Origin of the sequence: Pseudonocardia alaniniphila (genome assembly GCF_022524485.1) — a bacterium.
Lineage (GTDB): Bacteria > Actinomycetota > Actinomycetes > Mycobacteriales > Pseudonocardiaceae > Pseudonocardia > Pseudonocardia alaniniphila.
The window spans coordinates 1-115,343 of the sequence record NZ_JAKXMK010000025.1 but is presented as its reverse complement, the minus strand read 5'-3'; the positions used below and the strand labels follow the sequence as shown (position 1 = coordinate 115,343).

The following is a 115,343-nucleotide window of genomic DNA, read 5'->3' as shown; positions in this document are numbered from 1 at the left end:
CAGTGCCCGCCCGTCCTCGGCCGCGCACATCCGCACGAAGCCGAGCACGGTGTCGCGGATCGCCGGCACCGAGGACGCGGCCTTGCGGGTGAGTTCGGCGGCGTGGCGGCGCAACCGGCCGTCGATCCCGTCGTCGGGGCGGCGCAGCCCGAGCATGGCGAGCTCGGCGCGCGCCCTGGCGCCGTGCCAGACCAGCGGTGCCACGAGCCACACGTCGTCCGAACCCTGCTCGACGACGTCCAGGCCTGCGGCGACGTGGTCCAGTGCCGCGTCGGGGCGGTCCTGCCACATCGTGAGGCCTGCGCGGAGGGTGAGCAGCGGGATCCGGTAGCGCGGGCCGATGGTGCTCGCCGAGAGCACGTCGACGGCTTCGAGGTCGTCCTCCGCCGACGAGAAGCGTCCCCGGCCGATGTCCATGCGGGCGCGGGACAGCCGCAGCTCCAGCGCCTCGGCGCCGCTGGGTGCGAGCTCCCACGCCTCGGCGATCGCCGCGTCCGCCTCGTCCCAGAGGCCGAGCCGGAACAGGCCGTTGGCCGCGATCGAGATCAACCCGACCCCGGCGCTGCGGTGCAGCCCCAGGGCGTGGGCCCGGTCGGCTCCGGCGCGGGCGATCTCGACGCCGCGGTCCAGCTCGTTCAGCGGGCCGGAGAGCAGGTCGGCCAGGCTCCGGTAGGCACGGGCGATCTCCTGCGGCTCACCCGCTCGCTCCGCCACCGCGAGCGACTCGCGAAGGGCCGCCTCCCCCGCCTCCGGGTCCTCCCGATAGGCCAGGCTGAAGCCCAGCGTCGCGAGCGCCTTCGCCTCCTCGGCCGCGAGCCCCATCCGCCGCGCCAGCTCGAGCGCCCGCTCGGCGCTCGCGTGCGCGGCCGCGTAGTCCCCCGCCGTCCACAGCGCCGACGCCTGCCACCCCAGGACCTGGGCCCGCTCCTCCTCGGCCCCTGACACGGGCAGGGCAGCCGTGGCGCGGCCGAACGCGAGTGCGGCCTCCGCGCCGCGTCCAGCGGCCACGAGGTACTGGCCGGTGCGAGCGTGCAGCAGCGCCGCGTCGAGGCCGCCGGACTCGTCGGTCGCCTCCAGCAGGCTGAGCCGCTCGGCGAGCAGAGCGACGGCCTGGTCGGCATCTCCGGCGAGATGAGCGGCCTCGGCGGCCCGCTCGAGGCACTCACTGCGCGCGATGGGCGGCGCCGCCAGCTGCCCGGCGAGCCGCGCGGCCCGTAGCCAGTGCCGGTGCGCCTCGGCGTAGCCGCGTAGCTGTCCCGCCGACTCGGCTGCGGCGACGGCCGCGGCGGCGGCCCGCTCCACGTCGCCCGCCGACTGCCAGTGGTGGGCGAGCCGGGCGTCGACGCCGGGCAGCTCGCGCGCCCACGGCTCCTCGAGCGCCACGGCGTAGCGCCTGTGCAGGTGCATGCGCTCGCCGGGCAGCAGCTCCCGGATCACGACGTCGGTCATCAGGCCGTGCCGCAGCCGGTAGCCGTCCACACCGTCGTCGACGACGACGACACCGGCGTTGACCGCCTCGCGCAGGGCGCCGAACAGGTCGGGACCGCCACCGTCGAGCACGGTCTCGAGGAGACGGTGCGGCAGGGGGCCGTCGCACAGGGCGATGGCCCGCACGGCACGCAGCGCCGGTTCGGACAGGCGGTTGACCCGGGACAGCACGAGCTCGCGCAGCGTCGTCGGCAGGCCCGTCGGATCGCCGTCGAGCGCCGCCCGCACCGTCTCCTCGGCGATGAACGCGTTGCCTGCGGAGCGCTTCCACACGAGGTCCACCAGGTCCGTACGGCCCGGGGCCAGCGCGTGCACCATCTCCGCGACCGCGTTCCGGTGCAGCGGCGCGATCTCCAGGCACTGCACCTGGCGGTGGCGCCGGAACTCGTTGATCATCGTGCGCGCCGGGGAGGCGTCGGCGGGCAGCTCGGTGCGATGGGTGGCGACGACGAGCACGCGCTCGTCGACGAGGTTCGCGACCAGGTAGGCGAGGAGGTCCAGAGTGGAGCGGTCGGCCCACTGCAGGTCCTCCACTACGAGAACGACGACGGAGCGCGCGGCCAGCCTCAGGACCACCCGGTGCAGCAGCTCGAGGGTCTGCACCCGCGCCTGCGCGCCGGCGAGGGCGGGCACCGCCGGGCGCAGCGCCACCAGCTCCTCCAGCTGGTCCGCCCACGGAGACAACAGCTGCTGCAGCTCCTCTCCCCGCTGCGAGCGCAGAAGATTGCGCAGCGCCGAGGCGACCGGCCAGAACGGGGGGCTCTCCGCGATGTCGGTGGCCCCGCCGAGGAGCACCGTGGCGTCCGCCTCTTCCGCGCAGCTCACGAGGTGCTGAACCAGGCGCGTCTTGCCGACACCTGCGTCACCGACCAGGAAGACCGTGGCCATCCGGCCCTGCTGCGCTCCGTCGAAGGCCGACACGAGCGTGGCGACGTGATCGTCCCGTCCGACGAGCGGGGGCGTCGCCGGGCGCTCGGTCACGTCGGCCGAGGTTATGCCATCTCACCAAGCGAGATCCAGAGGGACCCCCACTGTCCTGCCGGGAGGAGCGATCATCCGGGTGGGGCCGGACGTTGCCGTATCAGGACGGCACGCCGTCCCTCCTCACCTGGAGCAGTCACCCGGACGGGAAGATCGAACGAGAGGAGCGTGCAGTGGACACGGAGGACATCGGGAAGTTGGCACAGCCCGGCGGGGGGCCGGGGTCCACTCAGCACCTGGCCCGGCTCGCGGGCACCACCATGCCGGAATCCATCCCGGACGTCATTCGGCGGCTCGCGGCGATCCACGAGTACGCCTCCGGCACGTCGATGCTGCGCGATGACGACGGGATCGCCGCGTTCACCCGGCTCTACCACATCATCACGACCCGGATCGGGAACATGGTCGACAGCGGGGAGTTCCGCGACCCTGCCTTCCTGATCAGGCTCGACCTGGAGTTCGCCGAGCGCTACCTGCGCGCGCTGCGCACCTACGCCGAGGACATGCACCGCACTCCCGGGGTCTGGCGCCTGCTGTTCGACAACCGCAGCGACCCCCGCATCGCCCCCGTGAACTTCGCGGTGGCCGGCGTGAACGCCCACATCAACTTCGACCTCTCGTGCGCGCTGGTGGCCACCTGGAAGCACGTCACGCCCGACGGTGACGGACCCGACAGCGCCCAGTTCTACGACTACCGGCTGATCAACGACGTCTTCGAGCAGGAGATGGACCCCCTGCGCGAGGAGCTGGGCTCCTTCCTCAGCAGGGGCCCCGACGACGCCATCTGGGATCGCACGGCCAACTGGGTCTCCGACCTCGTCATCCGCTTCACCCGCGACCTGGCGTGGGACGAGGCGAAGCGGGTGTGGGACCGCGGCGCCGACGACAAGGTGATGCAGGCGTCCGAGGAGAAGCTCGACACCATCGCCTCGTTCGTCGGTGAACGCCTGCTCCGCGCCCCGATCCTGCCCGTGTAGCCAGGGGAATATCGGCTCGACCCCGCGACCGGCCTACGGGCACCATCTCCCCTCCGTGGGACACATCGAGGCAATGGCCGTCGGGCACCGCCTGCCCGACGGCCGCACGCTCTTCTCCGACGTCAGCTTCCGGGTCGGCGAGGGCGCCAAGGTCGCTCTCGTCGGCCCGAACGGCGCAGGGAAGACCACGCTGCTGCGGATGATCGCCGGCGAGCTGAGCGCGACGACGGGCAGCATCGCGCGTAGCGGCGGCCTCGGGGTGATGCGCCAGTTCATCGGGTCGATCACCGACGACCGCACCCTCGCCGATCTCGCCCTGTCCCTCGCCCCGCCCGGGGTGCGTACCGCCGGTCTCCGGCTCGCCGCGGCCGAGCAGGCGCTCGACGACGGGGAACGCTCGCAGCTCCGGTACGCCGATGCGCTCGCGAACTGGGGCGAGGCGGGCGGCTACGCGGCCGAGGTGGAGTTCGACACGGCCGCGATCGCGGCGCTCGGCCTGTCGTGGGCCGCCGTCCGTGACCGCCCCGTCGTCACGCTCTCGGGCGGGCAGCAGAAGCGGTTCGCGCTGGAACTGCTGCTCCGCGGCCCCGACGAGGTGCTGCTGCTCGACGAGCCCGACAACTTCCTCGACGTCCCCGGCAAACGCTGGCTGGAGGGCCGGATCCAGGAGTCCGGCAAGAGCGTGCTGTTCGTGAGCCACGACCGGGAGCTGCTCGCCGCCACCGCCCAGCGTGTCGTCACGGTCGAGGCGGAGTCGGCGTGGGTGCATCCCGGCGGCTTCGCGTCCTGGCACGAGGCACGAGTGGCGCGCCACGACCGTCTCGACGAGGAACGCCGCCGCTGGGACGAGGAGCGCGCGAAGCTGGAACGGCTGGTCGTGTACTACAAGCAGAAGGCCGCCTACAACGACGGTCTGGCGTCGCGCCTGCAGGCGGCACGCACCCGGCTGGCGCGGTTCGTCGATGCGGGCCCGCCCGAGGAGAAGGCGCGCGAGCAGAACGTCCGGATGCAGCTGACCGGTAGCCGCACGGGCAAGCGAGCGCTGGTCTGCGACCAGCTCGAGCTGGACGGGCTCACCTATCCGTTCGATCTCGAGGTCTGGTTCGGCGATCGCGTGGCGGTGCTCGGGGCGAACGGCTCGGGCAAGTCCCACTTCCTGCGGCTCCTCGCGCGCGGAGGCACCGACCCGGAGCCCGGCAGCGTCCCGGCCAGCGGCGCGGCCCTTCCTGCCGTTGCCCATGACGGCGTGGCCCGGCTCGGCGCGCGCGTGCGTCCCGGGCACTTCTCGCAGACCCACGATCGGCCCGAGCTGACCGGTCGCACGCCGCAGGACATCCTCGTGGGCGGGGACGCCGACCGTCCGGGCCGCACTCGCGGCGACGCCATGAAGGCGCTGGCCCGCTACGAGTTGGCGGCCCAGGCCGAGCAGCGGTTCGAGACGCTCTCCGGTGGGCAGCAGGCCCGGCTGCTCATCCTGCTGCTGGAGCTGTCCGGCGCCACGTTGCTGCTGCTCGACGAGCCGACCGACAACCTCGACCTCGCCTCGGCCGAGGCGCTCGAGCAGGCCCTCGACGCGTTCGAGGGTACGGTGCTGGCGGTGACCCACGACCGCTGGTTCACCCGGGGGTTCGACCGCTTCCTGCTCTTCGCGGGGGACGGCGAGGTGCGGGAGACCGACGAGCCCGTATGGGCCGTGGGCTGAGATTCGTCGCCGCGGTTCGTCAGCGTGCGGGCCGCACGGCGCCGGTCACCACCCACCGGTCCGAGCGCGCCCGCAGCCCCACGGCGACGAGGCGGAGCACCATGAACAGCGTGAGGCCCGTCCAGATCCCGGCCAGGCCCCAGCCGAAGGCGAGCGAGGCCCAGATCAGCGGGAGGAACCCCACCACCGCGGCGAGCAGGGTGGACGTCCGCAGGTAGGCGGCGTCCCCGGCGCCGAGCAGCACCCCGTCCAGCGCGAACACCACCCCGGCCACCGGTTGCATGGCCGCGAAGAACCACCAGGCGACGGGCACGGCGTCGAGCACCTCGGCGTCCGGGGTGAACACCGGCGGCAGCACCCCGGAGAGCGCGGCGTACAGCACCCCGAACCCGATACCGAGCACCAGCCCGTAGCGGGTGACCTGCCCAGCCAGTGCCTTGGCCCGCTCCGCACCGCGGTCCGGCGATCCCAGCGCGGCCCCCACCAGCGACTGCGCCGCGATCGCCACGGCGTCGAGCACGAGGGCCTGGAACGTCCACAGCTGCAGGACGATCTGGTGCGCGGCCACCGTGGCGGCCCCGAAGCGGGTGGCGACGGCGGCCGCGGAGAGGAAGCAGGCCTGGAAGGCGAGGCTGCGGGCGATGAGGTCGCGGCCGAGCGTGATCTGCGAGCGCAGCACCGTGGCCGAGGGCCGCAGCGGCGCGGCATCGGCCCGCGCGGCCCGCACGAGCGCGCCCAGGAACAGGCTCGCACCGACGGTCTGCCCGGCGACGTTCGCCCACGCCGACCCGACGAGCCCGATCCCCGCCCAACCACCGACACCGTGCACGAGCGCGGGGCAGGCCAGCGCGGACAGCCCGTTGCCGGCGAGGACGTAGCGCAGCGGGCGTGCGGTGTCCTGCACGCCGCGCATCCAGCCGTTGCCTGCCAGCGTCACCAGCACCAGCGGCGCGCCGATGAGGGCGATCCGCAACCAGGACACCGCCGCGTCGGCGATGTCGCCGCCGTTCCCGAGAGCAGAGGCGACGGGATGGGCGACGAGTTGCCCCACGACGAGCACCAGCAGGCCGACGGCCAACGCGAGCCAGGTGGCCTGCACGCCCTCCCCCACGGCATCGCTGCGCCTGCCCGCGCCGTGCAGGCGGGCCGCGCGTGCCGTGGTGCCGTACGACAGGAAGTTGAGCTGGCTCGTGACCTGCGCGAACAGCACGCCGGCGATGGCGAGGCCGGCGAGCGGCACCGCACCGAGCCGACCGACCACCGCGGTGTCGACGAGCAGGTACAGCGGCTCGGCGGCCAGCACCGGCAGCGCCGGGGCCGCGAGTCGAAACACCTCTGAGGCGTTGGCGCGAGCGGACGTCGTGGTCATCGAGCAGCGACCGGGGAGAAGACCGTCATTCGGCGGGTGTGCGCGGGCGCCGGCACACGTAGACGAAGGCGGGCGGCAGGTTGCGCCACACGGTGGCGGTGACCAGCACCTCGTCGAACGTCTCACGCAACGTGCGGCGGAAGCGGCGGGCCGCTCCGAGCGTCATGCCGTGCAGGTAGGCGAACGTGGTGAAGGCGCCGGTGGACCCGATGGCCCGGCTGATCTCGGCGAGCAACGCGGTCTGGGTCGGGTCGTCGAACAGCGCCCACGGCAGGCCGCAGATCACGGCGTCGACGGACGAGATGTCGCGCTCGGCGAGCAGCGCGCCGAGGTTCGCGGCATTGCCCGGCACCACCTCGAGCTCCGGGAGGGTGCGGCGCAGGAACGTGACCATGTCCGGGTCCAGCTCCACGGCGAGGTGCCGGGCGCCTGCGGGCAGCCGTTGCGCGATCACGGCGCTCACCGCCCCGGTGCCCGGACCCAGCTCGACCACGACCGGAGCGCCCGTGCTGGGCACGATCGACGCGAGCACCGCACCCAGCCGCGGCGAGCTGGGGGCGATCGCGCCCATGGTCGCCGGTCTGCGCACGGCGGCCGAGAGAAATGCGCGCCGAGCCGCGCCCGCGTCCGATTCGGCGCGGGCGGGTCCGGTTTCGGACGTCATCGTGCGGGGCTCCTTCGTTCGGTGCATCCACCGTAGCCCGGAGCCGGCGTCACCGATCACCCGGCGAGGACGCCACCGAGGCCTTCGGTTCATCCGTCCTGTTCGTCCTGGAAGGGGCCGTCGGGAGGGAGGCGGAACGTCCGCTGCGGCTCCACCGCGGCCACACCGTCGAGATCGGCGAGCGCCTCCCAGTCGGCAGGCGCCGACCCGGTGATCACCCCGACCGGGCGGAGCACCTGCTCGACGTCCATCCCGGCCGCACGCAGCCGGTCGGCCAGCTGGTCGATCGCCCCGACGTGGGCGTCGTCGACCGTGACCGTGACCGAGACGTGTCCGGGAGTGTTGGAAGAGGTCATGACGGCGCCTGCACGAGGCCGGCGCCGACGTCTCGCACCGGCGCGTCGAGCGCTCGAGCGGCACCCACGACCTCGTCCCAGAGCCCTCGGCCGCGGGCGCCGCTGCGCTCCGCCCACAGCGCGGCGATTCCCGCGACGTGGGGGGTGGCCATGCTGGTGCCGGAGATCGTGTTCGTGCGCCGCGGGAGCGGCCAGCTCGAGTAGACCGCCACACCCGGTGCCGCGATGTCGATCTCACCGCCACCGACGTCGGTGGCCGAGGCGGAGAAGTCGGCCACGGCCAGGGTGGAGTCCACCGCCGCCACCGCGAGTATCGACGGGCTGTTGGCCGGCACCCCGACGAAGCCGGGGTTGCCCTGTGAGCGGCGTGCGTTGTTGCCTGCGGCCGCAACGATCAGGGTGCCCGCGGCCAGAGCCCGGCGCCCCACCGTCTCGTAGGCGGTGGAGATCGCCCGCTGGTCGGCGCCCAGCGACATCGAGATCACCTGAGCGCCGGCACTGATTGCCCAGCTCATCCCGGCAAGGATATCCGCGTCGGTGCCGCTGCCCTGGTTGTTCAGCACCTTGCCGACGAGCAGCCGGGCGCCGTACGCGATCCCGTAACGCCGCCCCTGCGCCGGTTCGCGCGGGCCCGCCATCGTGCCCGCGCAGTGCGTGCCGTGCCCCTGGACGTCCTGCGCCGTCTCGCCGTCGACGAACGAGCGGGTGGTGATGTCGCGGCCGGCGAAGTCGGGGTGCCGCAGGTCGATACCGGTGTCGAGCACCGCGATGGTGATCCCGGCACCGGACTCCGCCGCGTCGAGCACACCGGTGGCGTGCAGCCCCCAGGTCGCCACGGTGTCATCGGTGAACGCGGCCTCCTGCTCGGGATCGACCGGCGCCGCTTCCTGCAGAGCGTGCACCACCCGTTCCTGCTCGACGGCGAGGATCCGGTCGTCAGCGGATTCGAACACGCCGGTGGCGCCCACCCGGTCCGGCGCGACGCTGACGACCGCGACCCCGAGCTCGGCGAACAGCAGCGCGCCTGTGGTGGCCGCCGGGTCGAGCGCCTGGGCGCCTGGATCCTTCGTGCTGACGACGTCCTCGACGCCGCTCACCTCACGCACCACCTCGCGCGACGCCTCGTCGTCCCCGAACAGCTCGTCGCTGATCACGAGCAGGTAGCGCCCGGTCGTCGAGGCCGCCGGTTGCGCGTCAGGTCCAGTCATCACCACATCGTGACGGACGATCGATCATTCGTCTCGAAAGTCTCGCCGGGATGTGATGTCGGATCGCGGGAACGCCGTCGCCTTGCCTCCTCGACGCGCATCTCCTGCCGGCCGAGAGTGCCCGGCGGCCGAGAGCTCCCGGGGATCTCAGGCGGGTCGCTCCACCGCGCCGAGCGCCCTCAGCGCGGAGCGGAGGGCGGCGAGCACCTCGCCTTTCGTGCCGTCGTGGGTGAAGCCGGCGGCAGCCCGGTGACCACCCCCACCGAGCAGGGAGGCGACCTTGGCGACGTCCACGCGCCCCTTCGACCGCAGCGAGGTGACCCACCGCCGCTGCGCCACCTGCTTGAGCACCGCCGCCACCTCCGCCTCGGCCACGGTGCGCAGGACGTCGACGATGCTGTCGACCTCCTCGGGACGGAACCGGGAGACGTCCTCGAGGGGAACGGAGGCATGCACCAGCCCGAGACCGTCGCCCGCCTCGGGCTCCAGCTCGACGCGTTGCAGCACCTCGCCCAGCGTGGCCAGCCAGCCGTAGGGATGGGTGTCCATGATCGGCCGCGCCACCGCTTCCGCCTCGACGCCTGCGGCCAGGAGGTCGGCCGCGATCCGGTGCGCCGCCTCGCCCGCCGTGCGGAATCCACGGGTGTCGGTGACCAGACCGGCGTAGAGGCACCGGGCGATGTCGGCGTCGATCGGCTCCCCCATCGCCACGAGCACCCTGTGGACGAGCACGACGGTCGCCTCGGCGTCGGGGTCGAGCACCTGGACCCCACCGAAACCCGGGTTGGTGGTGTGGTGATCGATCATCAGCGACGCCTCGGCACAGTCCAGCCGGTCCGCGAGTGCGCCCAGCCGGGACGGCTCCGCGGCGTCACAGAGCACCAGGAGCTCGGGGGCGGCCGGTACCTGGTCCGGCCCGACCACCAGCCCGAGGACGTCCAGCGGGCCGAGCGTCTCGGGCACACGCGCGGGCGACGCGAACGACACCCGGACCGTGGCCCCACGGCGGCGCAGCGCGATCCCCAGGGCCAGTGCACTGCCCAGCGAGTCGGCGTCGGGATTGATGTGGGCGAGCAGGGTGACGTCCCGGGCACGGGCCAGCAGTGCGGCCGCAGCCGTGATCGCGGCCTCGAGGGACGTCGTCGTCCCGAGACCGCTGCCCCGCCCGCCCCGCTTGGTCACTCCTCGTCGGTCCGCTCGCGTGGCACGCGGTACGGGTCGGGGTCCCCGGCCGGACGGGCACCCGCGGCCAGCCGCGCCACCTCCGCGTCGGACTCCCGCATCCGGGCCAGCAATTCCTCCATGCGGCGCGCCTCGTCCGGCACCTGGTCCGGCACGAACGCGAGCGAGGGCGTGTGGCGGATGCCAGTGCCCGCCCCGACGAGCGAGCGCAGCACACCGGTGGCGCTCGCCAACGCGGCCGCGGCGCCGGCGGTGTCGGGGTCGGCATCGACCGTCTCGCCGAGGACCGTGTAGTACACGGTGGCCTCCCGGAGATCACCGGTGACGCGCGTGTCGGTGATCGTCACCATCTTCAGGCGAGGGTCCTTGACCTCGTGTTCCAGCGCGGCAGCCACGATCTGCGAGATCCTCTTGGCCAGTCGCCGCGCACGAGCCTGGTCCACCATCAGCCGCTCCTCAGGGTCTTACCGGGTCCTACGACTCGTCGTCGGGACGCATCATGCGCTGCCGCGCGGAGAGCAGCTCCAACTCGGGTCGGGCGGCGACCAGCCGCTCGCACCGGTCGAGCACATCCGTGACGTGCTGGTGGTCGGCAGCCACGCAACTGACCCCGAGCAGCGCACGGCGGTGAAGGTCGAGATGGCCCGCCTCGGCGACCGCCACCTCGAACCTGCGACGCAGCTCGCTCAGCACGGGCCGGACGACCGACCGCTTCTCCTTGAGGGAATGGACGTCACCCAGCAGCACGTCCAGTTCCAGCGCTCCGACGAACATGGGATCTCCACGATCGAACCGACGACAGGGGGACCGGTGAGCACCGGTCCCCCCACGCCGCGTCAGCTCCTCGGCTTCTCGCGCATCTCGAAGGTCTCGACGACGTCGCCGACCTTGATGTCGCTGTAGCTGCCGAGGGTGAAACCGCACTCGAAGCCCTCGCGGACCTCGACCACGTCGTCCTTGAACCGCCGCAGCGAGCTGATCGGCAGGTTCTCGGCCACCACCACGTTGTCGCGCAGCAGGCGGCCGCGCGCGTTGCGGCGGATCTCGCCGGACAGGACCAGCGCACCGGCGATGGTGCCGAACCGGGAGGACTTGAAGACCTCGCGGACCTCCGCGCGGCCCAGCTCGACCTCCTCGAACTCCGGCTTGAGCATGCCCCGCAGCGCCTTCTCGATCTCCTCGATGGCCTGGTAGATCACGGTGTAGTACCGGATCTCCACGCCCTCGCGGTTGGCGAGCTCGGTGGCCTTGCCCTCGGCCCGGACGTTGAAGCCCAGGACGATGACGTTGTCGGCGATGGCGAGGTTGATGTCGCCCTCGGTGATGCCACCGACACCGCGGTGGATGACCCGCAGCTCGACGTCGTCGCCCACCTCGATCTTCATGAGCGCGTCCTCGAGGGCCTCGACGGTACCCGAGTTGTCACCCTTGATGATCAGGTTGAGGGTGTTGGTCTCCTTCAGCGCGGCGTCCAGGTCCTCCAGGCTGACGCGCTTGCGGCGGCTCGCCAGCTCGGCGTTGCGCTCGCGAGCGCGCCGCCGGTCGGCGATCTGCCGGGCCACGCGGTCCTCGTCGACGACGAGGAACGTGTCGCCTGCGCCGGGCACCGAGGTGAACCCGATGACCTGCACCGGCCGCGACGGGAGGGCCTCCTCCACGTCGTTGCCGAACTCGTCGAGCATCCGCCGGACGCGGCCGGAGGCGTCGCCTGCCACCACCGAGTCGCCGACCCGCAGCGTGCCGCGCTGAACCAGCACGGTGGCCACGGGACCACGACCGCGGTCGAGGTGCGCCTCGATCGCGACGCCCTGGGCCTCCATGTTGGGGTTGGCCCGCAGGTCGAGCGCGGCGTCGGCGGTGAGCAGGATCGCCTCGAGCAGCTGCTCGATGTTGATGTTCTCCCGTGCGGAGATGTCCACGAACATCGTCTCGCCGCCGTACTCCTCGGCGACCAGCCCGTACTCGGTGAGCTGCTGGCGGATCTTGGCGGGGTTGGCCCCCTCCTTGTCGATCTTGTTGACCGCGACCACGATCGGCACGTCGGCCGCCTGGGCGTGGTTGATCGCCTCCACCGTCTGCGGCATCACGCCGTCGTCGGCCGCGACCACGATGACCGCGATGTCCGTCGACTTGGCACCGCGGGCACGCATGGCGGTGAACGCCTCGTGACCCGGGGTGTCGATGAACGTGATGGGCCGCTCCTGGCCCTCGAGCTCGGTGAGCACCTGGTAGGCACCGATGTGCTGGGTGATGCCACCGGCCTCGCCCTCCGCGACGTTCGCCTTGCGGATGGTGTCGAGGAGTCGCGTCTTTCCGTGGTCGACGTGGCCCATGACGGTGACAACCGGCGGGCGGACGACCAGGTCCTCCTCGCCGCCGGCGTCCTCGCCGTAGGAGATGGAGAAGCTGTCGAGCAGCTCGCGGTCCTCCTCCTCCGGGCTGACGACCTGGACGTTGTAGTTCATCTCGGTGCCGAGCAGCTCGAGCACCTCGTCGGCGACGGATGCCGTGGCCGTGACCATCTCACCGAGGTGGAACAGCACCTGCACCAGCGAAGCCGGGTTTGCGCCGATCTTGTCGGCGAAGTCGGTGAGCGACGCACCACGCGGGAGCTTGATCGTCTCGCCGTGGCCCTTCGGCAGGCGGACGCCGCCGACCGAGGGAGCCTGCATCGAGTCGAACTCCTGGCGCTTCTGCCGCTTCGACTTGCGGCCCTTGCGAGCCGGTCCACCGGGACGACCGAACGCACCCGCGGCTCCACCGCGACCGCGGCCACCGCCACCACCGGGACGACCGCCACCGCCGCCACCAGGGCCGCTGCGGAAACCGCCACCGGCGGGGGCGCCACCGCCACCACCGGGACCACCGGGACCACCGCCACCAGGGCGGAAGCCGCCGCCGCCGGGACGACCACCGGGACCGCCGGGACGTCCACCACCCGGACCACCCGGGCGACCACCAGGACCACCACGGCCACCACCGGGACCACCCGGACCACCACGCCCTGCGGGCGGGCGAGCGGGCATCATGCCGGGGTTCGGGCGCGGCGGCATGTTGCCGGGCGACGGGGGACGCGGGCCTGCGCGGCCGGGCTCACCGGGACGCGGGCCACCGGGACGCGGAGCGCCCGGACGCGGCGCGCTCTGGCTCGGGCCGGGCTGGCCCGGGCTGCCACCCTGGCCCTGGCCACCCTGTGCCGGACCCTGCCCGGGAGCGGGCGGGCCGGGACGGGGCGGGGCCGGGCGCGGCGGAGCGCCGGAGCCGACACCGAACGGGTTGTTGCCCACCCGGGGCGTACGGGGGCCCGGACGCGGACCACTCGGACGCGGAGGCACGACGGCGGCACCCGCGTCGGCGGCGGCCGGTCGCTGCTGGCCCCCCTGCGCCGGTCCCTGCGGACCGGGCTGACGCGGACCGGGCCGAGGCCCGGGACCGGGCGTGGGCCTGGTGGAAGGCTGTGCGGGCGCCGATGCAGCCGGCGTCTGCGGGGCCGGGCGCTGAGGCTGCCGCTCCGGCTCCTGCCGGGACGGAACGGCCGAGGGGCCGGGCCGAGGACCCGGACGCGGGCCGGTGGGACGCGGACGGTCTCCCGCCCCCGTCGGCGACGGAGCAGACGGCGCGGGGGCCGACGGGCGCGGACCCGGGACGGGACCGCCCGACGGCTGCGACGGGCGCGGCGGAACCGATGCCGGGCTGGCGCCACCACCGGGGCGCTGCCTGCCTCCACCACGCCGACCACCGGAGTCGCTGCCGTTGGACATCGACTCACGAAGCTTGCGGGCCACGGGGGCCTCAACGGTCGAGGACGGGGACTTCACGTACTCGCCGAGATCCTGCAATTTGCTCAGTACTTGCTTGCTGCTGACTCCGAGCTCCTTGGCGAGCTCATGTACGCGGGCCTTGCCTGCCACTGCACTCCTTGTTTGTCGGAGGCCGGCGGCGGTACCCGCTCGACCTCGAACCTAGTGTCGAAGCACGTTCATGGTGCGATCTTCACGACTGGCTCATGACGGGTCGACCTTGCTTCCTCGTGTGACGGACCCGGGTCTTTCCCGGACCCCGCTCGCGGTACTGCCCATCTGCACTGCATCGTTCACGTGCTCGCTCCGACTCCCACACTCGATTCTGGCCCGTACCGCACCGGTGTCCAGCGGACCCGGGACGCGCAACGCCCGCGGGAACGCCGAGCGCCGCTCGGCACGGTCCAGGCACTCCGAAGCCGGATGCAACCATGCACCTCGCCCGGGAAGCCGCCGCCGTGGGTCAGGGGTAAGGACCCCGTCCACCACGACGACCCGCAACAGACCGTCGACCACCGATCGACTTCGGCATCCTATGCAGGTCCGGACGGGTCCCGCCGCGGATCGCGGATCCGGGGTGGGCGTCGGACGAGCGGGGGCCGAATTCGAGCTGTGGGCCGAGGTGGAGTGTAGCGCAGCAGTGTGATTCGTTCCGCCCTCGTGGGGTGCCTCGCGGATCAGCCGACCGACTCCGACTCTGGTGCATCCACGGCCCCCCGCGGATCGGCGTCGCTGCGGATGTCGATCCTCCATCCGGTGAGCCGGGCCGCCAACCGGGCGTTCTGACCTTCCTTGCCGATGGCCAGCGACAGCTGGAAGTCGGGCACGACCACCCGTGCGGTCTTCGTGCGCGCGTCGAGGACCGTGACCGACACCACTTTGGACGGCGAAAGGGCGTTGCCCACAAAGGTCGCCGGGTCGTCGGACCAGTCGATGATGTCGATCTTCTCCCCGGCCAGCTCGCTCATGACCCCGCGCACCCTCGCCCCGACCGGGCCGATGCAGGCGCCCTTGGGGTTGACGCCCGCCACGGTGGACCGGACGGCGATCTTCGAACGGTGTCCGGCCTCCCGGGCCACGGCGACGATCTCCACGGACCCGTCGACGATCTCCGGTACCTCGAGGGCGAAGAGCTTGCGCACGAGGTTGGGATGCGTCCTGCTCAACGTGATCTGCGTCCCACGCATTCCCCGCGTCACGCCGACCACGTAACAGCGGATCCGTGAGCCGTGCTCGTACTTCTCACCGGGGACCTGCTCGGCCTGCGGCAGCACGCCCTCGGTCTGCGGGCTCAGCTGCACGATCACCACGCCACGGGCGTTGGCGCGGGCGTCGCGCTGGATGACGCCCGCGACGATCTCGCCCTCCTTCGCCGCGAACTCGCCGTAGGTGCGCTCGTGCTCGGCGTCGCGCAGGCGCTGCACGATCACCTGGCGCGCGGTGGTGGCCGCGATCCGGCCGAAGCCCTCAGGGGTGTCGTCCCATTCGGACGCCACGGCCCCGTCCGAGCCCATCTCCTGGGCCATCACGCGGACCGCGCCCGTCTTGCGGTCGATGTCGATGCGCGCGTGGGGCTGGTGGCCGTCCGTGTGTTTGTAGGCAGTGAGCAGGGCGGTCTCGATGGCCTCGATGACCGTCTCGAAGGGGATGTCCTTCTCGCGCTCGATGGTGCGCAGCGCCGCGATGTCGACATTCATGCCGTGTCCTCCTCAGGTGGCTGGGACGCCCCCTGCAGCAGCTGCAGCTCGGCTTCCGGCGCGGGCCGGAACTCCACCTGGACGCCGGCGTGTTCTACGTCGGCGTAGCGCAGCCCGCGCAACTCGCCGTCGACGAGGACGGTGACGGCCTCCTCGCCTGCCGGGCCGACCCGGCCGGTGAACGTGTCGCCCTCGCGCGTGCGGACCGCGACCTGACGCAGGTGCGCACGGCGCCAGTGCCGGGGACCGGTCAGGGGCCGGTCGACGCCCGGTGAGGTGACCTCAAGGGTGTAGGAGCCGGGGATGAGGTGCTCGTGCTGGTCCAGCTCGGCCGAGACGGCCCGGGACAGCTGCGCGATGTCGTCGAGCCCGATGCCGGATTCGGAGTCCACCACGACCTTGATGGTGTGACGACGGCCCGCGGTGCGCACGTCGAGCTGGTCGAGCTCGAATCCGGCATCTCGGACGATCGGTTCCAGCACGCCGTGCAGCTGTCCGGGCGGCTGCCCGGCTTCCTGCGCGGGGCGGGGGGAGGGCATCGGATGACTCCTGCTCGTTTCGGTTCTCTCCGCCTGCGCGGCAGCGGCGGATGTCGCTGGGCGGGTGTGGTGAGTTTGCCAGGGTATCGCGCCCGGCACTCACAGCGGCCTGGCAGGATATGGCCGTAACGCGCTGCGTGAGGAGTTTCCGTGCGAGAGCATCCCGGGTCGGCTTCAGCACCCGGGATCACCCGACGCCAGTTGATCACCGGTCTCCTGCTTCTCCCGCCCGCTCTGGCTGGTTGCGCGATCGGTTCGAGCGCACAAGCAGGGCCCGACCCACTGATCGCGCTCGCCGACGCCGCCCGCAACGATGTGGCGCTGGCCGGCAGGGCGATCACGTCCACTCCCGCCCTCGCTCCGCGGATCCAGCCGTTGGTCGACGCGCGCACCGCGCACGCCCAGGCGCTCGACGCGGAGGTGGCCCGCCTCGACCCGTCGCAGCCGAGCAGGCCGCCTGCCCAGGCCACCGCCCGCACGGTCACCCTTGCCGAGGTACGCGCCGCGGTACTCGCCTCCGGCCAGTCGGCCACCGCCGCGGTGCTCACCCTGCCCCCCGATCGCGTCGGGCTCGTCGCCTCGGTGGCGGCGTGCTGCGCGGCCTACGCACAGGTGCTCGGATGAGCGGCACCCCGCCCACCGGAGCGGTCGGGATCGACAAGGCTGCAGTGGACGCACTGCAGGACGCGCTCGCGGCCGAGCACGCCGCCGTCTGGTGCTACACGCTCATCCCCGCGTTCCTGCCCGCCGACCAGGTGCCGACCGCCCGTGCCGACGCCGACGCGCACCGGGGGGTGCGCGGGCAGCTCGAGCAGATACTCAGCGACCTCGGTGTCCAGCCCGTCTCGGCCCAGCCCGCGTACCAGACACCGAAGCCGGTCGTCGACGGCCCGTCCGCGGCGGCGCTCGCGGTCGTCGCGGAGACCGACGCGCTGGCGGCGTGGCGCTCGGTGGTGGAGCGCACCAGCGATCGCTCGCTCCGCCAGGCCTCGCTCGACGTCCTCACGAAGGGCACGCTGCGCTGCGCGGTATGGCGCACGGTCGTGAAGGAGCCGCCCGCGATCCTGGTCTTCCCGGGCAGCGCCTGACGTCCGGGGCCGGTCGAACCGTCAGCCGGTGAGGGCATCGAGGGCCCGGTCGCGGTCGGCCTCGGTGTTGTAGAGGTGGAACGCCAGGCGCGCGGCTCCGGCGCGTCCGCTCGCCACCACCCCGGCCGCGGTCAGGCGGTCCATCGCCCCGGGCGTACGGACGGCGACGATCGCGGATCCCGCGGGCTCCATGCCGAGGGCGGCCCGGAACCCGTCCGCGAGGCCCACGCAGTGGGCGTGCACCGCCGCGCGGTCGAGCCCGGCGAGCCACGGCAGGGCGACAGCCGCGCCTGCGTGGCAGTACCAGGCAGGCGACGTGTCGAGGGACCGGGCGTCGGGAGCCAGCTGCATCGGCAGCCCGTAGATGCTCGCCCACCGGTCCGCCGCGGCGTACCAGCCGGCCTGGTGCGGCACGACCTCGATCCCGGGGGCCACGGCCATCCACGCCACCCCGCGCGGGGTCAGCAGCCACTTGTAGGCAGCGGCCACCACGACATCGGCCCAGCCGAGGTCGGCATCGAACCAGCCGAGCGCCTGGGTGGCGTCCAGCACCACCCTCGTGCCTCCCGCCTGAGCGGCCCGCAGGGCATCGAGGTCGACCACGCGACCGTCGGCGGACTGCACGACGCTCACCGCGACGAGGTCGTACTCGCCTGCCAGGTCCCCCAGCTTCTCGAGCTCGGCCTCCGTGACGGTCACACCGCGCGCGGCTTGGGCCGCGAAAGGCCAGCTCACGCTCGTGAACTCGCCCGATGCGACGAGCACCCTGGTGCCGTCGGGAACACTCGCGGCGATCAGCCCGAGCAGCTGCGACACCGCCGAGCCGATCGCCACCCGGCCCGCATCCACCCCGACGAGCTCGCCGAAGGCGCCGCGGGCGAGCTCCACGGCCTCGTCGTAGTCGCCCGGCCGCCCACCACCGGTGCGCCATCCCCTGATCGCGGACTCGACGACGTCGGCGACCGCCGCCGAGGGAACCCCGATGCTGGCCGTGTTGAGGTAACCGGAGGGGACATCGAACTGCTGACCGAAGGCGCTGCGCATGGACAGGGACACTACGAGAATGGACAGCCAGCTGATCGAGATCAGGACCGGCGGCCGCGAGGCTGTGGTGGATCTGACCGACGAGATCGCCGCCTTCCTGCGCTCCGTCGACGCCCGGGAAGGCCTGCTGAACGTGTGGGTCCCGCACGCGACCGCCGGCCTCGCGGTGATCGAGACCGGCGCCGGCAGTGACACCGACCTGCTCGCCGCGCTGCGCGAACTACTTCCCGCCGACGACCGCTGGCGGCACCGGCACGGCAGCCCCGGCCACGGCCGCGACCACGTCCTGCCCGCGATCATCGCGCCGTCGATGTCGGTCCCGGTGCTCGACGGACGCACCGCACTCGGGACCTGGCAGTCGGTCTGCCTCGTGGACACCAACGGCGACAACCCCGTGCGCTCGGTCAGGCTGTCGTTCCTCACCGGATGAGCCGAAAGGCGTACAACTACCCTTGATCCGTGACGACGACCGGTGGAGCCCACCCGCCGCAGCCTGGGCCCGACGACCAGCGACCGAGCGGGGCGACCGCGCCGCCGGAGCCCGGTTCACACGGCGGCTCCCCGGACCCGACGCCGGACGCACCACCCGAGACCGGGCCGGAGGCCGTGCCGGAGACGGGGCCCCAGCCCGTCTCCGAGACCGGACCGCAACCGGTCGCTGAGAACGCGCCCTACCCCGTCCCCGAGACCGGGCCTCAGCCCCTCCCCGAGACCGGGCCCCCCGCCCCCGGCGCAGGGCCCGCGCCCACGCCCGGATCCGAGCAGGGCGCCACGGGCGACAGCACGGTCTGGATCGAGCCGTCGAAGGCCGCGCCGGAGACGGCGCCGTGGGGAATGCCCGTCGTCGACGCACCACCACCACCGCCCGCCGACGCCAGGGCCTGGGGGCCGCCCACCCCGCCTGCGCCGTGGGGCCCCGCGCCGCCCCCGCCCGGACCGGCGGGGCAATCGTGGCCCGGCGGTCCCGGCGCCGGGCCGTCGCCGTGGGCGGGGCCGGGTTCGGGTTCGGGTTCGGGGCAGCCCGCGGGATCGTGGCAGCCGCCGACGCCGGGACAGCAGCCCTGGTCCGGTCAGCAGCCGTGGTCCGAGCCCGCGCCTGCGGCGCCGGCCGCCGGCGTGACCCGCCGCAACCGCACCACGGTGGTCGCGATGATCACCGTGGGCGCGCTCGTGCTCGCCGGACTCGGCGTCGCCGGCTACCTGCTGCTCAAACCGGGCGGCACTGCGGCGGCAGGTCCGATGACCCCGATCCAGACACCCACCCTCAGCTACGCCGTGCCCACGGACTGGACACAGGGTGGTGACCCGCTGACGAACCCGTTCGGGCTGACCTTCGCCGGTGTGGCCAGAGGCCCCGAGTACGAGTGCTCCGGCCGGTCCTTCGTCCGCGGGATCGTCGCGAGCGCAGTGCTGCCGGGAACGGCCTCGCTCGCCTCCTTGCCCGCGCTCGCGCAGGGCCTGGCGCAGGCCCTCTACACGCCACCGGACGGCTCGCGCCCGGACGTCAACGCGAGCAACACGCAGACCGTCGACGTCGGTGGCATCCAGGGCAACCTCGTGGAGGCCACGGCGCGCACGGCCACGGACGACGGATGCCTCGCGACCGAGGGCACGGTTCTCGTGCTCGCCGTGCCGACCTCCGGGCCGGACGGACGGCCCGCGATGGCGCTGCTCGTGGTGAACGGCGACGACGCGGGTGGGCCGCCCGACGCTCCCCCGTCACCGTCCCGTGCGGCGCTCGACGCCATCGTGGCGAGCGCCCGGCCCACCACCATCTGACCGGCCACCCGGTCGGCCCGCGACAGGGCCGACCGGGGTCAGCGCACTCCGGGCGGCGCCTCGAACAGGAACGTCCGCCCACCCAGCCGCACCCGCGTGCCCGGCACCAGCCATCGTGACTGCCGGGCCGGGAGCGGCGTCCACGCCGACTCGCCCGGGCCGGCCACGAACGTGCCGTTGCGGGATCCGGAGTCGACGAGCAGCACGTCCCAGCCGTTGAGGCGGATCTCGGCGTGCACCCGTGACACCGCACCGGATGGGTCCTCGATGAGAAGCGAACGCAACGAGCCTGCGCGCACCCGTGGATCGGCTTCCGGCATCCGTCCCACCAGATGGTCGGCGTCGACCGTGTGGGTGACCCCGTCGTCGAAGATCAGCATGCCCAGCGGTGGACGCGGGCCGGACACGAGCCCGCCACCGCCGTCCTCGACCCGGGAGCCGCACGACAGACAGAACTGCGCCCGCGGGTCGTTGAGGTGGCCACGCGGGCACAGATGGCCCCGGACCTGCGGTGTCTCGCTCGAATCGGAGTCTGCCTCGGCCGCATCCCCGCTCGGGACGCTGGTCGTGGCGGCCTCGGCGGACGCGACGCCGACGGGGGCAGGCTCGGCCTCCTGCGGACGTGCCGCATCCGCCTGCACGACCCCGAGCACGCGTTCGGCCCGCAGCTGGGTCTGGGTCGTCGCGCCGGGGGGAACGGGCGGCCCCGCCTGAGCGGGCGCGCCTGCCCCCGCCTTCTGCGCGGCGGCGGAGTCCTCGGTTTCGGGCCGGCCGTGCCTCGGTCGTCCCTGCCGTGAGGGAGCGGCGGCCTCGGCGATGTCGGTGTTGCTCGCGAACCACTGGTCGGACTCGGGCTGTGACGACTCGGCCCCGCCTGCCGCGGGGCGGCGGCGCGGGGGGTCGGCGAGGGGGTGCAGGGATCCCACGCTGGTCTCGTCGATCGCCGGGGTGGCAGCACCACCGGCGGTGTCGCGCGGAACCAGCCGGGACACGACGGCGACGCCGCCTCCCGACCCTGCCTGTGCACCGGCCGGGTCACGCACGTCCGGCGCAGCACCGGACCCACCGTCGGTGGGGCTCCGATCGGCCCGTCCCTGGTCGGCACGGCTGTCACCGGACCGGCCGGGATCAGCGTTCCGGGGATCAGCACCGTGCCTGTCGGCACTGCGGATATCAACGCTGCGCGGACCACCGCCGGAGGTACCGCGCCGCGCCTCGGCCTTGCCCGTGCCGGTGGACCCGTTCCGGCCCGACGGGCCTCGGCCCGCATCCCCGCGGTCGGCGCCGGGCGCACCCCGCTCCGCGCGGTCTGCTTCTCCGCCGCGCTGCGCGGCGGGGCCCGAGCCGGTGCGGGCCGATGCGGCGCCCGTTGCAGCGCCCCCCGCCCCCGCCCGGCCCGTGTCGCCGCCGCGCGTGGCACGGCCGGTGTCGGTCCGGCCAGGCGGAGGATTCTGCTTCGCCTGCTTCGAGTCGGCACCGTTCACGACGGCTCCGGTCGAGCCGGCACCGCCTGCCGCGGCGCCGGTCGACCCGATCCGGTTCGCCCCGGCACCGTTCGTCCCGGCACCGTTCGTCCCGTTGGCCGCCGCACCATTGGCTGCAGCACCGTTCGCTGCGGCACCGTTCGCCGCAGCGCCAGTCACCCCGGCACCGTTCGCCGCACGGTTCGCGCCCGAGCCGTTGGCTCCGGGGCCGGTCGAGCCGGCCCAGTTCACCCCGGCGTCGTTCGAACCGGCACCGCTCGACCCCGCGCGGTTCGCCCCGCCGCCGTTCACGCCGGCACGGTTCGAGCCGGCACCTGGCGTGCTCACGCGGCCCGATCCGGTGCTTCTCGACTCGCCACCGCCTGCACGGCCCGCATCGGCACCGTCGGGGGCGGCGGGGCCGGAGTCGTCAGCAGGCCGGGAATCAGCGCGTGCCGCGGCGGCAGCGGTCGAATCCGCTCCCGTACGGGCTCGGCGCTCATCGATCGCCGGCGACGCTGCGCCCGGCTCGCCGGCATCGGCGGTGGCGCCACCCGGCGCACCGCCGTCCGGGGCGGCGTCGCCCGCAGCGCCCCGCCCCTTCCCGAGAGCGCCCGACCCGCCGTGGGCCGATGCCCGTGCCTGCGCATCGGCCGCGCCCGAGCGGACGGTGCGGCCGGACTGGCCGCGCTCGCGCTCATCCCTGCGGGGATCGGCCTCGACCACCGGGCGCAGGGCGCTCCGGCCCGCCCCGGCCTCCGTGGCCGCCGTGCGGCGGTCCTCGGCAGGCGGGGGCGAACCGTTCAGGCTCGTCGTCGTGGCGGGATCGCGCACCTCGCCGCCGGACGTGTCACGTTCGGACTCGCGGCCTGCGGAACCGAGCCGCGGCTCGTTCTCGACGGACGCCGCGCCCGGTGGACCACTGTCATCGGCTCGTCCGCCATCGGAGTCGTCGCGGCTCGCCCCCTCGTCGGCGCCACCCCGCTCGGGACGCTCGAAGTCGCGGCTCCCGACCGCTCGCAGCACGGACCCGTTGGCACCGAGGCCGCCCCGGCTCGCACCGGAACGCCCCGCCCGTCCGCGACGGGCGCCGGACGGGCCACTCGACCGGTCGGGACCGGTGCGCCGGGTGGTGGCGGGCCACCCTGCACCGCTCAACCCGGAACCCGTGCGGCCGGTGGCGGAACCATTGCCGCCGGATCGGCTGTCGCCGAGGTCGCCGCCGAGGATGTCACCGCCCGACAGGTCGCCACTCAGAACGTCGCCGACCATGGCGTCGCGGCCGCCGAGCACCCCCCGCCACATCGGGCTGTCCTCGGCGATGCCGTCGACTTGCTGCCGCATCGTCGGACGGCTCGTGGCGAGCGGCCCGGTGTCGGTCATGCTCCACGGGGAACGCTCCAGCTCTCCCGGGACGTCCACGAGGTCGGGCCACGTGGGCTCGGGCGTGCGCCGCGAGGCGATCTCCTCCGCCTTGTCACCACCCGAGTTGCGCCGGACCTGCACCAGCACCGCACCGGCGCCCGGCACCACGCCGGAGCGCAGGTCGTGAACGCCGTCCACCAGGTCGGCCGGGACGGGGCTGTCCTCGAGCACCAGCACACCCGGGGTGTCCTGTCGCGACAGCAGCCGGTCGGTCCAGGTGGCGGCGTCGGCGCCGGACAGCTCGATCCCGCTGCCGGGGACGATCAGCCCGACCGAGCCGAACAGGAACACCGCCCACTGGTCGCCGCTGATCGCGACGGTGCCGAACCTCAGGCCCGAGCCCGGCGCGTCGGGGCCGCCGAGCCACATCGCCAGACGCCGGGCCACGGTGCGCCCGGGATCAGGACCCGCAGTGGACGCGCACACGTCCAAGAGGCGGCGCAGTACGGCGCGGTCCTCGCACTCGGCCACGCAGATCAGGCCGGGCCAGCGTCCGACCACCCCGCCACCGGGCACCACGGCGGCCCGTAGCGCGTCGAACTCCATTCGGGTCTACCTCCTCCCGCGGAACCGCCGGGCGCACGATCTGCCGACGGCGAGGGGCACGGCACAGGTCCGGATCCGAGCGTCACGCGCGGGGAGCGCCGCTGGACCGTCGTGCCGCAGCCTCGCGTCCGCTGCATCGCGCACCGGCAGACCGCGTTCACGGCGACGCGGGGGATCAGGGTTGCTCACGCATACCCGTCCTCTCGCACCGCCCGACGTCACACGGGCACAGAAGATCATGTGAAGCGCCGACCCGCCAGAGTCGATCGCTACTGCTTTCGCACCAGATCGGCGAGTTGTTCCACTGCGCCGTTCAGCGGTATCTCGATTCGGTCACCGCTGCGTCTGTCCTTCACCTCGACGACCCCGTTCGCGAGCCCGCGACCGACGACGACGATGGTCGGGATGCCGATCAGCTCGGCGTCGGCGAACTTGACCCCGGGCGATGCCTTGCGGTCGTCGAGCACGACGCGCAGGCCCGCCGCGTCGAGATCGGCGGCCAACCGCTCGCCGCCTGCCACGATCTCGTCGGTCTTCCCGGCGATGACGACGTGCACGTCCGCCGGGGCGACGCCGCGCGGCCAGATCAGGCCCGACTCGTCGTAGCTCTGCTCCGCGATGACCGCCACGAGCCGGGAGACACCGACCCCATAGGAGCCCATCGTGATCCGCACGGGCTTGCCGTCGGGCCCGAGGGCGTCGAGGCCGGCTGCGTCGGCGTACTTGCGGCCGAGCTGGAACACGTGCCCGATCTCGATGCCACGGGCCGCCTCCAGCGGGCCCGAGCCGTCGGGAGCGGGGTCGCCCTCGCGCACCTCGGCCGCCTCGACCGTGCCGTCCGGGGTGAAGTCGCGCCCGCACACGAGGTCGACGACGTGGTGGTCGACCTTGTCCGCGCCGGTGACCCAGGCCGTGCCGGGGACGATCCGGGGGTCGACCAGGTAGCGCACGCCGTTGGCGGCCAGCGCTCCCGGCCCGATGTAGCCCTTGACCAGAAAGGGGTGCTTCGCGAAGTCGGACTCGTCGAGCAGCGCCACCTCGGCGGGTTCGAGCGAGGCCTCCAGCCGCTTCATGTCGACCTCGCGGTCGCCCGGCACGCCCACCCCGAGCAGGGTCCACTCGGCCGAGCCCGGGCGCCGTGTCTTGACCAGCACGTTCTTGAGTGTGTCGGCCGCGGTGAAGGTGCGGCCCAGACCGGCGTTGTTCAGGAACGCCACGAGCGTCTCGATCGTGGGGGTGTCGGGCGTGTGGTGGGCCTGCGCCGCGGGCAGCCCCTCGATCGGCCGGGCGGGAGGCGCGGGCGTGGTGACGGCCTCGACGTTGGCCGCGTACCCACCGGGGCTGCTGACGAACGTGTCCTCGCCGGTGGGCGCCACCGCCAGGAACTCCTCGGAGGCCGAACCGCCCATCGCCCCGGACGTGGCCTTCACGATGACGTACTTCAGCCCGAGCCGGTCGAAGATCCGGACGTAGGCGGCGCGGTGCAGCCGGTAGGACTCGGCGAGGCCCTCGTCGGTGAGGTCGAAGGAGTAGGAGTCCTTCATGAGGAACTCGCGGCCGCGCAGGATGCCCGCGCGCGGACGCGCCTCGTCCCGGTACTTGTTCTGGATCTGGTAGAGCATCACCGGGTAGTCCTTGTAGGACGAGTACTCGCCCTTGACCACCTGGGTGAAGAGCTCCTCGTGCGTGGGGCCGAGGAGGTAGTCGTTGCCCCTGCGGTCCTTGAGCCGGAACAGGTTGGGGCCGTACTCGGTCCAGCGGCCCGTCGCCTCGTAGGGCTCGCGCGGCAGCAGCGCCGGGAAGTGGATCTCCTGGGCGCCGATGGCGTCCATCTCCTCGCGCACAACCTGCTCGATCGCGCGCAGCACCCTCAGCCCGAGCGGCAGCCAGGAGTAGATCCCCGGCGCGACGCGTCGGACGTAGCCGGCGCGGACGAGCAGCTTGTGGCTCGGCACTTCCGCGTCGGCCGGGTCCTCGCGCAGGGTCCGCAGGAACAGCGACGACATCCGGGTCAACACCTGGGAAAGGGTAGCGACGGCCCACGGCCCGAGTGCTTCCGGCGTCCCCGTCCCCGCCGTCGTGACACGCCCGGGCCGTGCCTGCGGGCTCTCAGCCGGCCAGCAGGTGCCGGTTCACCGCGCGGACCTCCTCCGCGAGCTCCGGTACCTCGACGACCTCCAGGCCCGCCGCACGTAGCAGCTCCGCGCCCTCGCAGTCGACGAAGATGGACGGCTCCCGCCAGGCGAACACCACCCGCTCCACCCCCGCGGCCAGGATCAACTCGGTGCAGGTCCGCGGGCGGGACGCCCGGACGCTGCACGGTTCGAGCGAGCTGTAGACGGTGGTGCCGGGCGGGGCCCGCCAGCCGCGGCCGAGCGAGGCGAGGGCGGCCTCCTCGGCGTGGTCGTGGGAGTCGTGCATCCGCGACCAGCCCTCGGCGAGCACGGTGCCGTCCCCGGCCACCACGAGCGCGCCGACCGAGAAAGCCGTGGCCGACGGTGGGCTCCGGTGCGCCAGCTCGATGGCCCGTGTGAGCAACGTGCAGTCGTCGAGGTCACTCACGACTGCCCTCCAGCACGTAGTGGAGCAGTACCTGGTCGCCGATCGGGCGCGCCTCGGCGAGCCGCATGCGATGCGCACTGTCGTGCGGGAACCGCGCCGGGCCGACGAACCGCGGTGCATCGGCGTCACCGACGAAGAAGGGTGCGACGAGAAGATGCAGCTCGTCGACCACACCCGCGCTGAGGAAGAGCGTGTGCATCGCCGTGCCGCCCTCGACGAGCAGCCGGCGCACCCCGCGCGCGGCGAGGTCCTCCAGCACGCGGTGCAGGTCGAGGGGGTCGCCCGCCTCCACCACATCGGCCACGGGCGCCAGCCGCTCGGTGGCCTGCGCCAGCCCGCTCGACGGCACGTAGACGACGCGGCCCGTGTCGCCTGCCGTGAACACCCGCGCTTCCGGGTCGAGGTCGCCCCGGCTGCTGATCACGACCTTCAGCAGCTGTGGTGGCCTGCCGGCCGCGACACGCGCGGCGACCCGCTCCGGAGAGCGGACCAGCAGGCGCGGGTCGTCCCGGCGGACCGTCGTGGCGCCCACCAGAATCGCGTCCACGCTCGCCCGCACCTCGTCGACGCGGTCCCAGTCGGCGTCGTCGGATAGCACGAGACGCTTCGTCGACGCGTCGTCGATGCAGCCGTCCACCGACATCGCGGCGGACAGCAGGACGGTCGGACGGTCGCGCACGAACCGATCCTGCCGGACCCGGACGCAGAGCTTCGACCGCCAGTGGGCAATGGCACCGTGGGTGTCGTCCCGGTTCCGTGAAAAGGCCACTCCTCCGCCACGGAACCGCAGGTCACACGCCCGGAACGGCCACGCGAAGGGCCAGAACCTCGGCCTCACGGGAATGGCGCCGATCCCGTTCATGAAATCCGGGCGCCGTGCACAGAAAGAGGGTCCGCCGGTCCGCGCCGCCGAGCGCGCACGCATAGACGCCGGTACCCGGCTCCACCACCTGCACGATCTCGCCGCCCTCGCGCACCCGGATGGCGCGGTTGCCCGCCGGGTCGGCCACCCAGATCGCGCCTTCGGCGTCGGCGCAGATGCCGTCGGGCGCGACACGGCCATGCGCGGGATCCCACGCCGCCCAGTCACGGCGCGGGCCGAGCGTGCCGTCGGGCGCGATGTCGAAGGCGCTCAGCCTGTTGCCGTTCGTCTCGCCCACCACGAGGACGTCCCCGATGACCACCGATCCGTTGGGGAACCTCAAGCCCTGGGTGGCGACGGTCGTCGTCCCGTCGGGGTCGACCCTCACGAGCGGAGCCGGACGCGCCTGCTCCCCCGCCATCAGGTCGTAGCCGAAGTTCCCGACATAGGCGCGGCCCTGCGGGTCGACGACCATGTCGTTGCACCAGCCGGTGGCGATGTGGGACAGGTCGGCGTGCTCGACGAGGGTGCCGTCGGGCTCACGGCGCAACACCCGCCGGTCGCGCATCGACACCACCAGCAGACGTCCGTCGGGCAGCCAGCCGGTGCCGGACGCGCCGTTCGGCACCTCCGCCTCCACGCGGGGCTCCCCCGGCGGGTCGACAGACACCACGACGCCCATGAAGAAGTCGGAGAGCCAGAGCCGCCCGTCGTGCCAGCGCGGACCCTCCAGGAAGGCGTACTTCTCCACCACGACCGAGAGATCGACAGACATGAGGTAGTCCTAGCCCCGGCCACGGGGGCCGACCATGGCGCGCGCCACAGAACTCACCCCCCGTGCCTTCCGCCTTTCCACTACCGGATCGCGCGCGCCATCAACTCCGTGACGAGCGACCCGACGGTCAGCGACTCGATGAGGAACCCGTCGTGGCCGTACGGGGAGTCGATGAGGCGCAACGGGCCGGCACCCGGGATACCGGCGGCGAGCTCTGCCTGCTGCTCCGGCGGGTAGAGCCGGTCGGAGCTGATCGCGGCGACGAGCGTGCGGGCCCTCACCCGCGCGAGGCCGCCCGCCACACCACCGCGGCCGCGCCCCACGTCGTGGGCGTTCATCATCTCGGTGAGCCGCACGTAGGACGCCGCGTCGAAGCGCCACACGAGCTTGGCCGCGTGGTGATCCAGGTAGGACTCCACCGCGTAGCGGCCGCCGTCGAACGGGTTCTCGTCGTCCTGGGCCCGGCGACCGAAGCGCTCACCCAGCTCATAGGCACTGCGGTAGCTCAGGTGCGCCATCCGGCGCGCGATCCCCAGCCCGATGTGCGGGCCCTGCCCGGGCGGGGCGTGGTGGTAGTCGCCCCCACGCCATCCGGGGTCGCTGCGAATGGCGGCGAGCTGCGGAGCCGCCCAGCCGATCTGGTCGGCCGTGGTGGCCGCGGGACTCGCCACCAGGAAGAGCCGATCCACCCGGTCGGGCTCGGTGGCCGCCCACTCGAGCGCACGCATGCCACCCATCGACCCACCGACCACGCAGGCCCACCGCTCCACACCGAGGGCGTCAGCGAGGACGGTCTCGGCCGCCACGGCGTCGCGAGGCGTCACCAGCGGGAAACGACTCCCCCACGGCCGACCGTCGGGGGCCGTCGAGGCGGGGCCGGTACTGCCCTGACAGCCGCCGATGACGTTGGGGGCCACCACGAACCAGTCGGCGGGGTCCAGGGCGCGCCCGGCCCCGATGAGTCCCTCCCACCATCCGGCGGTCGGGTGGCCCTCCTGGGCGGGGCCGCTGACGTGGCTGTCGCCGGTGAGCGCGTGCAGCACCAGTACGGCGTTGGACGCGTCCGCGTTGAGGGTGCCCCACGTCTCGTACGCGATGCGGACGCCGGGCAGCTCGCCACCCGCCTCCAAGCGCAGCGGCCTGGGCAGCTCCACCCACTGACGGCGCCCAGGATGATCCCCCTCCCGCCACGCACCCGTGGCGGGAGGAAGCTCGGTCTCTACTGCAGTCACTGCCCGTCCCCGCTGACGCTCGCCCAGGCCGTGCCCGGACGTGCTGCGTTGAACGGCGACCTCACGAGCTCGGCCACGCCTCCGCTCAAGCTCCCTTGGCCGCGCGGAAGCCAGCGTCGAGATCGGCCTTGAGGTCCTCGATCCCCTCCAGGCCCACCGACAGGCGCACCAGCCCAGGCGTCACACCGGTGGCGAGCTGCTCCTCACCGGAGAGCTGGCTGTGGGTGGTGCTGGCAGGGTGGATCACCAGGCTGCGGACGTCGCCGATGTTGGCGAGGTGGCTGTGCAGCTCCAGCGCGTCGACGAACCTGCGCCCGGCCTCCACACCACCCTGGATGTCGAACGCCACCACGGCGCCCGCGCCGCGCGGCAGGTACCGCTGCCCGGCCTCGTACCACGGGCTCGACGGCAGCCCGGCGTAGTAGACCTTCTCCACCTCGTCGCGCTGCTCCAGCCACTCGGCCAGCGCCTGCGCGTTCTGCACGTGGCGCTCCATCCGCAGCGACAGCGTCTCGATGCCCTGGATGAGCAGGAAGCTGTTCTGCGGGGAGATCGCCGGGCCGAGGTCACGCAGCAGCTGGACGCGCAGCTTGATGATGTAGGACTGCGGGCCGAGCGCGTCCCAGTAGTTCAGGCCGTGGTAGCTCGGGTCCGGCGTGGTCAGTCCGGGGTAGCGCTCGGCGTGGTCGCCCCAGGCGAACTTCCCGGAGTCGACGACGATGCCGCCGATCGCGGTGCCGTGGCCACCCAGGAACTTGGTGGCCGAGTGCACCACGATGTCGGCGCCGTGCTCGATCGGACGCAGCAGGTAGGGCGTGGGCACCGTGTTGTCGACGACCAGCGGCACGCCCACCTCGTGCGCCGTGTCCGCCACGCCCCGGACGTCCAGGACGTTGCCGCGGGGGTTGCCCAGCGTCTCGGCGTAGAAGGCCTTCGTGTTGGGCCGCACGGCGGCGCGCCACGCGTCGAGGTCGTCGGGGTTCTCGACGAAGGAGACCTCGATGCCCAGCTTCGGGAACGTGTAGTGGAACAGGTTGTAGGTGCCGCCGTAGAGCGAGGCGCTGGAGACGATGTGGTCGCCCGACTCCGCGATGTTCAGCAGCGCGAGCGTCTGCGCAGCCTGCCCGGATGCGAAGGCGACGGCGGCGATGCCGCCCTCGAGCGCCGCGACGCGCTGCTCGAGCACGTCCTGCGTGGGGTTCATGATCCGCGTGTAGATGTTGCCCAGCTCGGTGAGCCCGAAGAGCGCGGCGGCGTGCTCGGTGTCGCGGAAGGTGTACGACGTGGTCTGGTAGATCGGAGTCGCGCGCGCACCGGTGGTGGGGTCGGCCGTGGCGCCGGCGTGCACCTGCTTGGTCTCGAAAGACCAGGCGGCCGTCGGGTCGGGGGTGTCGGACACAGTTCTCTCCCTTGAGATCGGGTGATGTCGAGACGGCGGCCGGAGGGCCGCCGGAGGGCCGAGTCAGCGGCCGTGACAGGCCGTGCTCGTGACCCGCATGTAGTCGACATGCCGGCGCGCCACGAGGCAGATCACGCGTCGGACCGTAACGGGGAGGTCATCTGCGCACAACCTGTCACCCATGGGCCACTCGACCGGGTGACCTGGGCCACCATGGCCGTAGGCGGTCCGGGAAGCTCCCCGGGGTGCCGGCGGGCCCGCGCTAGCCTCGAAGGCGTGCTCGTCCTGCTGCCCCCGTCGGAGACCAAGGTCAACGGCGGCGAAGGTCCGCCTCTGCGGCTGGACGCGCTCTCGCACCCCGAGCTCGACCCGGTGCGCAAGGAGCTGGTGAACGAGCTCGTCGACCTTGCCGCGGACGTGGCGGCGAGCCGTGACGCCCTGGGGCTCTCGCCCAAGCAGGACGCCGAGGTGGCCCGCAACGCGGCGATCTTCGACTCCCCGACGATGCCCGCGCTGCACCGCTACACCGGCGTGCTCTACGACGCACTCGACGTCCGGTCGCTGCGCGGCGCCGCGGCCGAGCGGGCCAGGGCGCGCCTGGCGGTCGGGTCGGCACTCTTCGGGCTGGTCCACGCGGACGACCCGGTGCCGGCCTACCGGCTCTCCGCGGGCTCCACGCTGCCCGACCGGCCCAGCCTCGCCGCCCGGTGGAGGCCGGTGCTGGAGCCGGTGCTGGCCGGGATCGCGGCCGACGAGCTGGTCGTCGACCTCCGGTCGGGCTCGTACGCGGCGCTGGGGCGGGTGCCCGGGGCGGTCACCGTCACCGTGCTGGCCGAGCGCCCCGACGGCTCCCGCAGCGTGGTGAGCCACTTCAACAAGGCGCACAAGGGCAGGCTCGCCCGGCTGCTCGCCGGCACCCGCGCCGAACCCACCGACGCCGCCGCGGTGGCAACCATCGCCCGACGTGCGGGGATGCAGGTGGAGCGCGTGGGCACGCACGCCCTGGAGATCATCCTCCCGGCCTGACCAGGCGAGTTCCACCCGCGACATGGACACCTGTCGCTGTTCGACGGGCCGCCGTTCCGCGAGGTGTGTCCATGTCGCGGGGCCGCTGCCGGAAAACGCGTTGCGTGGCCACACCGGGGTCCGCCATCGTTCTCCCCGCGCCGTCGGAGCACGGCCCCCGGGAACAGGAGGAGGTGCGTCATGTCGATCGCTGTCGTGGACGTGGCCCGCCCCCGTCCGATCCCCGCCCCGCGCTGACACCTGCCCGCGGGGCGCCTGTTCCCAGGAGACCCCGCGTTGCGCGACCCCGAGCAGTTCACCGAACCATCCCGCAAGCGGCGCCGCCGCCGCTTCGACGACGAGATCGAGACCCGCGCCCGTCGTGGCGCCCACACCGAGCTCACCGACATCTCCGCGCTCGACGAGCGCCACGGCATCGATCCCGACGGGCCGCCCGAGGGCGATCGCTGGTCCACGTGGGACGGCGCCGAGCACGGCCCCGAGCCCATACCGGCGTGGGTGATCACCGAACACGCCGCGGTCGACACCGAGCTCGGCGTGCTCAAGACCGGCAAGGAGGCCGACGTCCACCTCGTCGAGCGCGCCGTTCCGGGCATCGGCCGTCGCACGCTGCTGGCGGCGAAGCGGTACCGCTCTGCCGAGCACCGCCTGTTCCACCGCGACGCCGGCTACCTGGAGGGCCGGCGTGTCCGTCGCTCCCGCGAGATGCGGGCGATGGCGAACCGCACCGGCTTCGGCCGCGACCTGCTGGCCGGCCAGTGGGCCGGCGCCGAGTTCGCCGCTCTCGGCAGGCTCTGGTCCGCCGGCGTGGCGGTGCCCTACCCCGTGCAGGTCGACGGCACGGAGCTGTTGCTGGAGTTCATCGGGACCGACGACGGGACGGCCGCGCCACGACTCGCCCAACTGCGGCCCGACCCGCCGCAGCTGTGTGATCTCTGGCACCAGCTGGTCGACGCGCTGCTCGGACTGGCCCGCCACGGCCTCACCCACGGCGACCTGTCGGCCTACAACCTGCTGGTGCACGACGGCAGGCTGGTGCTCATCGACCTGCCGCAGGTCGTGGACGTGATCGGCAACCCGCAGGGACCCGCCTTCCTCGCGCGCGACGCGCAGCGGATGGCCGAATGGTTCATCGCGCACGGCCTATCGGCGGACGCCGGACCGGGCACGCTTCTCGACGATCTCCACGCCGAGCTGGGAATGCCACCGGCCGCGGGAACGTCGGACGGGTAGGCCCGGCGGATCCGGGTCGGTCGGGTACTCAGCTAGGCTCGATCACGAGCGCCCGGCCGACCCGCTTCCCCATCGGGCGCACCCGCTTCACCCACCAGGGCGCGTTGCTGCGCCCGGGCTCGTCTCTGAGATCTCAGCCGCCGTCATCTCGGCGCTGCTTCTCCGTGCGACGTGCCACGTCCCGGAGGTTCGCTTGACATCCCCTTCCTCTCGCCGTGCCCAGTTCTCGGCGAACCCACGTTCCCGTCGCTCCGACGGTGGCCGTTCCCGCTCCCCACGTGGGCGTTCCCGCGCCCCCCAGGAGCGCCCCACCCTCGCCGCAGCACCCCCCGAGGTGCTCTGGACCGTCCCCGAGACGGGCATGCCGTCGTTCGCCGAGCTCGGCCTGCCCCAACCCGTCGTCCAGGCGTTGACCGCGAACGGCTTCGTCGAGCCGTTCCCGATCCAGGCCGCGACCCTGCCCGACACGATCGCCGGGCGCGACCTGCTCGGCCGGGGCCAGACCGGCTCCGGCAAGACGCTCGCCTTCGGTCTCGCGCTGCTGTCCCGGCTCGCGGGTGGCCGTGCACAGGCCCGCCGTCCCCGCGGCCTGGTCCTGGTTCCCACCCGGGAGCTCGCCCAGCAGGTGGTGGACGCGCTGGTGCCGTTCGCGAAGGCGCTCGGCCTGTCCATCACGTCAGTGGTCGGCGGCCTGTCGTTCAACCGGCAGGCGGCCGAGCTGCAGCGCGGCATCGACCTGCTCGTCGCCACGCCCGGCCGGCTCACCGACCACACCACGCAGCGCACCTGTGACCTGTCGGACGTCACCGTCACGGCCATCGACGAGGCCGACCGGATGGCCGACATGGGCTTCCTGCCCCAGGTGCGCAAGATCCTCGACCGCACGCCGGCCGACGGGCAGCGGCTGCTGTTCTCGGCCACGCTCGACGGTGACGTGGGCGCGCTGGTGCGCGAGTACCTGACCGACCCGGTCACGCGCTCGATCGCCTCGGCCACCGCGCAGGTGGAGACGATGGAGCACCACGTCCTCCTGGTCGAGGCCGCCGACAAGCCGCGGGTCGTCGCCGAGATCGCCGCCCGCGACGGGCGCACGATCCTCTTCGTGCGCACCAAGCACGGCGTCGACCGGCTCGTGCGGACGCTGCGGCGCGACGGCATCCACGCCGGCGCGCTCCACGGCGGCAAGGCCCAGAACGCCCGCAACCGTGCGATCTCCGACTTCAAGGACGGGAGCACCCCGGTGCTCGTGGCCACCGACGTGGCCGCGCGCGGCATCCACATCGACGACGTCAGCCTGGTCGTCCACGTGGATCCGCCGACCGACCCGAAGGACTACCTGCACCGCGCGGGCCGCACGGCCCGGGCGGGCGACTCGGGCACCGTCGTCACGATGGTGACGGCGGCCGAGCGGCGTGACGTGGACCGGCTCACCCGGCTCGCCGGTGTCCGTGCCACCAACACCGAGGTCCGTCCGGGCGACGCGGAGCTGGTGCGGATCACCGGTGCCCGGCCGCCGTCGGGCGTGCCGATCGTCGAGCCGCCGAAGCCGAAGCAGAACCCCCGGGGCAGCGGCGGCGGCCGACGGCCACGGGGCGGTCCGGTCCGCACAGGAGCGGCCCGTTCGGGTGGCCGCGGACGCCGCGGCGACACGGCCGCCTGAACCCGCACCGATCACGAGGCGCAGCACCCCTCCCGGGGTGCTGCGCTTTTCGTTTGTCGAGGCGATTCACGGACGCGACGCCCGTCAGCGGGCGCGGCGGCCACCCTGCTTCGCCGCGCGGCGAAGCTGCAGGATGCGCAGACCGCCGGGGATCGCCACGAGCAGCAGCCCCGCGATCGCCGACAGCAGCAGCGCCACGCCGGTGGGCAGCGTGCCCGTCCAGACCAGGAAGTTGATCTGTATCGGCGCGTTGTTCTGCAGAACGAAGATCAGCAGGAACAGCAGCACCACCGCGGACAGGACCAGGCCCGTCCACCACCCGCCGGTACGGGTGCGGGTGACCACCGCCGCCGGCGCAGGGCGGGGGGCGGGGTCGGGATCGGGCGTGAACGGCGCCGGGGTCGGCACCGTCGGTCCTTCCGGCTCCGGGACGCGGACCGGCCGCATCGCCGGGTTCGTGGGCGGGTCGGCATGCGGATCCTCCGGACCGACACTGCCGTGCAGCGGGGATCCGGGACGTGCCGTCGCCCGCGTCGGGTCGTCCGCCAATCTGGTTACCTCGCTCCACTCACCTGTACGTTTCGTGCACGTTCGAGCGGAGTATCCCGCAAGGTCCGATACGTGGACCGGGCACGGTGCGGCGCGTTCACCGCCAACGACGCACCGTAGCGGTCAGCGGAAAGTCAGCGGCCGTCGCGGCGCATCGGCACGTGGGCGACGCCGTCCCAGTCGTAGGTAGGGCCCGTGGGGCGGAACCCGTAGCCGACGTAGAAGTCGGCGAGGTGCTCCTGCGAGTCGAGCACGCACCCGTCATCGCCCACCTCTGCGAGTGCCGCCTCCATCAGCCGCCGCCCGAGCCCTCGCCCACGGGCCGACTTTGCGGTGCACAGCCGCCCGATCCGGAAGTCGGCACCCCCTGGCTCCTTGAGCAGCCGCACGCAGCCGAGCACCGGCTCGGGTTGCCCGGAGCCGCCTAGCCAATAGTGGCGGGCGCCGTCCTCGAGGTCGCGTCCGTCGAGTTCGCTGTACGGGCACGCCTGTTCCACGACGAACACCTCGACCCGGAGCCGGAGGATGTCGTACAGGGTGCGGGGCTCGAGATCGGCCGCCCAACGTCGGTGCACAGTGGCCGCAATAGCCTCGCTGGTCATGCGAGTCTGCCTACCAGATCGGCCGGTCGTGCGCTGGGCAGGTCCCCGAGAGACCTCTGGGCACACCGATGTGTGCTGCGTTAACGGGCCGCGCACACGTCGGCGACCACAGCTAACGTGAAGTGGTGCGCCACCACGATCTCGTCGTCATCGGCACCGGATCCGGCAACTCGATCATCGACAGCCGGTTCGACGACCTCGACGTCGCGCTCGTCGAGCACGGCGTGTTCGGTGGCACGTGCCTGAACGTCGGCTGCATCCCGACGAAGATGTACGTCTACCCGGCCGATGTGGCGGAGGCGGTGCGAACCGCGGGCCGCTACGGGATCGACGCGAACATCGACAAGGTTCGCTGGCGTGACATCCGCGACCGCGTCTTCGGCCGGATCGACGCGATCTCCGCCGGTGGCCGGGAGTACCGGGTGCTGCGCTCCCCCAACGTCACGGTCTACGAGGGCCACGCCCGGTTCACGGGGCACAAGGAGCTCGCCGTGGCGCGCACCGACGGCTCCGGCACCGATGCCATCTCCGCCGACCGGGTCGTCATCGCCGCCGGAAGCCGGCCCGTCGTCCCGGACCCGATCGCCTCCTCCGGCGTCCCGTTCCACACGTCCGACACGGTGATGCGGATCGACGACCTGCCCAACCACGTCCTGATCGTCGGCAGCGGCTACATCAGCGCCGAGTTCACGCACGTGTTCTCCGCGCTCGGAGCCCGCGTCTCGGTCGTCGGGCGCAGCGAGCAGCTGTTGCGCAGCCACGACGAGACCATCGCCGAGCGCTTCACGGCGGTCGCCCGCGAGAAGTGGGACGTCCACCTCGGCCACGAGGTCGCACGCGCGCGAAGCGGCAGCGACGGCGAGGTGGTGCTCGACCTCACCGATGGCACCGTCCTGCGGGGCGACCTGCTGCTCGTCGCGACCGGGCGGGTGCCCAACGGCGACCGCCTCGACCTCGACCGCACGGGGGTGCCGACCCATCCCGACGGCCGGATCGTGGTCGACGACCAGCAGCGCACGCCGGTCGACGGGATCTTCGCGCTGGGTGACGCGAGCTCCCCGCACCAGCTCAAACACGTCGCGAACCACGAGTCGAAGGTGGTGGCGCACAACCTTCTGCATCCGGACGCGCCGAGGCGGACCGACCACCGTTTCGTGCCGTCGGCGGTCTTCACCGACCCGCAGATCGCCGCCGTCGGCCTCACCGAGGCCGAGGCCCGGGCCGCGGGCCACGACGTCGCCGTCAAGATCCAGGCCTACGGGGACGTCGCCTTCGGCTGGGCCATGGAGGACACCGTCGGCTTCTGCAAGGTGATCGCCGATCGCGGCAGCGGCCGGCTGCTGGGCGCGCACGTGATGGGGGCCTACGCGGCCACGGTGATCCAGCCGCTGATCCAGGCGATGTCGTTCGGCCTCGGTGCACGCGAGATGGCCACTGGTCAATACTGGATCCACCCCGCGCTGCCCGAAGTGGTGGAGAACGCACTGCTGGGTCTGGACCTGTAGGCGTTCACACCCGATCCGGGGTGCCGTCCGCCGGCGAATGCCTGGTAGACAACGTGGCAGTAAGGTCACCCTTCCTTCCTTCGAAACCCCACGAGGTGTATGCCCATGACCGTTGCCGAGAGCCCGAGCCGACCAACCGGATCGGCCAAGCCGATCCTCGAAGGCCGGCGCGGAGTGGCGCCGCAGATCGCGGTCTACGTGTTCGTGGTCGTCCCGCTACTGGCGTTGATCGCCGCCATCCCGTTCGCGTGGGGTTGGGGGCTCGGCTGGACGGATGTCGTCCTCGCGGCCGTGTTCTACGTGATCAGCGGCCTCGGTATCACGGTCGGCTACCACCGGTACTTCACGCATGGCTCGTTCAAGGCGAAACGGCCGCTGCGGATCGCCCTGGCCGTCGCCGGCAGCCTGGCGATGCAGGGCCCGGTGATCGACTGGGTGGCCGACCACCGCAGGCACCACGCGTTCTCCGACAAGGAGGGCGACCCGCACTCGCCGTGGCTCTTCGGCACGGGACCGGCCGCGCTGGCCCGCGGGTTCTGGCACTCGCACATGGGGTGGCTGTTCGAGCGCGACCAGACCAACGAGGCGCGCTTCACTCCCGACCTGCTCGCCGACCGCGACATCGTCCGGGTCGACCGCCTGTTCATCGTGTGGTCGACGACCACGCTGCTCGCTCCGGCGCTGCTCGGCGGGCTCCTGACCTGGTCGTGGTGGGGCGCGCTCACCGGCTTCTTCTGGGCCGGCCTGGTGCGTGTCGCGCTGCTGCACCACGTGACCTGGTCGATCAACTCGATCTGCCACATGATCGGCGACCAGCCGTTCGCCGCCCGCGACCACTCGCGCAACGTCTGGCCGCTGGCCGTGCTCAGCTTCGGCGAGTCGTGGCACAACCTGCACCACGCCGACCCCACCTGCGCCCGCCACGGCGTGCAGCGCGGTCAGGTGGACATCTCCGCCCGGGTGATCCGGATCTTCGAGAAGCTGGGCTGGGCCCACTCCGTGCGCTGGCCCACCCCGCGCCGGCTGGAGAAGCTCGCCCGCTCCGCCGCCTGACCTGCCGGTCAGCTCGCGGGGCGCTCCTGCTCGATCCCGTCCCTGCTGCTCGTCCCGTTCGATCCCGCACCGGCGGGGTCGAACGGGACCGGCGGCGGAGTCTCGCCCCGGATCTCGGCCACCAGCTGAGTGACATCGGCCATGATCGCGGCGGTGGCGCCGTCGAGGGCCGAACGCGTACGCGGCCCGCCGACCCACGCGGAGAGGTCGACGGGAGGTCCAGCCACCACCGTCACATTGCGCCGGGGCAGCAGCCGGGGACGCGCGGTGCCGGGCGGCAGCACGTCCTGCGTGCCCCAGTTGGCCACCGGGATCACCGGAGCGCCCGTGACCAGCGCGATCCGGCCGATCCCGTTCTTCGCCTTCATCGGCCAGCCGTCCGGGTCGGCGGTGTAGGTGGCCTCCGGGTAGAACGCCACGATCTCACCGCGCTTGATGGCCGCGATCGCGTCGCGGTAGGCGTCGCCTGCCCGCGCAGAGGCGCGGTACACGGGGATGTGGCCGCCCCGCCCGAGCACCGAACGGACGATCGGCACCTTCCACAACTCCGACTTCGCGAGGAAGCGTGGCATCCGGCCGTGGGAGACGGTGAACGCGACGTTGAAGATCGGATCCGAGAACGACACGTGGTTGATGGCCAGCAGCGCTCCGCCCGTGCGAGGGAGGTGCTCGCCACCCCGCCAGGCGATCCGCGTGCCGAACATCGCGAACGGCCAGATCACAGCGATGGCGAGCCCGTACCAGAAACCCGCGCTTCGCCAGCGCCGGGAGAAGGTCAACACGAGCTTCTGCCACTCCGTGAGCGGCCGTTCCGCCGTCATGTGTCCTCCTCGCACGGGTTCGCGTCCGTCCGGACGCCGATCCTGATCATTTCAGGCATCCGCCGGGCCGCCCCGCCGACGCCGGTGTACCCGTCGCGGTGCGGTGAGCGTCACAGGGCCGGCAGAGCTCAGGCGAGCGTGCCCGCCACCGGGACCACGTCGGGCAGGCCTGGCAGGCCGTCGAGGCTGCGCGCGTTGCGCTCGGCGTGGTAGCGCGCGATCCGCTCGTCGTCGCGGCTGCGCCACACGGCGTCGAGGGTGTCGCGTTCCTCCACCAGATCCATGCGGGGCACGGCGTAGCCGCAGGAGTCGGCCACCCTGGCCACGTCCACGACGATCACCGCTCGCAGGTACGGGCGCCGCTGCTCCCCCTCCTCGCCGAAGCCTGCCAGAACCTCGTCGAACCCGGGATCGCCGGGCGTGACCGCGCGTCCGGTGCCGTGCAGGCGCACGATGCTGGGACGGCCGTCGAACGCGCAGAACATCACGCAGATCCGGCCGTTCTCCCGCAGGTGCGCAATGGTCTCCACGCCGCTGCCGGTGAGGTCCAGGTACGCGAAGGTGTGCTCGTCGAGCATCCGGAAGGTGCCCATGGTGCCCTTGGGCGAGAGGTTCACCAGCCCGTCCGCTTCCAGCGGTGCGGTGGCGACGAAGAAGACCGGCTGCTTCTCGATCCAGGCGGCCATCGTCGCATCGACGCCTTCGTAGACCTTCGCCATGATCCCGACACTACGGCCGTTGCGGCCTGCGGACGAGCGGTTGTGAGCCACCCCCGCGTGTGCGGGCGTAATGACGTCCGGCCTTCGCGCGGTTGCCGCATGCGTCCATGGAGCACCAGCGCCGCGTGCCGTTGCGCGACGTGTCGTGGAACCAGAGCACACAGCTCGGGTGGGCGCAGCCCCGGACACGGTCGGGCCGCTCGGCGAGCAGGCGCAGGTGGTCGACGGCCGCATCCCAGGCCGCTCGCCAGTCCGGGTCGACCTCCACGAGCTCGCCGGGGCGTCCGTCGGATCCGAGCACCGAACGGCGGATGCCGCGGGCGAGCACCGCGTTGAGCGGACCCGGGTCGTCGCGTTCCAGCTGCGTCCGCAGGGCCGCTCTGGCCTCCCGCAGGGCAGCCTCCGACCCGCCTGCGTAGCCGTGCTCGGCGAGCCAGTCCGACGCCCCGTTCGGCTCGTCGAACAGGTCGCGGGGGGCGCCGCCCTCGCTCCACAGGGTGTTCACCAGGTCGAGGGAGAGGGGCTCCCCGCGCAATGGCCGTTCCGTCACGACGACAGCCTAACCCCCATTGCGCCGTTGACAGGTAAGATCCGCCTACCCAGCGATGGTCAGGGCAGCGTGAGGATCTCCGCGCCGGTGGCCGTGACCAGCACCGTGTGCTCGAACTGGGCGGTGTGGGCGCGGTCCTTGGTGACGACGGTCCAATCGTCGGGCCAGATGTCGTAGTCGATGGTGCCGAGCGTGATCATCGGCTCGATCGTGAAGGTCATGCCCGGCTCGAGGAGCGTGTGCACGCTCGGCTCGTCGTAGTGCAGCACCACGAGACCGCTGTGGAACGAACGGCCGATGCCGTGGCCGGTGAAGTCGCGCACCACGCCGTAGCCGAAGCGCTTGGCGTAGGACTCGATCACCCGGCCCACGACGTTGAGCTCGCGCCCCGGACGCACCGCCTTGATCGCCCGCATGGTGGCCTCGCGGGTGCGCTCGACGAGGAGGCGGTCCTCCTCGGAGACAGCACCGGCAAGGAAGGTGGCGTTGGTGTCGCCATGGACACCGCCGATGTAGGCGGTGACGTCGATGTTGACGATGTCACCGTCCTCGATCACGGTGGAGTCGGGGATGCCGTGGCAGATCACCTCGTTGAGGCTGGTGCAGCACGACTTGGGGAAGCCCTTGTAGCCCAGCGTCGACGGGTAGGCCCCGTGGTCGATCAGGAACTCGTGCACCACGCGGTCGACCTCGTCGGTGGTGACACCCGGCGCCACCGCCTCGCCACCGGCCTGCAGCGCCTGCGCGGCGATCCGGCTGGCCACACGCATGGCCTCGATCACATCGGGTGTCTGCACCCATGGATCGTTGCTGCGGGACGGGCGGTCCTTGCCGACGTACTCCGGGCGCGGGATCTGAGCGGGTACGGGACGGGTCGGGGAGACGGTGCCGGGAGTCAGCAACGTGCGGGCGGGCATGGCTCCAGTCTAGGCGCCGTACGGGCTGATCGGCCGATCAGCGCACCGCGCGCTGATCGGCACGGTGGGACACCAGCAATGACAGCGCCCGCCATCCGATCAACAGCACCGCGAGGGACACGACGGTGATCACCACGAAGACCAGCGGGGGAAGCTGCACGGTGAAGGCGGCCCGCAGCAGGAGTCCGAGCACAGCCGTGCCGGCCAGCACCACCGCACCGGCCCGGAAACCGACCGGGTGGGCCCGCACCAGCGGGGTGGCCCAGGCCGCGACCAGACCGATCAGGAACGGAGCCGCGGTGGCGAGCAGCCCCGACAGGCTCTCGGCCTCGTCGTGGCTGATCCGGCCGACAGCGGCGAAGACGACCACCGCGATCACATCGGCCGCGAACGCGAGCGTGGGGATCCGGCGGGGAGACATGCACTCCAGCGTAAGCGCCCGAGCGGCGTTACGGCTCAGATCGTCGCGTTCCGATCAGCCGATCGTGGTGAGAAACCGCTGCGCCACGTCCACGGCAGGCACGGAGGACCCCGCGTCGACGACGAGTGCGGCGAACGCAACGTCCCCTCGGTACCCGACGAACCACCCGTGCGCCCGGCCTCCCCCGGTGAACTCGGCTGTGCCCGTCTTGCCGTACACCTCGCCGAGCCCGGCCAGCCTGCTCGCAGTGCCCTCGGTGACCACCGCGCGCATCATGGGCCGCAGCTGGTCCAGCTCCGCCGCGCTCGGACCGGTGGCGGCCCGCAGCACCTGGGTGGGCCGGTCGCGCAGCAGCTGCGGCACCACCGGTGAACCGTGGGCCACCGTGGCGGCGGCCAGCGCCATCCCCAGCGGGGTGGCGAGCACCTGGCCCTGCCCGAACCCGTCCTCGGCACGCTGGACGGCGTCGGCCGACGCGGGCACCGAGCCGGTGATCGTGGTGAGCGCGGGCACCACGTAGTCGGCCCCCAGGCCGAACCGCAGCGCCGCCGCCGGCAGCGCACTCCCGCTGAGCTGCGACGCGAGACGCGCGAACGTGGTGTTGCAGGACCGGGCGAACGCCGTGCGCAGCGGCACGGTGCCGAGGTCGAGGCGTTCGGCGTTGGGCACCGGGCGCCCACCGATGACCGTGGTGCCGGGACAGGCCACCGGTGAGGTCTCGGTGAGCCCCTCTTCGGCCACCGCCGCGGCCGTCGTGATGATCTTGAAGGTGGAGCCCGGCGGGTAGCGCCCGGTCAGGGACAGCGCACCGCCGGCGTCGGCAGCGTCGTTCTGGGCCACGGCCAGCACGTCACCGGTGGACGCCGACACGGCGACGAGCATCGCCTGCTGCGGCACCGGCTCCACGGCGTCCTCGGCTGCTGCCTGCACCCCGCGATCCATGCCGATGGTGACCGTGCTGCCCGGGTGGGGTGGTTCCTCGACCAGCGGGCGGATCGTGGCGCCGTTCGAGTCGGCCAGCACCACCGACCACCCTGCGACCCCCTCGAGCTGCGCGGCCGTCTCGTTGCGGATCGCGGGCAGGACCTGCCGGCCGAAGTCGGCGTCGGGCGCCAGCAGCCGCTGGGAGCTGTTGAAGCGAACACCGGGCAGGTCGTGGATGGCGGGCTTCACCGTCTGGTAGTCGACGTCACGCAGAACGGCGACGGGATACGCCTGCCCGTCGGGCGTGCGGGCGGCACCGTCGGTGATCGAGGCCTGCGTGATCTGGGAGTCCAGCGGCCCGAGCGCGCGGGCGAGGGCGTCGGTGACGCCGGGCAGGTCGCCGGTTGCCTTCCGGTCCAGGAGCACCGAGACGACCGGCGTGGCTGTGAGCACGGGGATTCCAGCGCGATCGACGACCGGAGCAGGAGGGGCCGGGTCGGTGCGCAGCGCCAGCCGTTGCCGGGCCGCCAGGTCGGGATGCACCACCGTGGGCGCCCAGCGCACGGCCCAGCCGTGCTCCTTGTCGGGAGCGGGCAGCAGCTCGAGCTCGTTCAGGTAGGTCCATGTGCGATCCGGACCGAGGTGCCAGGTCATCTCCACGGAGGCCGCGGCGCGCTCGGTGGCGGTGCGCACCTGGGCGACCTCGGCCACCACCGTGGCCGGAGCGAGCGCCTCGCGGGTGGCGACCATCAGCTGACCCGCCACCGCGGGCGCGTCGGTGAGGGCAGCCGCCCCTATATCGTCGCCTGCCGACCAGGCCGCGACGAAAGCGGTGGCCGTCTTCTCCGGGCCATCGTCCCCGAACAGCCCGCACCCAGCCGTGACCATCAGGACCGGCAACGCCGCGAGGAGCGCAGGCAACCGCCGGGCGGTCCGAACCGGACGGCAAGGGTGCACGCGGTCAGTATGCCCAGCTAAGTAGTTCGCCGCTCCGGACGATCTTTACTCGGGAGTACGCGAGCCTCGGGCGGCAGAGACCAGTGAATCGTGGGGGGAGTCGCCCTGTCGGGCGCAGCCGAACGGGTGAGTCACGGCTACCATCCCGCGACACCATGACGGAAGGACGAACCCTCCCCATGCAGATCACCCCGACCCCGCTCCCCGGGTCCGCGCTGATCGATCTGACCCTCCGGGAAGACGACCGCGGCTTCTTCGCGCGCATGTTCTGCCGGCAGGAGTTCATCGAGGCCGGTCTCGAACCCCTGGTCGAACAGGCCAACGTCTCGTTCAACCACAAGGCCGGCACCCTGCGTGGGCTGCACTACCAGCTCGAACCGAACGCCGAGACCAAGCTGGTGCGCTGTTCCCGCGGCGCGATCTACGACGTCATCGTCGACCTGCGTCCGGAGTCCCCCGCCTACCTGCGGTGGTTCGGGGCCGAGCTCACCGCGGACAACCGCACGGCGATGTACGTGCCGCGCAGCTTCGCGCACGCCTACCTCACCCTCACCGATGGCGTCGAGGTGTCCTACCAGGTCAGCACGCCCTACACGCCGGGCGCCGAGCGCGGCCTGCGGTGGGACGACCCCGCGATCGGCATCCACTGGCCGATCCCGCCGGTGCTCGTCTCCGACAAGGACGCGAGCTGGCCGCTGCTGCCCGAGGCGTCGGTGGAGGCTCGATGATCATCCTGGACACCGCCCTACGGCGGCGCGAGGCCGAGGGCCGTCCCATCCGCGTCGGCATGATCGGTGCCGGCTTCATGGGCCGCGGCCTGGCCAACCAGATCGTCAACTCGGTGCCGGGCATGCTTCTCGTCGCCGTCGCGAACCGCACACTCGCCCACGCCGAGCGTGCCTACGCCGACGCGGGCGTCGAACCCGTGCGGGTGGAGAACGCCGGCGAGCTCGACGCGGCGATCGAGAAGGGCACCCCTGCCGTTCTCGAGGACGCGTTCGAGCTGATCAAGGCCGTGCACCTGGACTGCGTCGTCGATGTCACCGGTGCGGTCGAGTTCGGCGCCCGGGTCACCGTCGCGGCCATCGAGCGGGGCCTGCCCGTCGTCACGATGAACGCCGAGCTGGACGGCACCGTCGGTCCGCTGCTCGCGCACCGCGCCCGTGAGGCGGGCGTCGTGCTCACGGGCGCCGACGGCGACCAGCCCGGCGTTCAGGCCAACCTGCTGCGGTTCGTGAAGGGTCTCGGCGTCACGCCGCTCGTCGCGGGCAACATCAAGGGTCTGCAGGACGAGTACCGCACCCCCACCACTCAGAAGGCGTTCGCCGAGCGCTGGGGCCAGGACCCGTACATGGTCACGAGCTTCGCCGACGGCACCAAGATCTCGTTCGAACAGGCGATCGTCGCCAACGCGTTCGGCCTCACCGTGGCGAAGCGGGGCATGAACGGCTGGGACCACGAGGGCCATGTCGACGAGCTCACCACCCGCTACGAGGTGGACGAGCTACGCGAGCTGGGCGGGATCGTCGACTACGTCGTGAAGGCGAAACCGGGCCCCGGCGTCTTCGTGCTCGGCACCCACGACGACCCGAAACAACGCCACTACCTGGAGCTCTACAAGCTGGGTACGGGCCCGCTGTACTCCTTCTACACGCCCTACCACCTGTGCCACTTCGAGGTGCCCAACTCGGTGGTGCGGGCCGTCGACTTCGGCGACGCGGCGCTCGCTCCACCGGCCGGTCCGCGGGTCGACGTGGTCGCCACGGCCAAGCACGACCTGCGAGCCGGCGCGACCGTCGACGGCCTCGGCGGCTACGACACCTACGGCGTGGCGGAGGCGTGCGGGGTCGTGCGCGCCGAGAACCTGCTGCCGATGGGTGTGGCCGAGGGGTGCGTGCTCAGGAGGGACGTCCCGAAGGACGCCGTGCTCACCTACGGCGACGTGACGCTGCCTCCTGGCCGGCTCGTCGACCAGTTGCGTGAGGAGCAGGAGAAGCTCTTCGCCTGACGCCACCAGAGCAACCCTGCCCTCGCGTCCGTTCCCACCCGGCGCTGATCGAGCGATCCCGGCGGGGAGTTGCGGGATGCAGAGACAGCTGACGTCCACGGCTGCGCTGCCCGCCATCTTCCCGGACGGGTCGCAGATCAGTCGACAGCGGAAGATGGGCCCGTGACCGACCATCCGGACCTTGCCGCCACGGAGGCGGCCCGGCCGCAGCGACCGCGCAGCGTACGGGCGCGCAAGGCCGTCCTCGACGCGACGAACGAGCTGCTCGGCGAGGGCGGCCTCCCCGTGGCGACGATCGATGCGATCAGCGCCCGGTCCGGGGTCAGCAAGGCGACGATCTACAAGCACTGGCCCAGCCGCACCGCTGTGGCGGCCGAGGCGTTCGGGCTGCGGATGCCCAGCGCACTGCCGCTGCCCGACACGGGCTCGGCCCGTGGCGACTTCACCACTCAGGTCCGCCTGGTCAGCGAGTTCTACGCCAGCCCGGCGGGCACCGTCTTCGCCCAGCTGCTCGCGGCCTCGGTCACCGACGCCGAGGCGGCCCACTTCTTCCGCACGTTCTTCCTCGCAGGCAGGCGGCAGGCGATCGCCGAGCTGTGGCAACGCTCGAAGGACCGCGGCGAGGTGCGGTCCGACGTCGACGTGGAGGTCGCCCAGGACGTCCTGTTCGGCCCGTTGATCTTCCGACTGCTGAGCGGGCACGCACCCCTCACCGAGGAGCAGGCCGCACAGATCGCCGACGCCGCGCTGCACGGGCTGCTCACAGAGGCCGGCGGGAACGGCGCCGTCGGGTCCGCCTAGGAGTCACATCCGGCGACGGGCGGCCGCAGCCGCTCGGGCAGGTCCGTCCCACGGCGTGCCTCGATCAGTACCGCCAGCCCGTCGAGCACTCGCTGCAGGCCGAACTCGAAGTTGTCGAACATCGCGGTGAAGGCCCCGGCCTCACCCACCTTGCTCAGCATCGGGAGCTTCCCCTCGACGACGGCAGGCCCGACGTACTCGCCCTGGATCTCCCACCATTCCTCGTCGCTGACCCCGGTGCTGTCCGCCGCCTGCATCGCCTCGATCGTGGTCTTGGCCAGCCCCGAGACGAACGAGCTGAGCATCACCACGGCCGCGAGCATCTCGTGCTCGTCGAGGCCGATGCCGTCCACGGCGAGCAGGGTGACATCGGTGGACGCCATCGAGTTCGGCCCGAGCATCGGACGTCCTTGCGCGATCTGCAGCATCCACGGATGGCGCAGGTAGAGCGCCCATTCCTGGCGGCCGAACTCCTCGAGGCGTTCACGCCAGTCGCCCGTCACCGCCCGCTCGGCCGCCAGGTCCTCGGCGTACACCTCGTCGACCATCAGGTCGATCAGCTCGGCCTTGCCCGGCACGTACCGGTAGAGCGACATCGCCCCGACGCCGAGCGCCGAGGCGATCCGCCGCATCGACAACGCGGCGAGCCCTTCGGCATCGGCCACGTCGATCGCGGCACGCACGATCCGCTGGACGGACAGCCCGGGCCGCGGGCCACGGGTCGGCTCCTCCGGCGTGCCCCACAGCAGTTCCAGGCTGCGCCGGAAGTCCCCGCCACCACTCTGCACAGAAGTCATTTGCCGACGATCCTAGAACTGAGTACGTTGTACGAAATAACACGTACAGTGTACTCAATAAGGGGGATCATGTCAGCCGGACGGAACGCTGTAGTGGCAGAAGGGCTCGGCAAACGCTTCGGCGACAAGGTGGCGCTGCACGGGTTCGACCTGACGGTGGCCGAGGGCTCGGTGTGCGGGCTGCTCGGGCCCAACGGCGCCGGCAAGACCACGGCCGTGCGCGTGCTCGCCACGCTGCTGCGCGCCGACGCCGGGCGCGCGGAGGTGGCGGGGTTCGACGTGACACGCGAGGCCGCCATGGTCCGCCGGCAGATCGGCCTCACGGGCCAGCAGGCCACGGTGGACGACATCCTCACCGGCCGGGAGAACCTGATCATGTGGGGCCGGCTCTTCCACCTCGGCTCCCGGGCCGCCGCCCGCCGGGCCGACGAACTGCTCGAGCAGTTCGGTCTCACCGACGCGGCGCACCGGCGGGCGAAGCTCTACTCGGGCGGCATGCGCCGCCGCCTCGACATCGCCAGCAGCCTGGTGCTCGCCCCGCGCGTGTTCTTCCTCGACGAACCGACAACCGGGCTCGACCCGCGCAACCGCGGCGAGGTGTGGAACGCGCTGCGCGGCCTGGTCGCGGGCGGCACCACCGTGCTGATGACCACCCAGTATCTCGACGAGGCCGACCAGCTCGCCGACCAGATCGTCGTGCTCGACGGCGGCCGCAAGGTCGCCGAGGGCACGCCGTCCCAACTCAAGTCGCAGGTCGGCGGCGACCGGATCGACATCCTGCTCCGCGACGAGGCTGACGTGCCGGCCGCCGCGGCCCTCCTCGCCCGCATCACCGGCGTCGAACCGGACGTCGACGCCCCGCTTCGCCGGCTCAGCGCGGCGGTGCGGGGCCGCGTCGCCACGCTCACGGAGGTGGTGAGGGCGCTCGACCACGAGGGCCTCGTGGCCGAGGACATCGGCCTGCGCCGCCCCACCCTCGACGAGGTCTTCCTACGGCTGACGGGCCGCCCGGCAGAGCCGTCCACCACCAGCGAGTCCGAGAAGACGGAGGTCGCCGCATGACCACGCTGACCGCTCCCCCGCGGGCGAGCGCACTGCGCTGGGTCCTCACCGACTCCTGGACGGTCGCCCGCCGCGATCTCATCCACTGGACCCGCAACCCGACCGTGATCGTCGCCGGGTTGGCCTTCCCGATCATGTTCGTGCTGCTCTACGGGTACGTCTTCGGCAGCGCGATGATCGTGCCCGGCGGCGGGGACTACCGCGAGTTCCTGATGCCCGGCATGTTCGCGCAGACGATGATGTTCGGGGCGGCCTCCACGATCTCCGCCGTCGCCGCCGACAAGGCCAGGGGCGTCACCGACCGGTTCCGATCCATGCCGATGGCCCAGCCCGCGGTCGTCGTGGGGCGCAGCACCGCCGACATCGTCAACTCGGTGCTCGACCTCGCCGTGCTCGTCGGGTGCGGGCTACTCGTCGGATGGAGCTCGAACTCCGGCCTGCTGCCCACGCTCACGGCATTCGGCCTGCTGCTCCTGCTCCGGTTCGCGATGATCTGGGTGGGCATCTATCTCGGCCTCATCGTCAGCGAGGAGGCCGCCGGCACCACCTGGGCACTGCTCTTCCCGCTCACGATGATCTCCAACACGTTCGTCTCGCCGTCGCTGATGCCCCCGTGGCTGGGCACGATCGCCGAGTGGAACCCGCTGTCCGCCACGGTCGCGGCCACGCGCGAGCTGTTCGGCAACAACGTGCCCGAACTGGTGGGCACCTCGTGGCCGGCACAGAACGCCCTGCTGCTCGCGGTGGCGTGGCCCGTGGTGATCGTTGCGGTGTTCCTCCCGCTGGCCGTGCGCCGCTACCACTCCGCGGCGCGCTGAGCCGAGCTATCCCTTGCGTCCGACAGCGCCGAACTCGTCGACGGCCACGGGAACACCGAGGTCGACGGCGTCCGGTCGCCACAGCGGGCAGGCGACGACCCCCGGCTCGAGCAGCTCCAGCCCGTCGAAGTACTGGGCGATCTGTTCGGGGGTGCGCAGGGTGTAAGGCAGCGAGCCTGCCTTGTTCCACATGTCGATGGCTGCGTCGAACGGCCCGCCGTCGGTGGTGCCGTCCGCGACCACCAGGTAGCTACCCGGCGGCAGCGCGGCCACCAGCCCTGCGACGACCTCCCGCGCGCGCTCGAAGTCCGGCACGTGCCCGAGGATGTTCATGAGCATGAGCGCGATCGGCTGGGTGAAGTCGAGGCTCTGAGCGGCGACCTCGAGGATCCGGGGGGTGTCGAACAGGTCCGCGTCGATGTAGGTGGTGGAGCCCTCGGGGGAGCTGAGGAGGAGCGCGCGGGCGTGCGCGAGCACGATCGGGTCGTTGTCGACGTAGACGATGCGGGACTCGGGGGCCACCCGCTGAGCCACCTCGTGGGTGTTGTCCACAGTGGGCAGGCCGGTGCCGATGTCGAGGAACTGCCGAACTCCGGCGTCCCCGGCGAGGTGCCGGACGGCCCGCGCGAGGAAATGCCGCGACGAGCGGGCGATGTCGACGATCGGCGGGAAGAGCTCGCGGAACTGGTCACCGACGCGGCGGTCGACCTCGTAGTTGTCCTTGCCACCGAGCCAGTAGTTCCAGATGCGCGGGGAGTGGGCGACATCGGTATCGATCACCGATGCCTGCCCGAGACCGGATCCGTCCTCCGTCACGCTCATGACCTCCTGCCAGGTTGGGGATGCTGCACCCACCCTAGGCGAAGACGATCAGAAGAGGATCGTGGCGAAGCTGCCGACCTGTGTGAAGCCGATGCGGTCGTATGCCGAGCGGGCCACGCGGTTGAAGCCGTTGACGTAGAGACTCGACACGCGGCCGAGGGCGGCCAGGCGCTCGACCACGGCGGCGGTGCCGGCCGTGCCCAGCCCCTGGCCACGGAGGCTGGGATGCACCCAGACGCCCTGGATCTGCCCCACCTGGCGAGACAGCGCGCCGATCTCCGCCTTGAACACCACCTCGCCGCCCTCGAATCGGGCGAACGCCCGCCCCGCGGCCACCAGCTCGGCCACACGGGAGCGGTAGCCGACCCCTCCGTCGCCTGCGCGCGGGTCGATGCCCACCTCCTCGGTGAACATCGCGACCGCCGCCGGCAGGTAGCGGTCCAGCTCGTCGGGGCGGACCGCGCGGACGTACGGGTCGGCGGTGACCGCGGGCGCACCCGCCAGCGCCATCAGCGGCTGGTCGGCGCGCACCTCACGGGCGGGCGCCCAGTGTCCGGCGAGGTCGTCCCACAGCGGCATCACGAGCTCGGCCCGCCCGACCAGCGAGGAGCAGGTGCGGCCGTAGCGGCGGGCCCGGTCGGCGAAGCTGCGGAGAGCCGCGCGCTCACCCCGCAGCGGCACGAGGTTGGCGCCGGAGAAACAGAGACCGTCGAAACGCGAGCCGACGCCCCACAGCTCACCCCCGAGACGCCAGGGATCCAGCCCCGCCACCTCGACGCGGGCGGCGACCATGCAGGCGGCAACGGGATCACTCTCGAGGACCGCGCAGACGTCCGCGCGGTCCCGGTCGTCGAGGAGCCGCGCTCCGGCGACACGAAGCACCCCATCACGATGCCAGACGGCCGCCGCCATGCACACGACGGGATGGGTCTGAGCACCCCGAAATATCGCCGCGCACGGTAGTCGTGCCACGCGATGGCACCAATGCGAGAACCGCCCCGCTCGTCCGGGACATGATCGTGGCGCTCGTTTGTCCGCTCGCTCGGCGCACCGGGCCGCGCGAGTCCTGGCCGCTCACCCGATGGCGACGGAACGCGGCTCCGCTCCGCTCACCCCACGGTGACCTGCGGCTCGCCCTCCTCCTCGATCGACTCGGCGATCTTCATCGCCTCCTCGATCAGCGTCTCGACGATGGCGTGCTCCGGAACGGTCTTGATCACCTCGCCGCGGACGAAGATCTGACCCTTACCGTTGCCTGACGCCACGCCGAGATCGGCTTCACGGGCCTCCCCCGGACCGTTGACGACGCAGCCCATGACGGCCACCCGCAGCGGCACCTCCATGCCGGTGAGGCCGGCCGTGACCTCGTCGGCGAGCTTGTAGACGTCCACCTGGGCGCGCCCGCACGACGGGCACGAGACGATCTCGAGCTTGCGGGGGCGGAGGTTGAGCGACTGCAGGATCTGCGTGCCGACCTTGATCTCCTCCACCGGAGGCGCAGAGAGCGAGACGCGGATCGTGTCGCCGATGCCCTGGCGAAGCAGCGTCCCGAACGCCACGGCCGACTTGATCGTGCCCTGGAACGCCGGCCCCGCCTCGGTGACGCCGAGGTGCAGCGGGTAGTCGCAGGACTCGGCCAGCAGCTCGTAGGCACGCACCATGACGACCGGGTCGTTGTGCTTCACCGAGATCTTGATGTCGTGGAAGTCGTGCTCGGCGAACAGGCCCGCCTCCCACAGCGCGGACTCGACGAGCGCCTCCGGCGTGGCCTTGCCGTACTTCTCCATCAGGCGCTTGTCGAGCGAGCCCGCGTTGACGCCGATGCGGATCGGGGTGCCGTGGTCCTTGGCGGCGGCCGCGATCTCCTTGACCTTGTCGTCGAACTTCTTGATGTTGCCCGGGTTGACGCGCACGGCGGCGCAGCCTGCCTCGATCGCCGCGAAGACATACTTGGGCTGGAAGTGGATGTCGGCGATCACCGGGATCTGCGACTTCCTCGCGATGGCGGGAAGCGCGTCGGCGTCGTCCTGGCTGGGGCACGCGACCCGGACGATGTCGCAGCCTGCCGCGGTGAGCTCGGCGATCTGCTGGAGGGTCGCGTTGACGTCAGAGGTGAGAGTGGTGGTCATCGACTGCACGGAGATCGGGGACTCGGACCCGACTCCGACGGGACCGACCTGCAGCTGCCGGGTGGGCCGGCGAGGGGCCAGGGTCGGCGCGGGAGGTGCGGGCATGCCCAGTGAGACGCTCACGGCGCCCAGTATCCTCCGACACCCTCCACCGCCGCTGGCGGCGTGCTCGGGAGCACTCTCTCGTGCACGGAGGGCTATGTGCGACCCGTGTCCTCCTGGGCCTTGCGCAGCGTCGACGAGTGCGGCAGCCAGGTGGCGAGCTCTACCGGCCATCCGTCGGCCTCGAGCAACGAGACGACCGCGGGGTCGTCGTCGAGCACCGACACCACACTCCGCACCGCGGAGAGCTTCCGCAGCACCTCGCGCTTGACCCAGCGAGCCGGGCGCTGGTCGTCGTCGGCGCGCATGACGAGCGGCTCCACCGGCAGGTCGTGGCGCACCAGCCAGTCCTCCGTGAGCCGCCGGGTGCGCTCGGGCCGGCCGGTCAGGTAGAGCACATCGTGGGCCGCGAGCGCGGCACGAACCCGCTCAGCACCCTCGACGAGGAGCGGGTCGCGATCGGCGGCCTGGAAGAAGTGCTCCCAACGCTGGGGACGGGCCTCCAGGTGGTGCAACCGGTGGCGGACGTCGGCAAGCACGCCGTCGATGTCGAACACGGCGAGAGGGTTGCGCTCGGAGTACGGGTCACGCGGGACCGTGGGTGGAGCGGGGACACCCGCCGCGCTGATGGTCACACCTTCAATTATCCAGGTGACGATGCGGCTCGCCGCCGGTCGTGGCGGGCACCACGTTTCCGGTGATGACCTGCGGCAATGCTGCCGAGAGCACTATCGGCAGCACCGCCGGGAGAGCCGTCAGAAGAGCTGGACCGGGTTGATGATGTCGGCCACGAACAACAGCGCGCTCCACCCGATGAACACCAGCGCCACGACGTAGGCCACCGGCATCAGCTTGGCGACGTCGACGGGACCGGGGTCGGGCAGCCCGCGCAGCTTCGCGATCCGCCGTTTCACCGCCTCCCAGATCGCCGGGAAGATCTGGCCGCCGTCCAGCGGGGGGATCGGCAGCAGGTTGAACAGGAACAGCGAGATGTTCAACCCGGCCAGGAGCTGCAGGAACACCGAGAGCTCGGCGAGTGGCGGGGCGTCGGAGGCCAGGATCTCCCCGCCGATCCGGGAGGCACCGACGATGCCGATCGGACCGTTGACGTCACGCTGCTCGCCGAGGAACACCGCCCCGAACAGCCCCGGCACCCGGGCGGGCAGCTGCACGATCGCGTGCCCGGTGCGGGCCACGATGTCGCCGATCTGCTCGAAGACGGCACCGACGTCCTTGCGCTCGTAGGCCGAGACGAGGCTGACACCGAGGAACCCGCCCTGGACGGTCTGCGAACCGTCGTCGAAGCTCGTCAGCTCGGTGCGGATCGGGGTCGGGTGCAGGTCGATGCGCTGACCGTCGCGTTCGACGGTGACCGTCACCGTGCCCGAGGACGCCCGGATCGCCTCCTGCAGGTCGCGACCGTCGAACTGCGTGTAGGGGTGCCCGTTGAAGGCGACGATCCGGTCGCCGGGCCGGAAGCCCGCGGCGGCGGCCGGCGTGGGGGGCGCGCCCGGGGGGCACTGCTCGGTCGACGGCGCGGTGGCCGAGACCACGCAGGCGCTCACCTGGCCGACGTCCGTGGTGGACGTGGGCACGCCGATACCCATCAGCACGACCGCGAAGAGGAACACCGCGAGGACGAGGTTCATGAACGGGCCCGCGAACATCACGATGATGCGCTTCCACGGAGCCCGCAGGTAGAACTGGCGGTCTGCGTCCTCGGGCTTCACATCCATCGCCGACTGCTGGCGAGCGTCGTCGATCAGGCCCTGGAACGGACCGGTACGACGGCTCCGGCCGAGCGTCTCGCCCTTGGCGGGCGGGATCATCCCGATCATCCGGATGTAGCCGCCCAGCGGCACGGCCTTGAGTCCGAACTCCGTCTCGCCGACCTTGCGCGACCAGATCGTGCGACCGAAGCCGACCATGAACTCGGGCACCTTGATGCCGAACCACTTGGCTGTGGTGAAGTGGCCGAGCTCGTGCCAGGCGACCGAGAACAGGATCCCCACGAAGAAGATCACGATACCGATCACGGTCATCATGTGGTCGCTCCAGCTTGTCCGGTACCGATGCTCGCTCCGCCGGCGCTGCGGGAGACGGCCTCGCGCGCGTGGGCCCGTGCCCACTGCTCGGCCGCCAGCACCTCGGCCACGGTAGCGGGGTCGCCGTGCCAGGCATCGGCGGCGTCGAGCACGCCCTCGAGGACCTCACAGATGCCGGGGAACGGCAGCGCACCAGCGACGAACGCGGCCACGGCCTCCTCGTTGGCGGCGTTGAGCACCGCCGGCAGGCAACCGCCCACCGTGCCTGCCGCCCTGGCCAGCCGTACACCGGGGAAGGCGTCGTCGTCGAGGGATTCGAAGGTCCAGCTCTGAGCCGCGTCCCAGCGGCACGGCTTCGCGGCAGCCGGGAGCCGGTCGGGCCAGCCGAGCGCGAGAGCGATGGGCAGCTTCATGTCCGGCGGGCTGGCCTGCGCGAGCGTCGAACCGTCGACGAAAGTGACCATCGAATGCACGATCGACTGCGGGTGCACCACCACGTCGATCCGCTCGTAGGGCACGTCGAACAGCAGGTGCGCCTCGATCAGCTCGAGGCCCTTGTTCACGAGGTTGGCCGAGTTGATCGTGACGACGGGGCCCATGTCCCACGTCGGGTGCGCCAGCGCCTCCGCCACGGTGACGCCGGCCAGCTCGGCGCGCCGCCTGCCCCGGAACGGGCCACCGGACGCCGTGAGCACCAGCCGGTCCACCTCGTTCACCCGGCCGCCCCGCAGGCACTGGGCGAGCGCCGAGTGCTCGGAGTCGACAGGGACGATCTGGCCCGGCGCGGCCGCTCCCGTGACCAGGGCTCCCCCTGCCACCAGCGACTCCTTGTTGGCGAGAGCCAGGATGGCCCCGGAGGCGAGGGCCGCGAGGGTGGGGCCGAGCCCGACCGACCCTGTGATCCCGTTGAGCACGGTGTCGGCGCCCGCAGTGGCGGTGAGCTCGGTGGCCGCATCCGGGCCGGCAAGGACCTCGACGTCCGGCAGCAGCTCCCGCAGCGCGACGGCGGCGTCGGCACGGGCCACCGCCACCCGGTGCACGCCGTGGTCGCGGGCCTGCCGGGCGAGGAGGTCGAGGTCGCCACCGCCCGCGGCGAGTCCTGCCACCACGAACCGATCCGGGTGTGCCGCGATGACGTCGAGCGCCTGGGTGCCGACGGAGCCCGTCGAACCCAGCACGAGAACGGAACGCTTACTCATCGCACTCTCCCGCCGCGCCCGGTCAGCGCATCGCCCGGGCGCAGTGGCATCGACTCGCTCACACACTCACTCATCACCACCCATCATCCCTGCTGCCCTGTTGTGCGACGATGAGGCCCACATCGTGGATCTGGAGGACGGCGTGGCGAGGAACTCCCGAGAGCTGGCGCAGCGGCCCGCGGTCGACCCGTTGGACGAGCCGTCGGCGGAGTGGGGCTGGCACGGCGGGTTCCCGCGCGGCTCCGTGATCGCCGGCTGGGTGTCCGTCGTGATCCTGCTGCTGCTCACGATCGGCAACCACGAGGGCAGCACCGAGGACATCTGGCTGGTCGGCACCGCCGTCCTGATCGCGTTCGGTCTGATCCTCCACGCGATCCGCCGCCGCCACGCCTGGCGCCGCTGAGCGACGATGGCCGGTCCCGCCGTCGAGCTGGAAGTCGGTGACCGCGTCGTCCGGCTGACCAACCCGGACCGCGTCTACTTCCCGGCCCGCGGGGAGACGAAGCTCGACCTTGCCCGCTACTACATCTCCGTCTCCGACGGGATCGTGCGGGCGCTTCGGGACCGCCCGTGCATGCTCCACCGGTTCCCCACGGGCGTCACCGGCGAGAAAGTGCACCAGAAGCGGCTGCCAAAGGGCGCGCCCGACTGGGTCCGCACCGTTCGCGTGCACTTCCCCCGCTGGAACCGGCACGCCGACGAGCTGTGCGTCCAGCACCCGGCCGACGTGGTGTGGGCCGTGCAGATGTCCACGGTGGAGTTCCACCCGTGGAACAGCCGTGCCACCGACACCGAGAAGCCCGACGAGTGGCGCATCGACCTCGACCCGATGCCCGAGGCGTCCTACGACGACGTGCGGAGGGTCGCGAACGTCGCCCACGAGGTGCTCGACGAGCTGGGTGCTACCGGCTGGCCGAAGACGTCGGGCGGCAAGGGCATGCACGTCTACGTGCGGATCGCGCCGGACCACGGCTTCTCCGACGTCCGCCGGGCCGCGCACGCGTTCGCCCGCGAGGTGGCCCGTCGCTGCGATCTCGTCGATCTGACGTGGTGGCGCAAGGACCGCGACCCCAAGTCGATCTTCGTCGACTACAACCAGAACGCGCGCGACCACACCATCCGCAGCGCCTACTCCGTACGTGGGGTGCCTGAGGCGGTCGTCTCCACGCCGATCCGGTGGGACGAGGTGGGCGAGGCCAACCCGCAGGACTTCACCATCGCCACCGTGCCTGCGCGCTACGCAGAGCTCGGTGACCTGCACGCCGGTATCGACGACGCCGTGTTCCTCATCGACGAACTCCTGGAGTGGGCCGATCGCGACGCCCGCGACGGAGCCGCCGAACCGCCGACCGAGGACGTCCAGGACCTCGACGCCTGAGCGCAAGCGCGGACGACCCCGGACACCGCTGGGGGCGCGCCTCCGGCGCAGGGTCAGGCGTCGGCCGCCGCCCGCAGCCGGCCGTACTCCTCCACCATCGCCGCGAGCGACCAGTGCGCGTTCAGGCCACTCGGGTTGGGCAGCACCCAGATCCGCGTGTCCCCCAGCCGTTCGTCCTGCGGGCCGACCACTGCGCGCGGCACGTCGAACGCAGCCCGGTAGGCCGTCACGCCGACCACTGCGAGCCATCGGGGCCGACGCTGTTCCACCAGCTCGTGCAGCCGCTTCCCGCCCGCCACCATCTCGGCCACCGTGAGCTCGTCGGCGCGTGCCGTGGCTCGCGGGGCCATGTTGGTGATGCCCAGCCCGAGCCCGCGCAGCTCACCCTGCTCGGCCGGGAGCAACAGTCGCGAGGTGAAGCCGGATCCGTGCAGGACCGGCCAGAACCGGTTGCCGGGTCGGGCGAAGTGGTGACCGGTGGCCGCCGACACGAGACCGGGATTGATGCCACAGAACAGCACGCGCAGGGGCGGATCGTCCGGGCCGGGCAGCACGTCGTCGAGGGTGCGATCGCGCGCCGCCTCCAGCTCGGCCCGGGTCAGACGGGGCACACGAGTGCCTTCGCGGGAGCGGTCATCCTTCGATGATCCCCCTGTTGTTTCCAAAAGCCGGTGGTGGGTGACGAGGTTGACGTAGAGTCGAACGCATGTTCGAAGATGCCGGAGTGCCTCCTCTCGTGGAGGAACACGCGGTGTTCAACGACCGGGAGGACGACCAGCGCTGGTCACCCGCAGGTCCGCCGGACGCGTTCGACGAGCCGTCAGACCGGGGGGCGCCGGAGTCTGCCCCTGCACATGAGCAACCGTCGGGTTGGGCGGCGTTCGAGCTGGGCGCCGGCGCCGCTGACCCGTCCCGGCTCTCGGACGCGCAGCTGATCGACGCCATGATCGGCTGCGAACGCGCTGCGGCGTGGGCCGAGGCCCGCCAGGCTCGCCTGATGGCGGAGTTCGCGAAGCGCCGCCCGCCCGACGACCCCACACCGGCGGGCTCCGACCGGCTCTCCGTCACCAGCCCGTTCGCACCCGACGAGGTCGGGCTCGCCCTGCGGCTGCCACGAGGGAGCGCCAACGCCCGGATCGCCCGCTCCCTCGAGCTCGTCCACCGCCTGCCCGAGACGTTGCAGGCCTGGGAGAGCGGGCACATCGACGAACGACGCGTCACCGCAATCTGTGACGCCGTCCGCCACCTGTCCCCCGCGAAGGCGCAGGCCGTGCAGCAGCGGGTCCTCGCCCGCGCGTCCGAGCAGACACCGGCCCAACTCCGGGCCTCGCTCAACCGAGCGGTGCTGAGCGTCGATCCCGACGGCGGCGCCGAGCGGCACCGCAGGGCTCGCTGCGACCGGCGGGTCGCCGTCGGCGACGAGAGGGACGGGATGGCGTCGCTCTGGGCCCTGCTCTCCGCGCCAGATGCACGCTCGGCCTACCAGTGGCTCTCGCGCCTCGCCCGCGGGATCGGTGCCGACGACCCTCGTGGCATGAATGCCCGCCGGGCCGACCTCCTCGTCGACCTGCTCACCGGCAAGCTCACCTGCGCGGCCGCCACACCCGTGACATTTCACTCCGACGAGGCGACCCGGCACCCCGACCATGTCGACCAGACCGAAGGAGCCGACGGCGCAGGTAGCGCCGGCGTCTCGGCTGCATGCGGTGATCCCGACGCGGGTGATGGAGCCGACTCGGTGCCCCCGCGTCCGGTGAACCCCGGCAAGCCCCTCGTCCAGGTGATCATGCCGTTGTCCACCCTGATGGGCGCTGACGACCAGCCCTGCGAGTTGGTCGGCCACGGCGCCATCCCCGCCGACCTCGCTCGCGAGATCGCCACCGACGCAGTACTGAAACGCCTGGTCTACGACCCTCTCTCGGGAGCCCTGCTCGATCACGGCCGCACCACATACCGGCCGCCGGCCGCCCTCGCCGACTTCGTCCGCGCCCGTGACGTCTACTGCCGCTCACCGATCTGCAGGCGCCGGGCCATCGACGCCGAGCTCGACCACATCGTCCCGCACCCCAAGGGCCCCACCAGCGCCGACAACATGGCGGGCTGCTGCGCCCACGACCACCGCATGAAGCACGCCCCCGGCTGGCAGGTCCGTGCCCACGACGACGGTGGGATCGAGTGGATCACTCCCACCGGGCACAGCTACCTCAGCCACCGCTACGACTACCGCCCGGACCAACCGACTGCGCCACCAACCGTCGGGGAAGTTCCTCCCCCGCAGGAAGCCCACCACCCCGATCCGCCTCCCTGACGCGCACCCACCCGGACGACGGTCAATACGTCCGCAGGCTCGACCGCGGCGCTGGTAGTCGCCAGACTGGCCGCGTGCACCTACCTGTGATGCCGCCCGTAGCGCCGATGCTGGCGAAGCCCATCGGCGATATTCCTGCAGGTCAGCTGTACGAGCCGAAATGGGACGGCTTCCGGTCGATCATCTTCCGGGACGGCGACGAGGTGGAGATCGGCAGCCGCAACGAACGCCCGATGACGCGCTACTTCCCTGAGATCGTCGAGGCCGTTCTCGCGGAGTTCCCCGAGCGTGCCGTCGTCGACGGGGAGATCGTGGTCGCCGACACCGCGCGCAACACCCTCGACTTCGAGGCGCTCCAGCAGCGGATCCATCCGGCCGCGAGCCGCGTCAAGCTGCTGTCCGAGCAGACACCCGCCAGTTTCATCGCGTTCGACCTGCTCGCCCTCGGAGACGAGGACCTCACCGAGCAGCCGCTCGAGGACCGCCGTGCCGCACTCGAACGTGCCTTCGCCAGCGCAGCACCCCCCGTACATCTGACACCTGTCACCCGTGATCTGGACACCGCGCGGAAGTGGTTCGAGCAGTTCGAGGGCGCAGGCCTGGACGGACTCATCGCGAAGAAGCTCGATCTGCGGTACCAGCCCGACAAGCGCGTGATGAGCAAGATCAAACATGAGCGCACCGCCGACTGCGTCGTAGCCGGCTACCGGGTACACAAGTCCGGCCCCGATGTGCTCGGCTCGTTGCTCCTCGGTCTGTTCGACGACCGCGGCGTGCTCAACTCCGTCGGTGTGGTCGGCGCGTTCCCGATGGCGACGCGACGATCGCTGTTCACCGAGCTGCAGCCGCTGGTGACGACGTTCGACGAGCATCCCTGGAATTGGGCAGCGCACGAGCAGGGTGAACGGACGCCCCGCAAGAACGAGACCAGCCGCTGGAACGCCGGCAAGGACCTGTCGTTCGTCCCGCTGTGCCCGGAGCGTGTCGTGGAGGTCCGCTACGACTACATGGAGGGCGACCGGTTCCGCCACACCGCACAGTTCGTGCGCTGGCGGCCGGACCGTGATCCGGAGTCGTGCACCTACGACCAGCTCGAACGGCCGGTGCGCTTCAACCTCGCCGACGTCCTTACCAGCGGCTGAAAACCTCGGCGAGGTCTCCGAGCCTCCTCAGACGCGAGCCGCGGTCACCCGCTCCAGGGCTCAGGCCTGCGACGCGGCGAGCTGACCGCAGGCAGCCGCGATCTCCCGGCCCCGCGTGTCGCGCACCGTGCACGCAACCCCGGTCGCCTGCACCCGCGCGACGAACTCGTCCTGCACCCGCCGCGGCGAGGCATCCCATTGGCTGCCCGGGGTGGGATTCAGCGGGATGAGATTCACGTGAACGCGCTTCGTGCCGACCTGCTGGCGCAGCAGCGTGCCGAGGAGGTCCGCCCGCCACGGCTGGTCGTTGACGTCGCGGATCAGGGCGTACTCGATCGACACCCGGCGTCCGGTTGTCTGGGCGTAGCGGCGCGCGGCCGCCAGCACCTCGCTCACCTTCCAGCGGTTGTTGACGGGCACGAGCGTGTCGCGCAACTCGTCATCCGGCGTGTGGAGCGACACCGCGAGGGTGACGGGCAGACCTTCAGCGGCCAGCTTGTCGATCGCCGGAACCAGCCCGACCGTGGAGACGGTGACGCCGCGCGCGGAGATGCCCAGCCCATCCGGCGACGGCTCGGTGATCCGCCGCACCGCGGCGACCACTCGCTTGTAGTTGGCCAGCGGCTCGCCCATCCCCATGAACACCACGTTGGAGAGCCGGGCGGGACGGCCCAGCGCGCCGTCGCGGGCGGCGGCCGCGGCCTGCCGGACCTGCTCGACGATCTCGCCCGTGGACAGGTTGCGCTGCAGCCCGCCCTGCCCTGTGGCGCAGAACGGGCAGGCCATGCCGCAGCCTGCCTGGCTGGACACACACACAGTGGCACGGTCCGGGTAGCCCATCAGGACGGACTCCGCGCGAGTGCCGTCGTGGCCCTTCCACAGTGTCTTGCGGGTGGCACCGTCGTCGCACGACTGCTCGAGGACGGGCGTGACCAGCGGTGGGAGCAACGCACGGAGGGTGTCGCGAGCGCCGGCCGGCAGGTCGGTCATGGCGTCGAGGTCCGCGGTGAAGCGGCCGAAGTAGTGCCGGGCCAGCTGGTCGGCGCGGAAGGCGGGCAGGCCGAGCTCACCGGCCACGGCACGCCGGTCGGCGGGGTCGAGGTCGGCGAGATGGCGCGGCGGGGTGGCACGCTTGGGTGCGTCGAACACCAGAGGCAGAGCAGTCATGACCCGTCGATTGTGCCAGGCCGGGCCATGTCGTCCCGTCGGCGAAGGGCATAGGCCAGAACGGCAGCGCCGAGCGCGGGGCCCCATACGGGGAACGGGAAGTAGAGCAGCATTCCAGGCGTCCCGCTCGTGACCGCCATGACCGAGAACGGGAGAGCGGCCACGGTGAACAGGGTCGCCACCAGTGTTCCCGGCACAACGGCTGCAGCCACCGGGACGGGCCGTCCCCGCAGCACCGGCAGCCAGCGGGGCCAGACCTCGCCCCAGCAGGCGACGAGGCCGGTGGTGAGCACCGCGCCGGCCAGAGCGGCCAGGCCGAGCAGCAGCCCGTGCAGCCTGATCTCGGGATGGTCAGCCAGTTCCGCGGCGTCGCCGCCCAGCGGCCACGGGGTCAGCCACGTCAGCCGGACCAGGCCGTAGGGCAGCGCGCAGACCGTGGCGATCACCACCGCGACCCTTCCCCAGCGCGCTGCGGCGGCGGGCTGCATCCATACAGGGGCCGGGCGGTCAACCCGGATCCGCAGCAGCGTGTGCGTGCCGAACAGGCCCCAGACCAGGCCTCCGACCAGGAAGAACAGCAACACGGCCGGCGGTCCCGCCCGCTCCGCACTTGTCGTGATGACGTCCAGGTAGCGCAGGAGGACGGCTCCGTCCGCGAGCCCGGTGAACCAGGCCAGGGCCGCTACCAGTAGGAGAACGCCAACCACCCAGGGGCCGCCGCGCCACCGCCAGGCCCCGGCAAGCACCACGCCGAACAGCACGGGTGGCCCGAGCATCGCCATTGCATAGCCGACGAGGGTGAGCGGTTGGATCCCGGGAACGACCAAGCCGAAAACCACGGCGAACACCGCAGCGGTTCCCACGACGATGACCGTCGTGCCCTGTGCCGGCTGCCGCCGCGCGGCGAGGCACGCGACCACCGTCCCCCACACCCCCGCCGCAACGAGCAGGAGTGGCATCGCGGCTGCGGGCACCACGCCCAGCAGGGTGCCGAACGTCGCCGGATCGCCCGGGACGAAGGGGTAGCGCCGCGGCTGCCACAGCCACCAGAGGCCGAGGCAGATCGCCAGTGCCGACCAGGTCAGGGCCGGGACGGAAGAGGGAGCAGTGAGTCTGCGTTCGCGCGCGATGACCATGCCGGAGACGATCCGCCGATCACGCTGCGGTTCCCTCCCAGCTGCGAGGGAACCCGATCCCCCGTGGGAGGGAGAGTCAGCGCCGGACGCGCTGCCGCGCCTCGTCGAGCAGACCAGTGCGGTACGCGCCGGCCAGCCAGAGGATCCCACCCGCGACCAACCCGACCAGCCCCTGCGGGTACATGTTCCCCGCGGAGTCCAGGGCGAGCAGCGCGCCCACCGCTCCGAGCACCATCAACCCGCCCCCGGCGGCGAGGAAGACCCGTTCGTCCAGCTGCGACGACAGGAGAATCAGGGCCACGCCCACCATCGCGCACGCGATGGGCACCGTGAGCTCACCGAGGCCGAAGTAGCCCAGCACCGTGCCGGCCACCGCCACCAGAGCCACGGTGATGCCGAGCAGTCGGAGGAACCGTCCGCGGCCGCGTGGCGGCAGCGGGACGCCGGTTCCGTACCGCTTCTTCAGGGCGACGATCAGGCCGGCGGTGACGCCCAGGCCCCCCGCCAGCACGACAGTGCCCACGCCGGCGTCGAGCGCCGCCGCACCGATCGTCCACCATGCCCCGCCGGCGATCGGCTCGACATAGGGCACGTAGGGCTCCGCGGATCCGCGCATGGCTCCACGGTATCCAGAGCGGGCCGCATCTTGTCGGCGACCACCCTCAGCGACCGGGCCACTCACGCCTGCGATATGGCTACTTTGCGGCGCACGTGCACGCGGTACCCGACAGGCACCGCGAGCCCGACGGTCTCGGCAACGGCACGCTCGGCCACCGCGCGGGAGAACTCGATCCGCAGCACCGCCTCACAGGAGGCACGGTCGGGAAAGCGCCAGGTAGTCGGCACCCGGCGCAGGCTGAAGCCCTGCTTCTCGAAGAAGCGCTCGACGCGCGCCGGGTCGTAGCGCGGGATGTCGGCGCGCATCCAGCGGCCGTAAGGCTCCACCGTCGCGTCCAGGTCGACGATGGCGATTGCCCCACCCGGACGCAGCACGCGCTGCGCTTCCGCCAGCCCTGGCTCGCATCCAGGACCGAAGAAGTACGCGGTGCGCGCGTGCACGACATCGACACTCGCATCCGGCAGCGGAAGCGCGGCGGCGCCCGCCTGCAGCACCCGTGCACGCGTCCCGACACGGCGGCGTGCGCGCTCGACCAGGGGCGGATGCGGCTCGACGCCCGTCACCGACGCCGCCTCCGCCGCGAAGACCGGGAGGTGGAATCCGTCGCCGCAGCCCACATCGAGCACGTCCAACCCGGCCCACGGCGTGAGCTCACGCAGCACCGTCCACACGGCACCGTCGGCGTCCTGTGCGCGGTTCTCCTGCTCGTAGACCTCGGGCCAGTTCCAGATGTTGGGGCTCGGGATCAGCGGGTCCGCGCCTACGGCGGCAGCCACTGCAGCGCGCAGCGACCGCATCACGGCACGGGCACGACGATGCTGAGCAGCAACCAGGCCACGACGGCTGTGGGGAGCAGCGAGTCCAGCCGGTCCATCAGTCCACCGTGGCCAGGCAACAACGTGCCCATGTCCTTGATCCCGAGATCGCGCTTGATCATGGATTCGACGAGATCGCCCAGCGTGGCGCTGACCACCAGCAATGCGCCCGTGAGCGCTCCCCACCACCAGGCCCCACCGAGCAGGAAGTGGACGGACAGCGCTCCCGCGAGCATGCCGGCTACCTGCGATCCGGCGAAGCCCTCCCACGACTTCTTCGGGCTGATCATCGGCGCCATCGGATGCCGACCGAGGAAGACCCCCGCCGCGTAACCACCGATGTCGGACGCCACGCCACAGATCAGGAACGTGAGCACACGACCGAGACCGTCGTCGGCCACCACCATGAGCGTGGCGAAGGAACAGAAGAGCGGCACATAGGCGGCCGTGAACATCCCGGCCGTGACGTCACGGACGTAGTGCACCGCCCCGGTGCGCATCCGCCAGATCAGCATCGCAAGTGCCGTGAGCACGAACGAAATGGCCAGGCCGCGCAGCCCGAACGGCCACGACAGCCACACCATCGCCTGCCCGCCGACGAGCAGCACGGTGATCGGCACCTCGATGCCTGCGCCGCGACGCAACGCACCGGCGAGTTCCCAGGTGCCCACCGCCGTGGCTACGGCGAGCACGGCGATGAAGAAGTGTCGTTGGAACAGCAGTGAGGAAAGGATCACCACGCCCAACGCGACGCCCACAGCGATGGCCGCCGCGAGGTCGCGTCCTGCGCGGGAAGGCCGGCTGGCCGAGGGGACCATGGCCGTGGCGTGAGAGGAGGAGGCCGTCACCGGGTCAGACTTCGAGGAGTTCCGCTTCTTTGTGCTTCACCAGATCGTCGACCTGGTGGACGTACCGGTCCGTGGTGGCCTGTAGCTCTTTCTCGGCGCGCCCGACCTCGTCCTCACCCGCGTCGCCGTCGCGCACGATCCGGTGCAGCTCGTCCATCGCCTTGCGACGGATACTGCGGATCGTCACACGCGCATCCTCGCCCTTGCCACGCGCGACCTTGACCATCTCGCGGCGGCGTTCCTCAGATAGCTGAGGAATGACGACGCGAATAATCTGGCCGTCGTTGCTGGGGTTGAGCCCGAGGTCGGAGTCGCGGATGGCCTTCTCCAGCGCCTTCAGCTGACCGGCGTCGTACGGCTTGATGACGGCCATGCGCGCCTCCGGGACGTTGATGGAGGCGAGTTGGTTGATCGGCGTCATCGTGCCGTAGTAGTCGACGGCGACTCGCGAGAACATGTTCGGCGTTGCCCGACCGGTGCGGACGCTCGCGAGGTCGTCCTTGGCCACCGAGACGGCGCGTTCCATCTTCTCCTCGGCGTCGAAGAGCGTCTCGTCTATCACGGCTGCTCCTGCGGGTAGTCGGGCGTGCTGACCAGCGTGCCGATCCTCTCACCCCGCACCGCTCGGGCAATGTTGCCCTCCACCAGCAGGTTGAACACGATGATCGGCATCTTGTTGTCCATGCACAGGCTGAACGCGGTGGCATCGGCCACCGCCAGCCCCTGCTCCAGCACTTCACGGTGGGTGATTTCGTCGAACAGCTTCGCGCTGGGGTCGACCTTCGGGTCGGCGGTGAACACACCGTCGACGCTCTTGGCGAGCAGCAGCGCCTCCGCCCCGATCTCCAGCGCGCGCTGTGCACCCGCTGTGTCGGTGGAGAAGTAGGGCATGCCCACCCCGGCGCCGAAGATCACGACGCGGCCCTTCTCCAGGTGCCGGATCGCGCGGCGCGGGATGTAGGCCTCCGCGACCTGGCCCATCGTGATGGCCGTCTGCACCCTGGTGTCGACGTGGTGCTCACGCTCCAGGAAGTCCTGCAGCGCCAGGCAGTTCATCACGGTGCCGAGCATGCCGATGTAGTCGGCGCGCGCCCGGTCCATACCCCGCTGTTGCAGCTCGGAGCCGCGGAAGAAGTTACCGCCGCCGATCACCACCGCGACCTGGGCCCCGGTGGCGACCACCTCGGCGATCTGGCGGGCAACCGTCTCGACCACCCTCGGGTCGACACCGACGGACCCGCCGCCGAACATCTCGCCGCCGAGCTTGAGCAGCACGCGGCGGAAGCCGGGGTGGGCGCCGTCGGCGCCGGTCCGAAGGTCGGTCATGACTCCCCGTCACTCATCTCGGATCGGAGCAGCCGGCCTGTCAGGCCTGGCCGACCTCGAAGCGGACGAACTCCTTGACCGTGACGCCCGCTGCGTCGAGCAGCGCCTTCACGCTCTTCTTGGAGTCCTGGACGGACGCCTGCTCGAGCAGGACGACGTCCTTGTAGAAGCCGTTGATCCGGCCCTCGACGATGCGGGGCAGGACCTGCTCGGGCTTGCCCTCCTCGCGAGCGGTGGCCTCGGCGATGCGCCGCTCGTTCTCGAGCACGTCGCCGGGGACCTCGTCGCGGGTGGTGTACTGCGGCCGAGCAGCGGCGATGTGCATCGCGACCCCCCGGGCGGCGTCGTCGTCGGCCCCCTCGTAGGAGACCAGCGCGCCGATCGCCGGCGGCAGGTCGGAGGCCCGCCGGTGCAGGTACAGGGCGACCGGCCCGTCGACGTGGATGTAGCGCTTGAGCTCGAGCTTCTCGCCGATGCGGGCGGACAGCGCCAGCACGGCCTCCTCGACGGTGCTCCCGTCGAGCGGGGCCTTCTTCAGCGCGTCGAGGTCGGCGGGCTGCTGGTCGACCGCGACCCGCAGGATCTTGTCGGCGAGTGCCTGGAAGTCGGGGCTCTTCGCCACGAAGTCAGTCTCGCAGTCGAGCTCGACCATCGTGCCGCCCTCGGCCGCGACGAGGCCGTTGGCGGTGTCGCGCCCGGCGCGCTTGCCGACGTCCTTCGCGCCCTTGATGCGGAGCAGCTCGACGGCCTTCTCGAGGTCGCCCTCGGACTCCTCGAGGGCCTTCTTGCAGTCCATCATCCCGGAACCGGTGAGGTCCCTGAGCTTCTTGACGTCGACGGCGGTGTAGTTCGCCATTTCGGTGCCTCTGGTCCGTTTCTCTTCAGGCTGTCGGGACGAGCGACGTTCGGGGCCGGTACCACCGGCCCCGAACGGGGAGCGGGATCAGCCCGCGGTCTGCTGCGTGCCGTTGCTGGTGGTGGCCGGCGCGGGCTCGGAGGCAGGGTTGGGCGACTCGCTCGCGGGACCGCTGGCCGTGAGGCTGGCCCCGTCGGAACCGGCACCGTTGGTGAGCAGGTTCTGCTCCCACTCGGCCAGCGGCTCGTCGGTGGCGACACCGGCCTCCGGCTTGTCCTCGCCGTCTCCCCGGCTGCGGGCCGCACGCGCCATGAGCCCGTCGGCAGCGGCGCGCGCGATCACCTTGGTGAGCAGCGCGGCCGACCGGATGGCGTCGTCGTTGCCCGGGATCGGGAAGTCGACCTCGTCGGGGTCGCAGTTGGTGTCCAGGATGGAGACGACCGGGATGCCCAGCTTGCGAGCCTCGCCGACGGCGATGTGCTCCTTCTTGGTGTCGACGATCCAGACCGCGCTCGGGACCTTGGTCATGTCCCGGATACCGCCGAGCGTCTTCTCGAGCTTGGTCTTCTCGCGGGTGAGCATGAGGATCTCCTTCTTGGTGCGACCCTCGAAGCCCCCCGTCTGCTCCATCGACTCCAGCTCCTTCATCCGCTGAAGGCGCTTGTGCACGGTCTGGAAGTTGGTGAGCATCCCGCCGAGCCAGCGCTGGTTGACGTACGGCATGTTCACGCGGCCCGCCTCGTCGGCGATGGCCTCCTGCGCCTGCTTCTTCGTGCCGACGAACATGATCGTGCCGCCGTGGGCAACGGTCTCGCGGACGAACTCGTAGGCCCGGTCGATGTACGACAGGGTCTGCTGCAGGTCGATGATGTAGATGCCGTTGCGCTCGGTGAGGATGTAGCGCTTCATCTTCGGGTTCCAGCGCCGGGTCTGGTGCCCGAAGTGCACACCCGAGTCCAGCAACTGCTTCATGGTGACGACGGCCACGGCCGGTGTTCACCTCTCAGTCGGGCGTGGCCGCTGAGCGGCCACGCGCGCGGTTTCGCGGAGCGCCGGTTGGCGGCACCGCCCTGGCGTCGCGCCGGTGGCCGGACCCACATGGAGCTGCGCGGGACCGCCCGTCCACCGTTTCCGCCGGCGGGCCTGAAATGGCCGAACCGGGCAGGGCACGCGAGCGCGCGAAGTCACCCCTGACAGCAGTCGGGGTGCAGGAGAAGTGTACGCCGAGGCGGGGAGGGCCCTCTCCTCGCATCCCTCGGTTGTCCACATCCGCACCCGGCCGTCCACAACGGGGACGAAGGCGGTGTCTACCGCAGGCCACCGGGTCAGGCTGGGGCGGTGACCGAGGAGCGACAGCGGGCGCCATCCAGGATGCCACCGCGGCCCGCATGCCTGATGCGCGTGGAACGCATTGCCGCGCTCGTGTGGGCTCTGACCTCGGCGCTCAGTGCCGGGGTGATCGTGGTCGCCGGCGGTCCATCCGGCGAAGCCGCCCACCTCGCCCCGTACCGGGCCACCGTCTATGACCCCGCCGGTCACGACGTAGGACGTGCGTATCGGACGGGAGCGCCGGGAAGCCCCGCACCGGACTCATCGCTCGACCTCGGTCCGGCTGTCGCCCCTGCTGCTCACCGTCCGTCGACCACGGTCGGCGGCACAGCGATCAGCGCCGCAACGGGCTCCACCGCATCCCCACCCGCAACGGGCCCGGCGCCTCCCCCAGACGTGGCTGATGTCCCTCCATCCGGTGCTTCGGTTCCCCCGGCCGGGGCCGGCTCCACCGGGCCTCCGCCTGCAGCCGGCATTCCTGCTCCTCCGCCCGGCGGCGGGGTCACCGCCCCGAGGGCCCGCTCCACCACACCTCCACCTGCAGCCGACATTCCTGCTCCACCACCCGGTGCGTCAGCTCCCCCAGCCGGGGCTGGCTCCATCGCGCCTCCGCCTGCAGCCGGCATTCCTGCTCCTCCGCCCGGCGCCGGGCTCGCCGCCCCGGGAGCCGGCTATGCGTGGCCGATGCTCCCTGCGCCGGTGGTCGTCACGCCCTTCCGCGCGCCCAGCCACCCCTACGGGCCGGGGCACCGGGGCGTGGATCTCGGCGGAGCACCGGGTGGGCCGGTTCTCGCCGCGCGAGCCGGCACGGTCGTGTTCGCGGGGCCTGTCGGCGGCCGCGACCTCGTGTCCGTGCTGCACGACGACGGCCTGCGCACCACCTACGAGCCGGTGGTCCCCGCGGTCGAGACCGGTGCCGTGATCCGGGCGGGTGAGGTCATCGGGCTCCTCCAGCCCGGGCACCCGGGCTGCGCGGCGCAGGCGTGCCTGCACTGGGGCGTCCGGCGGGATCGCAACGAGTACCTCGACCCCCTCGTACTGCTCCGGCCGCCGCGGGTGCGCCTGCTGCCCGTGCCGATCCCGTGGCCGGATGGCTGAACGTGAGCGGTCCCGGCGTCAGCCTGCGGCGAGCTCCTCGAGCCGGCCCCGAAGCCGACCCACCAACCGGGAATGCAGCTGGCACACCCGCGACTCGGTCACACCGAGCAGAGTGCCGATCTCGGCCAGCGTCCGGTTCTCGAGGTAGTAGAGCCGCACCACCGTGCGGTCGCGTTCGCCGAGTTGCCCGACCGCCGCCGAGAGCTGCCGCAACGTCTCATGCGCCTGCACGATTGCCATGGGGTCGGGGGCACTGTCGTCAGCGAGCAGCTCCGACACGCCACCGCTGCTCTCCTCCAGCGCTTCCACGCTGATCACCTGTACCTGCCGCGCGAACGAGCGCAGCTCGTCCACCGCCACACCCAGCTCGTCGGCCAGCTCCCGTTCGGTCGCCGCGCGCAGCAGACGCCCTTCCAACCGCTCCTGGGCCCGCTCGAGCTCACGGACGCGCCCCCGCACGCTGCGAGGCACCCAGTCCTGCGCCCTGAGCTCGTCGAAGATCGCGCCGCGGATGCGTTGGCCGGCATAGCTCTCGAACCGCGGGCAGCGCTGCGGGTCGAACCGCTCGATCGCGTCGATGAGCCCGAAGATTCCGCACTGCACCAGGTCGGCGTGTTCGACGTAGGACGGCAGTCCGGCGGCCACACGGTTGGCCACCGAACGGACTAGTGGCGTGTAGTGCACCACCAGTCGGTCGCGGAGCGCACGCGTCGGCTGCTCCAGATAAGCGGCCCAGACGTCATCGACCGGTGACGGCTCCACCGCTCGAACGGAGGCGTCACCGGGCTCCAGAGCCTCCGCGTGTTCGGGCGGAGGCTCCACTGTGGCCATGACGACCGGCGGTCCCACGGCTCTGAGCTGCGCCGACTGGACCAGGACACGGTCACGCCCTGGGATGCGCCTGCTCATGAACCACCTTCAACCGCTCGACGGTGACGTGCGTGTAGAGCTGAGTGGTTGCTAGCTTAGCGTGACCGAGCAACTCCTGTACGTAGCGGAGGTCCGCGCCGCGCTCCAACATGTGTGTTGCTGCGGCATGCCGCAGTCCGTGCGGTCCGACGTCCGGTGCGCCCGGGACTGCGGAGAGCGCCTGGTGGACGACACCACGGGCCACCCGCGGATCCAGCCGGCCTCCGCGGGCCCCCAGAAGCAGGGCAGGCGGCGACCCGCTGCGCACCAGCGCCGGGCGGCCAGTGGCGAGCCACCGGCGTAGTGCGCCCTCCGCCGGCACTCCGTAAACGACCGTGCGCTCGCGATCGCCCTTGCCCACCACGCGCAGTGCCCGCCGATCGGCGTCGATGTCGTCGAGGTCGAGGCCGCACAGCTCGGCGACACGGACCCCCGTGGCGTAGAGCAGTTCGAGGACCAGCAGATCCCGCAGCGCGACGGGCTCTCCCTCTGCGGCGCCCGAGCCGGCGGCATCGAGCACCGCGGTGGCCTCCGCCACCGTGGGCACGGCAGGCAGCGCGGAATTCGGTCGCGGGGACGCCAAGCGTGCTCCGGGATCGGTGGGGATCCGGCCGGTACGCCGGGCCCACCCGGTGAAGGTGCGGGCGGCTGCCGCCCGCCGGGCCAGGGTGGAACGACCCGCCCCTGCGGCGTGTCCGGCAGCAAGCCAGCGGCGCAGCACCGGGAGGTCGAGATCCTGGAGATCCGCGATGCCGGCAAGCAGACCGCTGAGGTCCGAGCGGTACGCCCGCACCGTGTGTGGCGAGCGGCCGCGTTCCAGCGCCAGATGTCGCAGGAACTCCTCAAGAGCCGCCGCAACATCCGAAGTGAGCTGCCCCGACGAGGTCACAGATCGACGGTGGGCGGCGGAACGCTCCTGGTCAAGGGCTACGGCGAATGCATACCGTACGCAGTTGGATCATGTGCGTCCTGAGGACACCACTCGCCGCTTTCAGCCATCGTCGCGCCGGCTCCGGCCCAGATGCCGGAACGTTCAGCGGCCGACCGAACTGCACTAAGCGGAGGAGGCCGGCGAGCCCGCCGGTGGCCAGGCACTGGCGTGCACTCGGCCCCCACATCGTGAAGCTGATGCCAGCGCCTGCGGACCTCGCATCAGACGACGCAGCACGGTTCAGGGCTGTTCGCCGCGAGGACGACGCCATCGGCCGTCGCAGTGCTCCACGAGGCCTCGGCGCTCCAGATCCACGAGGGCGACGCGCACCGCCCCGATCGGCACGCCCGCTTCCATCGCGAGCCACCGTGTGTCGCGGTGGGCCCGAGCCGGCAGCGCGTCATGCACCACGGCCGCGATGGGATCGAGACCGTCGGTGGGCCGCGAGTCGCTCGAACCGAGTGGGTCGGCCAGGTCGAGCCCGAGCCGGCCGACCGCCTCCAGCACTTCTTCCGTGCGTGTCACGAGAAGCGCTCCCTCCCGGAGGAGGCGGTGGCAGCCCGCCGAGAGCCCCGACGTGACGGGGCCCGGTACCGCCAACACCAACCTGCCCAGGGCCGACGCGTCGGCAGCGGTGCGCTGTGCGCCGCTGCGCAATCCCGCCTCCACCACGACAGTGCCCGCGGCCATCCCCGCGATCAGCCGGTTGCGTACGAGGAACCGGTGGCGCCCGGGAACCGACCCTGGCGGGTACTCGCTGACGACGAGTCCGCTCGTCGCGATTCGCGCGAGCAGCATCTGGTGCGCCGCCGGGTAGGCCCGGTCGACACCGCAAGCGAGGACCGCGACCGTCGGCCCCTCGACGGCGAGCGCGCCACGGTGAGCCGCCCCGTCGATGCCGATCGCGGCGCCGGAGACGACGGTGAATCCGCGGTCGGCCAGGCCCGCCGAGAAATCTCCCGCTACGTGTGCGCCGTAGCTGGTGGCCGCGCGTGCGCCCACCACTGCAACGGCCTGCTCGCAGAGCTCGGCGAGCAGGCCGGGACCACGGACCCACAACGCCAGAGGCGGTGCAAGCTCGCGCTGCCCGGTGAGGGCGAACGCCGCGAACGGCCACTGTGGCCACTCGGGGTGCTCGGGCGTGATCAGCCGGGCGCCGACGGCCGCAGCAGCGTCGAGATCGGCCGCGGCCCGCTGGACGACCCGCCGGGCGCCCGTCTCCCCCGCTACGGCCTCACTCACCCGTCCCTCCTGGACCCGCTGCGCCGCCTCGACGGGACCGACCTCGGCGACGAACCCCGCGAGCGCGACGGCGGGGGCCTCGGCCACCCGCGAGAGGTAAGCCCTGGCGAGCAGAACGTCCTCCGCGACCTGGGGCGCGCTCGCGGACACCTGCTCGGTCATGCTGCCCTCCGATCGCGGAAGAAGAGGGCGGTCTCCACGAGCTCGCGATCCGGGCGGTCGCGACCGGCCAGATCGGCCAGAGTCCAGGCAACGCGCAGCGCGCGGTCGGCGCCGCGGGCGGTGAGCTCGCCCGCGCGCAGCCCTGCGTCCAGGGGCCGGACGGCGCCGCGGGGCAGGGCGAACCGGGTGCGCAGCACCGGACCTGGCACCTCGGCGTTGGTGCGCCAGCCCTGCCCGGCCCAGCGCTCGGCTGCCGCCGCGCGGGCAGCCAGGACCCTCTCCCGGACCGTGGCCGTGCTCTCGGCGAGGCCGGAGGCGTCGGAGAGTGCGGTGACCGGGAACATCCGGGCCCGAAGGTCGACCCGATCGAGCAGGGGGCCGGACAGCCGCCCCAGGTAGCGCCGGCGCACCAGGGAGGAGCACACGCAGTCGCGGTCGTGGGCGGGAGCGCACGGGCAGGGGTTGGCGGCGAGCACGAGCTGGAAGCGCGCCGGGTACTGGACGGTGCCGTCGGCCCGGGCGAGCCGTACCTCGCCCTCCTCCAGCGGGGTGCGCAGGGCGTCGAGCATCTGAGCTCCCCATTCCGGGGCCTCGTCCATGAAGAGCACGCCCCGGTGGGCGAGCGACACTGCGCCGGGACGGGCCAGGCCGCTGCCCCCTCCCAGCAACGAGGCCATCGAGCTCGAGTGGTGGGGCGCCACCATCGGCGGCACGGTGCTGAGCCCGCTTCCGGGCGGAAGCTTTCCCGCCACCGACCGCACTGCGGCGAGGGCGAGCGCCTCGTCGGGGCCCAGCCGCGGGAGCAGCCCGACGAACCGCTGCGCGAGCATCGTCTTGCCGGTGCCTGGCGGGCCCACCAGCAGGACGTGGTGGCCGCCCGCTGCCGCGATCTCCAGCGCGTGCCGGGCGTCGTCCTGCCCGACGACGTCGGCGAGGTCGGGCGGCTCGGCACCCTCGTGGCCCGCGACCGGAACGGCCAGAGGCAGGTCGTACTCGCCCCTCAGGAATGCCAGCACCTCGGCGAGGCTGTGTGCCCCGTGCACCTCGATGCCCTCGACGAGCGCGGCCTCGGGCAGAGCGGCGGCCGGCACCACCACCCGTCGCATCCCGGCGGTCCGCGCGGCCAGCAGGCACGGCAGCACCCCGCGCACCGGACGCAGCCTCCCGTCGAGCGCCAGCTCGCCGAGCAGAACGGTGCCGTCGAGCGACCGCTGGCCGACCACCTCGGACGTGCAGAGGATGCAACACGCGAGCGCGAGATCGAACCCGCTGCCGGCCTTGCGGAGCGTGGCGGGCGAGAGCGCAAGCAGGATGCGTTCGTTGGGCCACGTGCACCCGGAGTTGACGATGGCGGCCCGCACCCGGTCCTTGGACTCGTGCAGCGCCGCGTCCGGCAGGCCCAGCAGGTGGACCCCTGGCAGGCCACCGCCGACGTCGGCCTCGATCTCCACGACGTGGCCCTCCACGCCGAGCAGGGTGACCGACCAGGCGCGCGCGAGCCCCATCAGAACGCCGCCTCGTAGTGGCGCACGGTAACCGGCTTGCCCGGCTCGGCGACGACCGCGAGCACGTCGAACCGGATCTCGCACCACCGCACCTGGTGGGCGGCGAGCCAGGCCTGGGTGACCCGCCGGATGCGGGCTGCCTTGCGCCGGTCGACGGCCTCCGCGGGCTCGCCGAACCGGACACCCGAGCGCGTCTTGACCTCGCAGACCACCAACCGGTCGGCATCGGTGGCGACCAGATCGATCTCGCCGTGGCGGCACCGCCAGTTGCGAGACAGGACCACAAGACCCCGTTGCTCCAGGTAGGTCGCCGCGAGGTCCTCGCCGTGGCGACCGAGCACGTCCTTCGCTGCCATGCCGACAACGATCGACGTCCGGTGTGTGCCGGGACAGCCGGTTCTCGCAACTGTGGACAGTTCGGGGGCGATGGGGACAACCCCGTCTACGGTGCCCGGCGAACGCCGATGCCGTCAGGAGGACGGTGTAGGGCCCGCGAACCGGCGTGCCCGATGTGGACGACGGGTGGTTTGCCGTCGCAGTTACGAAATCCACATCGGAACGCGCGAATGAGAGTTGTGCGCATCATTCCGGGCGCACGTGCGCAGAGCGGTGTCAATCGGTGGAATCGAATGGGTCGGGTCCTACCGGGCCACTCTCGCTGCGGACGCCCCTCCAAGCTCACCCGCACCGAGGGGCGTGCTCGAACAGCAGGCGACGTCGCGACCGTAGCCCGCTCGGACGCCTACCGGACGCCCGGAGAATTCCGGTGCAATGGGACGAAGATCGATGTCAGGAACCGAACTGGTCGCCACCGGGTAGCCGCAGATCCGGCTTGTCCAGCTCCTCGACGTTCACGTCCTTGAAGGTGAGAACCCGGACGTGTTTCACGAACCGAGCCGGCCGGTACATGTCCCACACCCATGCGTCGGACATGCGGACCTCGAAGTAGATCTCGCCGTCGGCGTTGCGTGCGGCGACATCCACCGAATTGGCGAGGTAGAACCGCCGCTCCGTCTCCACGACGTAGGAGAACTGGGCCACGATGTCCCGGTACTCCTTGTAGAGCGTGAGCTCCATCTCGGTCTCGTACTTTTCGAGATCCTCGGCGCTCACGGTTCCATCCCTCCCTCTGCCCCCACCTCGGTCGGCCCGACGGTGACTGTCCCATTGTGGACCAGAGCCGTGGGAAGCCCGACAGCGGCAGCGGCCTCGAGTGCGGCGACGTCGTCATCGTCCTCGACGGCAGCCCCGACGACACCGCCACCGACGCCGACGGGAATGCCGACGTCCCCACGGGCTGCCCGCACGTTGACGAAGGAGAAGCGGTGCACCCGGCTCGGCCCGTGCTCCGTCAGCGCGGCGTCGTGCACCGTCGTGCAGTAACCCTTGTGCTCGGCGAAGCCGTACTCCGGGAACTCGTCGTGCAGAGCGACCATGATCCGGTCCCGGGTCACCTTGGCCAGCACGGACGCCGCCGCGACGCACGCTGCCACCTGGTCGCCCTTGGGCACCGCGAGCGCGGGGCTGCCGAAACCACGCACCGCGAACCCGTCCGTCAGAACGTATCCGGGACGATCGGCCAGCCCCGCCACGGCACGGCGCATGCCCTCGATGTTGGCGACGTGCACACCCCGCCGGTCCACCTCCTCGGGCGGGATCACGACCACGGCGCTGTCCTGCGCCCAGCGCGTGATCAGCGCGTAGTACCCCTCGCGCGCGGCGGGTGTGAGCAGCTTCGAGTCGGTCAGGCCGTCGAGCCGCTTGGCGTCACCGGGCCGGAGGACGCAGGCCGCGACGACGAGCGGGCCGGCGCAGGCACCGCGTCCGGCCTCGTCGACCCCCGCCACCGGGCCGAGTCCGTGGCGCTGCAGCGTGGATTGCAAGGTCCAACTACCCGCGGAACGACGTACGACGGCACGGGCGGGACGGAGCTCGGGAGGAAGCGCCGGCCGCATCGGGCGGCGGGCCGGCGTACGACGAGGAGCAGGGCGTGCGGGCATCAGATGAGCAGTCTCCACCGGGCGGGCAGGGCGGGACGACACGGGTCCGATGGTCGGGCTCCGAGTCTCTGCGGCGATCAGGAGCGGGGGCGACCCGGGAGGAAACCCCATAGCTCCGGATCCTGCCGGTACAACCTGCGCCGCCACGCCGCGAGCGGGAGCGTGCCCAGTAGTCCGAGGCCCAGGGGTGCTCCGGCCGGCGCTGCGGGCGCCGGCATGCCGACGGCGGTGGACTGCGGGTCGATGGAGGAGATCCAGCCGAAGCGCGAGACGGGTAGCACGATCACCCGCGCTTGGCCGATCACGTTCGCCACCGGGACGGGCCCGTGGTCGGGTACTCGCGAGTCGGCGGAGTTGTTACGGCTGTCGCCCATCATCCACAGTTGGCCCTCGGGCACCGTGACCGGCCCGAACGGGCTCTGCTTCGGTGGCCCCGCCGCAGGCAGGTAGTAGATGTAGGGCTCGGTGAGCGGTTCGCCGTCGACCATCACCCGGTTCCGCGAGTCGCAACACGAGACCGTCTGGCCCCCGACCGCGATGACGCGCTTCACGAAGTCCTTCTCGTCGGGCGGCGCGAGTCCGATGAGCGACCCCAGCCCCTGCAGAGCCCTGGTCAGCGGGTTCGTCGGCTCCTGTACGTTGATCTCGCTGCTCCAGCTGTCCGGGCCGCGGAACACCACGACGTCGCCCGGGGCCGGGTTGGAGAACCGATAGGTGATCTTGTCGACGAGCACACGGTCGTTGTTGCACCCGGTGCAGCCATGCAGCGTGGTCTCCATCGAGCCCGACGGGATCACGTAGACCTTGGCGACGAATGTCTGGATCAGGAACGTCAGCACCAGCGCCACCACGATGAGCAGCGGCAGTTCCTTCCAGAACGCCGGCCGCCTGCGACGGCCGCCGCGCTTCCTGCCCCCGCCCTGCGTGGACTGGTCGTCGTCGCGCGGGGGTGGAGCTGCGCCTGCCCGGCGGCGGTGCCGGCCGGGAACCTCGGGGTTCTGGTCGGAGGCGTCGTCGATCAGGCCGCGGTGGATGACCGTCGTCTCGTCGTCGGCGGGATCGCGCCGCCTCGGCGGCGGGGGACGTTCCGGGGCCCGCTGGCCGTTGACAGGTGGGCCGGCGGGGCGACGCGGAGGCGAGTAGGAACCTCCGGGAGCGCCTCCATGTGGAGGTGCGCCGTTGTACGTGCCCCCGCGCTGCGGAGGGAGCCCGTAGCCCGGGGGCTGACCTCCCGTGGCCGGCCCGGCAGGCGAACCGCCGTAGGGCCCCGCATACGGCCCGCCCGGTGACGCAGGATGCTGGCCCTGGGATCGCCCGGGCGCCGGCTGGTCCGCCGGCGGATAACGCCGGGGCGGGGCCCGCCGGTCGTCGGGGAGCTCGGGTAGGGCCACGTCCACGAGGCTACGTCAACCTGACCGCGACAGTCAGGACGCGGACGGAGTCTCGCGCTTCTCCTTGATCTTCGCGGCCTTGCCACGGAGCTCGCGGAGGTAGTAGAGCTTCGCCCGGCGGACGTCACCGCGGGTGAAGACCTCGATCTTGTCGAGGTTCGGCGAGTGCACCGGGAAGGTGCGCTCCACGCCGACACCGAACGACACCTTGCGGACCGTGAAGGTCTCCCGCGATCCGGCTCCCTGGCGGCGGATGACGACGCCCTGGAACACCTGAATGCGGGATCGAGTGCCCTCGACGACCTTCACGTGCACCTTGAGCGTGTCACCCGGCCGGAAGGCGGGGATGTCGGAGCGCAGCTGCTGTGCGTCCAGGGCGTCCAGGGTGTTCATCGCGAAGATCCGTCCTCGGTCCGTGATAGCGGTCGTGCGGGGGCGCCCTTCCTATCGTTCAGGATCGGCGGCGCCGACTGGCCCGACGCACGTGCGTCGGACGCTGGCAACCCGTCCATAGTGCCAGACGCGATCGGGTGCAGTGAAATCACCCGCCCCTCAGGTGGGTGAGAAACTCTCGGTCAGCGTTGTCGAGCGCGTCGTCGGGCATGGCGGCGAGCAGATCCGGACGTCGCTGCGCTGTGCGTTCGAGAGCACGATCACGCCGCCAGCGTGCGATCGCGGCGTGGTTTCCGCTGCGCAGCACCTCGGGGACGGTGAGCCCGCGCCAGGTCACCGGCCGGGTGTAGGCCGGCCCTTCGAGGAGGCCGTCGGAGAAGGAGTCCTGCTGCGCCGAAGCCGGGTTGCCGAGCACGCCGGGCATCAGGCGCACCACCGCCTCGACCATCACGAGCACGGCCGCCTCACCGCCGACGAGGACGTAGTCGCCGATGCTCACCTCGTCGACGGGCATCCTGGTCGCCGCCTCGTCCATCACCCGCTGGTCGATCCCCTCGTACCGGCCACAGGCGAACACCAGGCGCGGCTCGGTGGCCCAGGCCTCGGCCGTGGCCTGGGTGAACGGCCTGCCCGCCGGTGTGGGCACCACCAGGCGTGCCGGGCCGTTCTCCGCCAGCACGTCGTCGAGCGCCTGCCCCCACACCTGCGGGCGCATCACCATCCCGGGCCCGCCGCCGTAGGGGGAGTCGTCAACGGCCTGGTGGACGTCGCGCGTCCAGCTCCGTAGGTCGTGCACCGCGAGCTCGACGAGCCCCGCCGCGATGGCCCGGCCCAGGAGCGCCTCCCGCAGCGGGGCGAGGTAGGCGGGAAAGATGGTGACGACGTCGATCCGCACCGGGGCACCGTACGCGGGACGGTCAGCCGGCCTGCCGGCCGCGGACCAGCTCGTCCACGATCACGCGCGTGGCGTCGAGGCCGACTCCGTGCGACGCGAGGATCCGCTGCGCCGCCCCGACCTCCGAATGGAGCATCCCCAGCAGGATGTGCTCGGTTCCGATGAAGTTGTGCTTCAATCGCAGCGCCTCGCGCAGGGCCAGCTCCAGCACCTTCTTCGCCGCGCGGTCGAACGGGAGGTGACCGCGCGGGACGCGTCCGCGTGCGGCCCGGGTGCGTTCCAATGCGCCCGGCCCGAAAGCCTCCTCGACCTGCCTGCGCACCTCGTCGAGGTCGATACCGAGGGTAGCGAGCGCCTCGGCGTCCGGAGGAGGGTTTCCATCCGGCCGTAGTCGGCCGATCTCCGCATCCACCACGGTGCCGTCGACGCCCAGGGACTTCAGGATCACGGCAGCAGGATTGGGCCGCCCCATGACCATCGCGGCCAGCAGGTGCTCGCTCCGAATGGAGTCCGCCGCCCTGTCGCGCGCCTGCTCCTGCGCGGATACCACCACCGAGCGTGCCTCGTGACTGAAACGTTCGAACATCTCCCCGCTCCCCTCAGAACCCGAACCGGCGGTACTTCTTGTGCACTGCCTGCCTGCTCACCCGCAGCACCTCGGCGATCTGCTGCCAGGACCACCCCTGCGCCCGCGCGTTGGTGACCTGGAGCTCTTCCAATGACTCGAGCAGCACCCGCAGGGACGCCACCGCGGCCAGGCCGACAGCCGGGTCTCTGCTCGACGCGGCTGCCGCCACTTTCGTCGCATCCGTCATGTTGTCAACCTACGTTGACAACGAGGCCGCGTCAACCCTGGTTGACACCGTCTCGAAAATGGGCGGAAAAGCAGAACGGCCCCCGCAGCTGTGCTGCGGGGGCCGTGACGTGGCTCGGTTCATTCCAGGTCGAGCAAGCCCTCGGGCGGGGTGAGCACGACCCTGCCGCCGTCGAGGTCGACGGTGGGCACGATCGCGCGCACGAACGGCACGAGCGCATCCGGCCGGCCGGGCCGGACCAGCACGAGGAGCTCCCCGCCCGGACCGTGCACGACCTCACGGACCGACCCCACGACGGAGCCGTCCTCCAGCTCGGCCCGCAGGCCTTCGAGCTGATGGACGTGGAACTCGTCCGGATCCGTCGGCGGCGGAACCGCGTCGGAGCCGATCAGGAGGCGGGCGCCGCGCATCGCCTCTGCGGCGTCGCGGTCGGGCACCTCGACGAACCGCACGAGCAGCCGGCCGGAATGCGGCCGGGTGGACTCGACGGTGAGCACGGCGTCCGGCACGCCCGCGCGCCGTGCTGTGAGCACGGAGCCGGACGTGAACCGCTCGTCGGGCGAATCGGTGTGGACGTCGACGACGAGCTCGCCGCGCAGGCCGTGGGCCCGAGCGGCGATCCCGACGAGCAACTCGGTGCTGTCGGTACCCGACGTCGCTCGCACTGCGTCGATACTCGCCCGCGGCGCGCGCTCGGCGGTGCCGTTACCGGTCGGTGTCGACGACATCGACCCGCACGCCCCGGCCGCCGATGCCACCCACGACCGTGCGGAGCGCGGTGGCCGTGCGGCCTCCGCGACCGATCACCTTGCCGAGATCCTCCGGGTGCACGCGCACCTCGAGAGTGCGTCCCCGGCGCGTGGTGACGAGCTCCACCTGCACGTCGTCCGGGTGGTCGACGATGCCCCGGACGAGGTGCTCGAGAGCGTCCGCGAGGACACTCACGACTCGGTGGCCTCGGTGGCCGTGGTGGCCTCACCCTCGGCGGAGTCGGCCTTGGGCCGGCGGTCGCCCCGCTTCTTCGGGGTGGTGGCCTCGGTGGTGGGCTCCTCGCTCGCGGCGGCGAGCGCAGCCTGGAAGCGGGCGAGCTTGTCGGCCTTCTCCGGCTGCGGCTTGAGGGTGCCCTCGGAACCGGGCAGGCCCTTGAACTTCTGCCAGTCGCCCGTGATCTCCAGCAGGTGCTGCACGGGCTCGGTGGGCTGCGCACCCACGCCCAGCCAGTACTGCGCCCGCTCGGAGTCGACCTCGATCAGGCTCGGCTCGTTCTTCGGGTGGTACTTGCCGATGGTCTCGATCGCCCGGCCGCTGCGGCGGCTGCGGGCATCGGCCACGACGATGCGGTAGTACGGCTGACGGATCTTGCCCAGCCTCATCAGCTTGATCTTGACGGCCACGCTGGTCGTTGCTCCTCGCGGATCGTGGTGCTTGTGGTGAGTCCGCGCGGCTCGCGTGGGGTTACGGGCAGCGCTTCGTCGACGTGTGCGGCCGCGGCACGGTAGAGGGCCAGCCGCATGACCGATCCGTCATTCTGCCAGACACCTTCGGGCGATGACGCACGGAGCCGCCGGCTCACCCGGTCGGCATGACGCCCAGGAGGCCGAGCATCAGCACGACTCCGGGGAGGAGGTTGTTCACCTGATGCGCGACGATGCTGGGGAGCAGCCTGCCCGTGTACAGCCGCGCCACCGCGATCGGGATCGCGACGATGAGCAGCAGCGGCGTGCGGGTGAACTCGAAATGGGCCATCGCGAAGAGCAGAGTCGTCACGCCGAAGGCCACCCAGCGGTTCGCGAGCCGCTCGATCCCGCCCCACAGCAAGCCCCGGTACACGATCTCCTCGCACAGCGGGGCGAGGAACACCACGATCACCAACACCACCGCGGCCAGCACCGGACCGGTCCTGACAGAGCCGAACACGTCCCCGACCGCCGAGCTCGCGTCCGGCCCGACGATCGCGACGTACACCAGCGAGGCAGGCACCGTGAGGACCAGCCCGCCGAGCCCGAACGCGGCGCCCAGCCCGACGTCGCTCCACGACCACTGCAGGCGTAGGTCGGTGCGCGGCCCGTTGCCGCGCAGCACGGTGATCACCACCGCGGTGGTGGCCGCCAGCACAGTGGGCACGGCGAGCGCGAGGATCAGCCCTGCCACCACCGGCATGTCGCCGAGCACGGCCCAGCCGATCAGCACGGACGTGAGCAGGAACACGGCCTCGACGAGCACGTACGCGCCCAGGCCCCAGCGGTGGGTGCGGACCGGGACTCCGGTGAGCGCCCGCCCCGCCGGATGCCGGGGCGACCGCCTGCCCGTGGGCGGAGGCGCGGACGGGTGGGGGTCCGGCATCGACGGGTAGGCGCTCGGCGGATACACCGGGTAGGGGCCTGACGTCCCCGGCCCCGCCACATAGGGCTGGTAAGGACCGGATGGGTACGAACCTTCGGCGTACGGACCAGGTCCGGGCTGGGCGACAGCGGCGCCGGGGGCCTCTGCCGGCGCACCTGATGCCGCCTCCTGTGACCACGGGGACCATTCCGGGGCCGCCCAGGGCGAACTGGCGGTCCCGTTGTGGGTGGCGCCGTTGTGGCCGTTGCCGTTCGAGCCGTTGCTGTTGGGCGAGCCGCCGTTGCCGCTGCTGTCCGGGCTGCCCTCGCTCGTTGCGCCGGCGGCGGCGTTACCGGTCAGGCTGCTGCTGGCGCCGGTTGGACCGGCGTCGTTCGGTTCGGGGACGTCGGGTTCTCGCGAACCCTCCTCGGGTGACTCGTTCCCGTCCGTTGCTGCCACATATCCGACGCTACCGGCCCTTGGCTGCGGGCGTCTGCCCTCGGAGTGCAGGCGTGATCACGCCGGAATACAGCGTGCAAACCGCCCGCTTCAGCCCGTGGCGTGTACGGGCCGTCCGCGGAGCATCACGAGCGCCGGCTCGCGCAGGACCGAGAGGTCGGCCCGGGGGTCGGACCGGTAGACCACGAGGTCCGCCCGCGCACCGGGCTGCAGCCCCGGACGCTCGAGCCACTGGCGGGCCGACCAGCTCGCGGCGCCGATCGCGGCTGTGGCGGACATCCCGGCCCCGTGCAGGGCCTCGATCTCATCGGGCAGCCGCCCGTGGACGATCCCGCCGCCCGCGTCGGTGCCGGCGTACACGGGAACCCCCGCCTCGACGGCCCGCCGGACGACGCCCACCGCTCCCGCGTGCAGCTTCCGCATGTGCGCCGCGTACGTGGGGTATCTGGTGGCCGAGTCGGCGATCGCCGGGAACGTGTCGAGATTGATCATCGTGGGGACGAGCGCGGTGCCGCGGGCGGCCATCTCCCCGATGAGGTCGTCGCTGAGGCCGGGCCCGTGCTCGATGCAGTCGATACCGGAGCGGATCAGGCCCGGGAGGGCGTCGGCGCCGAACACGTGGGCGGTGACCCTGGCCCCAGCCGCGTGGGCCGCCTCCACCGCAGCGACGAGAACGTCGTCGGGCCACAGCGGGGCCAGATCCCCCACGGACCGGTCGATCCAGTCCCCCACCAGCTTCACCCAGCCGTCGCCGTCCGCGGCCTGCTCGGCGACCACGTCGGGCAAGAGCGCCGGGTCGTCGAGCTCGGCGGCGACCCCGGGGATGTAGCGCTTGGGCCGAGCAACGTGCACGCCTGCGCGGATGATCTCGGGCAGGTCGGCACGCGCCTGCAGGGGGCTGGTGTCGAGCGGCGAGCCGCAGTCTCGGATCAGCAGGGTGCCGGCATCACGGTCGGTGCGCGCCTGCGCGTCGGCCTCCTCGAGCTCGACGGCGCCGGACGAGCCCAGCCCGATGTGGCAGTGCGCGTCGACGAGCCCTGGCACGATCCAGCCGCCGTCGATGAGCGTCTCGGCGCCCGGGATGCGGTCGACGAGCACGCCCGACCCGTCGACGAACAACTCCACCGTCTGCTCGTCACCGCCTGGCCCGAGCAGCACCCCCCGCACGCGGTACACGCGCTACTTGCCCTTCGGGAACTTCAGCTTGCTCGGGTCGAAGCCGGGCGGGAGCTGGTCGAGCCCCGGCGGGAGCTCACGCAACGACGGCGGCAGCCCCGACAGGTCGGGGACGCCGCCCCCGAACCCGGCCGGCAGGGCACCGGCGCGGGCCGGTGTGGGGCCGCGGCCCTTGCCCTTCTTCCCCTTGCGGCCCTTCGCCTGCTTGCGCGTGGCGCTGCGACCGCCGAAACCGAACTGCCCGGCCATCTGCTTCATCATCTTGCGGGCTTCGAAGAAGCGGTTGACCAGCTCGTTCACGTCGGTGACGGAGACGCCGGAGCCGTTGGCGATGCGGAGCCGCCGCGACCCGTTGATGATCTTGGGATCGGCGCGCTCCCCCGGGGTCATGCCGCGGATGATCGCCTGCAGCTTGTCGAGGTGCTTGTCGTCGACCTGCGCGAGCGCGTCCTTCATCTGCCCGGCGTTGGCGCCCGGGAGCATGCCGAGGATGTTGCCGATCGGCCCCATCTTGCGCACGGCGAGCATCTGCTCGAGGAAGTCCTCGAGAGTGAGCTCCCCCGAGCTGATCTTGGCTGCGGCCTTGGCCGTCTGCTCCTCGTCGAACGCCTGCTCGGCCTGCTCGATCAGCGTGAGCAGGTCGCCCATCCCGAGGATGCGGCTGGCCATCCGGTCGGGGTGGAAGACGTCGAAGTCGGCGAGCTTCTCACCGCTGGACGCGAACAGGATGGGCTCGCCGGTGACCTCCCGCACCGACAGCGCAGCGCCACCGCGGGCGTCGCCGTCGAGCTTGGTGAGCACCACGCCGCTGAAGCCAACGCCGTCGCGGAACGCCTCGGCGGTGGCGACCGCGTCCTGGCCGATCATGGCGTCGACGACGAAGAGCGTCTCGTCGGGGCGGGTGGCGTCGCGGATGTCGGCGGCCTGGCGCATCAACTCCTCGTCGACACCGAGGCGGCCCGCGGTGTCGACGATGACGACGTCATACATCTTCTCGCGGGCGTGCTCGACGCCGCGGCGCGCGACGTCGACAGGGTCGCCCACGCCGTTGCCGGGCTCCGGGGCGAAGGTCGGCACACCGGCCCGCTCACCGACGATCTGCAGCTGGTTGACCGCGTTGGGCCGCTGGAGGTCGCACGCCACGAGCAGCGGTGTGTGCCCCTGCCCCTTGAGCCAGTGGGCGAGCTTGCCGGCCAGGGTGGTCTTACCGGAACCCTGGAGGCCGGCGAGCATGATCACGCTCGGCGGCTCCTTCGCGAGCCGCACGCGGCGGGTCTCGCCACCGAGGATCGCGATGAGCTCGTCGTTGACGATCTTGACGACCTGCTGGGCGGGGTTGAGCGCGCCAGAGACCTCCGAGCCCTTGGCCCGCTCCTTGATGCGCGCTATGAATCCGCGGACCACCGGCAGCGCGACGTCGGCCTCCAGCAGCGCGATACGGATCTCGCGCGCGGTGGCGTCGATGTCGGCGTCGGAGAGGCGCCCCTTGCCACGGAGATTGGCGAGGGTGCCGCTGAGGCGCTCGGAGAGGGTGTCGAACACCCGTCCCAGGGTACTGGGGCCGGATCGACGCGCGCTGCCCCGGAGCGCGGTCGCGGCACAATCGGAATGCCCCCCGGGCCGTCGGACGCGCGGGGTCCGGGCGAACCGTGCTGCACCGGGTGGGATTCCGGGAAAGATCGGCCGGCTGTGCGGGCTGCTTCGGAGCGGCGCCGCGCGGTCGACATGCTCCTGCCGCGCCTATCGTCCGACGGCCGCTGGTTCCGGATTCGTGGCCTGCTCAGGTCCGTGCCGGTGCTGAGCTGCGGATCTCCGGAGTTCCGGCGGATGGCGCGGCCGCTGAGCCGAAGCTGAGGACATGGACGCCGCTCGCCGGGCTCGGCGGAGTGCGGCTCGCCCGGTGGGCCGTCCAGGTGCTCCGTGTAGCCGGCCACCGGACCTCCCTGCTCATCATGATCATCGGTTTGGGGTCGGAAACCGGGTCATGTGCTGCTGCGGGGCCCGAGACGTTGATCAAGGAGCCGAGGGGCGGCTGGGACGGTGAGGGCGTCGGCTGTGGGTGACCGTAGCGTCGACATTGCCCGCCCACGGGCCACCGCCGCTTGATGGCTCACCACCGATTCCGGACGATGGCCGGGGCCGGGCCGGGGCCGGGTCGCAGGTGCCAATGTTCCGCATGATCATCGGTTCGGGGTCAGAAACCGGGTCATGTGCCGCTGCGGACCCCCAAACGTTGATCAAGAACCACATGTGGCGCACTCGGCACGGGTGCCCCGCTTTCCTGGCCGATCGCCCCGCTATCTGGCCGACCCAGCGGGCTGCCACTCCGACGTTGGCCCCCCGAGGCCGGGGTCAGGGGCGCGGTGCGAGTTCGGACATGATCAACGCTTTGGACCCGGCAGCCGGGTTATGCACCGCTGCCGGGCCCGAAGTATTGATCACGGGGCCGGCGACGCAGCGGAGTGCCTCGGCTTCGTTGCCGATCGGCTGCGCGGTGCAGGTTCGGACGTGATCAACGCTTTGGACCCGGCGGCCGGGTCATGTCCTGCCGCCAGGCCCCAGGATTGATCACCGGACCGGGCCAGCGCAGCGGAGTGCCTCTCCTGGCGGCCGATCGGCTGCGCGGCACCCCCGCCGGACGACGGCAGCAGCCGATCTCGGACTACGGCGACCGTCGAGACGGGGTCGGGTCGAGGGTGCGGGTGTTCCGCATGATCATCGGTTCGGGGTCGGAAACCGGGTCATGTACTGCGGGAGGGCCCCAAACGTTGATCAAGACCACGGGCGGCCCACCCGGCACGGGTGCCTCGATTTCCTACGCGATCACCCCGCTGCCAGGGCCGACCCCGCGGGGCGCCGCTCCGACGGTGGTCCGCCGGGGCCGGGGGTTCTGGGTCGCCATGATCACCGGTTCGGCCCCGGCGGCCGGGTCACGTCCTGCCGCAAGGCCCCAAGGATTGATCACCGGACCGGGCCAGCGCAGCGGAGTGCCTCTCCTGGCGGCCGATCGGCTGCGCGGCACCCCCGCCGGACGATGTGCCGCAGCCAATCTCGGACGACGGCGACTGCCGGGCCGGGACCGGGTCGCGGGTGCTGATGTTCCGCATGATCATCGGTTCGGGGTCAGGAACCGGGTCACGTGCCGCGTCGGGGCCCCAAACGTTGATCAAGGACCACGGGCGGCGCGCCGGCACGAGTCCCCCGATTTCCTGCCCGATCGCCCCGCTGCCCGCCCGACGCAGCGGGGCGCCGCTCCGACGGTGGTCCGCCGGGGCCGGGGGTTCTGGGTCACCAAGATCACCGGTTCAGGCCCGGCAGCCGGGTTATGCACCGCTGCCGGGCCTGACGAACTGATCAACGGGCCGGGCGCCCAAACAGAGTGCCCCGGCTTCGTGGCAGATCTCCCAGGCCATACCGCGCACCGCACGACGGGCCGCAGCCAATCTCGGACGACGGCGACTGCCGGGCCGGGACCGGGTCGCGGGTGCTGATGTTCCGCATGATCACCGGTTCAGGCCCGCCGGCCGGGTTATGTCCTGCTGCCAGGCCCGAAGTATTGATCACGGCCTGGGCCGCCGGTCCGAGATGAGGCCGGTGGCCGACGCACGGGGACCTCGGCGGTCGGGTTCCGACAGTCATCGCCGCAAGGTCTTGCACGTCGTTCCCGTCCATGACTACGGTCACTGAGCTGTCGATCCGTATCGACACCAACGGGGGGCGACGCCGGATGGTGACCAGTAGGGACGTCGCCCGGGTCGCGGGGGTCTCGCAGAGCACGGTCTCCTACGTCATGAGCGGCCGACGCTCGATCTCGGCCGAGACGCGCCGCCGCGTCGAGGCGGCTATCGAGGAGCTCACCTACCACCCCAACGCCGGGGCCCGGGCGCTTGCGAGCCAGCGCACCCAGGTGATCGGTCTCGTCGTGCCGTTCACGCCCGGCGCCGACACCACGGGCCTGCTGCCGTTCATCGAGACCATCGCGTCCTGTGCGCGGGAGGCCGATCACGACGTCCTCCTCGTCACCGCGAACGAGGGGTCGGCGGGGCTGAAGCGGTTGGCCGGCCGGTCGCTGTGCGACGCGATCGTGATGATGGACATCGAGACCGACGACGCCCGGATCCCGGTGGCAGCGACGCTGAGTGTGCCGGTGATCCTCATCGGTGTCCCGGGCGACAACGCCGGCCTCCACTGCGTCGACCTGGACTTTCCGCTGGCCGGACGCATGGCGGTGGACGAGCTGGCCGCGCTCGGGCACCGGCGGGTCGTCCTCGTGGGGCACCCGGCCGAGGTGGTGGAGCGCGACGTCAACTTCGTCGGCCGCTTCCAGCGCGGGGCGACTGACGCGGCGAGCGCCCACGGGGTCGCGCTCAAGGTGGTGGCACCGGTGGCGCCGGGCCGGGACGGCGCCGAGGCCGCCGTGGAGCAGGTGCTCGCCGTCGGCGGGGAGCGGCCAGGGGTGGTCGTGCCGAACTCGCAGGCGCTCCAGCCGGTGCTGCAGGTCCTGGTGGATCGCGGGCTCCACCCGGGTCGCGACCTGTCCCTCATCGCGCTGTGCACCGACGCCGCCGCCGAGGCTGTCACGCCGTCGGTCACCAACGTCTCGCTCGAACCGCGCGATGTGTCGCGGCGGGCGATGCAGATCCTGTTCCAGCTGCTCGACCGCGGCCAGGAGCCGCCCTCCGAGCTCGTACAGCTCATCCCCCCACGCCTGACCCGACGACGAACCACCCTCCCCTCCCCCTGACCGCGGGCTGCGGTCGTACCGGTTCCGACGGGCCGCGATCGATACGTATCGACAGTGAGATCGACGAGAGGACCAGACATGGCTCGACGAGGAGCACGACTGGGCAGAACCGCACTGGCGACGGCCACCGCGCTCGTAGCGGCAGCCGCTCTCGCTGCCTGCGGAGGAGGTGGTGGGAGCGGCTCCGGCGGGCCGGTCACCAGCATCCGCGTTCTCGACTACTACAACAACGAACCCGATCGCACGGTCTACGCCCAGACCCTGGACGCGTGCGGCCGGCAGGCAGGCGTCACGATCGAGCGCGAGGCCGTGCCCGGCGCGTCGCTGATCGCCAAGGTCCTGCAGCAGGCCTCGTCCCGGACCCTCCCCGACGTTCTGATGATCGACAACCCCGACCTGCAACAGATCGCCGCGACCGGCGCCCTCAACCCGGTCACCGACTTCGGCCTCTCCGCGGACGGCTACGCCGAGGGCATCGTCAGCGCCTCGACCTACGAGGGCAAGGTGTACGGGCTCCAGCCGGTGACCAACACGATCGGCCTCTTCTACAACGAGGACATGCTGGCCCAGGCCGGCGTGACCCCGCCGAAGACGTGGGACGAGCTCAAGGCGGCCGCCGCGAAGCTCACCTCCGGCAACCGGTACGGGCTCGCGTTCTCCGCTCCCGCGAACTACGAGGGCACCTGGCAGTTCCTGCCGTTCATGTGGTCCAACGGCGGCGACGAGGCGAACATCGCGAGCCCGCAGGTCGCGCAGGCCCTGCAGCTGTGGGTCGACCTGGTCGGCTCGGGATCCGCGTCGAGGTCGGTCGTCAACTGGACCCAGGCCGACGTCGCGGAGCAGTTCGGCGCTGGCAACGCGGCGATGATGGTCAACGGTCCGTGGCAGTTCCCCGTGCTCGACGAGATCGCGGGCCTGAAGTACGGCGTCGTGCCGATCCCCGTGCCCCAGGCAGGCGCCACCGAGGTCGCTCCCCTCGGCGGCGAGACCTGGACGCTCCCCCGCACCGGCGACGACGCGCGTCAGAAGAAGGCCGCGGAGATCGTCGCCTGCCTGAACTCCGACGCCAACCAGATGGACCTCGCGACGAAGCGCAGCACAGTGCCGACGAAGACCGCGCTGCTGGACTCGTTCGTCGCACAGGCGCCGAAGATGGCCGCGTTCACCGACCAGGTGAAGACCGCGCGGTCGCGCACCGCCAAGCTGGGGGCCGACTGGCCCGCCGCCGCCACCAAGATCTACACGGCCGTGCAGAGCGCGATCACCGGCGGCGCCACGCCGGACGCCGCTCTGCGCCAGGCCCAGAATGGCTGAGCGCAGCCGGCCGGTCGGGGGCGCCACCACCGACCGGCCGCCGATCATGACGGTGGCACCGCCGAGCCCGACGGCGCAGGGTCCCTCGCCCGTCGAGCGGCACCGCGCGCCGTGGGCCTCGGCCCGGGGCCGGGAGCGGCTGCTCCAGCTGGCGTTCCTGCTCCCGGCCGTCGCCTACCTGCTGCTCTTCTTCGGCTACCCCGTGGTGCAGAACGTTTTGATGGGGTTCCAGGAGTACACGACCGCCACGTTCTACACGGGCGAGGCGCCGTGGGTCGGGTTCGCCAACTACGGCGCGGTCCTGACGTCGGCGGTGTTCGACCAGGCGCTGCTCAACACCGTGCTGTTCACCGTGGGGTCGATCGCGGGGCAGTTCGTGATCGGGCTGGGGATCGCGGTGTTCTTCCAGCGCCGCTTCCCGCTCAGCGGTTTGCTGCGGTCGCTGCTGCTCCTGCCGTGGCTGATCCCGCTGATCGTCTCCGGGGCGGTGTGGCGCTGGATCCTCGACCAGGACAACGGTGCGCTCAACCGGTTCCTCGGCGCGCTGGGCCTGGTCGGGGAGAACCCGGGCTGGCTCACGAGCACGTCTCTGGCACTCATCGCCGTGATCGGTGTCAACATCTGGATCGGGATCCCGTTCAACACCACGATCCTCTACGGGGGCCTGCAGGACATCCCCGAGGAGCTCTACGAGGCCGCGGCCCTCGACGGCGCCACCGGGTGGCGCGCGTTCCGGCACGTCACGTGGCCGTTGCTGCGTCCGGTGGTGAACGTCGTGCTGGTGCTCGGCGTCGTCTACACGATCAAGGTGCTCGACATCATCCTCGGGCTCACCGCCGGCGGGCCGGCGAACGCCACCCAGACGATCGCGACGCAGTCCTACCACCTGTCCTTCCAGGAGTTCGAGTTCGGGCAGGGCGCCGCCCTGGGCAACGTCCTGATCGTCATCTCGCTGGTGTTCGCGCTTCTCTACCTGCGCGCCAACCGGCGCGCCGGGCTGGGGTGATCTCGTGATGTCAGTGCTCACTCGCTCGGCCACGCGCCGGCCCGTCCGGCGCTCCTGGGGGAGCACGCTGGTCGGGGTGCTGATCCTCGCCGTGATGCTGTTCCCCGTCTACTGGATGGTCAACGTCTCGCTGCAGCCCAGCGGCTCCGCGGTCAGCACCCCGTGGTTCCCGCTCCACGTGAGCCTCGACGGGTACGCCGCCGCCGTGCGCGACCAGGGCGGCCACCTCGCGACCAGCCTGGTGGTGGCACTGGGGAGCGTGGTGTTCAGCCTGCTGATCGCCACGCCCGCGGCGTACGCGCTCGCGCACTTCCGGGTGCGCGGTGCGGGAGTGGTGCTGTTCGCGATCCTGATCAGCCAGATGATCCCGGGGATCGTCGTGGCGAACGCCCTCTACAGCGCCTACAACGACCTCGGGCTGCTCAACTCGATCCCAGGGCTGATCCTCGCGGACTCCACCCAGGGCATCCCGTTCGCGATCCTGATCATGCGGGCGTTCCTCGGCAGCATCCCGGCCGAGGTGATCGAAGCCGCCCGCGTGGACGGCGCAGGTCAGATCCGCGCGTTCGTCTCGATCGTGCTGCCGATGAGCCGCAACGCCCTGATCACGGCCGCGCTCTTCACGTTCCTGTTCACCTGGAGCGACTTCCTCTTCGCCCTCACCCTCACCACCACCGAGGACGTCCGGCCCGTGACGCTCGGGCTCTACCAGTACATCGGGAGCTTCGTGAACGACTGGAGCGCGGTGATGGCCACCGCGGTCCTCGCCTCCCTGCCCGCCGTGGTGCTGCTGGTGGTGGCGCAGCGCTTCGTCGCCGCCGGCGTGAACAGCGGCGCCGTCAAATGACCCGCAACGAGCTCGACGACGAAAGGCAGAACCGGCTGTGACCGACCCGTCCTCCGCCCCCATCCGCGTGACCGTGTGGGGGGAGAACCGCCACGAGCAGATCGAGGAGCACGTCGCGAAGATCTACCCGCAGGGCATGCACACGACGATCGCCGAAGGCATTCGTGAGAACCTGCGCGACGGCTGCGTCGTGCGCACCGCCACCCTCGACGACCCGGAGCACGGCCTCACCGAGGAGGTCCTCACGGCCACCGACGTGCTCACCTGGTGGGGCCACGCCGCCCACTCCGAGGTGTCCGACGAGGTGGTGGAGCGCGTGCACCGCCACGTCCTCTCCGGGATGGGCCTCGTGGTGCTGCACTCCGGGCACTGGTCGAAGATCTTCGTCAAGCTGATGGGAACGAGCTGCACGCTGCGGTGGCGCAGCGAACACGACCGCGAGCTGATCTGGACGGTCGACCCGACGCACCCGATCGCCCGGGGCGTGCCGCATCCGCTGATCATCGACGAGGACGAGATGTACGGGGAGTTCTTCGACATCCCCGCGCCCGACGAGCTCGTGTTCGTCAGCTCGTTCAGCGGTGGCGAGGTGTTCCGCAGCGGCTGCACGTTCCGTCGTGGCCACGGGAAGATCTTCTACTTCCGCCCCGGCGACCAGGACTTCCCGACCTACCACCACCGAGACGTCCGCCGTGTGATCGCCAACGGCGTGCAGTGGGCCCGCACGGACCGGCCCGAACGGGCGCACCCGGAGCTGCTGCGCTACGAGACAGGCGAGTTCTTCACCGGCGCGGCCTACAGCGGGCCGATCGAATGACCCACCGCACGATCGCCGGCGGCGAGCCGGTCCGGGTGGTGCTGGCCGGCGCGGGGAGCATGGGCCGCGCCTGGCTCTCGACCATCATCCTCGCGCCCGACGTCGAGCTGGCAGGGGTCGCCGACATCGACGTGGGGGCCGCACGGTCGGCCGTTGCCGAAGCGGGGCACCCGGATCTCCCCGTGGGCGCCGATGCGGTGGCCCTCGCCACGGCGGTGGGCGCGGACGCCGTGGTCGACGCCACGGTGCCGGAGGCGCACCACCCGGTCACCACCGCGGCGCTGTTCGCCGGCCTGGCCGTGCTCGGCGAGAAGCCCGTGGCGGCCACGCTGGCGCAGGCGCTGTCTCTGGCCGCGGCCGCGGAGGTGACGGGTGAGCTGTTCATGGTGAGCCAGTCGCGGCGGTGGAACCCGCAGCTGTTCGCCCTGCAGGCGATGGCGGGCGACCTCGGTGCGATCGGCACGCTCACCACCGAGTTCTTCCGGGCCCCCCACTTCGGCGGGTTCCGGGAGGAGATGGATCACCCGCTGCTCCTCGACATGGCGATCCATCCGTTCGACTCGGCCCGGTTCGTCCTCGGCGCCGAGCCGGTCGCGGCCTACTGCGAGGCGTACAACCCGCCGTGGAGCTGGTACGCAGGCGCTGCCGCCGCCACGGCGGTGTTCGAGATGGAGGGCGGCGTCCGCTACATCTACGTCGGCAGCTGGTGCAGCCCCGGCGCGGAGACGTCGTGGAACGGCGTGTGGCGGGTCAGCGGCGAGAAGGGCTCCGCGCGCTGGGACGGCGACACCGAGCCGGTGCTCGATGCCGACGTGCAACCCGTGACACGCACGCCCGCCCCGTACTCCGGTATCGCCGGGGCACTTCAGGTGTTCGTCGACGCCCTCCGCACGGGCGCAACACCCATGGGCGAGGTGCACGAGAACGTGCCGAGCCTCGCCATGGTGGAGGCGGCGGTGCGCTCGGCCGACGGCGGCGGGCGGGTGCTGATCGACGACGTCCTCCAGCAGGCCCATGAGCAGGCCCTGCGCGAGGAGACCCGTGCGGACGTCCGGGCGGCTCTGGCCGGGTGGACGTCGGTGCGGCACGCGCTGACGACCTGACGTCCATGGGTGCCGTCCCGCTGCGACGGCGCCCATCGTGTGGAGCCGATGGCCTCCCGGGTGGCCATCGTCAGGATCTGCTGTGCCGTCGAGCTGTCGAAGGCCAGATCTCGATGAACTCGACGTCCGGCAGAAAGCCGTCTCCTTCGCTGGGCGCATGACCCCGGGTGCCGGACCGGCTCGCCCCGGCCCGGCACCCGGGGTCAGCTCCCCTCGACCGGATCGGTGTCCAGCCGAAGACCATCGAGTGCCGCGGCACGGTCGAGCACGGTGACGCTCGACCAGCCCGCCGGCACGCCCGCGAGAAGTTCGGAGGTGGTGGCGGTGGCGCGCTGTGCGTGCCCGGCGAAGGAACGCTCCGGCACCAACCGGCCGCGCTCGCACTGGCCCCGCCGCGCGTCGGCCGGGTCGACGTGCATCCAGAGCAGGTGTGCGCTGCGCCCGGTGGCCGCGGCGAGCCGGGCGACGACCGCGCGGGTGCCGCGGTCGGTGGCGGGTAGGTGCACGACCACCGTGGGCGCGCCCGAGAGCGCGGCGATCAGCACGGCGAGGCGGTGCAGCAGGTGCACCAGCGGCCGGTACCACGCGTAGGGCAGCACGCCCATGACGCGCCGCAGCGCCGCCCGTTGCGCCTCGGAGTCGAGAACGACGAGGCCCGGCTCGTCCGGTAGGCCGTCGAGCAGGGTGGACTTCCCCGCTCCGGGTATGCCCGCCACGAGCAGCAGCGTGCGACCGGGTAGGGCGAGGCGCACCGCCGAGCGGCCCGTCGGGGCTGTCGGCGCGGCCAGGACGTCGGCGGACACGGCGGAGCTCGCTCTCGTCACGATCAGACAACGCCCGTTACGGGTGATTCGTTCCAATAGTCACGAATTAATCGGCTGATCGCTACGCCGCTGCCGCGAGCACCGCTCGTTCGATGCGGCGCCGCTCCGCCTTGTTCAGCGCTCCCCCGGCGCCACCGGCACCGGCGACGCAGAACGAGTCGACGACCGATGCGCCCAACGTCGCGACGCGAGCCCATCGCAGGTCGGCCCCGCACTCCTCCAACGCGGCCGCCACTCGGTGCAGCAGCCCGATCCGGTCGGTGCCCCGCAGTTCCAGCACCACCGCACCGGTCGCCTCGTCGTCGAACCACAGTACCCGCGGCGGTGCGGGTGGCTCGCCGCTCGGACTGATCGGGGCGTAGTCCCGCTCCTTGCGGGCGAGTGCGTCGGACAGCATGAGGCTGCCGTCGAGCACTCGCACCAGGTCCGATCGCAGCAATGCCGGATCGGGGAGGCCGCCGAAGCGCGGGGAGACGGTGAAGGTGAAGACCGCCGCCTGCTCGGCGGTCGGCAGCTCGGCTGCGTGCACCTCCAGCGAGTGCAGCGCCAGCACCCCGGCCGCGGCGGCCAGTGCGCCCGGCCGGTCCGGGACCGCGACCATCACGGTGGCGGGGTCGGTCCGGTCGTCGAGCCGGATCTGCGGCTTCCGGTCGAGGGCGACGGTGGCCACGAGCTCCGCGGCAGCCGCACTGGCTGTGGCAGGAGCGGGCAGCGGCTCGCCGGCCAGCAACGCGCGGCACCGGTGCACGAGATCCTGGATCAGCATCCGCTTCCACGGACTCCAGACCCCCGGTCCGGTGGCGAGCGCATCGGCCTCGGCGAGGTTCTCGAGGATGTCGAGCACGAGGCCACTGCCGCCCAGGGTCTCGACGACGCGCCTGATCGTCGCCGGGTCGTCCAGATCGCGGCGCGTGGCCGTGTGCGGCAACAGCAGATGGTGGCGCACCACCTGGCCCAACACCGTCACGTCGGCGTCGGAGAACCCGAGCCGCCGCCCCACCTGCAGGGCCAGCGACTCGCCGACCACGGAGTGGTCGCCCGTGCGGCCCTTGCCGATGTCGTGCACGAGGGCACCGACGAGCAGCAGGTCCGGACGCGAGACGCGGGTGGTCAGCCGGGCGGCCTGCGCACACGTCTCGACGAGGTGCCGGTCGACGGTCCACAGGTGCGCACGGTCGCGTGGTGGCAGGTCGCGCACGGCGCCCCACTCGGGGAAGAGCCGCCCCCACAGTCCCGTGCGGTCGAGCGACTCCACGACGTCCACGAGCGGGCGGCCCGTGCCGAGCAGCGACAGCAGCTCGCTCAGCGCCGCGCGCGGCCACGGCTCTCGCAGCTCGGGAGCGGTGTCGGCGAGCCGGTGCAGCGTGCCTGCGGCGATCGGCAGCCCGGTGCGGGCCGCGGTGGCCGCCACCCGCAGCACCAGCGCGGGATCGCGGGGAGCCGCCGCGTCGCGGGCGAGCACAACCTCGCCGCCGTGCTCGACGACACCGCTGTCCAGCGGACGCCGCACGGGCGGGCGCCGCAGCGCGGCCAATCCCCGCCGGGGCAGCGCGTTGCGGGCCGACCGCAGCCCCACCTCGGTGGCGAACGCCACCGACCGCGCCGCTCCGGACAGAGCACGTGCAAGCTCGAACCGATCGGCGATCTCCAGTGCAGCCGCCACCTCGTCGGCGTCCTGCGCCCTCAGTACGTCACGGGCGCGCCCGGCGAGGCGGTGCAGCTCGGTGCGGACGTCGAGCAGCAGCCTGCGGGCCTCCAGCACGTCTCCCGACGGCCGGTCGACGAGCTGAGCGGCCGCGAGTGCGTCGAGGAGCTGGATGTCGCGGAGGCCGCCGTGGCCGTTCTTCAGGTCCGGCTCCACCCGGTGCGCGACGTCGCCGACCTTGCGCCAGCGCTCCTGGGCCGTGTCGGCGAGCTCGTCGAACCGTCCGCGGATGCCGGCCCTCCACGCCTGCCGCACCGCCGCGCGCACCTTGTCGGAGAGCGTGGCGTCCCCGGCGATGTGCCGGGCCTCCAGCAGGCCGAGCGCGGCACGCAGGTCGAGGGTGGCGACCTGGACGGCCTGGCCGGGGGTGCGCACCGAATGGTCGAGGCCGATCCCGGCGTCCCACAGCGGGTACCACAGCTGCTCGGCCAGCCGCTCCACGTCCTTGCGACCGTCGTGCAGCAGCACGAGGTCGAGGTCCGACCACGGGGCCAGCTCGCGGCGTCCCAACGCGCCGACCGCCACCAGCGCCGCGCGGTCGGTCAGCCCGATGGCCGCCGCCCGTGATGTCAGCCAGAAGTCGTGCAGATCCACCAGCGCCGTTCGCAGCGCCTCGGGCCCGAGCCTGCGCTTGCCCACGCCCGACTCGAGGAGCACGGCCTTCGCCCTGACCAGGTCCTCTGCGTCCCCCGACGACACAGTCACCGCACTCACAGCGCGTCGGCACCCCGCGCTCCGGTGCCGACCAGCACGACGGTGTCGATCGGCGTGACCCACAGCTTGCCGTCACCGATCTTGCCGGTGCGGGCGGCGCCCGACACCGCTGCGATCACCTTCTCCACGGAGCCGTCGTCGACCACGACCTCCACGCGAAGCTTGGGCACGAGCTCGACGTGGTAGTCCCCGCCGCGGTAGATCTCGGTATGGCCCCGTTGTCGTCCGTACCCGGAGGACTGGCTGACGGTCAGTCCGGCGACGTCCAGACGATCGAGCCCGGCCCGGACGTTCTCCAGCGTGAACGGCTTGATGATGGCGGTCACGAGCATCATCGCGATCCTCCGATCGGTGACGAACAAGACAGTGCGAGAAGAACGCGGCGGGGCCCGCCGCACGATCATGCTGTGCAGCGGGCCCTCGGAACCGACGAACAGAAGTGCAGGTCAGATGGCGTCGGTACCGCGTTCACCGGTGCGGACCCGCACCACGCTCTCAACAGGAGTGACCCATACCTTGCCGTCGCCGATCTTGCCCGTACGGGCCGCCTCGACCACGGCGTCCACGACCTTGTCGGCGAGGGTGTCGTCCGCGACGACCTCCACCCGGACCTTCGGTACGAAGTCCACGGAGTACTCGGCGCCGCGGTAGACCTCGGTGTGGCCCTTCTGCCGCCCGTACCCCTGCACCTCGCTGACCGTCATGCCCAGCACGCCGATCTGCTCCAGCGCGCCCTTGACGTCCTCCAGGACGAACGGCTTGACGATCGCCGTCACCAGCTTCATCGCTCAGCTCTCCTTGCCTGCGGTTGCGCGAACGTGCTCCGCGGCCGCATTGGTGGTTGGGGACGGCCGAGACGTCCCGAGGCCACCGACGCCGTGGAGAGTGGAGAAGTCGTAGCCCGTCTCGGCGTGCTCGATCTCGTCGATGCCCGTGACCTCCTCCTCGGGGCTGACCCGCAGGCCCATCGTCGCCTTGACGATCAGCGCGAGGATCAGGCTCACGATGAAGGAGAACAGCAGCACCGCGACGGCACCGACGGCTTGGCGCCACAGCTGGTCGACACCGCCGCCGTAGAACAGCCCGTCGACCGCTGCCGGCGCGCTGGAGGTGGCGAAGAAGCCGACCAGCAGCGTGCCGACGAGGCCGCCGACGAGGTGGACACCGACCACGTCGAGGGAGTCGTCGAAGCCGAAGCGGAACTTGAGGCCCACGGCGAGGGCACACAGGACACCGGCGATCGCACCGACCGCGATGGCACCCAGCGGCGACACCGACGAACACGACGGGGTGATCGCGACGAGGCCGGCGACCAGGCCGGACGCCGCACCGAGGCTGGTGGGCTTGCCGTCACGGATGCGCTCGGTCAGCAGCCAGGCCAGCATCGCGGCCGAGGTGGCGACGAGCGTGTTGACGAACGTGATGCCCGCGACGCCGTTGGAGGCCACGGCCGAACCGGCGTTGAAGCCGAACCAGCCGAACCACAGCAGGCCGGCACCGAGCATCACCATCGTGAGGTTGTGCGGGCGCATGGGCTCACGCGGCCAGCCGCGGCGCTTGCCGAGCACCAGCACGAGGGCGAGCGCTGCCGCACCGGCGTTGATGTGCACCGCCGTGCCACCCGCGAAGTCGATGGCCTTGAGGTTGTTGGCGATCCAGCCGCCGTTCTCGGCGGTGACGCCGTTGAAGGCGAAGACCCAGTGCGCCACCGGGAAGTAGACGATGGTGGCCCACAGCCCGGCGAAGAGCAGCCACGGGCCGAACCGCAGGCGGTCGGCCACCGCACCGGAGATCAGGGCGACCGTGATGATCGCGAACATCGCCTGGAACGCGACGAAGACCGTGGCGGGGATGGTGCCGACCAGCGGAATGTCGACCGGTGGACCACCTTCGGTTGCGAGATAGGTGCCACCGAAGAGTCCCTGCAGACCGGCGAACTCCGCCGGATTGCCCAGCAGGCCACCGCCCACGTCGTTGCCGAACGCGACGGAATAGCCGTAGAGCACCCAGAGCACGCCGACCAGTCCGAGCGAGGAGATGCTCATCATCATCATGTTGAGCACGCTCTTCGACCGCACCATGCCGCCGTAGAACAGCGCCAGACCGGGTGTCATCAGCAGTACCAGCGCCGAGCTGGCCAGCATCCAGGCGGTATCGCCGGTATCGGGCACGTCAACTCCTTTCCCGTCATCGCCGCTTGCCGGGAGATGGCGTGTGGAGCGGCAGGTTCCGGGAACTATCCGATCGGCATGTTTCATTCGCCGTCCGCCGCTGTTTCGCCGCGGTGAACGCGCCGACCCGTGGAGTTACATCCGCATTACACGGCTGGACACTCAGGCCAAGAGTGCGTCGACAAATGCCGCCGGCTCGAAGGGAGCCAGGTCATCCGGCCCCTCCCCGAGCCCGACGAGCTTCACCGGCACACCCAGCTCCCGCTGCACCCGGAAGACGATGCCGCCCTTCGCGGTGCCGTCGAGCTTGGTGAGGACGATGCCGGTGACGTCCACGACGTCGCCGAAGACACGGGCCTGTGTGAGGCCGTTCTGGCCGGTGGTGGCGTCGAGGACGAGCAGCACCTCGTCCACGGCGGCCTGCCGGGAGACCACCCGCTTGACCTTGCCCAGCTCGTCCATCAGGCCGGTCTTGGTGTGCAACCGGCCCGCGGTGTCGAGCAGCACGGCGTCGGCGCCCTCGTCGGCGCCCTGCTTGACCGCGTCGAAGGCGACGCTGGCCGGGTCGGCGCCCTCGGGGCCACGCACGACCGTGGCCCCCGCCCGCTCGCCCCAGGTGCCGAGCTGTTCGGCCGCGGCGGCGCGGAAGGTGTCGGCCGCGCCGAGCACCACGTGGCGCCCGCCTGACACCAGCACCCTGGCGAGCTTCCCGGTCGTGGTGGTCTTGCCGGTGCCGTTGACCCCGACGACCAGCAGCACAGCCGGCCTGCCGTCGTGCGGGAGCGCGCGCAGCGAGCGGTCGAGATCGGTTCGCAGCGCCTCGGTGAGCACCTCGCGCAGCAGCTGCCGCGCCTGGTCCGGTGTGCGGACGGCGCGCCGGGCCAGCTCGGTGCGCAGCGTGTCCACCAGCTCGGACGTCATCTCGGGGCCGAGGTCGGCCTGCAGCAGCGTGGCCTCGACGTCCTCCCAGGACTCCTCGTCGAGCTCGCCTGCGCCGAGGAGCCCCAGCAGGCCCTGCCCGAAGCCGGAGCGCGACCGGGCGAGGCGGCCGCGGAGCCGCTCGAGGCGACCCTCGGCGGGGGCGATGTCCGTCGGAGCCGCGGGCGCGGTCGGGGCGGCGGGCGCCGTCGGAGCGACGCCGTTGGTGGCGGGCGGCGCGGTGGGGGCGGCGGGCGCCGTGGGTGCGGTCTCCGCGGGCGGCGCGGACTCGCGGGCCGGAGCGCGCTCAGCGGGCGGGGCAGAAGGTGCGGCGTCCACCGGCGGAGCCTGCTCCGCAGGAGGCGCGACCGGTGCCGCATCCACCGGCGGAGCCTGTTCCACAGGAGGCGCGACCGGTGCCGCATCCACCGGCGGAACGGACTCGCGCGCCGGGGCGGAGTCGGCTGGGGGCGCGGGAGGTGCGGATTCAGGGGCCGGAGCGCGCTCGGCAGGCGGGGCGGCGTCAACGGGTGGAGCGGACTCCCGCGCCGGGGCCGACTCGGCAGGCGGAGCCGCCGGAGCGGCATCGACCGGCGGCGCCGACTCGGCAGGCGGCGCGACCGGCGCCGCGTTCACCGGTGGTGTGGCTTCCCGGGCCGGAGCCGACTCAGCGGGCGGCGCGCTGTCCGCCTGTGGCGCGCGCTCGGCAGGCGGTGCGGTGGCCGTCGGGATGCGGTCGAGCTCGGGAGGAGCGGCAGGAGTGGGCGGCCGCGCGACGGTGTCGGTGCCCGCGGTGAAGTTGAACCCGCTCTCCGCCCGGTAGGTACCACGTTTCGGCGGGGCGGTGCCGGGACTCGTGCCGCCCTCGACCTCCCCGGGCTCGCGCAGGCTGATCCGGCGTCGCTGCCGGAGCACCAGCCCCAGCGCGACGGCGACGAGCAGAATCACCACCGCGACCGCGACGATGATCCACAGGGTCTCGGTACTCACAAGTCAAGCCTGTCATGCGAAGCAGCGGCACGGGCGGCGAGCACCCCGTGCCCACCCCTCCGTCACCGGATGAACACCTGGAAGACGCGGACGCCGGCGCGTGGTCATTCCCCGGAGGCCGGTGCGTAGCGGCAGACCGTGCCGATGCTGACCGTGCTGCGCAGGTGCGCGGCGAGCTCCGGATCCACCGAGTCGACGCGCCGCAGCGCGTCGCGGATCCGCGCACCCACGGTCTTGCGCGCGCGTTCCGTCTCGTCCCCGAGCCGCCGGTCCCGCCCGCCGAGCCCCGCGGCGGCGGTCAGCTCCGCCACGAGTGCCTCGCGTTCGGCCTGCAGCCGCTCGGCCCGGTGCATGTCGTGGAACTCGATCGCCTCGTCGATCTCGCCGTCGAGCTCGCCGAGCCGGGAGCGGTAGCGGGCCTTCGCCCGGTCGTCGAGCACGGGGTCCGAACCCGTCGCCGGGACATCACGCCCCAGCAGCGTGAACACGTGCACGTCCTGTCCCGGCGCCGCGATGAGAACGGCGAGGTCGCGCAGGCCCTTGACGTCGGGCAGGTGCTCCACCCGGCCCCGGTACGCCAGGCGCCAGGTGCCTCCGTCGCGTTCCACGACCGGCTCGGCCGAGCCCGCTTGCAGGCGGGTGAGTGCCTCGCTGCTGCGCCGCGACCATGCCGCGGCACCCAGCCGGTCGCACTGCGCCACCGCGGCCGTCAGGTGGGCCGCCGCCGCGCACCGGCGGCCGAGCGCGGCCGCCAGCACCCCGAGCAGGTGGTCGACCGGCCCGTTGTAGGCCGCGCATCCGCCGACGACGACGTGGGCGCCGGTGAACTGCGTCAGCAGCTCGTAGGTCCAGGTCCGCTGCGCGTCGGTGCCGACGGCCGCGAAGACGGTGGCGGCGACGGCGACGACCTCCAGGTCGTACTTCTGCAGGACGTCCTGCACGGCGAAGTCGCCGAGGAGCACGGCCGCCTCGGCGTCGCGGCCGTTCAACGCGGGCGCGAGTGCCCACAGGAGTGGGAAGACGGGCCACGTCGGGTCGTCCTCGGGCGGTGCCGCATCGACCACGACCTCGGGGCCGCCGATCGACATGAGCGATGCCCGCAGGGTGGTGAAGCAGCCGAGCGCGTCCGGTTCTCCGATCGCCGATCCCAGCGCCAACGCCTCGGCCGACAGCTCCACGGCCTCCTCGACCCGCCCGGCGATCTCGGCCAGGGCCGCCCGCCGGGTCAGCGCGCCGAACCGGCCTCGTGCGTGACCGAGTGCCGCGGCGAGGTGCACGTAGCGCTCGAGCTCCAGCCGGCCGTCGGGGTGACCGAGCTCGATGAGTGCGGTGGCCCGCAGCTGGTGCGCCACCGCGACGAGCTCCCGGTCACCCGCCCGGGTGGCCGCTCCCAGCATGTCGTCGAGCACCGGCAGCCGCTCCGACGCGCGGCCCGGCACCCAGTGCACGTCATGCAGCGCGAGCAGGGCTTCCGCGCGCGACTGCGGGTCGGCCGCCAGCTCGACGGCCCGCGTCGCCGCCGCGACCGCCCGCGGGTCCACCCGCCGCGACTCAGCGTGCCGCCGAGCGCGGGCGAGGGTCGCGAACGCGCTGCTGCGCAGCGCCCGGTTGCCACCGGTCCACGCGGCCAGCGCATCGACGGCCTCCTCCAGCAGCGCGATCGTCATGACGTACTCCACCGGGTCGCGCCCACCCAGGCCGTAGAGCCCCTGCGCGGCCCGGGTGACCACCTCCCACTCCCCCTCGGCCCGCCCGAGGCGGACGGCGTCGTCGAAGGCGCTGCGCGCACTATCGGTGCGCCCGATGCGGGCCCGAGCCGCGCCGAGCTCCGCGAGCAGGTTCGCCCGGCGGGCCGTCGCCACAGGCGGGTGGAAGGAGGCGATCACCTGCAGGGCCTCCTCGTAGTGCCGGCACGCGTCCTCGTGCCCGAGCCGGGCCGTGGCCTCCCGCGCCGCGAGCTCCGAGTACTGCACGGCCTCGTCCGCCAGTTCGGCCCGCCCGGCCGCGACGAAGTGGGCCGCCAGCCGGGAGAGCCGATCACCCGTGGGCAGCTGCGGGCTCGACTCCCGCAGCGCGGAGCCCACCGCGGTGTGGAGTGCTGCCAGCCGCGTGGAGGGACAGTCGGCGAGCAGCGCCTCCCGGTAGAGATCGTGGACGAAGGCGAGCCCCGGTCCGTCGGCCACGAGGACTCGGGCGGTCACCGCCTCGTCGATCAGCCCGGAGATCTCCTCGACCGCGCACCCGGACGCCCGCGCCAGCACCTCGAGCTCGACGCTCTTACCCGCCACCGACACGGTCGTGAGCATCGCCGTGCACGCTTCCGAGAGCTGTCCGAGCCGCTGCCGCAGCACGTCACGAACTCCGTCGGGGATCCCGTCGCCCGCCCTGAGCCGGCACATCTCCCGCATGAAGAACGGGTTGCCCCCGCACCGGCGCCGGATCTCCGCTGCCCGCTCGACGGGCTCCTGCGGCCCGCCCGCACGCCGGACGAGCGCGGCCGCGGCCTCGACGTCGAGCCCGTCGAGCCGCAGCACCGGCGCGGCGCCGAGGCCGGGCAGCGCCACGACCTCCGTGTCGCGGTACGCACCGAGCAGCAGCACCCGCTCGGCCGCGAGCTGGGCCCGGAGGAAGGACAGCAACCCCAGTGACCGGTCGTCCGCCCACTGGAGGTCGTCGAGCACCACGACCACGGGCGTACGGGTGCTGAGGGCGGCCAGCACGCGGGCGACCGCGTCGAACATCTCGAACTGCAGTGCCGGGGCCGGGCCGTCGGGGGACCAGCCGGCCGCGGCGTCGAGGAGCCGGGCGGCCGGTCCCAGTTGCACCTCCTCCCGATCCACCGCGCGCAACACCTGCGTCCAGGGCCAGTACGGCGGCGACACCTCACCGTCCCAGCAGACGCTCCGTAGCACGCGCGCTCCGCGCGCGGTGGCCCTCCGCGCGATCTCGGCCAGCACTGCCGACTTACCGATCCCCGGCTCCCCGGACACCAGCAGCAGCTGCCCGGCTCCGCCGATGGCCTCGACGAGCGCTGTGTCCGCGGTGGCAAGCGCGCCTTCTCGTCCGACGAGCGAGCGGTCCTGATCCACCGCCCCATTCTCGCGATGCAGCCTGCCGGGATCTCGCGGCCCGCGAGACGAGATCTCGCGCCTAGTGGTGGAGGGGGCATTCGAGGGGGTGCCCCCCGCCCTACCGACCCGACCACATCAGGAGGAACACCCGGTGTCCATGACACCCGCTCTCACCGAGGGCACCCACACGATCGAGCGGGACGGCGTCGCCATGCGCTACCACGTGGCCGGCAGCGGCCCGGTGTGCGTGCTCCACCCCGGGGGTCCGGGCGCCGCGTGGGAGTACCTGCGCGCTCCGCACCTCGAAAAGGACCTGACCTGCGTGTACGTCGAGCCGGTCGGCACCGGCGGGTCGGGGCGTCTCCCCACACACCCCGACGGCTACTCGCTCGACCGCTACGTCTCGTTCGTCGATGCGCTGATCGACCATCTCGACGTGCCACAGGTACATCTGCTGGGCCACTCGCACGGTGGCTTCGTCGCCCAGCGGTACGCGATCACGCGTCCAGACCGGCTCGCCGGCCTGGTCCTCTACGACACCGCACCCGCGGCCGGTCCTGAACTCATGGCGGAGGCCGGGCGACAGATGGAGGAGTTCTTCGCACGCTTCCCGGACCGGCCGGAGGCGCACGAGGCGATGGCGACCTGGAAGGCCCTCGCCACGGGAACCGACGAGGAGTACACGCGCTCGATGCGCGGACTGCTCCCCGCCTACTTCGCCGACTCCCGCGTGACCGAAGCATTCGCCACTCTGCGCGCGGAGCTGCGGGCGTGGGCGGTCACCTCCGACGAGGGTCCGTGGCAGCACCACGAGGCGCTCGCGACGCTTCGCACTCCCACCCTCGTGCTCGTCGGGCAGTGGGACTTCATCTGTGGCCCGAGATGGGCCCACGAGCTGCACGAGACGATCCCCGGCTCGCAGCTCGTGACGTTCGAGCACAGCGGGCACTTCGTGCACATCGAGGAGCCCGAGGGGTTCGCCTCCGCGGTGGCCGGCTTCGTCGAGCGGAACGTGGTGGCGGACCGAACCGTCAGCTCACCGCGTGGAGGCGCATGAAACGAACGGCTGGGACGGCCCGATGTCGTACTGGGCCGGCCGGAACGCAGCCGCCGACGCTGCTCGCTCCCCTGATCGCGCGCGCCGGATGGCTCCGCCTCCTGGGCCCGGCATCCGTACCGGCGGTCTTCGGGCCGTCTTCGACGACCTGAGGACCCGACATGCCTCTGCTCTCCATCCCGCTATCCGGGCCGTTCAGCTCCACGACGACCATCCGCCTGCGCGCCGTCCACCACGCGCGTCGAGCCGGCCGATGAACGTCCGCGCCGGGTTCAGCCGAGCCGCCGTGGTCGTGGGGGTCGTCGCTGTCGTGGCGGTCGCCGTCGTCGCCACCCAGCCCGACGCGGTCGCCCCGGCCGCTGAGCCGGCGGCGTCGTCGCCGGCCATGCCGGCTGCGCCCCTGATTCTGGGCGAGAGACAGGCCACGTACCTCGAGTACCTGCGGCAGGTTGCTCCGGGGATACCCGAAGGTGCCGCGGTCCAGTTCGGATGGGATACCTGCAGAGGCGTCAACTTGGGAAAGGTGAGCGTGACCGACGCCGCGGAGATCATCGCGAGCGACACCCAGATTCCCGCCGCGGACCGCAGGCGGCTCGTCGAAGCCGCGATCAACGTGCTGTGCCCGAACGGGGAAGGGCCTGCCGAATGAACCGTCAGCTCACCGCGCGGAGACGCTGGCTGATCACCGTGGTGATCCCGTCACCCCGCATGGAGACGCCGTAGAGCGCGTCGGCGACCTCCATCGTCGGCTTCTGGTGCGTGATGACGATGAGCTGGCTCGTCTCCCGCAACTCCTCCATGAGGGAGATGAGCCGGCGCAGGTTCACGTCGTCGAGCGCGGCCTCGATCTCGTCGAGCACGTAGAACGGGGAGGGGCGCGCCCGGAAGATCGCCACGAGCAGCGCCATCGCCGTGAGGGACCGCTCGCCGCCGGACAGCAGGGACAGCCGCTTGACCTTCTTGCCCGGCGGCCGCGCCTCCACCTCGATGCCCGTGGTGAGCATGTCGTTCGGGTCGGTGAGAACGAGGCGGCCGTCGCCGCCGGGGAACAGCGTGGCGAACACGATCTCGAACTCGCGGGCCACGTCGGTGTAGGCGGTGGTGAAGACCTCGAGGATCTTGTCGTCCACCTCGCGGACGACGGTGAGCAGGTCGCGCCGGGTGTTCTTGAGGTCTTCCAGCTGGGTGGAGAGGAACCGGTAGCGCTCCTCGAGCGCCGCGAACTCCTCCAGCGCGAGCGGGTTGACCTTGCCGAGGAGGCTCAGGTCCTTCTCCGCCCGCTGCGCCCGCCGCTCCTGGGTGGCGCGGTCGTAGGGCATCGGCGGCGGCGCCACGACATCCTCGCCGCGCTCCTTCGCCGCCTCGTACTCGGCCATCTCCGCGGCCGACGCGGGCACCGGCGTATCCGGGCCGTACTCGGCCACGAGATCCTCGACGGCGAGGCCGTGGTCGGCGAGCACCTTCTCGGTGAGCTGCTCCAGCCGCAGGCGGGACTGCGCGCGCAGCACCTCGTCGCGGTGCACGGCGTCGGTGAGCTTCTCCATCAGCGCGGTGAGGCGCTGCGTGGTGGCCCTGGCCTCACCCAATGCGCGCTCGCGGGAGTCGCGGGCGGCCGCGGCGGCGTCCCGCTCGGTGGCGGCCGCGGACAGCGACACGGCGATCCGTTCGGAGGCGGTCTCGCCCGCGCTGACGACGAGGGCGGCGATCTGGCCAGCGCGGTGCCGTGCCTCCCGCGCCGCCGCCGCCCTGGCCCTGGCCTGCCGCTCCGACGACGCCTGCCGGCGCAGCGACTCGGCGCGCCCGGCGATGGCCCGCGCACGCTCCTCGACGGTGCGCAGGGTGAGCCGGGCCTCCACCTCCTCGGCGCGCGCGGCGGCGAGCGACTCGGCGGCGGCGTCGCGAATCTCGGTGTCGGGCTCGTCGTCGACCGGCTCGTCCTCGGCCACCGCGAGCTGCTGCTCGGCCGCCTCCAGTGCGAGCAGCGCGTCGGAGCGCCGGGCCTCGACGGCGTCACGTCGCTCGCGTAACCGCTGCGCCTCCGCCGTGGCCGACCGCACGGCCTGCTCGTAGCGCCCGAGCTGAGCCGAGGCGGCGGCACGGCGCTGTTCGGCCGCCGTCTGCATCCGCTGAGCGGCCTCCACGTCGGTGAGCCTGGCGGCCTCTTCCGCCCGCGCGCCCTCCAGAGCCGGACGGAGGCCGGCCAGTTCGTCCTCCACGGCCTCCCGCTGCTCGACGGCCTCCTGCACGGCGGCCTGGACGTCGAGCGCACTCGATGCAGTGCCGGATCCGCCGGATGCGCGTGCACTTCCGAGCACGTCACCTTCGGTGGTGACGGCGGTGAGCTCCGGGTGGGCGTCGACGGCGGCCCGGGCGGCGTCGAGGTCGTCCACCACGACGACGCCGTGCAGCAGCGTCGCGACGGCGCCGGCGAGCACCGGCTCGGCGGAGACGAGCTCGTGGGCCCAGCGCCCGGCAGGCGCCTGCCCCAGGTCGGGAGAGCCGCTCTTCTGCGCCGCGGAGCCCACCACGAGCGACGCCCGGCCGGCGTCGCGGGCACGCAGCAGGCGCAGGGCGTCCACCGCGGCGTCGGACGAGGACACGGCCAGCGCGTCGGCGAGGTCGCCGAGTGCCGCCGCCACCGCGGCGCGCGCCCACGGCTCCACGGTGAGGAGGCCGGACACCGCGCCGAGCACGCCGTCGGAGTCGGTGAGCGCGCCGGACCCGTCGCGGCGCGCGAGCCCCACCGACAGCGCATCGACCCGCGCCCGCCAGTGCGCGCGCTGCTGTTCCAGGTCGCGCTCCCGGGCCACGAGCTCGGCCACTCTCGTGCGGGCGCCCTTGTGGGCCTCGACGGCCTCCGCGGAGCGGCGCTCCAGCTCGCGCAACGAGCTGGAGAGCGAGCCGTCGGCCGGGTCGTCGTCGCCGAGGGCTCCCAGCTCGTCGCGAGCCTGCTCCAGCTCACCGGCTGCGGTCTCGGTGCGTTCCTCGGCCTCGGACAGGGCTTCGGAGAGCCGCTCGATCTCGTCGGCGGTGGCGGCGGCACCGCTGCGCAGGGCCTCGGCCCGGCCGGCGAGCGTGGCGATACCGGCCTTGCGGTCGGCGAGCGCGCGGACGGCTGCGAGATGGGCCCGCTCGGCCGCGGCGAGGGTCTTCTCGTGCTCGGCGCGTTCCTCCAGCACGTCCGTCAGCCGCCTGCGGGCCTCCGCGACGGCCTCGACGAGCTCGTCCTCCTGTTCGGCGACGGCGTCGGCCTCGGCGTCCAGCTCGTCGGGGTCGCGCCCCGGGGTGCGCTCCTGCGGGTCGGCGAGATGGCGGGTGCGTTCCTGGGCGAGCCGGACGGTGCCGGAGAGGCGCTCCGCCAGCGCGGAGAGCCGGTACCAGGTGTCCTGTGCTGCGGCGAGCCGCGGGGCATCCTCCGCCAGAGCAAGCTCCAGCCGTTCCTGCTCCACGCGGGCGACCGACAGCTGCTCCTCGACCTCGGCGCGGCGGGCCCTGGCCGTCGACTCGTCTGCTTCCTCACGCGCGAGCGCGTCGCGCAGGGTGACGAGATCGTCGGCGGCCAGGCGCAGCCGGGCGTCCCGCAGCTCGGACTGCACGGCCTGCGCCCGCCGGGCGATCTCCGCCTGACGGCCGAGCGGCTTGAGTTGCCGTCGTAGCTCGGCGGTGAGGTCGGTGAGCCGGGTGAGGTTGGCCTGCATCGCGTCGAGCTTGCGGAGCGCCTTCTCCTTGCGCTTGCGGTGCTTGAGGACGCCCGCGGCCTCCTCGATGTAGGCCCGCCGGTCCTCGGGCTTCGACTGGAGCACCGAGTCGAGCTGGCCCTGGCCGACGATCACGTGCATCTCGCGGCCGATGCCGGAGTCGGACAGCAGCTCCTGGATGTCGAGGAGCCGGCAGTGTGCGCCGTTGATCTCGTACTCACCCGCGCCGTCGCGGAACATGCGGCGGGTGATCGAGACCTCGGAGTAGTCGATCGGCAGGGCGCCGTCGGAGTTGTCGATCGTCAGCGTCACCTCGGCGCGGCCGAGCGCTGCCCGGCCGGACGTGCCGGCGAAGATGACGTCCTCCATCTTGCCGCCGCGCAGCGCCTTCGCCCCCTGCTCGCCGAGCACCCAGCTGATCGCGTCGACGACGTTGGACTTACCCGAGCCGTTGGGGCCGACCACGCAGGTGATGCCTGGTTCCAGGCGCAGCGTCGTGGCCGAGGCGAAGGACTTGAAGCCCTTCAGCGTCAGGCTCTTCAGATGCACGGGTGAGTTCTCCAGGCTGGTGGCGGTTGACAAACATTACCGTCAGGCCTCGCGGAATCCCTGCAGGCCACCGCGGGCGTCGCACCACTGCTCGACGACCTCGGCCACGCTCCCCGGCGACTCCCCCGCGCGGATCGCGTCGCGGAGCCGTTCGCACGCCTGCCGCTCGCCCTCGGCTACTACTACGACCCGTCCGTCCGGAAGGTTTTTCGCTACTCCGACGAGGCCCAGCTCCAACGCACGGGTGCGGGTCCACCACCTGAATCCCACACCTTGGACACGCCCAGCTACCCACAAGTTCAGCCGAATGACTGGGTCATTGCGTTTTCCCACGGTCCTCCCTAACTTACGCCGCATGACCGAACCGGCCAGGCCGAATGCGAGCTCACCGCGTGGCAATCGCGTGCTCAGCTTCGGCCATCGCGGCGGACCCCTCCTCCTCGGCGTCTCCCTCGGTGCGCTCCTGGTGGGCAGCATCGCAGTCGTCGCCGTTCCCGCCGTAGCGCCGGCGGACTCACCGGTCGCCCTCCAGGCGGCCGCCGTTCCCGAAGACGCCGCGCTCTCGATCCCCGTCGTCGCGCTGGGCATCCCACAGGCGGCCGCTGCAGCCGCCGACGTCGCCAGCCAGGCGGCCAGTCAGGCAGCCACCCAAGCAGCCGCCCAGGCGGCCCAGGCCGCCGCCCAGCCCCCTGCCCCCGCCGCCGCACCCGCGGCCGCGGTCCCCCAGCGCGAGGTCGCTCAGTCCGGTCGCGCGGCCGACGCCGTCATCTCCGCCACCAACGCCGCCCGGAGGGCGGCCGGGTGCAAGGCGCTGGTGTCCGATCCCCGGCTGACCGAGGCCGCCCAGCAGCACGCGGAGGACATGGCGGCCGAGGGCTACTTCTCCCACACCGCGGAGGACGGCCGCACGTTCGACGCCCGGATCCGTGACTCGGGCTACCGCTCCCCCGGCGGCGAGAACATCGCGCGCGGGCAGCGGAGCGCAGCCGAGGTCGTGGGTGACTGGATGGACTCGGCCGGGCACCGCCGCAACATCCTGGACTGCACGTTCAAGACGATCGGGGTGGGGATCTCCGGCTCGTACTGGGTGCAGGACTTCGGTCGCTGACCAGACCCGCCTGCCCTCCCGGTCACACCTCGAACCGGTAGCCCATCCCGGGCTCCGTGATCAGGTGCTTGGGCCGGGAGGGCTCCGGTTCCAGCTTGCGGCGCAGCTGCGCCAGGTAGACGCGCAGGTAGTTGGTCTCGGTGCCGTAGTTGGGTCCCCAGACCGCCCGGAGCAGCTCACGCTGCCCCACGAGCTTGCCGCGGTGGCGCACCAGCAACTCCAGCACACCCCACTCCGTGGGTGTCAGGTGCAGCTCGGTGCCGTCGGCGCGCACCACCTTCTTGGCGGCGAGGTCCACACGGAAGTCGCCGGCGTCGACGACCGGCTCCCCGTCCACGGACGACACCGCGGCCCTGCGGACGGCCGCACGCAGCCGGGCCAGCAGCTCCGCCATCCCGAACGGCTTCGTGACGTAGTCGTCCGCCCCGGCGTCGAGGGCACGGATGGTCTCCGGCGCTCCCGTCCGGGCCGACAGCACGATGATCGGGACGGTGCTCCAGCCGCGCAGCCCCTCGATGACCTCGACGCCGTCCATGTCGGGCAGTCCGAGGTCGAGGACGACAACGTCGGGGTGCCCGTCGGCGGCGGCACGCAGCGCCGCGGCACCGTCGGGGGCCAGGAGGACGTGGTAGCCGTGCGCCGCGAGGTTGATCCGCAGCGCACGCAGGATCTGTAGGTCGTCGTCGACGACGAGAACGCGGTGCTCGGTCATCGACCCGCTCCGTTCTGCCACGCAGGCAGCGCCACGACCACGGTGAGGCCGCCGCCGGGTGTGTCCTCCGCGGTCAGGGTGCCACCCATCGCCTCGGTGAGCCCGCGGGCGACCGAGAGCCCGAGACCCACGCCCGTCGCTCCGTCGCGGTCGCTCGGCAACGCGGCGCCGAGCCGCAGGAACGGGGCGAACAGCGCTTCCCGCTCGGTGCGCGGCACCCCCGGACCGGAGTCGACGATCCGCAGCTCGACGCGGTCGGCGTGCGCGCTGGCCCGCAGCACGATCGGCGCGTCGGCGGCGTAGCGCAGGGCGTTGTCGACGACGTTCGCGACGACGCGCTCCAGCAGGCCCGCGTCCGCGACGACGTCGGGGAGCGACTCGTCGATGTCTACCGTGACCTTCTCCGCGTCCGGCAGCCCCACCAGGGCCCGGCCCGCCACCTCGCCGTATCCGGTCGGCGCCAGGAGCGGCGTGAGCGTGCCCGAGGCGAGCCGCGCGGAGTCGAGCAGGTTGTCCACGAGCGCGGTCAACCGGTCGGCGGACTCCTCGATGGTGGCGGTCAGCTCCTGGCGGTCGGACGCCGGCAGCTGGAGGTTCGGATCGCGCAGGCTCCCGGCCGCAGCCTTGATCGAGGTGAGCGGGCTGCGCAGGTCGTGACCGACGGTCGACAGCAACGCGCTGCGGGTCTCGGTGGCATGAGCCCGGGCCCGCGAGGCGTCGGCCTCCGCGGCGGCCCGCTGGCTGCGCAACGCGAGCAGCGCCTGGCCGCCCACCACCTCCAGCAACCGCCGGTCCGCGGCCGCCAGGGACCGGCCGGTGCCGACCATGTGCAGGTCGTCCTCGATCTCCACGTCGACGTCGGCGTCCTCGGGCGCCATGCAGCCCAGGGACCCCGACGAGGTGACGCAGGTCCACTCGTCCACCGCCGACCCGCCGGCGCGCTCCAGCAGCGCGACCGAGTGCAGGCCGAACGCCTCCCGCACCTTCTCGAGCAGCCGCGGGAGCGGATCGCTGCGCGTGAGCACGGTGCGGGCGAACGAGGCCAGCAGGGCCCCTTCGGCACGGGCACGCGCCGCCTGCTGGGCGCGCCTCGCCGCCCGGTCGACGACGAGCGCCACGAGCACCGCCACCACCACCATCGCCGCGATCGCCAGGAGGTTCTCCCCCTCCGCGATCGTGAAGGAGTACAGCGGAGGGGTCAGGAAGAAGTTCAGCAGCAGGCCTCCGGCCACCGCGGCCACCACGGCGGGGCCGAGGCCCCCCACCATCGCGACGACGACGGTGGCGAGGAAGTACAGCACGATGTCGGTGGACATCCCGATCGCGCCCCGCAGGGCGACGCCCAGGCCGGTGGCCGCCAGCGGCAGGGCCGCCGCGAGCACCCAGCCCAGCCCCTTGCGGATCGCCGGGAGCCCGCTGTGCAGCACCGGGAGCCGCAGCCCTCGACCGGCCTGCTGATGGGTGACCATGTGCACGTCGATCGTGCCGGAATCGCGCACCACGCGGGCCCCGATCCCCTCCACGACCACGCGCGCGAGTCGTGACCGGCGGGACGTGCCGACCACGAGCTGGGTGGCGTTGGCCCCGCGGGCGAAGTCGAGCAGGGCGGCGGGCACGTCCTCGCCGCCGACCACGGTGTGGAAGCTCGCGCCGACGTCCTCGGCGAGGGTGCGCAGCCGCGACACCGCGCCCACCGGAGGTCCGGCGAGCCCATCACCGCGCAGCACATGCACGGCCAACAGATCGGCGGCGCCCGCACGCTTGGCAATCCTTGCGGCGCGGCGCAACACCGTCTCGCTCTCCTTGTCACCCGTCAGGGCGACGACGACGCGTTCGCGGGTCTCCCAGGTATCGCTGATCTTCTTCTCGCTGCGGTACCGCTGCAGCGCCACGTCCACCTCGTCGGCCACCCAGAGCAGGGCCAGCTCGCGCAACGCGGTGAGGTTGCTCGGCTGGAAGTAGTTGGCCAGGGCCGCGTCGACCTTCTCGGCGCCGTAGACATTGCCGTGCGCCATACGCCTGCGCAGCGCTTCCGGCGTGATGTCGACCAACTCGATCTGCTCGGCCCGGCGCACCACCTCGTCCGGCACGGTCTCCTGCTGGTGCACGCCGGTGATGCGCTCCACGACGTCGTTGAGCGACTCGAGGTGCTGCACGTTCACCGTGGTCAGGACGTCGATACCCGCGTAGAGCAGCGCCTCGACGTCCTGCCAGCGTTTTCGGTTGCGCGAGCCGGGCGCGTTGGTGTGGGCGAGCTCGTCGAGCAGCACGACCTGGGGATCGCGCGCGACGACGGCGTCCACGTCGAGCTCGTCGAGGCCGGGATGGCCGCCCACGGGCCGGCGGGGGATGATCTCGAGACCCTCCAGCAGCGCGGCCGTCTTGGCCCGGTCGTGGGTCTCGACGATTCCGACCACGACGTCGGTGCCACGCTCCTGGCGGCGGCGGGCTTCCGCGAGCATGGCATAGGTCTTCCCCACTCCGGGTGCGGCCCCGAGGTAGATCCGCAACTCTCCCCGCCTGCTCACGGCATCGATTCTGCCCTCGGTGGCCGTGGAACACCGAAGACAGACGAAACGCTGGGACCTGCAGCGACAACATGCGGCCGTGCGGGGGAGAGCCTGCGGGCTGGGCCGCGACACCGGGTGGAGGGACGGAACCCGTGCAGGACCCACACGTGTTGCAGGTGCTGGTCGTGATCGGCTGCGCTGTCATCGCGCTCAGCCGGCTGGCGTCGTGGCTGCGGATCGCGTCGCCGATCGTGCTGCTGCTCGGCGGCGTACCGCTGGCCTTCCTCCCCTGGACGTCCGACGTGCCGCCGGCGCCCGAGCTGGTGCTGCTGGTGTTCCTGCCGGCGCTGCTCTACTGGGAGTCGCTCACCACCTCCCTGCGTGAGATCCGCCAGAACCTCCGGGTGGTCGTGCTGTCCGCGGTGGGGCTGGTGCTGGCCACCGCGGCCGTGGTGGCGGTGGTCGGGCACGCGCTCGGGCTGAGCTGGCCGATCGCCTGGGTGCTCGGCGCGGTGGTGGCTCCCACCGACGCCACCGCCGTGGCGGCCGTGGCGGGCCGCATGCCGCGGCGCACCCTCACCACCATGCGGGCCGAGAGCCTCATCAACGACGGCACCGCGCTCGTGGTCTTCGCGCTCGCGCTCTCCGTGGCCGTCGGAGAGCAGACGTTCAGCTGGGCGTCGGCGATCGGGGCGTTCGCGCTCTCCTACATCGGGGGCGCCGCAGCCGGGCTGCTGGTGGCCTGGCTCGCCGTACAGGCCCGCAAGCTGGCGCGTGACCCGATCCGGGAGGCCGCGGTCAGCCTGCTCACCCCGTTCGTCGCGTTCCTGCTCGCCGAGGAGATCCATGCGTCCGGCGTGCTGGCCGTGGTGGTGTGCGGGCTGACGCTGAGCCAGGTCGGACCGCGGGTGATCGGCGCGAGGACCCGCCTCCTCACCGAGGCGTTCTGGCGCGTCACCACGTTCGTGCTGAACGGCACCCTGTTCGTGCTGGTCGGGCTCCAGCTGCGCGGTGCCGTGGAAGGGCTGCAGTCGACGTCCATGGCGGGCGCGGCGATGCAGGCCCTGCTGATCTCGGCCGTGGTGATCGGCACCCGGGTGCTCTGGATCAACACCACCCCGTACATCATCCGTGCGCTCGACCGCCGCCCGCAGCAGCGGCTGCGCCGGGTGGGTTTCCGGCAGCGGCAGCCGATGGCGTGGGCGGGGTTCCGCGGCGGCGTCTCGCTGGCAGCGGCGCTCGCCATCCCGCACGACGTCCCCGGCCGCGACCTGGTCGTGCTGATCACCTTCGGAGTCATCCTGGTGACCCTGCTCGTCCAGGGCCTGACCCTGCCGGCGGTGCTCCGCTGGGCCCGGCTGCCCGACGACGGCATCGCCGACGAACAGGCCCTCGCCGAGCGGATCTCCACCGAGGCCGGGCTGTCCGCCCTCCCGGCCACGGCCGAACGGCTGGGCATCGGGCCCGCCGTCGTGGACCGGGTACGGGCCGACTACGAGGAGCACCTGCACGTGCTGGCCAACCCCCTGATGCCCACCGACGACCCCGCCCTCGCGGCCGAACGCGGCGAGCACGCGGACGACCAGCGCCTGCGTGCGGCCCTGATCACGGTGAAGCGCGCCGCGGTCGTGCGGCTGCGCGACGCACGGAAGATCGACGACATCGTGCTGCGCCGCTTGCAGACCCGCCTCGACGCCGAGGAGGTGCGGTTGAGCGCCCCGTCGCCCGAGCCGGACTGAGGCCCAGGCCCGCGGGGGCCGGCGCCGCCGTGGCGACGACCCCCGCGCACGGGGAGCGGACGCTGCGGTCAGTGCCGGGCCCCCTGCACCGCGAGGTTCAGCTCGGTGACGTTGACCGTCGGCTCCCCGAGGAAGCCGAGGATCCGTCCGGAGCTGGCCTCGGAGACGAGGTTGCGGACCTCGTCCTGCGACAACCCGGTGACCCGGGCCACGCGCGCGACCTGCAGCTCGGCGTAGGCCGGGCTGATGTCCGGGTCCAGCCCGGACGCGGACGCGGTCACCGCGTCGGGCGGGACGAGCGCCGGGTCGACGCCCTCCCGCTGGGCGATGAGCGCGCGGCGCTGGTTGATCGTGTCGAGCAGGTCCTGGTTGAACCCGCTCTTGTTCGAGCCACCGGAGGTGGTGGTGTCGCCCGGACCCAGCGGGCCGTCCGACGAGGCCGAGGGCCGCGCGTGGAAGTACGGGTCGGCGGCCGCATCGGTCGGGACCGGGTCGATCCCGATCAACGACGACCCCACCGGGGTGCCGTTGGCGTCGTAGATGATCGAGCCCTCGGCGCCTGCTGCCAGCCCCGGGATGTGCCCGACCCCGTACACCACCAGCGGGTAGATGATCCCGCAGAGGATGGTGAAGGCGATCAGGACGCGCAGCCCGGTGGCGGTCTGG

The 115,343-nt window shown here is 72.1% G+C and carries 106 protein-coding genes (1 of these 106 running past the window's edge); 31 read left to right on the top strand and 75 right to left on the bottom strand.

The features are described 5' to 3' along the window. A protein-coding gene (locus MMF94_RS27405; protein ID WP_241040083.1) for a helix-turn-helix transcriptional regulator crosses the window boundary here: on the bottom strand, positions 1-2,469 show its 5' portion. The gene continues 516 nt to the left of window position 1, outside the view; the window shows 2,469 of its 2,985 coding nt (coding positions 1-2,469); the start codon lies at positions 2,467-2,469; the stop codon falls past the left edge of the window. A gap of 173 nt (positions 2,470-2,642) precedes the next feature. On the opposite strand from MMF94_RS27405, the gene MMF94_RS27400 reads away from it, so the two are divergent. Both MMF94_RS27400 and MMF94_RS27395 read left to right on the top strand, forming a co-directional pair. Next, positions 2,643-3,446, top strand: a complete 804-nt coding sequence (locus MMF94_RS27400; RefSeq protein ID WP_241040082.1) for a DUF5995 family protein — start codon at positions 2,643-2,645, stop codon at positions 3,444-3,446. A 55-nt stretch (positions 3,447-3,501) separates the two neighbouring features. After that, the gene (locus tag MMF94_RS27395) at positions 3,502-5,148 is read left to right on the top strand and encodes an ABC-F family ATP-binding cassette domain-containing protein (RefSeq protein WP_241040081.1); all 1,647 of its coding nucleotides are present in this window, start codon (positions 3,502-3,504) and stop codon (positions 5,146-5,148) included. 19 nt (positions 5,149-5,167) lie between these two features. Here MMF94_RS27395 and MMF94_RS27390 read toward each other — a convergent pair whose 3' ends face one another. The 11 genes from MMF94_RS27390 to rimP all read right to left on the bottom strand — a co-directional run bounded on the left by MMF94_RS27390 (position 5,168) and on the right by rimP (position 15,963). Then, complete coding sequence (locus MMF94_RS27390) at positions 5,168-6,517, bottom strand: MATE family efflux transporter (RefSeq protein WP_241040080.1); 1,350 nt, start codon at positions 6,515-6,517, stop codon at positions 5,168-5,170. A 25-nt stretch (positions 6,518-6,542) separates the two neighbouring features. Further along, on the bottom strand, positions 6,543-7,181 hold the full coding sequence (locus MMF94_RS27385; RefSeq protein WP_241040079.1) for a class I SAM-dependent methyltransferase: 639 nt from the start codon (positions 7,179-7,181) through the stop codon (positions 6,543-6,545). A gap of 89 nt (positions 7,182-7,270) precedes the next feature. After that, positions 7,271-7,537, bottom strand: coding sequence for a hypothetical protein (locus MMF94_RS27380; protein ID WP_241040078.1), 267 nt, complete (start codon positions 7,535-7,537; stop codon positions 7,271-7,273). Continuing rightward, entirely contained in the window at positions 7,534-8,745 is a 1,212-nt protein-coding gene (locus tag MMF94_RS27375; protein ID WP_241040077.1) for a S8 family serine peptidase, read from the bottom strand. The genes MMF94_RS27380 and MMF94_RS27375 overlap by 4 nt, the downstream gene beginning before the upstream one ends. A 147-nt stretch (positions 8,746-8,892) precedes the next feature. Next, positions 8,893-9,927, bottom strand: coding sequence for a DHH family phosphoesterase (locus MMF94_RS27370; RefSeq protein WP_379660517.1), 1,035 nt, complete (start codon positions 9,925-9,927; stop codon positions 8,893-8,895). Then, complete coding sequence (gene rbfA / locus MMF94_RS27365) at positions 9,924-10,373, bottom strand: 30S ribosome-binding factor RbfA (RefSeq protein WP_241040076.1); 450 nt, start codon at positions 10,371-10,373, stop codon at positions 9,924-9,926. Before rbfA ends, MMF94_RS27370 begins: the two co-directional genes overlap by 4 nt. Positions 10,374-10,401: 28 nt before the next feature. Next, positions 10,402-10,701, bottom strand: coding sequence for a DUF503 domain-containing protein (locus MMF94_RS27360; protein WP_241040075.1), 300 nt, complete (start codon positions 10,699-10,701; stop codon positions 10,402-10,404). Between the two features lie 62 nt (positions 10,702-10,763). Next, on the bottom strand, positions 10,764-13,838 hold the full coding sequence (gene infB / locus MMF94_RS27355; RefSeq protein ID WP_241040074.1) for a translation initiation factor IF-2: 3,075 nt from the start codon (positions 13,836-13,838) through the stop codon (positions 10,764-10,766). Between the two features lie 93 nt (positions 13,839-13,931). Next, on the bottom strand, positions 13,932-14,480 hold the full coding sequence (locus tag MMF94_RS43605) for a YlxR family protein (protein ID WP_338104371.1): 549 nt from the start codon (positions 14,478-14,480) through the stop codon (positions 13,932-13,934). After that, entirely contained in the window at positions 14,405-15,424 is a 1,020-nt protein-coding gene (gene nusA, locus MMF94_RS27345; RefSeq protein WP_241040073.1) for a transcription termination factor NusA, read from the bottom strand. The genes MMF94_RS43605 and nusA overlap by 76 nt, the downstream gene beginning before the upstream one ends. Further along, on the bottom strand, positions 15,421-15,963 hold the full coding sequence (gene rimP / locus MMF94_RS27340; RefSeq protein ID WP_241040072.1) for a ribosome maturation factor RimP: 543 nt from the start codon (positions 15,961-15,963) through the stop codon (positions 15,421-15,423). The genes nusA and rimP overlap by 4 nt, the downstream gene beginning before the upstream one ends. A 150-nt stretch (positions 15,964-16,113) precedes the next feature. On the opposite strand from rimP, the gene MMF94_RS27335 reads away from it, so the two are divergent. Continuing rightward, positions 16,114-16,587 carry a hypothetical protein gene (locus MMF94_RS27335; RefSeq protein ID WP_241040071.1) on the top strand — a complete coding sequence of 158 codons (474 nt, stop codon included), beginning with the start codon at positions 16,114-16,116 and terminating at the stop codon, positions 16,585-16,587. Then, positions 16,584-17,051: a ferritin-like domain-containing protein gene (locus MMF94_RS27330; protein ID WP_241040070.1), complete on the top strand. Its 468-nt coding sequence runs from the start codon at positions 16,584-16,586 to the stop codon at positions 17,049-17,051. Before MMF94_RS27335 ends, MMF94_RS27330 begins: the two co-directional genes overlap by 4 nt. A 21-nt stretch (positions 17,052-17,072) precedes the next feature. Here MMF94_RS27330 and MMF94_RS27325 read toward each other — a convergent pair whose 3' ends face one another. Beyond that, complete coding sequence (locus tag MMF94_RS27325; protein ID WP_241040069.1) at positions 17,073-18,095, bottom strand: aminotransferase class V-fold PLP-dependent enzyme; 1,023 nt, start codon at positions 18,093-18,095, stop codon at positions 17,073-17,075. Positions 18,096-18,114: 19 nt separating this feature from the next. On the opposite strand from MMF94_RS27325, the gene MMF94_RS27320 reads away from it, so the two are divergent. Both MMF94_RS27320 and MMF94_RS27315 read left to right on the top strand, forming a co-directional pair. Then, positions 18,115-18,525: a secondary thiamine-phosphate synthase enzyme YjbQ gene (locus MMF94_RS27320; protein WP_241040068.1), complete on the top strand. Its 411-nt coding sequence runs from the start codon at positions 18,115-18,117 to the stop codon at positions 18,523-18,525. A gap of 29 nt (positions 18,526-18,554) precedes the next feature. Beyond that, entirely contained in the window at positions 18,555-19,874 is a 1,320-nt protein-coding gene (locus tag MMF94_RS27315) for a DUF8017 domain-containing protein (protein ID WP_241040067.1), read from the top strand. A gap of 38 nt (positions 19,875-19,912) precedes the next feature. Here the strand turns inward: MMF94_RS27315 and MMF94_RS27310 are convergent, their stop codons facing one another. The 7 genes from MMF94_RS27310 to MMF94_RS27280 all read right to left on the bottom strand — a co-directional run bounded on the left by MMF94_RS27310 (position 19,913) and on the right by MMF94_RS27280 (position 30,138). Beyond that, complete coding sequence (locus MMF94_RS27310) at positions 19,913-23,308, bottom strand: FHA domain-containing protein (RefSeq protein ID WP_241040066.1); 3,396 nt, start codon at positions 23,306-23,308, stop codon at positions 19,913-19,915. A gap of 269 nt (positions 23,309-23,577) precedes the next feature. Then, on the bottom strand, positions 23,578-25,326 hold the full coding sequence (locus MMF94_RS27305; protein ID WP_241040065.1) for a proline--tRNA ligase: 1,749 nt from the start codon (positions 25,324-25,326) through the stop codon (positions 23,578-23,580). A gap of 91 nt (positions 25,327-25,417) precedes the next feature. After that, positions 25,418-25,870 carry a cytidine/deoxycytidylate deaminase family protein gene (locus MMF94_RS27300; RefSeq protein WP_241040064.1) on the bottom strand — a complete coding sequence of 151 codons (453 nt, stop codon included), beginning with the start codon at positions 25,868-25,870 and terminating at the stop codon, positions 25,418-25,420. After that, entirely contained in the window at positions 25,863-26,549 is a 687-nt protein-coding gene (locus MMF94_RS27295; protein ID WP_241040063.1) for a RibD family protein, read from the bottom strand. The genes MMF94_RS27300 and MMF94_RS27295 overlap by 8 nt, the downstream gene beginning before the upstream one ends. 112 nt (positions 26,550-26,661) lie before the next feature. Then, positions 26,662-27,507: an SMP-30/gluconolactonase/LRE family protein gene (locus tag MMF94_RS27290; protein ID WP_241040062.1), complete on the bottom strand. Its 846-nt coding sequence runs from the start codon at positions 27,505-27,507 to the stop codon at positions 26,662-26,664. 80 nt (positions 27,508-27,587) lie between these two features. Beyond that, entirely contained in the window at positions 27,588-28,739 is a 1,152-nt protein-coding gene (gene metX / locus MMF94_RS27285) for a homoserine O-acetyltransferase MetX (RefSeq protein WP_241040061.1), read from the bottom strand. Positions 28,740-28,824: 85 nt separating this feature from the next. Then, positions 28,825-30,138, bottom strand: a complete 1,314-nt coding sequence (locus MMF94_RS27280) for a bifunctional o-acetylhomoserine/o-acetylserine sulfhydrylase (protein ID WP_241040060.1) — start codon at positions 30,136-30,138, stop codon at positions 28,825-28,827. Between the two features lie 276 nt (positions 30,139-30,414). Here MMF94_RS27280 and yaaA point away from each other — a divergent pair, with 276 nt between their 5' ends. The 3 genes from yaaA (at position 30,415) to MMF94_RS27265 (ending at position 34,057) form a co-directional block, all read left to right on the top strand. Then, complete coding sequence (gene yaaA, locus MMF94_RS27275; protein ID WP_241040059.1) at positions 30,415-31,164, top strand: peroxide stress protein YaaA; 750 nt, start codon at positions 30,415-30,417, stop codon at positions 31,162-31,164. Between the two features lie 276 nt (positions 31,165-31,440). Next, on the top strand, positions 31,441-32,397 hold the full coding sequence (locus MMF94_RS27270; RefSeq protein ID WP_241040058.1) for a serine protein kinase RIO: 957 nt from the start codon (positions 31,441-31,443) through the stop codon (positions 32,395-32,397). A gap of 361 nt (positions 32,398-32,758) precedes the next feature. Beyond that, positions 32,759-34,057, top strand: a complete 1,299-nt coding sequence (locus tag MMF94_RS27265) for a DEAD/DEAH box helicase (RefSeq protein WP_241040162.1) — start codon at positions 32,759-32,761, stop codon at positions 34,055-34,057. Between the two features lie 84 nt (positions 34,058-34,141). Here MMF94_RS27265 and MMF94_RS27260 read toward each other — a convergent pair whose 3' ends face one another. Both MMF94_RS27260 and MMF94_RS27255 read right to left on the bottom strand, forming a co-directional pair. Further along, a complete protein-coding gene (locus MMF94_RS27260; protein ID WP_241040057.1) occupies positions 34,142-34,465 on the bottom strand; it encodes a LapA family protein in 324 nt (107 codons plus the stop codon). A gap of 275 nt (positions 34,466-34,740) precedes the next feature. Then, on the bottom strand, positions 34,741-35,208 hold the full coding sequence (locus tag MMF94_RS27255) for a GNAT family N-acetyltransferase (RefSeq protein ID WP_241040056.1): 468 nt from the start codon (positions 35,206-35,208) through the stop codon (positions 34,741-34,743). Positions 35,209-35,333: 125 nt separating this feature from the next. Here MMF94_RS27255 and MMF94_RS27250 point away from each other — a divergent pair, with 125 nt between their 5' ends. Both MMF94_RS27250 and MMF94_RS27245 read left to right on the top strand, forming a co-directional pair. Further along, positions 35,334-36,713, top strand: a complete 1,380-nt coding sequence (locus MMF94_RS27250; protein ID WP_241040055.1) for a mycothione reductase — start codon at positions 35,334-35,336, stop codon at positions 36,711-36,713. Between the two features lie 105 nt (positions 36,714-36,818). Then, on the top strand, positions 36,819-37,766 hold the full coding sequence (locus tag MMF94_RS27245; RefSeq protein WP_379660519.1) for an acyl-CoA desaturase: 948 nt from the start codon (positions 36,819-36,821) through the stop codon (positions 37,764-37,766). Between the two features lie 8 nt (positions 37,767-37,774). Here the strand turns inward: MMF94_RS27245 and MMF94_RS27240 are convergent, their stop codons facing one another. From MMF94_RS27240 to MMF94_RS27215, 6 genes are all read right to left on the bottom strand, one after another. Further along, positions 37,775-38,587 carry a lysophospholipid acyltransferase family protein gene (locus tag MMF94_RS27240; protein ID WP_241040053.1) on the bottom strand — a complete coding sequence of 271 codons (813 nt, stop codon included), beginning with the start codon at positions 38,585-38,587 and terminating at the stop codon, positions 37,775-37,777. A 128-nt stretch (positions 38,588-38,715) separates the two neighbouring features. Further along, a complete protein-coding gene (locus MMF94_RS27235; RefSeq protein WP_241040052.1) occupies positions 38,716-39,306 on the bottom strand; it encodes a pyridoxamine 5'-phosphate oxidase family protein in 591 nt (196 codons plus the stop codon). Between the two features lie 10 nt (positions 39,307-39,316). Beyond that, positions 39,317-39,856 (bottom strand): CGNR zinc finger domain-containing protein, encoded by a 540-nt coding sequence (locus tag MMF94_RS27230; protein ID WP_241040051.1) that lies wholly within the window; start codon positions 39,854-39,856, stop codon positions 39,317-39,319. A gap of 59 nt (positions 39,857-39,915) precedes the next feature. Further along, positions 39,916-40,773 (bottom strand): type I methionyl aminopeptidase, encoded by an 858-nt coding sequence (gene map / locus MMF94_RS27225; RefSeq protein ID WP_241040050.1) that lies wholly within the window; start codon positions 40,771-40,773, stop codon positions 39,916-39,918. Between the two features lie 37 nt (positions 40,774-40,810). Continuing rightward, a complete protein-coding gene (locus tag MMF94_RS27220; protein WP_241040049.1) occupies positions 40,811-41,194 on the bottom strand; it encodes a DUF3054 domain-containing protein in 384 nt (127 codons plus the stop codon). Positions 41,195-41,248: 54 nt separating this feature from the next. Continuing rightward, positions 41,249-43,039 carry a penicillin-binding transpeptidase domain-containing protein gene (locus MMF94_RS27215; RefSeq protein WP_241040048.1) on the bottom strand — a complete coding sequence of 597 codons (1,791 nt, stop codon included), beginning with the start codon at positions 43,037-43,039 and terminating at the stop codon, positions 41,249-41,251. 191 nt (positions 43,040-43,230) lie between these two features. On the opposite strand from MMF94_RS27215, the gene rfbC reads away from it, so the two are divergent. From rfbC to MMF94_RS27200, 3 genes are all read left to right on the top strand, one after another. Then, complete coding sequence (gene rfbC / locus MMF94_RS27210; RefSeq protein ID WP_241040047.1) at positions 43,231-43,803, top strand: dTDP-4-dehydrorhamnose 3,5-epimerase; 573 nt, start codon at positions 43,231-43,233, stop codon at positions 43,801-43,803. Then, positions 43,800-45,083 (top strand): NAD(P)H-dependent oxidoreductase, encoded by a 1,284-nt coding sequence (locus MMF94_RS27205; RefSeq protein WP_241040046.1) that lies wholly within the window; start codon positions 43,800-43,802, stop codon positions 45,081-45,083. The genes rfbC and MMF94_RS27205 overlap by 4 nt, the downstream gene beginning before the upstream one ends. A gap of 162 nt (positions 45,084-45,245) precedes the next feature. After that, positions 45,246-45,884, top strand: coding sequence for a TetR/AcrR family transcriptional regulator (locus MMF94_RS27200; RefSeq protein WP_241040045.1), 639 nt, complete (start codon positions 45,246-45,248; stop codon positions 45,882-45,884). On the opposite strand, the gene MMF94_RS27195 is transcribed toward MMF94_RS27200, so the two are convergent. Continuing rightward, the gene (locus MMF94_RS27195) at positions 45,881-46,681 is read right to left on the bottom strand and encodes a TetR/AcrR family transcriptional regulator (protein ID WP_241040044.1); all 801 of its coding nucleotides are present in this window, start codon (positions 46,679-46,681) and stop codon (positions 45,881-45,883) included. The two genes, MMF94_RS27200 and MMF94_RS27195, sit on opposite strands and share 4 nt — an antisense overlap. Before the next feature lie 69 nt (positions 46,682-46,750). Between MMF94_RS27195 and MMF94_RS27190 the strand changes: the two genes are divergently transcribed. Together MMF94_RS27190 and MMF94_RS27185 are read left to right on the top strand one after the other, a co-directional pair. Beyond that, the gene (locus tag MMF94_RS27190; RefSeq protein ID WP_241040043.1) at positions 46,751-47,743 is read left to right on the top strand and encodes an ATP-binding cassette domain-containing protein; all 993 of its coding nucleotides are present in this window, start codon (positions 46,751-46,753) and stop codon (positions 47,741-47,743) included. Then, positions 47,740-48,561 (top strand): ABC transporter permease, encoded by an 822-nt coding sequence (locus tag MMF94_RS27185; protein WP_241040042.1) that lies wholly within the window; start codon positions 47,740-47,742, stop codon positions 48,559-48,561. The genes MMF94_RS27190 and MMF94_RS27185 overlap by 4 nt, the downstream gene beginning before the upstream one ends. 6 nt (positions 48,562-48,567) lie before the next feature. Here MMF94_RS27185 and MMF94_RS27180 read toward each other — a convergent pair whose 3' ends face one another. From MMF94_RS27180 to dxr, 6 genes are all read right to left on the bottom strand, one after another. Next, positions 48,568-49,383, bottom strand: a complete 816-nt coding sequence (locus MMF94_RS27180; RefSeq protein WP_241040041.1) for an SAM-dependent methyltransferase — start codon at positions 49,381-49,383, stop codon at positions 48,568-48,570. Positions 49,384-49,431: 48 nt separating this feature from the next. Then, positions 49,432-50,265, bottom strand: coding sequence for a GNAT family N-acetyltransferase (locus MMF94_RS27175; protein ID WP_241040040.1), 834 nt, complete (start codon positions 50,263-50,265; stop codon positions 49,432-49,434). 227 nt (positions 50,266-50,492) lie between these two features. After that, complete coding sequence (gene ispG, locus MMF94_RS27170; RefSeq protein ID WP_241040039.1) at positions 50,493-51,635, bottom strand: flavodoxin-dependent (E)-4-hydroxy-3-methylbut-2-enyl-diphosphate synthase; 1,143 nt, start codon at positions 51,633-51,635, stop codon at positions 50,493-50,495. 74 nt (positions 51,636-51,709) lie between these two features. Further along, complete coding sequence (locus tag MMF94_RS27165) at positions 51,710-52,249, bottom strand: phosphatase domain-containing protein (RefSeq protein WP_241040038.1); 540 nt, start codon at positions 52,247-52,249, stop codon at positions 51,710-51,712. Positions 52,250-52,369: 120 nt separating this feature from the next. Continuing rightward, positions 52,370-53,659 carry a M50 family metallopeptidase gene (locus tag MMF94_RS27160; RefSeq protein ID WP_241040037.1) on the bottom strand — a complete coding sequence of 430 codons (1,290 nt, stop codon included), beginning with the start codon at positions 53,657-53,659 and terminating at the stop codon, positions 52,370-52,372. After that, positions 53,656-54,858, bottom strand: coding sequence for a 1-deoxy-D-xylulose-5-phosphate reductoisomerase (gene dxr, locus MMF94_RS27155; RefSeq protein ID WP_241040036.1), 1,203 nt, complete (start codon positions 54,856-54,858; stop codon positions 53,656-53,658). The genes MMF94_RS27160 and dxr overlap by 4 nt, the downstream gene beginning before the upstream one ends. 124 nt (positions 54,859-54,982) lie before the next feature. Between dxr and MMF94_RS27150 the strand changes: the two genes are divergently transcribed. Together MMF94_RS27150 and ligD are read left to right on the top strand one after the other, a co-directional pair. Beyond that, entirely contained in the window at positions 54,983-55,261 is a 279-nt protein-coding gene (locus MMF94_RS27150) for a DUF2631 domain-containing protein (protein WP_241040035.1), read from the top strand. A 6-nt stretch (positions 55,262-55,267) separates the two neighbouring features. Further along, on the top strand, positions 55,268-56,236 hold the full coding sequence (ligD, locus tag MMF94_RS27145) for a non-homologous end-joining DNA ligase (RefSeq protein WP_241040034.1): 969 nt from the start codon (positions 55,268-55,270) through the stop codon (positions 56,234-56,236). A 53-nt stretch (positions 56,237-56,289) separates the two neighbouring features. Here ligD and mug read toward each other — a convergent pair whose 3' ends face one another. Continuing rightward, positions 56,290-56,847: a G/U mismatch-specific DNA glycosylase gene (gene mug, locus MMF94_RS27140; protein WP_241040033.1), complete on the bottom strand. Its 558-nt coding sequence runs from the start codon at positions 56,845-56,847 to the stop codon at positions 56,290-56,292. Positions 56,848-56,942: 95 nt separating this feature from the next. On the opposite strand from mug, the gene MMF94_RS27135 reads away from it, so the two are divergent. Together MMF94_RS27135 and MMF94_RS27130 are read left to right on the top strand one after the other, a co-directional pair. Continuing rightward, positions 56,943-58,544, top strand: a complete 1,602-nt coding sequence (locus MMF94_RS27135) for an HNH endonuclease signature motif containing protein (protein ID WP_241040032.1) — start codon at positions 56,943-56,945, stop codon at positions 58,542-58,544. A 74-nt stretch (positions 58,545-58,618) separates the two neighbouring features. Next, the gene (locus tag MMF94_RS27130; RefSeq protein WP_241040031.1) at positions 58,619-59,686 is read left to right on the top strand and encodes an ATP-dependent DNA ligase; all 1,068 of its coding nucleotides are present in this window, start codon (positions 58,619-58,621) and stop codon (positions 59,684-59,686) included. A gap of 60 nt (positions 59,687-59,746) precedes the next feature. Here the strand turns inward: MMF94_RS27130 and rlmN are convergent, their stop codons facing one another. The 9 genes from rlmN to rpsB all read right to left on the bottom strand — a co-directional run bounded on the left by rlmN (position 59,747) and on the right by rpsB (position 67,440). Then, positions 59,747-60,853, bottom strand: coding sequence for a dual-specificity RNA methyltransferase RlmN (gene rlmN, locus MMF94_RS27125; RefSeq protein WP_241040030.1), 1,107 nt, complete (start codon positions 60,851-60,853; stop codon positions 59,747-59,749). Beyond that, positions 60,850-61,989, bottom strand: coding sequence for a hypothetical protein (locus MMF94_RS27120; RefSeq protein ID WP_241040029.1), 1,140 nt, complete (start codon positions 61,987-61,989; stop codon positions 60,850-60,852). The genes rlmN and MMF94_RS27120 overlap by 4 nt, the downstream gene beginning before the upstream one ends. Positions 61,990-62,065: 76 nt before the next feature. Further along, positions 62,066-62,605, bottom strand: a complete 540-nt coding sequence (locus MMF94_RS27115; RefSeq protein ID WP_241040028.1) for a hypothetical protein — start codon at positions 62,603-62,605, stop codon at positions 62,066-62,068. A gap of 62 nt (positions 62,606-62,667) precedes the next feature. Further along, complete coding sequence (locus MMF94_RS27110; RefSeq protein WP_241040027.1) at positions 62,668-63,405, bottom strand: class I SAM-dependent methyltransferase; 738 nt, start codon at positions 63,403-63,405, stop codon at positions 62,668-62,670. Beyond that, positions 63,405-64,241, bottom strand: coding sequence for a phosphatidate cytidylyltransferase (locus tag MMF94_RS27105; RefSeq protein ID WP_241040026.1), 837 nt, complete (start codon positions 64,239-64,241; stop codon positions 63,405-63,407). The genes MMF94_RS27110 and MMF94_RS27105 overlap by 1 nt, the downstream gene beginning before the upstream one ends. Before the next feature lie 34 nt (positions 64,242-64,275). Continuing rightward, the gene (gene frr, locus MMF94_RS27100) at positions 64,276-64,833 is read right to left on the bottom strand and encodes a ribosome recycling factor (RefSeq protein ID WP_241040025.1); all 558 of its coding nucleotides are present in this window, start codon (positions 64,831-64,833) and stop codon (positions 64,276-64,278) included. Next, complete coding sequence (gene pyrH, locus MMF94_RS27095) at positions 64,830-65,597, bottom strand: UMP kinase (protein ID WP_241040024.1); 768 nt, start codon at positions 65,595-65,597, stop codon at positions 64,830-64,832. The genes frr and pyrH overlap by 4 nt, the downstream gene beginning before the upstream one ends. Positions 65,598-65,637: 40 nt before the next feature. Further along, positions 65,638-66,453: a translation elongation factor Ts gene (gene tsf, locus MMF94_RS27090; RefSeq protein ID WP_241040023.1), complete on the bottom strand. Its 816-nt coding sequence runs from the start codon at positions 66,451-66,453 to the stop codon at positions 65,638-65,640. 87 nt (positions 66,454-66,540) lie between these two features. After that, the gene (gene rpsB, locus MMF94_RS27085) at positions 66,541-67,440 is read right to left on the bottom strand and encodes a 30S ribosomal protein S2 (RefSeq protein WP_241040022.1); all 900 of its coding nucleotides are present in this window, start codon (positions 67,438-67,440) and stop codon (positions 66,541-66,543) included. Between the two features lie 1,026 nt (positions 67,441-68,466). Between rpsB and MMF94_RS27080 the strand changes: the two genes are divergently transcribed. Continuing rightward, on the top strand, positions 68,467-68,880 hold the full coding sequence (locus MMF94_RS27080; protein WP_241040021.1) for a M23 family metallopeptidase: 414 nt from the start codon (positions 68,467-68,469) through the stop codon (positions 68,878-68,880). Between the two features lie 18 nt (positions 68,881-68,898). Here the strand turns inward: MMF94_RS27080 and MMF94_RS27075 are convergent, their stop codons facing one another. The 18 genes from MMF94_RS27075 to ffh form a co-directional block, all read right to left on the bottom strand. Beyond that, a complete protein-coding gene (locus MMF94_RS27075) occupies positions 68,899-69,789 on the bottom strand; it encodes a FliA/WhiG family RNA polymerase sigma factor (protein WP_241040020.1) in 891 nt (296 codons plus the stop codon). Further along, a complete protein-coding gene (locus MMF94_RS27070) occupies positions 69,764-70,678 on the bottom strand; it encodes a tyrosine-type recombinase/integrase (RefSeq protein ID WP_241040019.1) in 915 nt (304 codons plus the stop codon). The genes MMF94_RS27075 and MMF94_RS27070 overlap by 26 nt, the downstream gene beginning before the upstream one ends. A 282-nt stretch (positions 70,679-70,960) precedes the next feature. Further along, the gene (gene dprA, locus MMF94_RS27065) at positions 70,961-72,124 is read right to left on the bottom strand and encodes a DNA-processing protein DprA (RefSeq protein WP_241040018.1); all 1,164 of its coding nucleotides are present in this window, start codon (positions 72,122-72,124) and stop codon (positions 70,961-70,963) included. Continuing rightward, the gene (locus MMF94_RS27060) at positions 72,121-73,629 is read right to left on the bottom strand and encodes a YifB family Mg chelatase-like AAA ATPase (protein WP_241040017.1); all 1,509 of its coding nucleotides are present in this window, start codon (positions 73,627-73,629) and stop codon (positions 72,121-72,123) included. Before MMF94_RS27060 ends, dprA begins: the two co-directional genes overlap by 4 nt. Beyond that, a complete protein-coding gene (locus tag MMF94_RS27055) occupies positions 73,629-73,985 on the bottom strand; it encodes a YraN family protein (RefSeq protein WP_241040016.1) in 357 nt (118 codons plus the stop codon). Before MMF94_RS27055 ends, MMF94_RS27060 begins: the two co-directional genes overlap by 1 nt. Positions 73,986-74,418: 433 nt before the next feature. Then, positions 74,419-74,742, bottom strand: coding sequence for a DUF2469 domain-containing protein (locus tag MMF94_RS27050; RefSeq protein WP_241040015.1), 324 nt, complete (start codon positions 74,740-74,742; stop codon positions 74,419-74,421). Beyond that, positions 74,739-75,584 (bottom strand): ribonuclease HII, encoded by an 846-nt coding sequence (locus MMF94_RS27045; protein ID WP_241040161.1) that lies wholly within the window; start codon positions 75,582-75,584, stop codon positions 74,739-74,741. Before MMF94_RS27045 ends, MMF94_RS27050 begins: the two co-directional genes overlap by 4 nt. 122 nt (positions 75,585-75,706) lie before the next feature. Further along, complete coding sequence (gene lepB / locus MMF94_RS27040; RefSeq protein ID WP_379660520.1) at positions 75,707-77,020, bottom strand: signal peptidase I; 1,314 nt, start codon at positions 77,018-77,020, stop codon at positions 75,707-75,709. 33 nt (positions 77,021-77,053) lie between these two features. Next, the gene (gene rplS / locus MMF94_RS27035; RefSeq protein ID WP_241040014.1) at positions 77,054-77,413 is read right to left on the bottom strand and encodes a 50S ribosomal protein L19; all 360 of its coding nucleotides are present in this window, start codon (positions 77,411-77,413) and stop codon (positions 77,054-77,056) included. 148 nt (positions 77,414-77,561) lie between these two features. Continuing rightward, complete coding sequence (gene trmD / locus MMF94_RS27030; RefSeq protein WP_241040013.1) at positions 77,562-78,308, bottom strand: tRNA (guanosine(37)-N1)-methyltransferase TrmD; 747 nt, start codon at positions 78,306-78,308, stop codon at positions 77,562-77,564. Between the two features lie 22 nt (positions 78,309-78,330). Further along, complete coding sequence (locus tag MMF94_RS43800) at positions 78,331-78,894, bottom strand: Clp protease N-terminal domain-containing protein (RefSeq protein WP_379660521.1); 564 nt, start codon at positions 78,892-78,894, stop codon at positions 78,331-78,333. Positions 78,895-78,907: 13 nt separating this feature from the next. Further along, positions 78,908-79,123 (bottom strand): helix-turn-helix domain-containing protein, encoded by a 216-nt coding sequence (locus tag MMF94_RS27015; protein ID WP_241040012.1) that lies wholly within the window; start codon positions 79,121-79,123, stop codon positions 78,908-78,910. Positions 79,124-79,242: 119 nt separating this feature from the next. After that, positions 79,243-79,788 (bottom strand): ribosome maturation factor RimM, encoded by a 546-nt coding sequence (gene rimM, locus MMF94_RS27010; RefSeq protein WP_241040011.1) that lies wholly within the window; start codon positions 79,786-79,788, stop codon positions 79,243-79,245. Positions 79,789-79,828: 40 nt separating this feature from the next. Beyond that, entirely contained in the window at positions 79,829-80,068 is a 240-nt protein-coding gene (locus tag MMF94_RS27005) for an RNA-binding protein (protein WP_142049011.1), read from the bottom strand. Further along, positions 80,065-80,517, bottom strand: a complete 453-nt coding sequence (gene rpsP / locus MMF94_RS27000; RefSeq protein ID WP_241040010.1) for a 30S ribosomal protein S16 — start codon at positions 80,515-80,517, stop codon at positions 80,065-80,067. Before rpsP ends, MMF94_RS27005 begins: the two co-directional genes overlap by 4 nt. 175 nt (positions 80,518-80,692) lie before the next feature. After that, entirely contained in the window at positions 80,693-81,904 is a 1,212-nt protein-coding gene (locus tag MMF94_RS26995; RefSeq protein WP_241040009.1) for a CPBP family intramembrane glutamic endopeptidase, read from the bottom strand. A 90-nt stretch (positions 81,905-81,994) separates the two neighbouring features. After that, positions 81,995-83,080: an amidohydrolase family protein gene (locus MMF94_RS26990; protein WP_241040008.1), complete on the bottom strand. Its 1,086-nt coding sequence runs from the start codon at positions 83,078-83,080 to the stop codon at positions 81,995-81,997. 3 nt (positions 83,081-83,083) lie between these two features. Next, complete coding sequence (gene ffh / locus MMF94_RS26985; protein WP_241040007.1) at positions 83,084-84,622, bottom strand: signal recognition particle protein; 1,539 nt, start codon at positions 84,620-84,622, stop codon at positions 83,084-83,086. A gap of 2,128 nt (positions 84,623-86,750) precedes the next feature. On the opposite strand from ffh, the gene MMF94_RS26980 reads away from it, so the two are divergent. From MMF94_RS26980 to MMF94_RS26955, 6 genes are all read left to right on the top strand, one after another. Beyond that, complete coding sequence (locus MMF94_RS26980; protein WP_241040006.1) at positions 86,751-87,824, top strand: LacI family DNA-binding transcriptional regulator; 1,074 nt, start codon at positions 86,751-86,753, stop codon at positions 87,822-87,824. Between the two features lie 78 nt (positions 87,825-87,902). Further along, positions 87,903-89,138 carry a sugar ABC transporter substrate-binding protein gene (locus tag MMF94_RS26975; protein WP_241040005.1) on the top strand — a complete coding sequence of 412 codons (1,236 nt, stop codon included), beginning with the start codon at positions 87,903-87,905 and terminating at the stop codon, positions 89,136-89,138. A 46-nt stretch (positions 89,139-89,184) separates the two neighbouring features. Next, positions 89,185-90,144, top strand: coding sequence for a carbohydrate ABC transporter permease (locus MMF94_RS26970; RefSeq protein WP_379660523.1), 960 nt, complete (start codon positions 89,185-89,187; stop codon positions 90,142-90,144). Between the two features lie 7 nt (positions 90,145-90,151). Further along, positions 90,152-90,991 (top strand): carbohydrate ABC transporter permease, encoded by an 840-nt coding sequence (locus MMF94_RS26965; protein ID WP_241040003.1) that lies wholly within the window; start codon positions 90,152-90,154, stop codon positions 90,989-90,991. Positions 90,992-91,028: 37 nt separating this feature from the next. Continuing rightward, positions 91,029-91,808, top strand: a complete 780-nt coding sequence (locus tag MMF94_RS26960; protein WP_241040002.1) for a ThuA domain-containing protein — start codon at positions 91,029-91,031, stop codon at positions 91,806-91,808. Beyond that, on the top strand, positions 91,805-92,911 hold the full coding sequence (locus MMF94_RS26955) for a Gfo/Idh/MocA family protein (protein ID WP_241040001.1): 1,107 nt from the start codon (positions 91,805-91,807) through the stop codon (positions 92,909-92,911). The genes MMF94_RS26960 and MMF94_RS26955 overlap by 4 nt, the downstream gene beginning before the upstream one ends. Positions 92,912-93,114: 203 nt before the next feature. On the opposite strand, the gene MMF94_RS26950 is transcribed toward MMF94_RS26955, so the two are convergent. From MMF94_RS26950 to MMF94_RS26920, 7 genes are all read right to left on the bottom strand, one after another. Then, positions 93,115-93,735, bottom strand: coding sequence for an AAA family ATPase (locus tag MMF94_RS26950; RefSeq protein ID WP_241040000.1), 621 nt, complete (start codon positions 93,733-93,735; stop codon positions 93,115-93,117). A gap of 61 nt (positions 93,736-93,796) precedes the next feature. Further along, complete coding sequence (locus MMF94_RS26945) at positions 93,797-96,154, bottom strand: [protein-PII] uridylyltransferase (protein WP_241039999.1); 2,358 nt, start codon at positions 96,152-96,154, stop codon at positions 93,797-93,799. Next, a complete protein-coding gene (locus tag MMF94_RS26940) occupies positions 96,151-96,489 on the bottom strand; it encodes a P-II family nitrogen regulator (RefSeq protein WP_241039998.1) in 339 nt (112 codons plus the stop codon). Before MMF94_RS26940 ends, MMF94_RS26945 begins: the two co-directional genes overlap by 4 nt. 111 nt (positions 96,490-96,600) lie before the next feature. Beyond that, positions 96,601-96,939, bottom strand: coding sequence for a P-II family nitrogen regulator (locus MMF94_RS26935; RefSeq protein WP_241039997.1), 339 nt, complete (start codon positions 96,937-96,939; stop codon positions 96,601-96,603). Between the two features lie 3 nt (positions 96,940-96,942). Continuing rightward, positions 96,943-98,298 carry an ammonium transporter gene (locus MMF94_RS26930; protein WP_241040159.1) on the bottom strand — a complete coding sequence of 452 codons (1,356 nt, stop codon included), beginning with the start codon at positions 98,296-98,298 and terminating at the stop codon, positions 96,943-96,945. A gap of 189 nt (positions 98,299-98,487) precedes the next feature. Then, on the bottom strand, positions 98,488-100,233 hold the full coding sequence (ftsY, locus tag MMF94_RS26925; RefSeq protein ID WP_241039996.1) for a signal recognition particle-docking protein FtsY: 1,746 nt from the start codon (positions 100,231-100,233) through the stop codon (positions 98,488-98,490). A gap of 104 nt (positions 100,234-100,337) precedes the next feature. Continuing rightward, entirely contained in the window at positions 100,338-103,322 is a 2,985-nt protein-coding gene (locus MMF94_RS26920; protein WP_241039995.1) for an ATP-binding protein, read from the bottom strand. Between the two features lie 139 nt (positions 103,323-103,461). Between MMF94_RS26920 and MMF94_RS26915 the strand changes: the two genes are divergently transcribed. Together MMF94_RS26915 and MMF94_RS26910 are read left to right on the top strand one after the other, a co-directional pair. Beyond that, positions 103,462-104,361 (top strand): alpha/beta fold hydrolase, encoded by a 900-nt coding sequence (locus tag MMF94_RS26915; protein ID WP_241040158.1) that lies wholly within the window; start codon positions 103,462-103,464, stop codon positions 104,359-104,361. A 253-nt stretch (positions 104,362-104,614) separates the two neighbouring features. After that, positions 104,615-105,010 carry a DUF732 domain-containing protein gene (locus MMF94_RS26910; RefSeq protein WP_241039994.1) on the top strand — a complete coding sequence of 132 codons (396 nt, stop codon included), beginning with the start codon at positions 104,615-104,617 and terminating at the stop codon, positions 105,008-105,010. 4 nt (positions 105,011-105,014) lie between these two features. Here the strand turns inward: MMF94_RS26910 and smc are convergent, their stop codons facing one another. Both smc and MMF94_RS26900 read right to left on the bottom strand, forming a co-directional pair. After that, positions 105,015-108,608, bottom strand: coding sequence for a chromosome segregation protein SMC (smc, locus tag MMF94_RS26905; RefSeq protein ID WP_241039993.1), 3,594 nt, complete (start codon positions 108,606-108,608; stop codon positions 105,015-105,017). A gap of 42 nt (positions 108,609-108,650) precedes the next feature. Beyond that, on the bottom strand, positions 108,651-108,965 hold the full coding sequence (locus MMF94_RS26900; protein WP_241039992.1) for an acylphosphatase: 315 nt from the start codon (positions 108,963-108,965) through the stop codon (positions 108,651-108,653). Here MMF94_RS26900 and MMF94_RS26895 point away from each other — a divergent pair. Beyond that, the gene (locus MMF94_RS26895; protein ID WP_241039991.1) at positions 108,964-109,716 is read left to right on the top strand and encodes a CAP domain-containing protein; all 753 of its coding nucleotides are present in this window, start codon (positions 108,964-108,966) and stop codon (positions 109,714-109,716) included. The two genes, MMF94_RS26900 and MMF94_RS26895, sit on opposite strands and share 2 nt — an antisense overlap. 22 nt (positions 109,717-109,738) lie before the next feature. Here the strand turns inward: MMF94_RS26895 and MMF94_RS26890 are convergent, their stop codons facing one another. Beyond that, positions 109,739-110,428 (bottom strand): response regulator, encoded by a 690-nt coding sequence (locus MMF94_RS26890; protein WP_241039990.1) that lies wholly within the window; start codon positions 110,426-110,428, stop codon positions 109,739-109,741. Next, entirely contained in the window at positions 110,425-112,956 is a 2,532-nt protein-coding gene (locus tag MMF94_RS26885) for a sensor histidine kinase (RefSeq protein WP_277398832.1), read from the bottom strand. The genes MMF94_RS26890 and MMF94_RS26885 overlap by 4 nt, the downstream gene beginning before the upstream one ends. 134 nt (positions 112,957-113,090) lie before the next feature. Between MMF94_RS26885 and MMF94_RS26880 the strand changes: the two genes are divergently transcribed. After that, entirely contained in the window at positions 113,091-114,677 is a 1,587-nt protein-coding gene (locus MMF94_RS26880) for a Na+/H+ antiporter (protein ID WP_241039989.1), read from the top strand. Positions 114,678-114,745: 68 nt separating this feature from the next. Here MMF94_RS26880 and MMF94_RS26875 read toward each other — a convergent pair. Then, a partial coding sequence (locus MMF94_RS26875) for a potassium-transporting ATPase subunit C (RefSeq protein WP_241039988.1) occupies positions 114,746-115,343 on the bottom strand: 598 nt, incomplete at its 5' end.

What these genes read in the sequence shown, in the direction of transcription:
- MMF94_RS27390 (WP_241040080.1), bottom strand. Translation starts at nt 6,517, where the DNA reads ATGACCACGACGTCCGCTCGCGCCAACGCCTCAGAGGTGTTTCGACTC.
- MMF94_RS27385 (WP_241040079.1), bottom strand. Translation starts at nt 7,181, where the DNA reads ATGACGTCCGAAACCGGACCCGCCCGCGCCGAATCGGACGCGGGCGCG.
- MMF94_RS27380 (WP_241040078.1), bottom strand. Translation starts at nt 7,537, where the DNA reads ATGACCTCTTCCAACACTCCCGGACACGTCTCGGTCACGGTCACGGTC.
- MMF94_RS27375 (WP_241040077.1), bottom strand. Translation starts at nt 8,745, where the DNA reads ATGACTGGACCTGACGCGCAACCGGCGGCCTCGACGACCGGGCGCTAC.
- rbfA (WP_241040076.1), bottom strand. Translation starts at nt 10,373, where the DNA reads ATGGTGGACCAGGCTCGTGCGCGGCGACTGGCCAAGAGGATCTCGCAG.
- MMF94_RS27360 (WP_241040075.1), bottom strand. Translation starts at nt 10,701, where the DNA reads ATGTTCGTCGGAGCGCTGGAACTGGACGTGCTGCTGGGTGACGTCCAT.
- MMF94_RS43605 (WP_338104371.1), bottom strand. Translation starts at nt 14,480, where the DNA reads ATGGAGGATCGACATCCGCAGCGACGCCGATCCGCGGGGGGCCGTGGA.
- nusA (WP_241040073.1), bottom strand. Translation starts at nt 15,424, where the DNA reads ATGAATGTCGACATCGCGGCGCTGCGCACCATCGAGCGCGAGAAGGAC.
- rimP (WP_241040072.1), bottom strand. Translation starts at nt 15,963, where the DNA reads ATGCCCTCCCCCCGCCCCGCGCAGGAAGCCGGGCAGCCGCCCGGACAG.
- MMF94_RS27330 (WP_241040070.1), top strand. Translation starts at nt 16,584, where the DNA reads ATGAGCGGCACCCCGCCCACCGGAGCGGTCGGGATCGACAAGGCTGCA.
- MMF94_RS27325 (WP_241040069.1), bottom strand. Translation starts at nt 18,095, where the DNA reads ATGCGCAGCGCCTTCGGTCAGCAGTTCGATGTCCCCTCCGGTTACCTC.
- MMF94_RS27320 (WP_241040068.1), top strand. Translation starts at nt 18,115, where the DNA reads ATGGACAGCCAGCTGATCGAGATCAGGACCGGCGGCCGCGAGGCTGTG.
- MMF94_RS27310 (WP_241040066.1), bottom strand. Translation starts at nt 23,308, where the DNA reads ATGGAGTTCGACGCGCTACGGGCCGCCGTGGTGCCCGGTGGCGGGGTG.
- MMF94_RS27290 (WP_241040062.1), bottom strand. Translation starts at nt 27,507, where the DNA reads ATGTCTGTCGATCTCTCGGTCGTGGTGGAGAAGTACGCCTTCCTGGAG.
- MMF94_RS27265 (WP_241040162.1), top strand. Translation starts at nt 32,759, where the DNA reads ATGCCGTCGTTCGCCGAGCTCGGCCTGCCCCAACCCGTCGTCCAGGCG.
- MMF94_RS27255 (WP_241040056.1), bottom strand. Translation starts at nt 35,208, where the DNA reads ATGACCAGCGAGGCTATTGCGGCCACTGTGCACCGACGTTGGGCGGCC.
- MMF94_RS27245 (WP_379660519.1), top strand. Translation starts at nt 36,819, where the DNA reads ATGACCGTTGCCGAGAGCCCGAGCCGACCAACCGGATCGGCCAAGCCG.
- MMF94_RS27240 (WP_241040053.1), bottom strand. Translation starts at nt 38,587, where the DNA reads ATGACGGCGGAACGGCCGCTCACGGAGTGGCAGAAGCTCGTGTTGACC.
- MMF94_RS27235 (WP_241040052.1), bottom strand. Translation starts at nt 39,306, where the DNA reads ATGGCGAAGGTCTACGAAGGCGTCGATGCGACGATGGCCGCCTGGATC.
- map (WP_241040050.1), bottom strand. Translation starts at nt 40,773, where the DNA reads ATGCCCGCCCGCACGTTGCTGACTCCCGGCACCGTCTCCCCGACCCGT.
- MMF94_RS27220 (WP_241040049.1), bottom strand. Translation starts at nt 41,194, where the DNA reads ATGTCTCCCCGCCGGATCCCCACGCTCGCGTTCGCGGCCGATGTGATC.
- rfbC (WP_241040047.1), top strand. Translation starts at nt 43,231, where the DNA reads ATGACGGAAGGACGAACCCTCCCCATGCAGATCACCCCGACCCCGCTC.
- MMF94_RS27205 (WP_241040046.1), top strand. Translation starts at nt 43,800, where the DNA reads ATGATCATCCTGGACACCGCCCTACGGCGGCGCGAGGCCGAGGGCCGT.
- MMF94_RS27195 (WP_241040044.1), bottom strand. Translation starts at nt 46,681, where the DNA reads ATGACTTCTGTGCAGAGTGGTGGCGGGGACTTCCGGCGCAGCCTGGAA.
- MMF94_RS27190 (WP_241040043.1), top strand. Translation starts at nt 46,751, where the DNA reads ATGTCAGCCGGACGGAACGCTGTAGTGGCAGAAGGGCTCGGCAAACGC.
- MMF94_RS27185 (WP_241040042.1), top strand. Translation starts at nt 47,740, where the DNA reads ATGACCACGCTGACCGCTCCCCCGCGGGCGAGCGCACTGCGCTGGGTC.
- MMF94_RS27180 (WP_241040041.1), bottom strand. Translation starts at nt 49,383, where the DNA reads ATGAGCGTGACGGAGGACGGATCCGGTCTCGGGCAGGCATCGGTGATC.
- MMF94_RS27160 (WP_241040037.1), bottom strand. Translation starts at nt 53,659, where the DNA reads ATGATGACCGTGATCGGTATCGTGATCTTCTTCGTGGGGATCCTGTTC.
- dxr (WP_241040036.1), bottom strand. Translation starts at nt 54,858, where the DNA reads ATGAGTAAGCGTTCCGTTCTCGTGCTGGGTTCGACGGGCTCCGTCGGC.
- ligD (WP_241040034.1), top strand. Translation starts at nt 55,268, where the DNA reads ATGGCCGGTCCCGCCGTCGAGCTGGAAGTCGGTGACCGCGTCGTCCGG.
- MMF94_RS27135 (WP_241040032.1), top strand. Translation starts at nt 56,943, where the DNA reads ATGTTCGAAGATGCCGGAGTGCCTCCTCTCGTGGAGGAACACGCGGTG.
- rlmN (WP_241040030.1), bottom strand. Translation starts at nt 60,853, where the DNA reads ATGACTGCTCTGCCTCTGGTGTTCGACGCACCCAAGCGTGCCACCCCG.
- MMF94_RS27120 (WP_241040029.1), bottom strand. Translation starts at nt 61,989, where the DNA reads ATGGTCATCGCGCGCGAACGCAGACTCACTGCTCCCTCTTCCGTCCCG.
- MMF94_RS27115 (WP_241040028.1), bottom strand. Translation starts at nt 62,605, where the DNA reads ATGCGCGGATCCGCGGAGCCCTACGTGCCCTATGTCGAGCCGATCGCC.
- MMF94_RS27110 (WP_241040027.1), bottom strand. Translation starts at nt 63,405, where the DNA reads ATGCGGTCGCTGCGCGCTGCAGTGGCTGCCGCCGTAGGCGCGGACCCG.
- MMF94_RS27105 (WP_241040026.1), bottom strand. Translation starts at nt 64,241, where the DNA reads ATGGTCCCCTCGGCCAGCCGGCCTTCCCGCGCAGGACGCGACCTCGCG.
- pyrH (WP_241040024.1), bottom strand. Translation starts at nt 65,597, where the DNA reads ATGACCGACCTTCGGACCGGCGCCGACGGCGCCCACCCCGGCTTCCGC.
- tsf (WP_241040023.1), bottom strand. Translation starts at nt 66,453, where the DNA reads ATGGCGAACTACACCGCCGTCGACGTCAAGAAGCTCAGGGACCTCACC.
- MMF94_RS27080 (WP_241040021.1), top strand. Translation starts at nt 68,467, where the DNA reads ATGCTCCCTGCGCCGGTGGTCGTCACGCCCTTCCGCGCGCCCAGCCAC.
- MMF94_RS27075 (WP_241040020.1), bottom strand. Translation starts at nt 69,789, where the DNA reads ATGAGCAGGCGCATCCCAGGGCGTGACCGTGTCCTGGTCCAGTCGGCG.
- dprA (WP_241040018.1), bottom strand. Translation starts at nt 72,124, where the DNA reads ATGACCGAGCAGGTGTCCGCGAGCGCGCCCCAGGTCGCGGAGGACGTT.
- MMF94_RS27060 (WP_241040017.1), bottom strand. Translation starts at nt 73,629, where the DNA reads ATGGGGCTCGCGCGCGCCTGGTCGGTCACCCTGCTCGGCGTGGAGGGC.
- MMF94_RS27055 (WP_241040016.1), bottom strand. Translation starts at nt 73,985, where the DNA reads ATGGCAGCGAAGGACGTGCTCGGTCGCCACGGCGAGGACCTCGCGGCG.
- MMF94_RS27045 (WP_241040161.1), bottom strand. Translation starts at nt 75,584, where the DNA reads ATGCGGCCGGCGCTTCCTCCCGAGCTCCGTCCCGCCCGTGCCGTCGTA.
- rplS (WP_241040014.1), bottom strand. Translation starts at nt 77,413, where the DNA reads ATGAACACCCTGGACGCCCTGGACGCACAGCAGCTGCGCTCCGACATC.
- MMF94_RS43800 (WP_379660521.1), bottom strand. Translation starts at nt 78,894, where the DNA reads ATGTTCGAACGTTTCAGTCACGAGGCACGCTCGGTGGTGGTATCCGCG.
- MMF94_RS27015 (WP_241040012.1), bottom strand. Translation starts at nt 79,123, where the DNA reads ATGACGGATGCGACGAAAGTGGCGGCAGCCGCGTCGAGCAGAGACCCG.
- MMF94_RS26980 (WP_241040006.1), top strand. Translation starts at nt 86,751, where the DNA reads ATGACTACGGTCACTGAGCTGTCGATCCGTATCGACACCAACGGGGGG.
- MMF94_RS26975 (WP_241040005.1), top strand. Translation starts at nt 87,903, where the DNA reads ATGGCTCGACGAGGAGCACGACTGGGCAGAACCGCACTGGCGACGGCC.
- MMF94_RS26970 (WP_379660523.1), top strand. Translation starts at nt 89,185, where the DNA reads ATGACGGTGGCACCGCCGAGCCCGACGGCGCAGGGTCCCTCGCCCGTC.
- MMF94_RS26965 (WP_241040003.1), top strand. Translation starts at nt 90,152, where the DNA reads ATGTCAGTGCTCACTCGCTCGGCCACGCGCCGGCCCGTCCGGCGCTCC.
- MMF94_RS26955 (WP_241040001.1), top strand. Translation starts at nt 91,805, where the DNA reads ATGACCCACCGCACGATCGCCGGCGGCGAGCCGGTCCGGGTGGTGCTG.
- MMF94_RS26940 (WP_241039998.1), bottom strand. Translation starts at nt 96,489, where the DNA reads ATGATGCTCGTGACCGCCATCATCAAGCCGTTCACGCTGGAGAACGTC.
- MMF94_RS26935 (WP_241039997.1), bottom strand. Translation starts at nt 96,939, where the DNA reads ATGAAGCTGGTGACGGCGATCGTCAAGCCGTTCGTCCTGGAGGACGTC.
- MMF94_RS26930 (WP_241040159.1), bottom strand. Translation starts at nt 98,298, where the DNA reads ATGCTGGCCAGCTCGGCGCTGGTACTGCTGATGACACCCGGTCTGGCG.
- MMF94_RS26915 (WP_241040158.1), top strand. Translation starts at nt 103,462, where the DNA reads ATGACACCCGCTCTCACCGAGGGCACCCACACGATCGAGCGGGACGGC.
- MMF94_RS26910 (WP_241039994.1), top strand. Translation starts at nt 104,615, where the DNA reads ATGAACGTCCGCGCCGGGTTCAGCCGAGCCGCCGTGGTCGTGGGGGTC.
- MMF94_RS26895 (WP_241039991.1), top strand. Translation starts at nt 108,964, where the DNA reads ATGACCGAACCGGCCAGGCCGAATGCGAGCTCACCGCGTGGCAATCGC.
- MMF94_RS26900 (WP_241039992.1), bottom strand. Translation starts at nt 108,965, where the DNA reads ATGCGGCGTAAGTTAGGGAGGACCGTGGGAAAACGCAATGACCCAGTC.
- MMF94_RS26890 (WP_241039990.1), bottom strand. Translation starts at nt 110,428, where the DNA reads ATGACCGAGCACCGCGTTCTCGTCGTCGACGACGACCTACAGATCCTG.